The following is a 114,596-nucleotide window of genomic DNA, read 5'->3' on the forward strand; positions in this document are numbered from 1 at the left end:
TAAAGATAATTTGTAGCCCGGATGAAGCGCAGCGTAATCCGGGGAGATTGTGCTGCGCCTCGACGCCGGTCCCGGATTTCGCTGCGCTCCATCCGGGCTACGCTTGCTGCCGCACGATCCGCTCTCGACCACGCGGCGTCCGGCGGGCATTCTTGTGAATGTTCATCCGGTCCTCCTCCGGGAAAGCATGAAGCATCAGCAACTTCAGCTTGCTCGGTCAGGACCGGGTGGACAACCTATTGAAAGCTCAATCGTCGCTGTTTGATGGTCTCGCGCTTGATCCTTTCGCGTTCGAGGAGAATGGTGTTGCCGCGTCCGAAGTTGACGTCGGCGGGGGTGAGGTTCTTCAGGCTCTCGTGGTAGCGCTGGTGGTTGTGACCTTGCCCCCAAGTTTTATCCAGGTCTGAGTTCGTTCGGGCGGTTGGATGTGCCCATCTGGGCGGTGGCGGGAGCTGGCGCGGAGCTTTCGATATAGCGCAGCGCCAGATCCCGACGCGGATTGCCGGTGGCGGCGAACTCCGATGGCGTCTGCCACCCGAGCTGTGAGTGCGGTCGTGCATCATTGTAGTCGGCTCGCCAGCACCGGAGCGCGACGCAGGCCTGGGCGAGCGAGGTGAACAGCGTTTCGTTCAGCAGTTCATCCCGCAGGCGGCCATTGAAGCTCTCGATGAAGGCGTTTGGCATGGGTTTTCCCGGCGCAATGTAGTGCCAGGCGACACGGCTCTGATCGGCCCATGTCAGGATGGCATTGCTGGTGAACTCGCTGCCATTGTCGCTCACCACCATCTTGGGCTTGCCGCGCTCGGCGACCAGCCGGTCCAGTTCTCGTGCGATCCGGGCGCCCGAGAGCGAGGTGTCGGCCACCAGCGCCAGGCACTCGCGGGTGCAGTCGTCGACCACAGTCAGAATGCGGAAGCGTCGACCATCGGTCATCTGATCCGACACGAAGTCGAGCAACCAGCGCTCATTCGGGAGCACCGGCACGGTCATAGGTGCTCGTGTGCCGAGGGCCCGCTTGCGGCCACCCCTGCGGCGTACTGTGAGCTTCTCCTCACGGTACAGACGGAACAGCTTCTTGTGATTGACCAGGTAGCCCTCACGCTTGAGCAGGACGTGGAGGCGCCGATAGCCAAAGCGCCGGCGCTCATGGGCGATCTCCCTCATACGTTGGCGCAGCCCGGCATCATCGCTCCGGCTCGTCTGATATCTGGCTGTCATGCGGTAGCAGCCGATGGCTTTACACGCCCGCCGCTCGGTCATCTCGTAGGTGGTCACGAGATGACCGACAGCTTCCCGCTTGGCGACGGGCGTTACCATTAATGGGATGGTCCGCCTCGCCCTCCTGCCGCATCATGAGGCTGTTAGACCGAAGGAGGTTGCAATGCCAAAATGCAATGTGCAGCGCCGAGCGGCTGCCTACGGAATTGACATTGGCAAGAACATATTTCACGTCGTCGGCCTCGGAAGCGATGGCGTCCCAGTCCAGAAGGTTCGTTTCCGACGCGACACACTGCTGCAGTTCTTCGAGCGAGCCGCCCCGGCGATCGTGGGCATGGAATCGTGCGCCGGCTCTCAGTGGCTCGCCAGGAAGATACAGGCGCTCGGGCATAAGGTGCGCTTGATCCCAGCACAATTTGTGAAGCCCTACGTCAAATCGAACAAGAGCGACATCATCGACGCGGAGGCAATCGCTGAGGCAGCCACTCGACCGACGATGCGATTCGCTGCACTAAAGAGCGAGGAACAAGCCGATCTTCAGGCTTTGCACCGGGTCCGGGACCAGATGATCGGAACGAGAACGCGTCTGATCAATCAGATGCGGGCCTTCTGCCTTGAATACGGCATCGCTCTACGCCAGGGCGCAGGTCAGTTCAAAGTTGATCTTCCACTGGTTCTCGAGGATCAATCAAACGACCTTTCGCCGGCAATGCGTAAGCTGATCGCTGAGTTGTTCAGCGATCTGCGCCAATTGGAGAAGCGGATTAGTGACGTCACACGCGAGATCGAGGCGATTGCCAGTCGCGAGGATGTGGCTCGACGGCTCATGACGATCCCCGGCATTGGAGCCTTGGGAGCAACCGCACTTCTGGCGGCCGTTGGTTGCGGACGACAATTCCAGAAGGCTCGCGACCTGGCTGCTTGGCTGGGGCTTGTCCCTCGAGAATACTCGACCGGCGGGAAGCAAAGGCTTCTCGGCATCAGCAAGCGAGGAAACCGCTATGTTCGCAAACTTCTCGTGCATGGCGCGCGTTCGTGCTTTCGGCACCTCGATCGAACAAAAGATCGATTGGGGAGCTGGTTGGATGGCCTTCAGGCTCGGATGCATCCCAACAAAGCTGTCGTCGCACTTGCCGCTAAGATTGCCCGGATCGTCTGGGTTGTCCTGACTAAGCCTGGAGCGCTCTACGAACGTAGAGATCCTGCGTTCACCTAACGCTCCTGGCTCGATTGCAAGGCTCGGGAATGGTGATGACGAAACAGTGGATCAACATGCCGTAAGTCCTGTGCAAAAAAGCGGGCTTCGTGCCCGAACCATTTATTGGGAACGGCGTGTGCGAATCTCATCATGGCCTGGCTGCAACAGCAGTCCACTCGCGAGAGGCCGGATACATTTATGCAACTGGAATCGTCATTTGCGATGTCGCGCAGCCCTTGCATGGACGAGGCGGACCATACATTCTTTCCCAGAAGATCCTTCAGGGCGGCATTGTCCAGCATGGCGTCCGCCAACAGCCGCTTGAGCCGCGTGTTCTCGTCCTCCAGCGCCTTCAGCCGCTTGGCCTCCGACACGTCCATTCCGCCGAATTTGGCCTTCCACTTGGCGCTTTTCGGCGGATTACGCTACGCTAATCCACCTACGAGCTTGAAAGATAATTTGTAGCCCGGATGAAGCGCAGCGTAATCCGGGGAGATTGTGCTGCGCCTCGACGCCGGTCCCGGATTTCGCTGCGCTCCATCCGGGCTACAGCTTTCTGCCGAGTTGATCAAATAGCGGACGCGTTATGACCCGACCCGCTCACTTTGGCGGGTGACGTCGCCCCGTCCTGCAAGCAGGCCTGCGACGGATATGTCCTCGTCGAGCTCGTCCCAGTGCAGCCCGACGCGGCTAATCTCGACATTGGTGCGCTGCGATGGCGTTGCGTGCAGCAGGCGAGGGAACCAAGCCAGCGGAATTCCCAAGGTGCGGCCGTCGCTGAGCGCAACCCACATCACGTCGTCGTCGAATTTAACGCTGGTCGCCGAAATGCTCATGCCAAGCCCTTGGGATCAACGAGTGTAGGGCGCAATAGCGCAGCGTATTGCGCCGCCGCGCGGTGTAGGGCGGATTACGCTTCGCTGATCCGCCCTACGGGCTATCGAGCAAATCAGGACTTTAGAAGCTGCCTGTCATTCAATCTCGACGGCAATTGCAGTGCATATTCCCCCATTTGTAGGGTGAAAATCCACGGAACACGCCGTTATAACGAGGAGCAAATCCGTTTCGGCGCGCAACACCACATTGCCTCCAGGTGGATTGTTTGAGGCCAGGACTTCCAAGCGTCCATTTGGTTGAGGCGATGAGTTCTGGAAGAAGTTCACCGGGTCCGGTACAATAGCAGGCTCTATCCCGGCTTCGTGCACCGCTGCCAGCAGATTGTCCCGACAATTCGGATGACCCGACAGTCCGGCTCGCTCGTACAACCCAGGATTGCAGGCCGGGAACAGCGTGTCATGTAGGCTAGGGGAATTGTTCTCGACCAGCGTCAACAATCGCTCGGCACGCTCGCTGTAAAAACATTCGCCGGCAATCGGGAAGAGGCGTTCGGTAATGTCGCGGGTCTGCGACGTGCTGAGCCAATCCAGTCCGCCGCTGGTGGTGAAAGCCCACATATCCGCCACTTGCTGTCCTTCGGGATCGATCACGCGGACATGCTGCCCTTGCCTGACACGGAATCCTCGCCCGGACTGAGGTGGAACAACAAAGTGGCGGAGTGAATTCACGATGATCTACCTCCAGCCGCGAAGGTGTCGCCGGTCGGGCGATCGCGTCGGCCATATTCGAACGCCTGATGGCTCACAATGTCCATCAGCGTCGGTCGCGGAAATCTGCACAGCACGTAGGGCGCAATAGCGCAGCGCATTGCGCCGCCGCGTGGTGAATGGCGGAATACGCTCCGCTATTCCGCCCTACGGGCTTACCCGACCCACAGAAACACGAAATTGGGTTGGACCGAAAGACGGCCGCGTTTCTGGTCTACAGGGCGCGCACCTGATCGGAGACAAGCTTTGGGACTCGCTTCCTTTCCTGAATGACCTCGCGCGATTTGGAATCGGGCCCAATAGTCTCTCGAACGGATCTCTTCTTCCAGAGACCCAACGCGGCGGGGCGGTCTTATACCAAGGGCGCCGCTCTCTGACTCATTTGTGAACGCGAGCCCGGCGCCGATCTGATTCGATGGCGCGGGGAGGATTCGCTCGATGCCATCAGCGGTGCCATTGCGAACGGACTTTTCGGCCGGCGAGCTTCGGCGATTGGCGAAGCGGTCGAAGGACAACAACCAAAGTCGTCGGCTGTTGTCTCTTGCGGCGGTTTTGGACGGGATGAACCGCACCGACGCAGTGCATGGCCGGGAGCAGACACCGTGTAGGATGGGTTGAGCCCTTGCGAAACCCATCGTCCCGAACGCCCGTGCATCGGTAGGATGATTGAGCTCTTGCGAAACCCATCAGCCGCGCAGGTTCGTATCGATGGGTTTCGCAAGGGCTCAACCCATCCTACGTGCTGACCTGCAAACTGCCAGAATAGGTATCTGTAGCCCGGATTTCGCTTCGCTCCATCCCGGCTGCGCTGGCTGGCGGTTGGGGTTCATTGTTGGGCGGGTGAGCGGCGGGAGCCAGCGCGGAGCCATCAGCATAGCGCAGACGTTTAGGGCGCAATAGCGCAGCGTATTGCGCCGCTTAGCGATTGGCGGATTACGCTGCGCTAATCCGCTACGGGCTCTAAATTCGATCAGTCAAACATCTTGTAGGAGTAAGAATATTTTGCTCGTTTTTCGTCATTACTGAGTTGACGATAGAAAGCGGGAAAATTGCTCATTGCGTGCTTCAAGGCGTCCAGCTTATAGGGAATGTGTACAACTGCAGCGCAGTCTCGAATAATTGCAGGACAAAGATCTGAGTCTTGGCCATTCTTTTTGTTGAGGTTCGCAGCAATAATGGGCACCCCGAGTTCTAGCGCTAGCTCCAGTTCCCAGCGCACGTACTTGTATAGATTCTTTGTTTTCTGCCCAACCAAGACCACAACTGCCTTTGACTGACACATTCTTTCTCGCAATTTAGACTTGACATAGTGCTCTCCCTGCGCCCGAGAAGTCATGTTGTCGAGGTCGTGTGCGTCATTGTATTCAAAGTCGATGTTTTTGTTTGCCTTCCATCCCTTTATGTAACCGTAAGCCCACATGTCATTGTCGCCGTCGAATACGATGTAAGCCGTTTCTGTCACTTGATGTATTCCTCAGTCGGATTGTCTTGCGATCCACAGTGTGTGCTCGCGAGAAAATGCTTTCTCCGCGTCGTTCACAAATTCAGAAAATTCCGCGTCTGTTGAGATCGCGTCGGTCTGCATTTTGATGAGGCCAATTTCATGGGCGGTAACAGTATAGGCGGCTGCTAATTCGTTAAACTTCTTGATCTGCATCCAGCCAACCACGGAGGCTGCGATCACAATCAAAGGCTCGATTGGCCAATACAGCCATTCCGGCGCAGCGATACGTCCCAATGCGAGCGCACAGGCCGATACATATACGCATGCACTCACGGCGACCCAGAGGGTCGCCCCCTTCTTGTTGCGTGTCGCTTTTCGAGTGTACCACTCTCTTTGATCAGCAATTCGATTCTTGATGTAGTAAGCTAAGCGATCTTGCATTGTCATTGAGCGGATTTTCCGCATTCCGTCGGTAATCTGGTCGTTGCCAGACCAATCACTAGTGATCTTCTCGGCAGTTGTTCGGTTCTGGGCAAAAATCGAATGAAGCTGATTTCGAAGTTCGGCCTTAGCTTGTTGCTCGTCGCCAGATAGGTGATCGAATGGTGCCGCATGCATAACATAGCGCCAAGTTAAAGTTTTCACGCTTTCGGCGAGTGCGCGGCACCGATACCAGTCTTGCTCTGGCTTGCGCAGTGCCCTTGTGAGCAATACCGCCAAGCCAATCAGGAAAATCATAGCATACGAAAAATAGTACCAAACTCCGTTCAGAAAATTCATGGAGAATACTGCGGCTAGGAAGAGTGCGGCATATTCAACTCTTACCAACAGCAGGAACTGCGATTGAAACTTGTTTGAGGCGTCATCTGAGCACAAGAAGAGAGCCGGATAGTCGGTATCGGTCATTCGGTCTCCGAACTTAGAGTAGGCGCTTGTTGAAATGAACGGGCATGCTATCTGCTTATACGATCGGCTTACTGCGGCTAGTGCTTACGATCCCTCGGAGGGATCGGGTCGTTTCCATAGCTGTCGCTGTCCTGAATGCGGCCGTTGCGCCCATGTTCGACTAGCTCGGTTTGTCGGTCTCGCGCTAACTCCCTTCCTCTGCCCATGGCATCGGACTTGCGCTCAAAATGGCCGCTTGATCTTTCTGATCCCTCGCGCCGGATGTCCCAGCCACCACGATCGCCATTTGGTACCACATGATAATCGCGCTTCGCCATGTTCGGCTCCTATTGCTGCATCTGATATCGTTCATGATATGTTCTGTAATGTGAAGGGCGGCGAGTAGTCGCCGCCCTTCAACCTGTGGACTAGTAGCTCAGCTGCACCCCGTCGTGCTTCCGCAGGTATCGCACTTCATGCAGGTGCCGTTGCGCACCAGCGTGAAGTTGCCGCACTCCGAGCACATCTCGCCCTCATAGCCCTTGGCCTTCGCTTCCGCGCGGCGTTCGGCCTTGGAGGGCGCGGCTTGTTCGCGCACCTGCGTGGTTTTGCCCCGCTGCAGCGCTTCGAGCTTTTCGGTCGGCGACAGATCGTGCTCGGCTTCCTGCTTCAACGCCGTGGTGCCTTCGATCTGATCGGCGACGCGCGCGCTGCTGTGGCTGCCGCCCAGCGAGGTGACGTTGGCGGTCGAGACGCTGCGCGTGGTCTCGGCGCCGGAGGGCTGGCGCATCACCACCAGATTATCGGTGCGCGAGCGGGTCAGGCCCTTCGACAGATATTTGGTGGCCGAGGCCGGGGCAGGGGCGGTGCCATCGGGGGTCTTGCCCTCGGCGATGCCGCGGCCGAGCGCATCAAAACCGCTCTCGGTCGGATCGACATGGGCGAGGTCGAAGCGGCCCATATAGCTCACCGCCAGCTCACGGAACACGTAGTCCAGGATCGAAGTGGCGTATTTGATCGAGTCGTTGCCCTGCACCGGGCCGGCGGGCTCGAAGCGGGTGAAGGTGAAGGCATCGACATATTCCTCGAGCGGCACGCCATATTGCAGGCCGAGCGACACCGCGATCGCGAAATTGTTGATGAAGGAGCGCAGCGCCGCGCCTTCCTTGTGCATGTCGATAAAGATCTCGCCGAGCCGGCCGTCATCATACTCGCCGGTGCGCAAATAGACCTTGTGGCCGCCGACCACCGCCTTCTGGGTATAACCCTTGCGGCGATCGGGCATGCGCTCGCGTTCGCGCATCACCACGATGCGCTCGACCAGGCGCTCCACCACCTTTTCGGAGACGTGGGCGGCGCGCGCCGCCATCGGCTTCTCCAAAAACGCCTCGAGCGCGTCGTCTTCGTCCTCATCGTCGCTGATCAGCTGCGCGTTGAGCGGCTGCGACAGCTTTGAGCCGTCGCGATACAGCGCGTTGGCTTTCAGCGCCAGCTTCCACGACAGCATGTAGGCCGACTTGCAGTCTTCGACCGTGGCGTCGTTCGGCATGTTGATGGTCTTGCTGATCGCGCCGGAGATGAACGGCTGCGCCGCCGCCATCATGCGGATGTGGCTTTCCACCGACAGATAGCGCTTGCCGATCTTGCCGCACGGATTGGCGCAGTCGAACACCGCATAGTGTTCAGGCTTGAGATGCGGCGCGCCTTCCACGGTCATGGCACCGCAGATGTGGATGTTGGCGGCGTCGATCTCGCGCTTGCTAAAGCCGAGCGCGGCGAGCAGGTCGAAATTCGGCTGCGCCATCGCTTCGGCGTCGATTTTCAGCGTGTCCTTGAGGAAGTCCTCGCCAAAAGTCCACTTGTTGAAGGCGAACTTGATGTCGAACGCGGTCGGCAGCGCCTTTTCGACCTTGGCGAGCGCGTCGTCATCAAAGCCCTTGGCTTTCAGCGTGCTGTGGTTGATCGCCGGGGCATTGGCGAGCGAGCCGTGGCCGACCGCATAGGCTTCGATCTCGGCGATCTGGTGCTCGGGATAGCCCAGCACCCGCAGCGCCGCCGGCACCGCGCGGTTGATGATCTTGAAGTAGCCGCCGCCGGCCAGCTTCTTGAACTTCACCAGCGCGAAGTCGGGTTCGATGCCGGTGGTGTCGCAGTCCATGACGAGGCCAATGGTGCCGGTCGGCGCCAGCACGGTGACCTGGGCGTTGCGATAGCCATGCTCTTCGCCGAGCGCCAGCGCCTTGTCCCAGGCGGCCTTGGCGTGCTCGATCACCTGCGGCTGCGGGCAGGATTCGTGGTCGAGCGGCACCGGATTGACGGCGAGCGCTTCATAGCAGCGCGCTTCGCCATGGGCGGCGCGGCGATGATTGCGGATCACCCGCAGCATGTGCTCGGCGTTCTTCTTGTAGCCGGGGAAGGGGCCAAGCTTCTGCGCCATCTCGGCCGAGGTGGCGTAGGCGGTGCCGGTCATGATCGCGGCAATGCCGCCGCACAGCGCGCGGCCTTCCTTGGAGTCGTAGGACAGGCCCATCGACATCAACAGGCCGCCGATATTGGCAAAGCCGAGACCCAGGGTGCGGAATTCGTAGGACAGTTCGGCGATCTGCTTTGACGGGAACTGGGCCATCAGCACCGAGATTTCCAGCACGACGGTCCACAGCCGGCACAGATGCTCGAACGCATCAATGTCAAAGCGGTTCTGCTCGGTGTCATAGAGCGCCAGCAGATTGGCCGAGGCCAGGTTGCAGGCGGTGTCGTCCAAAAACATGTATTCCGAGCACGGATTGGACGCACGGATCTCGCCGGACGCCTTGCAGGTGTGCCAGTCGTTCATGGTGGTGTTGAAGTGCAGGCCGGGATCGGCGCTGGCCCAGGCGGCGTAGCCGATCTTGTCCCACAGATCGCGCGCCTTCAGCGTCTTCACCACCTTCTTGGTGGTGCGGCCGGTCAGATTCCAATCGCCATCGGTTTCCACCGCGCGCAGGAAGTCGTCCTTGAGCGATACCGAATTATTGGAGTTCTGGCCCGAGACGGTGAGATAGGCCTCGGAGTCCCAGTCGGTGTCATAGGTCGGGAAGTCGAGATCCTTAAAACCCTGCTTGGCGAACTGGATCACGCGCTTGATCATGTTGTCGGACACCAGCGCGCGGCGGGCGAGCTTGATCTCGCGGCGCAGCGCCGGGTTCTTCTCCGGATCAAAGCAATCGTCGCCCGAGCCCTGGCAGTTGACGCAGGCCTTCAGCACCGCCTTGAGGTGTTTTTGGTTGATCTTGGAGCCGGTCACCAGTGCGGCGACCTTCTGCTCCTCTTTCACCTTCCAGTCGATATAGGCCTCGATATCGGGGTGATCGACATCGACCACCACCATCTTGGCGGCGCGGCGGGTGGTGCCGCCCGACTTGATGGCGCCGGCAGCGCGGTCGCCGATCTTGAGGAAGCTCATCAGGCCGGACGAGCGGCCGCCGCCCGACAGGCGTTCACCTTCGCCACGAAGGCGCGAAAAATTGGAGCCGGTGCCGGAGCCATACTTGAACAGCCGGGCTTCGCGCACCCACAGGTCCATGATGCCGCCCTCGTTGACGAGGTCGTCCTCGATGCCCTGGATGAAGCAGGCATGCGGCTGCGGATGCTCATAGGCCGACTTGGAGCGGGTCAGCTTGCCGGTCTTGTAATCGACGTAATAGTGGCCCTGGCCGGGGCCATCGACGCCGTAAGCCCAGTGCAGGCCGGTGTTGAACCATTGCGGCGAATTCGGCGCGACCATCTGCTTGGCGAGCATGAAGCGCAGCTCGTCGAAGAAGGCGCGGGCGGAGTCCTCAGACTCGAAATAGTCGCCCTTCCAGCCCCAATAGGTCCAGCAGCCGGCGAGGCGGTCAAACACCTGCTTGGCGGAAATCTCGCTAATATAGCGCTCGTTCTCCGGCAGCTTGGCGAGCGCCTCGGTGTCCGGCACCGAACGCCACAGCCAGGACGGCACGGTCTCTTCTTCGACCTTCTTCAGCCGCGCAGCGACGCCAGCCTTACGGAAATATTTTTGCGCCAGCACGTCGGAGGCGACCTGCGACCAGCCCTCGGGCACTTCCACATTGTCGAGCCGGAACACCACGGAGCCGTCCGGATTGCGAATCTCGCTGGTGGTCAGCCGAAACGCAATCTCCGCATAGGGAGACTGGCCGTCCTTGGTGTAGCGCCGTTCGATTCGCATGGTCTTGCCCCGTTCTCGTTGCCGTCTCCGCCTTAGGCGCGCCGGCGATTTCGTCATATGCAGGCGTTGGCCCGCGGCGGCCGGGTGGTCCCGGTCCTGTTTACTCTGCGCCTGACCCTGGGCCGGCGATGCCGGCAGGGTCCTGCTTCTTCAACGCCTCGCTACTGGTTCAGACCGTTATTCGGTCTGGATTCGCTGAGCTCGCCCATCGGATCGCGCCGGTCGGCCTAAGCCCAGCTGTGAGCCCAACGTGTCAGCCCGGTTCGAGCCCCGTTTGGGTCCATGAAACAGGCACAGATGCGCCGTCCTCCGTTACCTCTATGGTTGACGGAGCTGGCGTTCTGGGCCCGTTATGGAAACGTCCGGCGGGACTGAAGAAACAACGGCGCCGAACGAGCCAAACCTAGGCCGACTCCTTTGTGCCCGTCAAGGATTAGTGCGGGTCTCTAAACGAAACACTAAATGTGGTGGAAAATGGGGATGGTTGCAGGCCGGCGCCGGTTCCTGACCGCTCAAGTATCAGTGAGTCCGCCGTGTTTTTGAAGGGAAAAAGCGGCTCGGAACGGTAGCGGGCCATGCTGCACCCGATGTTCACAGGGCCGGTATTGGAGCCCGCGACGGGCTTGCTTTGCGGCGACTCATATGTCTTCGTTGCAACAGTCCGCCGGTAATTAGTTGCGGCACAAAAAGCCGGCCGACCAGCGCTGTTGCGAGGCATGTGCTGCTGGCGGCGGCCCGTCGCCGTGGATAACTCGACGTCCGGCCAATTGCGCCTAAAAAAGCCATAGGGTTTCTGGAACAAGCGTGCGGCCGCCGGCGTTGCCGCCGGTTGCGCGCCAGACAGATCTCCGTCGGGGACTTAAAAATCTTGAGCCAGAACGATCCCACCAATTCCGCGCTCGCCGCGATTGCCAGCATTTTTGGACCGTCGCGGCGGGTTCCTGCCGAACAAGCGACGGCGCCGGAAGGCGACGCCCGCCAGGCGGAGGAGGCGGCCGCGCCGCCGAGCGCGTCAGGCGGCACCGACGAGCCGCAGGCTGCGTCCGAGCTTTCCGAGGCCAGCAGCGACGATAAGGTTGAAACCGAAGCCGCCGCCGAGCAGCCGGAGCAGGACGCCGAAGCCTCTAACGAACAGGCCGAGGCTGACGAGAGCGCCGGCGACGAGGCTGACGCTGACCAAGCTGCCGCTGACGATAGCGATGCCGGACCGGTTGCCGAGGGCGATCAGCCGGCCGAGGCCGAGCAGGCCGCTCAGCCGAGCGAGGAGGCCGAACCGGCGCAGGACGAGTCAGTGGCCAGCGAGCCGGCTGCGGTCGCGGCGCCCATGGTGCCGATGTCGGATGAGGAGATCGACGGCTATTCGCGCTCCGGTCCGGGACCGCTCGATTCGCTGCGCTTCAAATGGACCGCGCGGCGCGACGAGGACGGCGCGTTCTTTGTCGATGAAACCATCGGCTTTGCGTCGCGGCCGATCAGCACCGGCCCGCTGCCGCGCGAGCAGGTGATCGCCTTCATCGACCAGCGCGCCCAAGAGGCGCAGGAGCGCTTTGACGCGCTGCGCAGCGAGATGATCCGCCCGTCGGCCGAGCGGCAACAGCAGGCCGAGCGCCACTATGAAGATGTGGACGGCGAGGGCTGATCAAGCCCACGCCTCCGACCGCTTCTCCATTGAAGGCCGCCATTTCAGTTCGCTGACGCGAGATGGGTGGCGGCCGTCCGCACGACACCTGTGCCGCTTGAAGGACGTCATACCCGCGACCAGCGCGGGCATGACGAGGGCTGGTTCGGCGTCAGCTATTTGATCTTGGAGAACGCCTGCGAGATTTTGCTCCAGGTGCGCTCATAGACCGCCGCGGTTTCGCCAAGCCCACTCTTCAACGCATCCCAGGTCTCGTCGCCGGCCGCTGACAGCTGGGTGAGTTTGGGGCCGAGGGTCTTTTCGGCTTCCTCGGTCCAGCGTCGCAGCGCCGATTCGACATCCTTGCGGCCCTGATCGACCGCGGCCGCGGCGTTGCTGTGCATGGCCTGCATCGCCGCCTGCACCGATTGCCGCTGCGCTTCGGCGCGGGCCGCCAGCGTCTCCTTGACCAGGTTGGCCTGATCGCCGGAGGTCGCCAAAAACTTCTGGAACGCCAATTCCACCTCGGTCCATTGCGCCGACACCGCCTGCAGCGCGGCGTCGGTCACCTGCTTGGAGGCGCCAAGATCGGCCGACAGTTCGTCGACCTTGGTTTTGAAGGCGTCTTGAGCGGTGCGTAGCTGCGCCAGCGCCTCAGCGCTTTGGGCACTGGCGCTGTCGGCAAGCTTGCCGACCGCTTCCTCGACCTTGGCGAGGGTGGCGGCCGATTCATCGAGCTTCTGCTTGGTCCATTCCAGATAGGCTTGGGTGAGATCGGGGGTCGACATGGCAGCTTCCTTTCGAGTTGCGCCGGCAGCGTGGTTGCCGCGGCGGATGACGAGAAGCAGTCCGCTCTGGTTCATCCGGGGCCGGAGTGGCCGCCGCAAACCAGCGCATCGCATCAATGGCGGGGAGGCGGGCATTGCGCGGCTCCCCAGCCGAGTGCCCCAGCATGACAGCGCGCCATGACCGGAACTTGGCAAAATGCCGCCGCCGATCATCAATCGCGCCGATCTGTGTTGGCCGGAGCCGCTGCGGCTTGGTCGCGAGCGATCCCAGTGCTGGGCTGGATGATGTTACCTTTAGCTTGAGTGGTGGTGACGTTCGGGCGGCCCTGTGCTGCGCGACCGCAGCCAAGATCGTGGCCATGCTACGCGCCTAGCAACTAACCGCAAGATCAACGGCGGTGACGATGAATCACATCGGAGCCATGGCGGCTTGGCCGATTGTCGCAGGCCACGAAAACACCATGAAAAAAGGCGCCCCAGGTGACCAGGGCGCCTTGATCCATTGCGAGACGCGGCAAAAGCCGCGCCGCGATCAGTACGAGTAGTACATCTCGAACTCGACCGGGTGCGGGGTCATTTCGAACCGCGCCACTTCGCTCATCTTCAGTTCGATGAAGGCGTCGATGAAGTCGTCGTCGAACACGCCGCCGACCTTGAGGAAGGCGCGATCCTTGTCGAGGTTTTCGAGGGCTTCACGCAGGCTGCCGCACACGGTCGGGATCTGCTTCAGCTCTTCCTTCGGCAGGTCGTACAGATCCTTGTCCATCGCCGGACCCGGATCGATCTTGTTCTTGATGCCGTCGAGACCGGCCATCAGCATCGCGGCGAAGGCGAGATACGGGTTGGCCATCGGGTCCGGGAAGCGGACTTCGACGCGCTTGGCCTTCGGCGAGGTGGTGTAGGGGATGCGGCACGAGGCCGAGCGGTTGCGCGCCGAGTAGGCGAGCAGCACCGGCGCTTCATAGCCCGGGACCAGACGCTTGTAGGAGTTGGTCGACGGGTTGGTGAAGGCGTTGATGGCCTTGGCGTGCTTGATGATACCGCCGATGTAGTACAGGCAGGTTTCCGACAGGTCGGCATACTTGTTGCCGGCGAAGGTCGGCTTGCCATCCTTCCAGATCGACTGGTGCACGTGCATGCCCGAGCCGTTGTCGCCATAGACCGGCTTCGGCATGAAGGTCGCGGTCTTGCCGTAGATGTGGGCGACCTGATGGATGCAGTACTTATAAACCTGCATCTGGTCGGCCATGTAGGTCAGGGTGTCGAACTTCATGCCGAGCTCGTGCTGGGCCGAAGCGACTTCGTGGTGATGCTTCTCGACCTTGACGCCCATCTTGGCCATGGCGCCGAGCATTTCCGAGCGCATGTCCTGCACCGAGTCCTGCGGCGGAACCGGGAAGTAGCCGCCCTTGGTGCGGATGCGGTGACCGAGGTTGCCGCCTTCATATTCAGTGTCGGAGTTGGTCGGCAGCTCCGAGGAGTCGAGCTTGAAGCCGGTGTTGTACGGAGAGGCTGAATAGCGCACGTCGTCGAACACGAAGAATTCGGCTTCCGGACCGACATAGACCGCGTCGCCGATGCCCATCGCCTTGACCTGAGCTTCCGCCTTCTTGGCGATGCCGCGCGGGTCGCGGTTGTAGGGTTCGCCGGTCGACGGCTCGAGAATGTCGCAGGTCAGGACCATGGTGGTCTCTGCGAAGAACGGGTCGATGCAGGCGGTGGTGGGGTCCGGCATCAGCGTCATGTCGGACTCGTTGATCGCCTTCCAGCCGGCGATCGAGGAGCCGTCGAACATGGTGCCTTCAGTGAAGATCTCTTCGTTGATCATGCTGACGTCGAAGGTGACGTGCTGCCACTTGCCCCGCGGGTCGGTGAAGCGCAGATCGACGTACTTCACGTCGTTGTCCTGGATGGACTGCAGGACTTCTTTAGCGGTCGTCATGGGTACCCCTTGTGTCGCTAGTCGTAAAAGATCGGCAACCGATGCTGGCCGCCAGGGTGATGGGTTCGGTGGGTGGCTAGGGTTAGATCGCGTCGAGGCCCGATTCACCGGTCCTGATGCGGATCGCTTCTTCGATGGTGGAGACGAAAATCTTGCCGTCGCCGATGCGGCCGGTCTGGGCGGCGCGTCGGATCGCGTCGATCGCCTTCTCGACCAGATCGTCCGCGATTACGATTTCGATCTTCACCTTGGGCAAAAAGTCGACGATGTACTCGGCGCCGCGATAGAGTTCCGCGTGCCCTTTCTGCCGGCCGAAGCCTTTGGCCTCAGTGACGGTAATGCCCTGCAGACCAACTTCCTGCAGCGCCTCCTTCACCTCGTCCAGCTTGAACGGCTTGATGATGGCTTCGATTTTCTTCACCTCTGTCCTCCGGCACTTCCGACATCACATGGTAGACGGCCGTTCGCACGGCCGGTTGAACTGCGCAAGCTCCGCGCACCAGATCGATAGCTCTTGCTGATCGGCCGGTTGAAAGCTGCGAGTCGGCCGGACGATGGCATTGCGCAATCGCGGCGGTCGGACCCACTTTCATGTTTGCCGGTAGGCACCACAGTCTGAAACATGCCCCCATGTAAGCAGGGTCTGTGCCAACTCGACGAAAACGCCAATCTTCAAGGATTATCAGATCGTTAATGTGGCCTAAACCTATATCAAGGCAAACCTCGCGCTGGGATAGCTGCCCACTCAAGGTGCGAAAAGATTAAAAAGTATGCATGCTTCCGATCGCAACCTGCGGCACTTTGCCTGAGGTTAGGGCGTTTGTTGAGCTTGAATGATGGAAATCCTCAGTATTCCCGAGATGCAGCGCGCCGACCTGTTGACGATTGCCAACGGGTCATCGGGCTTTGCGCTGATGCTGGCGGCAGGGCGGGCGGTTGCCAGCGCCGCCAATGACCTGGTCGAAGAGGGCCCGATCCTGGTGGTGGTCGGCGCCGGCAATAATGGCGGTGACGGTCTGATCGCCGCCACCGAACTGATGGCGATGGGCCGAGAGGTCTCGGTGATCATGCTCGGCGATCGCGAGGCGCTCAAGGGCGACGCGGCGCTGGCGGCGCGGGAATGGAAGGGGCCGGTGTTCCCATTCCATCCGCAGGCGATCCGGCAGCCGGCGCTGATCATCGACGCACTGTTCGGCGCCGGCCTGAACCGGCCGGTGAAGGGCGACGCGCTGGCGGTGATCGAGGCGATCAATGCTTCCGGCGCGCCGGTGCTGTCGATCGACCTGCCGAGCGGCATCAACGGCACCACCGGCATGGTGATGGGCGTGGCGGTGCGCGCGGTCGAGACCGTGACCTTCTTCCGGCGCAAGCCCGGCCATCTGCTGCTGCCCGGCCGGCTGCATTGCGGCCGGGTGCGGGTGGCCGACATCGGCATCGACGACGCCGTGCTCGATGAGATCAAGCCGCTCACCTTCGAGAACTGCGTGGCGTTGTGGCAGAGCGCCTTTCCGGTGCCGCGCATCGATGGCCATAAATATGGCCGCGGCCATGCGGTGGTGCTGTCGGGCGGGCTGGCGGCGACCGGCGCCGCGCGGCTGGCGGCGCGGGGCGCGTTGCGCGGCGGCGCCGGGCTGGTGACGGTGGCATCGCCGCGCGATGCGCTGGCGGTCAATGCCGCGGCGCTGACCGCCATCATGATTCGCGCGATCGACACCGCAGTCGAATTCGAGACGCTGCTGTCCGACCGCCGCTTCAATGCCTGCGTGATCGGCCCGGGGCTCGGCGTCGGCTACCGCACCCGCGAATTGGTGCAGGCGGCGCTGGCGGCGCCGTGCCGCTCGGTGCTCGACGCCGATGCGCTCACCAGCTTTGCCGATGCGCCGGACCGGCTGTTCGAGGCGATCCGCGCCGCGGGTGCCGAGCTGGTGCTGACCCCGCACGAGGGCGAGTTCCCGCGGCTGTTCAGCGACATGAGCAACAAGAACCCGCTGCGCTCCAAGCTGGAGCGGGTGCGGGTTGCCGCCGAGCGCTCCGGTGCGGTGGTGTTGCTCAAGGGACCCGATACCGTGGTGGCGGCGCCCGATGGCCGGGCCGCGATCGCCTGCAACGCGCCGCCGTGGCTGGCGACCGCGGGTGCTGGTGACGTGCTGTCCGGCATGATCGCGGCGCTGCTGGCCCAGCATGTGCCTACTTTCGAGGCCGCCTGCATCGGCGCCTGGATGCATGGCGAGGCCGGCGGCGAGGCCGGGCCGGGGCTGATCGCCGAGGATCTGCCCGAAGTGCTGCCGGCGGTGTTTCGGCGGCTCTATGACGAGTTCGGCATCGACTATTGAGCGGTGCCGGCCGTCATCATTCGACGGCGTAGCTGCGCAGGAGCCGCGGCGCCGACCATTGCGCGGCCATCGCCTCCAGCAGCCAGCGTCCCGGCTGCTCGGCGGCGAACGCGATTCGCTCGGTCTGCTGCGCGCCGATCGTGAGCGTATCGAGCCAAAACGGCTTCCAGCCGTCATCGAGCCGATCCAGCAGCCGGAACCAGTGGCCGTGCAGGTGAAACACCATCGGCTGCGGGCCGGGATTGCTGAGCGCCAGCACCGCGACCCGGTCGGGCTTGAGCTTGAAGGCTGGCGCGGTGGCGGCGGTGAGGTCGGCCGGCCGCCTCCAGTCCGGGCCGCCGAGCGGTAACTCGACCCGCAGTGCCGATTTCAGATCAAGACGCTCAGGTAAGCCATTGGATGGCAACGGTCCAAGCGGGGCAGCGGGCGCCGCGCGCAGCGCCGGTTCGGCGCCATAGACCAGCCTGCCGAGCGGCCGGGCGCTGCTGCCGTCATGCAGCAGGATCACCGCCTCCGAGCCCGGAGGCCGCAACGCATCGACCATTGCATCGACCCGCGAACCCGGCGCCAGCACCACTTGGCCGGCGCGGGCCACAAACGGCTCGGCCGGCTGGCCGTCCACCGCCATCACCCGCAGATCGTGATCGGCGATTTTGAGCGCTATCACAGAGCGATGGCAGCCATTGATAAAGCGAAGTCGCAGGCGCTGGCCGCTGCGCACCGGCAGCTCGAAGCCCAGTCTGCCATTCAACAGCAGCAGTGAGCTGGCTGGGACGGCGTCGCGGCCCGGCGCCAGAGCGCGGCCATCGCCATCGAGCCGGACGTCCTCGATCAGCAGCACCTCGTCGCGATCGACCGCGACCGGCTCGCGCTCAGCCACTACCAAGGCGCGTACCGGCATCGGTGCCGAATCATCGCCCCACAGCCGCAGGTCGCACAGCCCGGTGCCGGCATGGCGCAGTTTGAGCGGAAAACTGGCGCGCGCCCCGGGCGCGGCCGGTTGCCGCGCCAGCAGCGGCTCGGCGCCGGCGGTGCCGCCGCCGCGGATCGAGAGCAGCGCCGGGGTGGGCAGGGCATTGGCCAGGCTGACCGCAACTTCATCGCCGCGCTGGAACCGCAGGGCGCCGTCGCCACCCGCGCCGATCAGGGTGGCGAGTGCGGTATCTGGTAGCCCCGGACGCAGCGCGCGCGCGCCGATTTGCGCGGTCAGCTCGAGCGGTCGCGGCGCCTGGGCCAGTGCGCCGGGCGCGGCGCTGGCCAAGAAGCCGGTGGCGGCGAGCCCGGTCAGTAGCCGGCGGCGGGTCAGAGCGAGGTCAGGGGCGGTCATCCCCGATCCGGACCATTTTCGCGCGGTTCTGTCCAGCGCGACCCGCGCCCTCAAGATGCCGCAGTCGATGGCTTTTTTGTTGCCGCGAACGCCAAAAGCCATGTTATAAGCCGCCGCCTGCGGCATCGCGGCCGGACATGATGCTCCTCGCGGGCGTGGCGGAACTGGTAGACGCGCTGGATTTAGGTTCCAGTGACGAAAGTTGTGGGGGTTCGAGTCCCTCCGCCCGCACCAAACGCTTTTGCGTTAGCGCATGACGAATTTCCGGAGGACGTATTCGCAAGGATATGTGCCGCCAAACCACCGATGCAGGCGCTGCCGTGCATCGACTACATTGACGAATCCCGGTCTTCGGCCGGGTTAAGCGGGAAGAAGATTGACGCCATGCAGGTCAAGGAAACCGTCGCTGACGGGTTGAAGCGCGAATACCAGGTCACCATTGCGGCCAGCGACATCAGCGGCAAGGTCGATGCCCGGCTCGACGAGCTTAAGGACAAGGTGCGCCTGAACGGCTTCCGTCCGGGCAAGGTGCCGGTTGCTCACCTGAAGCGGATGTATGGCCGCTCGGTGACCGCCGAGACCCTCGAGAAGCTGATTCGCGACAGCAACGATCAGATCTTCACCGAGCGTGGCTTCCGTCTCGCCACCGAGCCGAAGATCACCATGCCGACCGAGCCGCAGGAAATCGAGGACGTGCTCGCCGGCAAGGCCGACCTGAACTACTCCGTGGCGATCGAAGTGGTGCCGACCATCGAACTGGCTGACTTCAAGACCATCTCGGTTGAGAAGCCGGTGGCCGAGGTCAGCGACAGCGACGTCGATGACGCCATCAAGCGCATCGTCGATGCCAACCGCAGCTATGCCGACAAGGGCGAGGGCGCCAAGGCCGAGAGCGGCGACCGCGTCACCGTGTCGTTCAAGGGCACCATCGACGGCACCCCGTTCGAAGGCGGCTCCGCCGAGGGTATTCCGGTGGTGATCGGCTCCGGCACCTTCATTCCGGGCTTTGAAGATCAGCTGATCGGCATGGCGGTCGGCGAGACCCGGGTCGTGAAGTCGACCTTCCCGGAAAACTATGCCAGCGCCGAGCTGGCCGGTAAGGCCGCCGAATTCGAGACCACCGCGACGCTGGTGGAAGCGCCGAAGGACACCGTGGTCGACGACGAATTCGCCAAGTCGCTCGGCATGGAATCGCTCGACAAGCTCAAGGAAGCCGCGCGCGCGCGGCTCGCCGCCGAATATGCCGGCGCCACCCGCATGCGCGTGAAGCGTCAGCTGCTCGACAAGCTCGACGAAGCCCACAAGTTCGATGCCCCGCCGTCGCTGGTGGAGCAGGAATTCGAGCTGATGTGGCGCTCGATCAAGGCCGAGATGGAATCGACCGGCAAGACCTTTGAGAGCGAAGGTTCGACCGAGGAAGCTTCCAAGGAAGAGTACCGCAAGATCGCCGATCGCCGCGTGCGGCTCGGCCTGGTGCTGTCCGAGATCGGCGAGAAGAACAAGATCCAGGTCTCCGACGACGAGGTCGGTCGTGCGGTGATGCAGCGCGCCCGCCAGGTGCCGGGCCGCGAGAGGGAAGTCTGGGAATACTACCGCAAGTCCCCCGAAGCGCTCGCGCAGCTGCGCGCGCCGATCTTCGAGGACAAGGTGGTGGACTTCATTCTCGAACTGGCCACCGTCACCGAGAAGACGGTGTCGCGCGAGGAGCTGTACAAGGACGACGACGCCGACAAGTCGGCGGCCTAAGTTCGCGATGGCGGGCCGCCTCCGTCACGGATGCGGCCTGACCTCATCGATTTGCATTGGTCACGAAAGGGCCGGCGCCGCGCGTCGGCCCTTTTTTGTCGCCCGGCGCTGTCCATGATCGTCCCGGCTATCCTTGGGGTGCGAATCAGGGCCAACTTGCGGTGGATAGAGTGGTCCGCGCGCGGGATGGCTTTACCGCTCGTTAGGGCGAGTCGGCCGATGGTTCCCGCGCGTTGACCGGCTTTGCCGCGGCGGCCTTGTCGCTGGCGATCCGGTCCATATCTGTGTGTCTTGTCTAGCAGTCCTGCATCACGGGACGCGCTGCCAATGCCGGCCCGGCGCAGTGGGTTTGGCGGCGTGCGTCCGACAACCTTCAGGTGAATTTATGCGCGATCCGGTGGAAACCTACATGAACCTGGTGCCGATGGTGGTCGAGCAGACCAACCGCGGCGAACGGGCCTACGACATCTTCTCGCGCCTGCTGAAGGAGCGCATCATCTTCGTGACCGGCCCGGTCGAAGACGGCATGTCCACTTTGATCGTGGCGCAGCTCTTGTTCCTGGAAGCCGAGAATCCCAAGAAGGAAATCTCGATGTACATCAACTCGCCGGGCGGGGTGGTGACCTCGGGTCTGGCGATCTACGACACCATGCAGTTCATCCGGCCGCCGGTATCGACGCTGTGCACCGGCCAGGCCGCTTCGATGGGTTCGCTGCTGCTCGCCGCCGGCGAGAAGGACATGCGGTTCGCGCTGCCGAATGCCCGCATCATGGTGCATCAGCCCTCCGGTGGCTTCCAGGGCCAGGCCACCGACATCATGCTGCACGCCCAGGAAATTCTGAGCCTGAAGAAGCGGTTGAACGAGATCTACGTCAAGCACACCGGCCAGACCTACAAGGCGATCGAGGACGCGCTGGAGCGCGACAAGTTCCTGACCTCCGAGATGGCTCGCGATTTCGGCCTGGTCGACAAGGTGATCGACAAGCGCGCCGAGGAGCCGGCGCCGACGAAGGCACCGTAAAAATGGCTGCACCTCGTGTCAGCACGAGGTGCGCCGAGCGAACCGCAGGTTGATGCTGCATGCCGCGGCCAGCCGCACGAGAGTTCCACAATCGTGCGGTTGCAGTTCAGTGGCAGACGCACAACGCGACCCTGATTTCCCAGATCGAGGGTCGCGCAATCGCCGCAAATCACGCTATTGTCACGCCTTGGTGGCATCCGGCTGATTAGCGAATTCTTGATAGTCGGATGACACCATGGTTGGCTCAAGCGGTTCGACTGAGTTGTTTGGGGGATGCGTAATGGCCGTAAATGGCGCGGCAAGCTGAACCGGGGGTCTTTTTTGGTGCGGTTCTTGCTCCAATTCTAGGCAGCCTTAAGCTTCCAGAATTGGGCGAACGGCGGAAAAGATCGGACGGCGGACGGAGATATACATGAGTAAGGTCGGCACGAGCGACTCCAAGAATACGCTGTACTGCTCGTTCTGCGGAAAGAGCCAGCACGAAGTCCGCAAGCTGATTGCAGGGCCCACCGTATTCATCTGCGACGAATGCGTTGAGCTGTGCATGGACATCATTCGCGAGGAAAACAAATCCTCGCTGGTGAAGTCGCGCGACGGCATCCCGACCCCGAAGGAAATCTGCAAGGTCCTCGACGACTACGTGATTGGCCAGAGCCACGCCAAGAAGGTGCTGTCGGTCGCGGTGCACAATCACTACAAGCGGCTCAATCACCAGACCAAGCACAACGACGTCGAGCTTGCGAAGTCGAACATCCTGCTGATCGGTCCGACCGGCTCGGGCAAGACGCTGCTGGCGCAGACGCTGGCGCGCATTCTCGACGTGCCGTTCACGATGGCCGACGCCACCACGCTGACCGAAGCCGGTTATGTTGGTGAGGATGTCGAGAACATCATCCTCAAGCTGCTGCAGGCGGCCGACTACAATGTCGAGCGCGCGCAGCGTGGCATTGTCTACATCGACGAAATCGACAAGATTTCGCGCAAATCCGACAATCCGTCGATCACCCGTGATGTATCGGGCGAGGGCGTGCAGCAGGCGCTCCTGAAGATCATGGAAGGCACGGTTGCGTCGGTGCCGCCGCAGGGTGGCCGCAAGCATCCGCAGCAGGAGTTTTTGCAGGTCGACACCACCAACATCCTGTTCATCTGCGGTGGTGCGTTCGCGGGCCTCGAGAAGATCATCTCTTCGCGCGGCCGGACCACCTCGATCGGCTTCGCCGCGCAGGTGCTGGCGCCTGAAGATCGCCGCACCGGCGAAATCTTCCGGCATGTCGAGCCCGAGGATCTGCTGAAATACGGCCTGATCCCGGAATTCGTCGGTCGTCTGCCGGTGGTGGCGACGCTCGAGGATCTTGACGAGAACTCGCTCAAGAAGATCCTCACCGATCCGAAGAACGCGCTGGTCAAGCAGTATCAGCGGCTGTTCGAGATGGAGAACATCGAACTCACCTTCGCCGACGAGGCGCTCGGTGCAGTGGCGCGCAAGGCGATCGAACGCAAGACCGGCGCGCGCGGCCTGCGCTCGATCCTGGAAGCGATCTTGCTGGAAACGATGTTCGACCTTCCGGGTCTGGAAGGCGTCGAGGAAGTGGTGATCTCGCGCGAAGTCGTCGAGGGCACCGCGCGGCCGCTCTACATCTACGCGGATCGCTCCGATCGCGCCGCCGAGACCAGCGCCAGCGCCTGATCGCGCGGCGCCAGAGCAAGATTGATCGCGGGACTCGCGCAAGCGAGGGCCCGCGATTTTTTTGCTGCGGAACGGCCGTTTTCGCTTGGAACTTGACCGTGGATAACGCGGTCTTAAGCGCGTTGTCCGGGCCGCCGCCATCGCCGCGACGCATTGTTCGCACACCGATAACGATTGAAGTAACCGCCAACAGGCAGCGGCTTGACACCTATCGGGGGGATCGCCACCTTATGCGTTGGCGACTTTCAAACTAGTCGGATTCGCCATCTCGATACCGGAAACGTGGAGCCTGATGCGGCCGAACCGACCGGACCACCTCAGCACCTTGTGGCAGTGGCGCGTTGTTGCGGGCTGCGAGCAGGGGGGCGCAGCAAAAGGAATGGGCCATGACCGCTTCCAAACCCCGGCCGACGATCGTCCACGGAGAGAGCCACGCCTATCCGGTGTTGCCACTGCGCGACATCGTCGTGTTTCCGCACATGATCGTCCCGCTGTTCGTCGGCCGCGAAAAGTCGATCCGTGCGCTCGAAGAGGTGATGAAGAGCGATGCGCTGATCATGCTCGCGACGCAGAAGAATGCGTCCGACGATGATCCGGCGCCGGACTCGATCTATGAGATCGGCACGCTGGCGAGCGTGCTGCAGCTTTTGAAGCTGCCCGACGGCACCGTGAAGGTGCTGGTCGAAGGCCTCGAGCGCGCCAAGGTCGAGAACTACACCGACCGTTCCGAATACTACGAAGCCACCGCCGTGGCGCTCGCCGACACCGATGCTACTTCGGTCGAGGCCGAGGCGCTGGCGCGCTCCGTGGTGTCGGACTTCGAGAGCTACGTGAAGCTCAACAAGAAGATTTCGGCCGAGGTGGTCGGCGTCGTGCAGGCGATCACTGATTTCGCCAAGCTCGGCGACACCGTCGCTTCGCATCTCGCCGTGAAGATCGCCGATCGGCAGAGCATTTTGGAGACGCTGTCGGTGACGCAGCGGCTCGAGAAGGTGCTCGGCCTGATGGAGAGCGAAATCTCGGTGCTGCAGGTCGAGAAGCGCATCCGCTCGCGCGTCAAGCGCCAGATGGAGAAGACCCAGCGCGAGTACTATCTCAACGAGCAGATGAAGGCGATCCAGAAGGAGCTCGGCGACGACGAAGGTCGCGACGAGCTGGCCGATCTGGAAGAGAAGATCGCCAAGACCAAGCTCTCCAAGGAAGCGCGCGAGAAGGCGCAGCACGAGCTCAAAAAGCTGCGGCAGATGTCGCCGATGTCGGCCGAAGCCACCGTGGTGCGCAACTATCTCGATTGGCTGCTGTCGATCCCGTGGAACAAGAAGTCCAAGGTCAAGAAGGACCTGGCCTCGGCGCAGGAAGTGCTCGACAGCGATCACTATGGCCTCGAGAAGGTCAAAGAACGCATCATCGAGTATCTGGCGGTGCAGAGCCGCGCCAATAAGCTGACCGGCCCGATCCTGTGCCTGGTCGGCCCCCCCGGCGTCGGCAAGACCTCGCTCGGCAAGTCGATCGCCAAGGCCACGGGGCGCGAGTTCGTGCGCGTGTCGCTCGGCGGCGTGCGCGACGAAGCGGAGATCCGCGGTCATCGCCGCACCTATATCGGCTCGATGCCTGGCAAGATCATCCAGTCGATGCGCAAAGCGAAGACCTCGAACCCGCTGTTCCTGCTCGATGAGATCGACAAGATGGGCGCCGATTTCCGCGGCGATCCGTCCTCGGCGCTGCTCGAGGTGCTCGATCCGGAGCAGAACACCACGTTCAACGACCACTATCTCGAGGTCGACTACGATCTGTCGAACGTGATGTTCATCACCACGGCGAACACCCTGAACATTCCGGGGCCGCTGATGGATCGTATGGAGATCATCCGCATCGCCGGCTACACCGAGAATGAGAAGGTGGAGATCGCGCGTAAGCACCTGATCCCGAGCGCGCTCACCAAGCACGGTCTCGCCGAGAAGGAGTGGTCGATCGACGACGAGGCGTTGCTGCTGATCATCCGCCGCTACACCCGGGAAGCCGGCGTGCGTAATCTCGAGCGCGAAATCTCCACACTGGCCCGCAAGGCGGTGAAGGAGCTGATGCTTTCGAAGAAGAAGGAAGTGAAGGTCACCGAGAAGTCGGTCGAAGACTTCCTCGGCATCCCGAAATTCCGCTACGGCGAGATCGAAAGCGACGATCAGGTCGGCGTGGTCACGGGTCTGGCCTGGACCGATGTCGGCGGCGAGCTGCTGACCATCGAAAGCGTGATGATGCCCGGCAAGGGCCGCATGACGGTCACCGGCAATCTTCGCGATGTGATGAAGGAGTCGATCCAGGCGGCGGCGTCTTATGTGCGCTCGCGGGCGATCACCTTCGGCATCGAGCCGCCGTTGTTCGAGAAGCGCGACATCCACGTGCACGTGCCGGAGGGGGCGACCCCGAAGGACGGCCCGTCGGCTGGCGTGGCGATGGCCACCACCATCGTCTCGGTGCTGACCGGCATTCCGATCCGCCGCGACATCGCCATGACCGGCGAGATCACGTTGCGCGGCCGGGTGCTGCCGATCGGCGGTCTTAAGGAGAAGCTGCTGGCGGCCGCGCGTGGCGGCATCAAGACGGTGCTGATCCCGGAGGACAACGCCAAGGATCTCACCGAGATCTCGGATGCCATCAAGGGCGGGCTGACCATCATCCCGGTGGCGCGCATGGACGATGTCATTCCCCATGCTCTGGTGCGCAAGCCGGTGCCGATCGTCTGGGAAGAGCCGACCACGGTCGCCGCCGCCCCGGATGCCGCCGACGAAGCCGGTGGCGGTCTGACCGCGCACTGAGGCCAAGCCGCACAATCATTGCGACGGCGCTCCGCAAGGGGCGCCGTTTGCTTTTGGGGGATGGCAGACAACACTGAAGGGGATGGTGGGCGGCGAGAGATTCGAACTCCCGACCCTCTCGGTGTAAACGAGATGCTCTAACCAGCTGAGCTAGCCGCCCGATTGGCGTTATCTACCCGTTGGCTGGTGTCTGCGCAAGGCGACCGCGCCGGTCCACAAGGCGAGCTTGCGCAGCCGCCACAGCCGCCGTCCTCCGCCGCAGGTCAAACCGCCTCCGAGGCCGGTTTGGTTTTCTTGCGATTGCTGATGCGCTGCAGCACCGTGAAAAACGCCGGCACGAACAGCACCGCGAGCCCGGTCGAGGCCAGCATGCCGGCCACCACGGCGATGCCGAGCGACACCCGCGCGCCGGCGCCGGCGCCCGAGGCGAAGGCCAGCGGCAACATGCCGAGGATGAAGGCGAATGACGTCATCAGGATCGGCCGGAACCGCAGCCGTGCCGCCTCGACCGCGGCTTCGGCCGCGCTCATGCCCTCCTGGCATTTTTCGCGGGCATATTCGACGATCAGAATCGCATTTTTGGCGATAGCACGCGGCCCTTTTTCACCGCTTCGCCGTCGGAATAATCGACGCTTTCGAGAAAGCCCTGGACGCGCGCTTCAAGATCGATGGTGGCAACGGCAGCGGTGTTGCCGGTGAACTCGGCATAGAGCGTGACGGCCGATTTGTCGGGTGGCCACCGCGACTTTAGCCGGCGGCGGCGCCGCGTATTTGTTTGGCCCCTTGCATACCGACAGCATCAAGGGCGCACATCACAACAGCGACGCTCCCCGTCGCTGTTACAGACGGTAGCGAGGCAAGGCGTCCCTGATCATCTCATGATCTCCATCATGTCGTGCGCTTAGCCAAGCTCGACGTGGAACTCAGAGCTGATAGCAACGGCGATTGATACCAGCCACTCCGAACGTCGTGGCCGGGCTCGTCCCGGCCATCCACGTCTCTGATCTTGCAGCGATTTTATGACGTTGGTACCCGCGACCGCGCAGGTATGACGGTCATTGATACGACCCGGTGGTATGATGCCCTCGTGCTGGTCCAACGGCTGAAACAAAAACCACCCACGCCGCATCACCTTCGGCATCAGCCGTGTGCTGAAGACGGCGATGGTGGGGCGCCGCCAGCTGCGTAGCCCGACAGGGAGGCTGAGCCGGATCAGGCCGTGCTATCGCGCGAAGTGGAGGCCCGTTTGTGCCAAGAGAGCGCGCTAAGGAAACGAGGCAGAGCGTCAAAGTGGCAGCGTCGGTTCTGATGGCATCAGAACCGAGCGAGCCTAGCCGCGCTCCGCCCAGATCATCGCCAGATGCACGATGGTCTCGGCGGCCTTTTCCATGTCCTGGCGGCTGACCCATTCCAGCCGGGAGTGGAACGCGTGTTCGCCGGCGAAAACATTGGGGCAGGGCAGCCCCATGAATGACAGCCGCGAGCCGTCGGTGCCGCCGCGAATGCTGCTGCGCACCGGGGTGAGCCCGGCGCGGCGGATCGCTTCCAGCGCGTAATCGACCACTTCGGGGTGGCGATCGAGCACTTCTTTCATGTTGCGATATTGCGGCTTGATCTCGAGCTTGGCGCTTGAGCGCGGATAATCGCGCATCACTTCGTCGATGATCCGCTGCAACAGCGCGGCCTTGTCGCGCAATCCCTGTTCGCTGAAGTCGCGCACGATCAGGCTGAGCGTGGCATTTTCCAGCGTGCCGCTGATGCCGACCGGATGCAGAAAACCGTCACGGCCCTCGGTGGTCTCCGGCGAACAATGATGCTTGGGCAGCCGTTCGACGATCGCGGCGGCGATCTTGATGGCGTGCTCCATCTTGCCCTTGGCGAAGCCGGGATGGGCGCTGACGCCGTCGATATTGATCACCGCGGCATCGGCCGAAAATGTCTCGTCCTCGAGATGGCCGACGGTCTCGCCATCGATGGTGTAGGCGAAGTCGGCGCCGAGCTTGCGCAGATCGACATTATCGACGCCGCGGCCGATCTCTTCGTCGGGCGTGAACAACAGCCGAATCGGGCCGTGCTTGAGCTGTGGATTGCTGAGCAGAATCTCCGCCGCATCCATGATCGCGGCGATGCCGGCCTTGTTGTCGGCGCCGAGCAGCGTGGTGCCGTCGCTGGTGATGATGTCGTGGCCGATCTGGTCGGCAAGGGCAGGGTGCTCGTTGAACCGGATCACCTGGCTCGGATCGCCAGCCAGCACGATATCGCCGCCCTGATAATTGTGGACTATCTGCGGTTTCACGCCCGCGCCGGAGCAATCCGGCGAAGTGTCCATATGGGCGCAGAAGCAGATCACCGGCACCGGCTGGTCGGTGGTGGCCGGCAGCGTGGCATAGACATAGCCATGACGATCGAGCTCGGCGTCGATAACGCCGAGCTCGCGCAGTTCACGCACCAGCAAAGCGCCGAGCACGGTCTGTTTGGCCGTGGACGGGCAGCTCTGCGAGGTGGGGTCGGACTGGGTGTCGATCGTGACGTAGCGCAGAAAACGCTCGGTGACCCGATGGTGACAATCGAAGCGACGAAACGCCGTCGCTGCGCCTGACAAGGTCATGAACTCCTCGCATCGCTGCTGTGCGACTGTACTTGCGGTCGCCACAGCGCCGTCAGTCACTGATCCGAATTCAGATCGCTTCTTTCAGTTCCTTAGCGGGGCGGAACGCCACCTTCTTGCTGGCCTTGATTTCGATCGGCTCGCCGGTGGCCGGATTGCGGCCGGTGCGGGCGGCGCTGGTGCGCACCTGCAAGATGCCGAGGCCGACGATGCGAATCCGCTCGCCATCCTGGAGATGCTTGGTGATGCGGCCGACCATGTCGGTGAGAATCTCTTCGGACTTTTTCTTCGAGAGTTCGTGATCTTCGGCCAGCGCGGCAGCCAAATGCTTCAACGTGATGGTTGCGGGGGTTGCAGCTTTTTCGGTCGCATTTTTCGCCATAGGGCCTCCAGAGTCATGCTGTCGAAAGAAACCCAATCATATCAGGCCTGAAGCGATTCGATATGGCGCCGCTGCACCACGGCGCAGCAAGCCGACGCTATTTGACAATTCGCGGTGCAATAAAAGCTGCACAAAGTGTGCACTGACTGCTTGACTTGCGGCCGCGCGCGCTTTAATTCCCACCCACCTGCGGGGCGCAGACCACGCGGGAGTAGCTCAGTTGGTTAGAGCGCCGGCCTGTCACGCCGGAGGTCGCGGGTTCGAGCCCCGTCTCTCGCGCCACTTCGATGGTTTCTCCATCGGTGGCCCACACAACGCCTCTAACCCTTCTCACACATCTTCAATAACTCGATCGCAGCTTGCGCTTGTTCGTGCGCATTGCAGATGACGACGGCTGCCGCGCTGCGCGCATCAGCCGTGGTTTCGTTTATTGCTGTGCAACGATCGCGCTGGCGACGGGTTGTCCACATTATAGGTGTTAGACGGAGCTGCTCCGCGCATCAGGCGCGCGCGGCGATTGTCATGGGTCGGCGCTGATTGCGGCGCCCTACAGCCCGGTCGCTTGAATGCGACGTGTGGCTTCCCACGTCACTCAAAGAACGTCATGCTGAAGCTGGATTTCAGTGCGGGCGTTTTGGCGTGCCAGGATGGCCGAACGAGCGCGGGATTGGCGCAGGGCCGTGACGTGAGGGCGGGGCGAGACTGAATGTCGCATCTAGTTTGACAATGGAGTGGGGCAGGCTCTCGCTACTTTGTTACCGTTCCACAGATATTGCATTGCAGTTCTTGGTTGTGTGCGTGTGCGAACAAAAAGCGTAAGCGTTAGAGATTCACTTGTATGTTCGGGGGTTGTGGCATTTGGCGCTGCATCGTGGCCGCCAAGTCCGCTAAACTGAAAGGGAACCGCGCGCCGCGCGCGTCTTGCCACCCCTGCTGCGCTGCGCTAAGGCTCAGAATAATTCAAATCAACGAATCTGCGGCGTGGTTTGCCGCAGGATAGGGATCGCCGATGAGCGGCATCTTGCCGAATTATCTTCCGATCGTGATCTTCATCATGGTCGCGGCGGGGTTGAGTCTGGCGCTTCTGGTCGCCCCCTTCATCGTCGCCTACCAGCAGCCAGACCCCGAAAAGCTGTCTGCTTATGAATGCGGATTCAGCGCTTTCAGCGATGCCCGGATGAAGTTCGATGTTCGCTTCTATCTGGTCGCCATTCTGTTCATCATCTTTGATCTCGAGGTCGCGTTCCTGTTCCCGTGGGCGGTGGCGTTTGGCAAGCTCGGGGCCACCGGCTTCTGGTCGATGATGGTGTTCCTTGGCGTGCTGACCGTCGGGTTTGCTTACGAATGGAAGAAGGGCGCGCTGGAATGGGATTGAATCCAGGTTCCGCCAAGCTGGCCTCGCAGCCGCTGATTGCGCCGTCCCCGACCGGGGTGCTCGACCCGCGTACCGGCCTTCCGGTCGGCGCCGACGACCGCTTCTTCGTCGAGGTCAATAATGAGCTGTCCGACAAGGGCTTCTTCGTCGCCGCCGCCGATGACCTGATCACCTGGGCGCGAACCGGCTCGCTGATGTGGATGACGTTCGGTCTCGCCTGCTGCGCGGTCGAAATGATGCAGATGTCGATGCCGCGCTACGACGCCGAGCGCTTTGGCTTTGCGCCGCGCGCTTCGCCGCGCCAGTCCGACGTCATGATCGTTGCCGGCACGCTGACCAACAAGATGGCGCCTGCGCTGCGCAAGGTCTATGACCAGATGCCGGAGCCGCGTTACGTGATCTCGATGGGGTCATGCGCCAATGGCGGCGGCTATTATCATTATTCGTATGCCGTGGTTCGCGGCTGCGACCGGATCGTGCCGATCGACATCTATGTGCCAGGGTGTCCGCCCACTGCGGAAGCCCTGCTGTATGGCGTGATGCTGCTGCAGAAGAAGATCCGCCGCACTGGAACCATTGAACGCTAGGGCGCAGGCTATGGATGACAACAGGCTCGACGCCTTGGGGCAGATGATCGTCGCCGCGTTGCCGGGTTGCGCGATCGGCCACGAATTGGCGTTCGGCGAGCTGACCGTCACGATCTATGCCGAGAAGGTGATCGAGGTGGCGCGCTTCCTGCGCGATGACGCGCGCTGCCGCTTCATCAGCCCGATCGACGTCACCGCGGTCGACTATCCCGGCCGGGCCAATCGCTTCGATCTGGTCTACCATCTGCTGTCGCCGACCTTGAACACCCGGATCAGGCTGCGCGCCGAGGCCAATGAGAACAGCCTGGTGCCGTCGCTGATTGAGTTGTTCCCTGGCGTCGATTGGTTCGAGCGCGAGGTCTACGACCTCTACGGCGTGATCTTCACCGGCCATCCGGACATGCGCCGCATCCTGACCGATTACGGTTTTGACGGTCACCCGCTGCGCAAGGACTTTCCGCTCTCGGGCTTCGTCGAGGTGCGCTACGACGACGACCAGAAGCGTGTCGTGTACGAGCCGGTGCGGCTCAATCAGGAATTCCGCAAGTTCGATTTTCTCTCGCCGTGGGAGGGCGCGGACTATCCGCTGCCGGGGGACGAGAAGAGAAGCGAATAGCGAATTGGCGAATGGCGAATAGTTCAAACGAAACAGGAGGGCTGCGATAGAGATCAGTTCATACCGGGATCTCAAGGTTTGGCAGGAAGCTATGACGCTGGCGGAACGGGTCTACCGTTTGACGGCGAGTTTCCCCAAAGACGAGGTCTACGGCATGACCAGCCAGATTCGTCGTGCGGCCGTATCGATTGCGGCCAATATCGCCGAAGGGCATGGCCGCGAACACAGCGGATCGTTCATTCAATTTCTTCGGATCGCTCAGGGGTCGCTGAAAGAGTTGGAAACGCATCTGATGCTCTCGTCGCGGGTCGGATTTGTTCCGGCCGTCGAGGTTGAGCCGTTGTTGAGGCAGTGCGACGAACTCGGGCGGATGTTGAGGTCACTGATCCGATCGATCCAGCGCAGGCAGACCGATGATTGAATACGGTTTCGACTACTCGCTACTCGCTACTCGCTACTCGCCCTTTGGCGCTCTCGCGCCTGTTGTGGAATTCGATCATGCCTGAAGGCGCGCTGCGCAATTTCACCATCAATTTCGGGCCGCAGCATCCGGCGGCGCACGGCGTGCTGCGCCTGGTGCTGGAGCTGGACGGCGAAGTGGTCGAGCGGGTCGATCCGCATATCGGGCTCTTGCATCGCGGCACGGAGAAGCTGATCGAGCACAAGACCTATCTGCAGGCGATCCCGTATTTCGATCGGCTCGACTACGTCGCGCCGATGAATCAGGAACACGCGTTCTGTATGGCGGCCGAGCGGCTGCTCGGCATCACCGTGCCGCGCCGCGCTCAGCTGATCCGGGTGCTGTATTCCGAGATCGGCCGCATCCTGTCGCATCTGCTCAACGTCACCACCCAGGCGATGGACGTTGGCGCGCTCACCCCGCCGCTGTGGGGCTTTGAAGAACGCGAAAAGCTGATGGTGTTTTACGAGCGTGCCTCCGGCAGCCGGATGCATGCCGCGTATTTCCGGATCGGCGGTGTGCATCAAGACCTGCCGCCGCAGCTGATCGACGACATCGCGGCGTGGTGCGAGGCATTTCCGCAGGTGATCGACGATCTCGACCGGCTGCTGACCAACAACCGCATTTTCAAGCAGCGCAATGTCGACATCGGCGTCGTCACGCTGGCGCAAGCCTGGGAATGGGGCTTCTCCGGGGTCATGGTGCGCGGCTCGGGCGCCGCTTGGGATTTGCGCAAGGCTCAGCCCTACGAATGCTATGCCGAAATGAGCTTTGATATTCCCATCGGCAAGAACGGCGACTGCTACGACCGCTACTTGATTCGTATGGAGGAAATGCGGCAGTCGGTGCGCATCATGAAGCAGTGCATCGCCAAGCTGCGCGCGCCGGACGGGCAGGGCCCGGTGGCGATCGAGGATCACAAGATTTTCCCGCCGCGGCGTGGCGAGATGAAGCGCTCGATGGAAGCGCTGATCCATCACTTCAAGCTCTACACCGAAGGTTTCCGCGTGCCAGCCGGCCAGGTCTATGCCGCGGTCGAAGCGCCCAAGGGCGAGTTCGGCGTCTATCTGGTCTCGGACGGCACCAACAAGCCCTATCGCTGCAAGATCCGCGCGCCGGGCTTTGCCCATCTGCAGGCGATGGACTTCATGTGCCGCGGCCATCTGCTCGCCGACGTCTCGGCCATTCTCGGATCGCTGGACATCGTGTTCGGGGAGGTCGATCGGTGATCGCCCGCCCGCTTAACCAATTCGATCGCGCCTCGTGCCGGCTGAACGCCGCGGCCGGGCGGCGCGTGCAATGAGAGATTGAACCACGATGGCTGTCCGACGTTTGGCACCCAAAGAACTGCAGCCGGCGAGTTTTGCGTTCACGGACGAAAACCTCGCCTGGGCCAAGCAGCAGATCGCGAAATATCCGGAAGGCCGGCAGGCTTCCGCGGTGATCGCGATCCTGTGGCGCGCGCAGGAACAGCTCGGCGGCTGGGTGTCGGAAGCGGCGATCCGGGCGGTCGCCGATCTGTTGCAGATGCCGCATATCCGGGTTTTGGAGATCGCGACCTTTTACACGATGTTCCAGCTCAGCCCGGTCGGCCGCAAAGCCCATGTGCAGGTGTGCGGCACCACGCCCTGCCGGCTGCGCGGCGCCGAGGACATCATCAAGGTTTGCCAGCACCGCATTCACCACGAGCCCGGGCAGCTGTCGGCCGACGGCAATTATAGCTGGGAAGAGGTCGAGTGCCTCGGCGCCTGCGTCAACGCGCCGATGGTGATGATCGGCAAGGATACGTATGAGGACCTCACTCCCGACAATTTCGGCAAGGTGCTGGATGGTTTTGAGAGCGGCCAGCCGCCGCATCCGGGCCCGCAGGGGGGGCGGCAGTTTGCTGCGCCCGAAGGTGGGCCGCGGGTTTTGAAGGACATCGATGTGCTCGACGCCGGGCACGGCGCGGTGCAGGAGCCGGTGCTGACCGACGCCGAACCGAAGATGGCGGGCGAAGCTGCCAACGTGCAGGAACGCCCATCGCCGAAGCCGCCGATGGACGATGCGACCAGGAAGGACAGGTGATGATGGGCACGCCGCTGTGTCCCGCACCAAACAGTGTGGTGGGGCCATGAACAACCTGCGTTACATTCTGCTGCACGCGGTTGCGGCCGGTACCTTCATCTTCTTGTTGCAGCACTACGCGCTGAGCGCGACGCTGGAATCCAGCCTGGTATGGGCGCTGACCTTCGGCGGATGCGCCGCGGGTCTGGCTTACATGCAAACCAAGCGCTGATCGGGAGAGGCGCCAGCCATGCTCGACGACAAGGACCGCATCTTCCGCAATCTCTACGGCCTGCATGATTGGGGGCTTGCCGGGGCGCGGCGTCGCGGCGGCTGGGACGGCACCAAAGCGATCATCGACAAGGGCCGCGACTGGATCATCAACGAGATGAAGGCGTCCGGGCTGCGCGGCCGCGGCGGCGCCGGCTTCCCGACCGGCATGAAATGGTCGTTCATGCCCAAGGAAAGCACTGATGGCCGGCCGAGCTATCTGGTGGTCAATGCCGACGAGTCCGAGCCGGGCACCTGCAAAGACCGCGAGATCATGCGCCATGATCCGCATACGCTGATCGAAGGCTGTCTGCTTGCCAGTTTCGCGATGGGCGCGCACACCGCCTATATCTATGTGCGCGGCGAATTTATTCGCGAGCGCGAGCATCTGCAGGCGGCGATCGATCAGGCCTATGAGGCCAAGCTGATCGGCAAGGACAACGTCCACGGCTGGCCGTTCGACCTGTACGTTACCCACGGCGCCGGCGCCTATATCTGCGGCGAAGAAACCGCGCTGCTGGAAAGCCTGGAAGGCAAGAAGGGCCAGCCGCGGCTCAAGCCGCCGTTCCCGGCCAATGTCGGCCTGTTCGGCTGCCCGACCACCGTCAACAATGTGGAGTCGATCGCGGTCGCGCCGGCCATTCTGCGCCGCGGCGCCGCCTGGTTCGCCTCGATCGGCCGGCCCAACAATGTCGGCACCAAGCTGTTCGGCATCTCCGGCCACGTCAACACGCCGTGCGTGGTCGAAGAGGCGATGAGCATTCCGTTCCGCGAGCTGATTGAAAAGCATGGCGGCGGCATCCGCGGCGGCTGGGACAATCTGCTCGCCATCATTCCGGGTGGCGCGTCCTGTCCGCTGATCCCGGCGGCGGATTGCGAAAACCTGATCATGGATTTCGACGGCACCCGCGCGGTGAAATCGTCGTTCGGCACCGCCGGCGTGATCGTGATGGACAAGTCCACCGACGTGATCGCCGCGATCGCGCGCATCTCCTACTTCTTCAAGCATGAGAGCTGCGGCCAGTGTACGCCGTGCCGCGAGGGCACCGGCTGGATGTGGCGGGTGCTATCGCGCATGGTCGAAGGCCGCGCCCATCGCCGCGAGATCGACATGCTGCTCGAAGTTACCAAGCAGGTCGAAGGCCACACCATCTGCGCGCTCGGCGACGCGGCGGCATGGCCGATCCAGGGCCTGATCCGCGCCTTCCGGCCGGAAATCGAGCGCCGGATCGACGATTTTTCGCGCAAGGCGCGGCTCGACGATCAGGGCGTGCTCGATCCGGTCGAGATGGCGGCGGCGGAGTAGGGCGATGGTAACTGAAACAAACAGCAGCTCTCTCGTCGCGCGGCGCGCTTGGCGCGGCGCCGGGAGCGGCCGGCTGAGTTCATTGCGCTGATGATGAAAGCGACCGAAACGAAATGATCAAGCTGATCGTCGACGGCAAGGAAATCGAGGTCCCGCCGGACTACACGCTGATGCAGGCTTGCGAAGCCGCCGGCGCCGAGATTCCGCGGTTCTGTTACCATGAGCGGCTGTCGATCGCCGGCAATTGCCGGATGTGTCTGGTCGAAGTGAAGGGCACGCCAAAACCGGTGGCGAGCTGCGCCTGGGGCGTGCGCGATTGCCGTCCGGGTCCGAAGGGCGAGCCGCCGGAAATCTCCACCAAGTCGCCGATGGTGAAGAAGGCGCGCGAAGGGGTGATGGAGTTTCTGCTCATCAACCATCCGCTCGACTGTCCGATCTGCGACCAGGGCGGCGAATGCGATCTGCAGGACCAGGCGATGGGCTATGGTGTCGACACCAGCCGGTTCGCCGAAAACAAGCGTGCGGTCGAAGACAAATATCTCGGCGTCTTGATCAAGACCTCGATGACGCGCTGCATCCAGTGCACCCGCTGCGTGCGCTTTGCGTCCGAGATCTGCGGCGTGCCGGAAATCGGCGCGATCGGCCGCGGCGAGAATATGGAGATCACCACCTATCTGGAAAGCGCGCTCACCTCGGAGCTGCAGGGCAATCTCGCGGACATCTGCCCGGTCGGCGCGCTGACCTCAAAGCCCTACGCCTTTTCGGCGCGTCCCTGGGAGCTGACCAAAACTCAGTCCGTGGACGTGATGGACGCGCTCGGCTGCGCGATCCGGGTTGATACCCGCGGCCGCGAGGTGATGCGCATTCTGCCGCGCGTCAATGACGCGGTGAACGAGGAATGGATTTCCGACAAGAGCCGCCATGTGGTCGATGGGCTGCGCACCCAGCGGCTCGACCGGCCCTATGTCCGCGATGGCGGCAAGCTGCGCCCGGCGAGCTGGCAGGAGGCGTTCGACGCCATCGCCGCCAAGATCGGCACCAGCAAGGGCAAGCGCATCGGCGCGATCGCCGGCGATCTCGCCGCGGTCGAAGAGATGTTCGCGGCCAAGGACCTGCTGTCGCGGCTTGGCTCGGCGAATGTTGCGACCCAGCTCAGCGACGCCTTTGTGCCGCAGGCCGGGCGCGCCGGCTATCTGTTCAACCCGACCATCGCCGGCATCGAGCAGGCCGACGCGCTGTTGATCGTCGGCAGCAATCCGCGCCGCGAGGCCGCGGTGCTCAATGCCCGGATTCGCAAGCGCTGGCGTACCGGCCAGCTCAAGATCGCGCTGATCGGAGAGCCGGCCGAGCTGACCTATCGTTACGAGCATCTCGGCGCCGGTCCGGAGACGCTCCAGGCGGTCGCCGCCGGTTCGCATCCGTTTGCCGAGGTTCTGAAGGGCGCCAAGAATCCGATCGTGCTGGTCGGAGCTGGCGCCACCGCGCGGCCCGATGGCGCCGCGGTGCTGGCGCTGGCGGCCAAGCTCGCCGATCAGGTCGGGGCCATCAAGGACGGCTGGAACGGCTTTGCGGTGCTGCACAGCGCGGCCTCGACGGTCGGCGCGCTCGAGATCGGCTTTGTGCCGGGCGAGGGCGCCCTGAATGCGGCGCAGATGACCGCGTCCGGTGGGCTCGACGTGCTGTTCCTGCTCGGCGCAGACGAAGTGCGGGTGCCGGACGGGGTGTTCGTGGTCTATCTCGGCACCCATGGCGACCGCGGCGCCCATCGCGCCGACGTGATCCTGCCCGGCGCCGCCTATACCGAAAAGTCCGGCATCTACGTCAATACCGAGGGCCGGGTGCAGATGGCGGCGCGCGCCGCATTCCCGCCGGGCGATGCCCGCGAGGACTGGGCGATCCTGCGCGCACTGTCGCAGGCGCTTGGCCATACGCTCGGCTATGACTCGCTGGCGGCGCTGCGCAAGACGATGTTTGCCGCCGTGCCGCAGCTGATGCGCATCGACCAGATCACGCCGGCTGACGGCGCCGCGATCGCGGCGCTGGCGGCGCGTGGCGGCGAGCCGGCCAAGGCGCCGCTCGTGTGTCCGATCCAGGATTTTTACATGACCAACCCGATCGCCCGGGCATCGGCGGTGATGGCGGAATGTTCGCGCCTCGCCGCCGGTCGGATGCCGGCGGCAGCGGAGTGAGCGCAGGCTGATGGCTGATTTCTGGACCAACTATCTGCTGCCGTTCCTGATCGTGGTCGGCCAGAGTTTTCTGCTGATCACGGTGCTGCTCATCGTGATCGCCTACATTCTGCTCGCCGACCGCAAGATCTGGGCGGCGGTGCAGATCCGGCGTGGTCCGAACGTGGTCGGGCCGTGGGGGTTGCTGCAATCCTTCGCGGACCTTTTAAAATTCGTGTTCAAGGAGCCGATGATCCCATCGGGCGCCAATAAGGGCGTGTTCCTGCTGGCGCCGCTGATCACCTGTATTCTGGCACTGGCGACCTGGGCGGTGATCCCGGTCAATGCCGGCTGGGTGATCGCCGACATCAATGTCGGCGTGCTGTACATTCTGGCGGTGTCGTCGCTGTCGGTGTACGGCATCATCATGGCCGGCTGGGCCTCGAACTCGAAATACCCGTTCCTGGCCGCGCTGCGCTCGGCCGCGCAGATGGTGTCCTACGAGGTCTCGATCGGCTTTGTGATCGTGTGCGTGCTTTTGTGCGTCGGCTCGCTCAATCTGACCGCGATCGTGGAAGCACAAAACACCAAATACGGCATGCTCGGCTGGTATTGGCTACCGCTGTTCCCGGTGTTCGTGATCTTCTATGTCTCGGCGCTGGCCGAAACCAACCGGCCGCCGTTCGATCTGGTCGAGGCGGAGTCCGAGCTGGTCGCCGGCTTCATGGTCGAATATTCGTCGACCCCGTATCTGCTGTTCATGCTCGGCGAATACGTCGCCATCACCACGATGTGCGCGCTCGGCGCGATCATGTTTTTGGGCGGCTGGCTGCCGCCGCTGCCTTACGCGCCGTTCACCCTGGTGCCGGGGGTGATCTGGTTCCTGCTCAAAGCGTTCTTCATGTTCTTCCTGTTCGCGATGGCGAAGGCGATCGTGCCGCGCTACCGCTACGACCAGCTGATGCGTCTGGGCTGGAAGGTGTTTTTGCCGCTGTCGCTGGTGATGGTCGTGATCGTCGCCGCGGTGCTGCAGTTCGCGGGGCTTGCGCCGAAATGAGGTGGTCATGAGTCTGAACACTGCCGCTCGCTCGCTGCTGCTGACGGAGTTCGTTTCGGCGTTCTTCCTGGCGATGCGCTATTTCTTCAAGCCGAAGCCGACGCTGAATTACCCGTTCGAGAAGGGGCCGATCTCGCCGCGTTTCCGCGGCGAGCATGCGCTGCGCCGGTATCCGAATGGTGAGGAACGCTGCATCGCCTGCAAGCTGTGCGAAGCGGTGTGCCCGGCGCAGGCCATCACCATCGAGGCCGGTCCGCGCCGTAACGACGGCACGCGCCGCACGGTGCGCTACGACATCGATATGGTGAAATGCATCTATTGCGGGCTGTGCCAGGAGGCTTGCCCGGTCGACGCCATTGTCGAGGGGCCGAACTTCGAGTTCGCCACCGAGACCCGCGAGGAGTTGTATTATGACAAGGCGAAGCTGCTCGCCAATGGCGATCGCTGGGAGCGGGAAATCGCCAAGCATATTCGACTCGACGCGCCTTACCGATGAGATGAAGGCATGACGCTTCCTGACCTGTTCTTCTATCTCTACGCCGGGGTGTGCGTAGCCTCCGCGGTGATGGTGATCGTGGCCCGCAACCCGGTGCACGCGGTGCTGTTCCTGATCCTGGTGTTCGTCAATTCCGCCGGGCTGTTCATGCTGATGGGGGCGGAGTTCCTCGCGCTGATCCTGGTGATCGTCTATGTCGGCGCGGTCGCGGTGCTGTTCCTGTTCGTCATCATGATGCTGGACATCGATTTCAAACAGCTGCGCCAGGGCTTTTTGCGCTATCTGCCGTTCGGCATGCTGGTCGGCCTGGTGTTTCTGGCCGAGCTGCTGCTTTTGGCTGGCGGCTGGGTGGTGCGACCGACCGTGGTTAAGAACGTCACGGCGCCGATCCCGACCGATATCGGCAACACCGAGGCGCTCGGCCTCGTGCTGTACACGACCTACATCCATTACTTCCAGATCGCCGGCGTGGTGCTGCTGGTGTCGATGATCGGTGCGATCGTGCTGACCATGCGGCATCGTTCCAGCGTGAAGCGGCAGAATATCGCCGCGCAGAACGCCCGCAGCCCGGAGACGGCGATTGCGGTGCGCAAGGTGACGTCGGGGCAGGGGCTCCGCGAACAGGACTCGGCGGAGTGGGTGCAATGACGGTCGGCTTGGGACACTACCTTTCGGTCGCGGCGATCCTGTTCACCATCGGTACGCTCGGAATCTTCCTCAATCGCCGCAACGTCATCATCATCCTGATGTCGATCGAGTTGATGCTGCTCGCGGTCAACATCAACCTGATCGCGTTCTCGGCCTTCCTGAATGACCTCGTCGGCCAGGTGTTCGCGCTGCTGGTGCTGACCGTGGCCGCCGCAGAAGCGGCGATCGGGCTCGCAGTGCTGGTGGTCTATTTCCGCAATCGCGGCTCGATCGCGGTGCAAGACATCAACCTGATGAAGGGCTAGTCGGCAGATGATTCAGGCCATCGTCTTCCTGCCGCTGATCGGTGCGCTGATCGCAGGTGCGATCGCGTTGATCGGCGCCCATGCCCGCCATCCGAGCGGTGACACCGTCGATCACGACGGCCATGGCGGCCATGCCCATGGCAACGACGCGCCGCTGGTGGTGCACACCTCGTATGACGAGGCCCCGCAGGTCTCGCCGATGGGCCCGGACGATCGCGGCCATCACGTGCTGCCGCTGGAATTGCAGGCGGCTGGCTCGCGCGCGGCCGAATGGATCACCACCGGCCTGCTGATGGTCGCGGCGGCGCTGTCCTGGCTGACCTTGGTCGATATCGGCTTCATGCATCACGACGCGATCCGGGTCACGGTGCTGCCCTGGATCAATTCCGGCGAATTGCAGGTGGCGTGGGCGCTGCGCGTCGATACCTTGACCGCGGTGATGCTGGTGGTGGTCAACACCGTGTCGGCGCTCGTGCACCTTTATTCGATCGGCTACATGCAAGACGATCCGCACCGGCCGCGGTTCTTCGGCTATCTGTCGCTGTTCACCTTCACCATGCTGATGCTGGTGACCGCCGACAATCTGGTGCAGATGTTCTTCGGCTGGGAAGGAGTCGGTCTCGCCAGCTATCTGCTGATCGGCTTCTGGTATCAGCGCCCCTCGGCCAATGCCGCGGCGATCAAGGCGTTCGTCGTCAATCGCGTCGGCGATTTCGGCTTCCTGCTCGGCATCTGCACGGTGTTCTTCCTGGTCGGCTCGACCGACTTCGAGACCATCTTTGCCGCGGCGCCGGGCCTGACCGGCCGCACCATCGACTTCTTCGGCCTCAACGTCGATGCGCTGACGCTGGCCTGCCTGCTGCTGTTCATGGGCGCGATGGGCAAGTCGGCGCAGTTCCTGCTGCACACCTGGCTGCCGGACGCGATGGAAGGCCCGACCCCGGTGTCGGCGCTGATCCATGCCGCGACCATGGTCACCGCCGGCGTGTTCATGGTGGCGCGGTTGTCGCCGCTGTTCGAACTGTCGCCGGTGGCGCAGAACGTGGTGCTGTTCTTCGGCGCCACCACCGCCTTCTTCGGGGCCACCGTTGGCCTGGTGCAGAACGACATCAAGCGGATCGTCGCTTACTCGACCTGTTCGCAGCTCGGTTACATGTTCGTGGCGATGGGCACCGGCGCCTATTCGGTCGGCATGTTCCATCTGTTCACCCACGCGTTCTTCAAGGCGCTGTTGTTCTTGGGGGCCGGCTCGGTGATTCACGCCATGCATCACGAGCAGGACATCCGCCACATGGGCGGGCTCTGGAACCGGATTCCGTTCACCTATGTGGCGATGGTGATCGGCACGCTGGCGCTGACCGGCTTCCCGCTGACCGCCGGCTATTTCTCGAAGGACGCCATCATCGAGGCGGCGTTTGCCTCGGGCAACAGCATGGCGTTCTACGCCTTCCTGATGACCGTGATCGCCGCCGGCCTGACCTCGTTCTATTCCTGGCGGCTGGTGTTCAAGACCTTCCACGGCACGCCGCATGACCGCGCCCACTACACCGCGGCCCATGAGAGCCCGGTCTCGATGCTGATCCCGCTGGGCGTGCTCGCGGCCGGCTCATTCCTGGCGGGCTTCCCGTTCAAGGAGCTGTTCGCGGGCCACGGCGTCGCCGAGTTCTTCCGCGACTCGCTGAAGGTCAATCCGCAGATCCTCGAGGCCATGCATCACGTGCCGGCAGCGGTGGCCTATGCGCCGACCGCAATGATGATTCTGGGCTTCCTGGTGTCGTGGATGTTCTATGTCAGCAGCCCGAACATGCCGGTCGATCTCGCGAACCGGATGCCGCGGCTCTACAATTTCCTGCTCAACAAATGGTACTTCGACGAGGCCTATGACGCGATCTTCGTCCGTCCGGCCAAGCGCTTTGGCCGCTTCCTGTGGAAGGCCGGTGACGGCGCGATCATCGACGGGCTCGGGCCGGACGGCATCACCGCGCGCGTGCTCGACGTCACCCGCGGCGTGGTGCGGCTGCAGACCGGCTATCTGTACCACTACGCCTTCGCGATGCTGATCGGCGTTGCCGGTCTGATCACTTGGTTCTTGCTCGGCTCGGGGAGCCACTGATGACGGCCTCCATCATGACTTGGCCCATTCTGTCGGTCGTCACCTTCCTGCCGGTGGTCGGTGCGCTGGCGATCTATGTGATCCGCGGCAGCGAGGAGACCGGGGCGCGCAACGCGCGCTGGATCGCGCTGTGGACCACCGTGATCACCTTTGCGGTGTCGCTGATCCTGGTGCAGCGCTTTGATCCGAGCTCGCCGGAATTCCAGTTCGTGGAGAAGGCGCCCTGGCTCGCCGCCGGCATCGGCTATCACATGGGCGTCGATGGCATCTCGCTGCCGCTGGTGATCCTGACCACCGCGCTGATGCCGTTCTGCATCATCGCCAGCTGGAAGTCGGTGACGCTGCGGGTGCGCGAATACATGATGGCGTTTCTGATCCTGGAAACGCTGATGGTCGGCACCTTCTCGGCGCTCGATCTGGTGCTGTTCTATCTGTTCTTTGAAGGCAGCCTGATCCCGATGTTCCTGATCATCGGGGTGTGGGGCGGCCCGCGCCGGGTGTATGCCACCTTCAAATTCTTCCTCTACACCTTGCTCGGCTCGGTGTTGATGCTGCTGGCGATCATCGCGCTCTATCTGCAGGTCGGCACCACCGACATTCCGACGCTGCTGCACAGCAATCTGCCGCGCAATCTGCAGACCTGGGCGTGGCTGGCATTCTTCGCCTCGTTCGCGGTCAAGATGCCGATGTGGCCGGTGCACACCTGGCTGCCGGACGCCCACGTCGAAGCGCCGACCGCGGGCTCGGTGGTGCTGGCCGCGATCCTGCTGAAGATGGGCGGCTATGGTTTCCTGCGGTTCTCGCTGCCGATGTTCCCGCTGGCGTCGGCCGACTTCGCGCCGCTGATCTTCACGCTGTCGGTGATCGCGATCGTCTACACCTCGCTGGTGGCGCTGATGCAGGAGGACATCAAGAAGCTGATTGCCTACTCTTCGGTGGCGCATATGGGCTTCGTCACCATGGGCATCTTTGCCGGCACCACCCAGGGCATCGCCGGCGGCGTGTTCCAGATGGTGTCGCACGGCATCGTGTCGGGCGCGCTGTTCCTGTGCGTCGGCGTGGTCTACGACCGCATGCACACCCGCGAGATCGCCGCCTATGGCGGGCTCGTCAACCGCATGCCGCTCTATGCGATGGTGTTCATGGTGTTCACCATGGCCAATGTCGGGCTGCCCGGCACCTCTGGCTTCATCGGCGAATTTTTGACGCTGCTCGGCACGTTCCGCGTCAACATCCCGACCGCGACCGTGGCCACGCTCGGCATCATCCTGTCGGCGTCCTATGCGCTGTGGCTGTACCGCAAGGTGGTGTTCGGCGCGATGGTCAAGCCGTCGTTGGCGTCCATCAAGGATCTGACCTGGCGGGAAGGGGTGACGCTGGCGCCGCTGGTGGTGCTGACCATTCTGTTCGGAGTCTATCCGAAGCCGGTGCTCGACATGTCGGCCGCCTCGGTCAATCTCCTCGTCCAAAACTATGCATCTGCGCTGACGGCCGTGAAGGCTGCCGCGCTGCTGCCATGAACGCTGCAGTTCAGGATCGCACGCCATGACATTCGAGATCGCCGGCTACCAACTGCTCCCGGTGCTGCCGGAACTGCTGCTGCTGACGGGCGGCATGGTGCTGCTGATGATCGGCGCCTATGGCGGCCAGCGCACCACGGGGCTGGTCACCGGGCTGGCGGTGCTGCTGCTCGGCGCCACCGGCGCCGCGGTGCTGATGCTGCCGGCCGGACGGCTGGAGACCTTTGGCGGCAGCTTCGTGCTCGACGATTTTGCGCGCTTCATGAAGGTGCTGGCGCTCGGCGCCTCGGCGATCACCCTGATTCTGTCGCGTGAATTCCTGTCGGACCCGTCACGGCGCATCTTCGAGTTTGCCGTGCTGGTGGTGCTGTCGTCGGCCGGCATGATGGTGCTGATCTCGGCCGGCGACCTGATCATGGTCTATCTCGGCCTCGAATTGATGAGTCTCGCGCTCTACGTGGTCGCGGCCAGCAATCGCGAGGACCCGAAATCCAACGAAGCCGGCATGAAGTATTTTGTGCTCGGCGCGCTGTCGTCCGGCATGCTGCTGTATGGCGCCTCGTTGGTTTATGGCTTCACCGGCACGGTCAGTTTTGCCGGCATCGCGGCCGCGGCCAAGGATGGCAGCGTCGGGCTGGTGTTCGGCCTGGTGTTTCTGCTGGCTGGCCTGTGCTTCAAAGTTTCGGCGGTGCCGTTCCACATGTGGACGCCCGACGTCTATGAGGGCGCGCCGACCCCGGTGACCGCGTTCTTCGCCTCGGCGCCCAAGGTCGCGGGCGTGGCGGTGTTCGTGCGGGTGGTGCTGACCGCGTTCCCCGACGTGCTGCAGCAGTGGCAGCAGATCGTGGTGTTCGTCGCGATCGCCTCGATGGCGCTCGGCTCGTTCGGCGCGATCGGCCAGAAGAACATCAAGCGGCTGATGGCCTATTCGGCGATCGCCCATATCGGCTTTGCGCTGGTCGGGCTGTCGGCCGGCACTGCTGAAGGCGCTCAGGGCGTGCTGGTCTATATCGCCATCTATGTGGTGATGACGCTCGGCGGGTTCTCGGTGATCCTGGCGATGCGTCGCAATGGCCAGGCCGTGGAACAGATCAGCGACTTCGCCGGCCTGTCGCGCACCAATCCGCAGCTTGCCTTCTTCTTCGGGATGCTGATGTTCTCGCTGGCCGGCATCCCGCCGCTCGCGGGCTTCTTCGCCAAGTTCTACGTGTTCCTGGCAGCGGTGAAGGCCGGCCTGATCGCGCTGGCGGTGATCGGCGTCATCACCAGCGTGGTGGGCGCCTATTACTATCTGGCGATCGTCAAGGTGATGTATTTCGACCCGCCGAAAACCGCGATCGATCCGGTGCGGTTCGAGGTCGGCGGCGTGGCAGCGGCGGCGGGTCTGCTCAATCTGCTGTACTTCGTTTATCCGGGGCCGCTGGTCAGTGCCGCGGGCGTTGCGGCCAAGTCGCTGTTCTAGGATGACGCTCGCGCTCGGAGTGAGGGCGCAGGCCGCCGGCACGAGGCTGGCCTGTTTCGACCAGCTTGGCTCGACCAATGCCGAGGCGGCGGCAAGGGCTAGGGCCGGCGAGGTTGGTCCGATCTGGTTCGTCACCACCGAACAGACCGCGGGACGGGGCCGCCGACAGCGGCCCTGGATCGCGCCGCGCGGCAATCTCGCCGCCAGTCTGCTGGAAGTGATCGATGTCAGCCCAGGGATGGCGGCGACGCTCGGCTTTGCCGCCGGGCTGGCGCTTGAGTCGGCGCTGCAGGCGGTCACCGCGCATTATATCGCCAGCTACGCGGTGCCGCTGGCCATCGATTACCGGCTGAAATGGCCCAATGACGTGCTCGCCAATGGCAACAAGCTCGGCGGCATTCTGCTGGAGGCCGAGAACATGGCCGATGGCCGCCTGGCGGTGGTGGTCGGGATCGGCACCAACATCGTCGCGCATCCGACCGGCACCCCGTATCCTGCTACCTCGCTGCATGCGTTGGGGCTGCAGGTCAGCGCCGAACAGGTGTTTGCGGCGCTGTCGGACAGCTGGACCGAGCTGCGCGGGCTTTGGGACAATGGCCGCGGATTTGCCGAAATCCGAAGGCTTTGGCTGCAGCGCGCCAAGGGTTTGGGCGAGCCGGTCTCGATCCGCACTGGCACAACCGTGATAGAAGGCCTATTCGACTGCATCGATGAGGCAGGCTGCCTGATCGTCAGGACGCCTGAAGGCCGACGGATTCCGATCGCCGCGGGCGACGTGCATTTTGGTTCGACGGCCTCCGCGGGAGCTTCTTAATGGCACGACCGGATGAACTCACCTTCGTTCCCCTCGGGGGCGTCGGTGAGATCGGCATGAATTTGTATCTTTACGGGATCGGCAAGGGGCCTCAGCGCAGCTGGCTCGCCGTCGATCTCGGGGTGTCGTTCGGCGATGAGGAGCACCTGCCGGGCATCGATCTGATCATGGCCGACATCGCGTTTCTGGAAAAGGAGCGCAAGAATCTGGTCGGCCTGGTGCTGACCCACGCCCATGAAGACCATTTTGGCGCCATTCTCGATCTGTGGCCGCGGCTGCAATGCCCGATCTACGCCACGCCGTTCTCAGCCGCGCTGTTTCAAGCGAAATGCGAAGCCGAGCGTGAGCCGCCCAAAATTCCAGTGACGGTGGTGCCCTCGGGCGGCCGTGTCGATGTCGGCCCGTTCAATGTCGAATTCGTGCCGGTGGCGCATTCGATCCCGGAATCGCATGCGCTCGCGATCCGCACCACCGCGGGCCTGGTGCTGCACACCGGCGACTGGAAGATCGACCGCACGCCGATCATCGGCGCGCCGACCGACGAAAAGCGGCTGCGCGAACTCGGCGACGAGGGCGTGCTGGCCCTGATCGGCGATTCCACCAATGCGGTGCGCGACGGCTGTTCGCCGTCCGAGTCCGAAGTGGCACGCACCATCGCCGAACTGGTGAAGGCCGCCAAAGGCCGCGTTGCGGTCACGACCTTTGCCTCCAATGTCGGGCGGCTGCGTGCCATCGCCGATGCCGCGCGCGAAGCGGAGCGCGAGGTGGTGGTGGTCGGCCGCGCCATGGAACGCCTGGTGCAGGTGGCGCGCGAGACCGGCTATTTCGACGGCGTGCAGAATTTCCGCAGCGCCGAGTATTATGGACACTTTCCGGCCGACAAGGTGCTGGCGCTGTGCACCGGCAGCCAGGGCGAGCCGCGCGCGGCGCTGGCGCGCATCGTCAATGACGATCACCCGCAGGTGACGCTGAACCGCGGCGACTGCGTGATCTTCTCGTCGCGCACCATTCCCGGCAATGAGAAGTCGGTCGGCCGCATCATCAACGGTCTGGTCGAGCTCGGCGTCGAAGTGATCACCGACCGCACCCATCTCGTCCATGTGTCCGGCCATCCGCGCCGCGATGAAATGCGCGAACTGCTGTCCTGGGTGCGGCCGCAACTGGTGATTCCGGTGCATGGCGAGGCGCTGCATCTGCACGAACACGCCAAGCTGGCGCGCGCAGCCGGCGTGCCCAAAGTGCTGATCTGCGGCAATGGCGATCTGGTGCGGCTCGGCCCCGGCGATCCGTCGATCATCGGCGAGATTCCGGTCGGCCGGCTCTACAAAGACGGTTCGATCCTGGAACAAGAGAGTTCGCGCGCGGTTGTCGAGCGCCGGAAAATGGCATTCTCCGGCTGCGTCTTCATTGCGCTGGCGCTCACCGACAAGGGCGAACTGGCCGACGATCCCGAAGTCGATTTGGTCGGCATTCCGGAAAAGAACGCCAACGGCGAAGTGCTCGACGATCTGGTGTTCGAGGCGGTGCAGGCGACTTTTGAGACGCTGCCGCGCGCCCGCCGCCGTGATCCCGATGCGGTCGCCGAAGCGGTGCGCCGTGCGGTGCGCGCCGCCGTGAATGCCGAGTGGGGCAAGAAGCCGCTGTGCTTCGTGCACGTATTGACGGTTTGACTTCTAACAATTTGAAACAGACGGAAGATGGAGAAAGCCATGCTGGGGCGGTTGAATCACGTTGCGATCGCGGTGAAGGACGCGGAGAAGGCCGCCAAGATCTATGGCGTCGGCTTCAATGCCGAGATTTCGGCGCCGGTGTCGCTGCCGGACCACGGCGTCATCACCGTGTTCGTGACGCTGCCCAACACCAAGATCGAATTCGTGCAGCCGCTCGGTGAGACTTCGCCGATCGCCAAGTTCTTGGAGCGCAATGCCGACGGCGGCATTCATCACGTCTGCTACGAAGTGCCGGACATCATCGAGGCGCGCGATCGGCTGATCAAGGAAGGCGCGCGGGTGCTCGGCGATGGCACGCCCAAGATCGGCGCCCATGGCAAGCCGGTGCTGTTCTTCCATCCCAAGGACTTTTCCGGCGCCTTGGTCGAGATCGAGCAAGCCTAATCGATGACAAGCATCAGCACCGCCCTCGCGATCTACTTCGTGCTGTGGTGGGTGGTGCTGTTTGCCATTCTGCCGTTCGGGGTGCGCAGCCAGTCCGAACAGGGGCAGCGGGCGCCGGGCACTGATCCCGGCGCGCCGGTCAAAGCGCAGATGCTGCGCAAGCTGCTGTGGACCACGCTGATCTCGGCACTGATCTATGCCGCCGCCGCGCTCGCCTATCGCGCCGGCTACCTCGATATCGATCGATTATCAAAGCTGTTCGGCCTGCCGCTGAACTAGCAACTACGCGCCAAGATTATTGATCGTGCTGATCCATCCGCATGTCATGGCCGGGCTCCGTCCCGGCCATCCACGTCTTTGATCTTGAAACGCTTTCAAGACGTGGGTGCCCGCGACAAGCGCGGGTATGACGAGGCATTGGTGGAAACTGTTAGATAACAGCATCGTTGACACCGGCTGCGCCCCAAAAAAAAGAGCAGGGTGTCAACCCTGCCCGGACATCCATCCATCCCTAACTCCCGCCATTCTCATTGTTATTGAGGCGGGCGACGCAATTGTTGTGCGCCAGGGTTCCTCCCGAGACTTGGACCACCAGACCGCCGGTTGGTTCCTGCGGCCTGAGACCTAAGTGGTAACCGATCCAATCGGCATTGTCATCATCGGCAGCAAGCTTCGTTTAAGATTCACCGCTCTGACGCAATGATCGTTTGTTTGCGCTCAGAGGTTGTGAGTGCGGTCCTCGATTGCATCGAAGCGAAAGCACATGGTATCCGTTTGCAAACGGAGGGCTGTGACCCCGATGCGCCGTTGGTTGCGACCGATCCTGCCTGTTGCGGCGATCGCCCTGTGGCTGCAGCTGCTGGCGCCGGTGATGGCGTGCCAGGCGGTGGCGAACGCCGCCGCTGATCCAATCAGCTTCGCAGAGCTATGCGGCGCGCAGCATTTTAGCCGGCTCGCGCCATTTGATCGCGATACTGGTCCGCCGTCATCTAATCCTGCTTCTTCCAGCGACCATGCCTGCTGCGCGTTCTGCGCCGCCAGCCATAGCGGCGCGCTGCCGGTTGATCCCGCGCGCGAGGGCGCGGCGGTGCTGTGGTTGGGCGGTGAGCAACAACAGTGGTTGTCTTCGCCGCCGCGATGGTCGCGCGGTGAGCAAGGGTCCGCGAACCGGGCGAGGGCGCCGCCGCACGCGCTGGCCTGAGCGGCGTCGCAGCAGGCTTGCGGCGGCGCTCGCCATCGCCGGGGCGTGGATCGGCTTTCACCAATCCACATCGCCTACCGGCGCTTCGTCACCCGCTTTCCGCGCGCAATTGCGCATCCGTTTTGGGAGATCATCATGTCGACCCTGTTCCGCTCCATCGCCGGCGCCGTGCTGCTGCTGGCCTCGAGTTACGCCGCTGGCGCTGCCGAAATCAAAGCCGGCGATCTTGTCATCACCGAACCCTGGAGCCGCGCCACCCCGGCCGGCGCCAAGGTCGCCGGAGGTTTTCTGACCATCGAGAACAAGGGCACCGCGCCCGACCGGCTGCTCAGCGGCTCGGCGGCGGTCGCCGGTAAGTTCGAGGTGCACGAGATGCGCATGGAGGAGGGCGTGATGAAAATGCGCCCGCTCGACAACGGCCTCGAGATCGCGCCCGGCAAGACCGTCAAGCTGGTGCCTGGCGGCTATCATCTGATGCTGATGGATCTGCACCAGCCGCTCAAGGAAGGCGAGAGCGTGCCGGTGACGCTGCAATTCGAGAAGGCCGGCACCGTGCAATTGACGCTCGATGTGCAGGCGGTCGGCGCCAAGGCGCCGGCGGGGGCGGCGGCCGATCACGGCGGCCATCAGATGGCCCCGGGCCATTCGATGGCGAAATAGCCGTAAACCCAGCCCGATCGGGCGGCGTGCCGCGGGGCATGCCGCCCGGCATGGCAGATGCGAACCCAGTGCCGAAGCGCCGCTGCGGCCGCCCTTGTGTTTTGCCGCTCAATCCGGTTTGACTGCCGCCTGACCTCAATTCCACCGATTCTCGAGTAACCCCATGCGATTGTCGCGCTATTTCCTGCCGATCCTCAAGGAAACCCCCAAGGAGGCCGAGATCGTCTCGCACCGCCTGATGCTGCGCGCCGGCATGCTGCGGCAGGAGGCGTCCGGCATTTATGCCTGGCTGCCGCTCGGGCATCGGGTGCTGAAGAAGATCGAGCAGATCGTGCGCGAGGAGCAGAACCGCGCCGGCGCGATCGAACTGTTGATGCCGACGCTGCAGCTCGCCGATCTGTGGCGCGAGAGCGGCCGCTATGACGCCTATGGTCCGGAAATGCTGCGCATCACCGACCGCCACAAGCGCGAACTGCTGTACGGGCCGACCAACGAGGAAATGATCACCGAGATCTTCCGCGCCTATGTGAAGTCCTACAAGAACCTGCCGCTCAACCTGTACCACATCCAGTGGAAGTTCCGCGACGAGCAGCGTCCGCGCTTTGGCGTGATGCGCGGCCGCGAATTCCTGATGAAGGACGCTTACTCGTTCGATCTCGACGAGGCCGGCGCGCGCCGCGCCTATAACAAGATGTTCGTCGCCTATCTTCGGACCTTTGCCCGCATGGGGCTGAAGGCGATCCCGATGCGCGCCGAGACCGGCCCGATCGGCGGCGACCTCAGCCATGAATTCATCGTGCTGGCCGACACCGGCGAATCCGGCGTGTTCTGCGATCGCGATGTGCTCGATCTGCCGGTGCCGGGCGAGGACGTCGATTATGACGGCGACCTGACCCCGATCATCAAGCAGTGGACCTCGGTCTATGCCGCCACCGAAGACGTCCATGACGCCGAGCGTTTTGAGCGCGAGGTGCCGCAGGAGCGGCGCTTGAACACCCGCGGCATCGAGGTCGGCCAGATCTTCTATTTCGGCACCAAATATTCCGAGCCTATGAAGGCGCTGGTCGCCGGCCCGGACGGCGCCGAGGTGCCGATCCATGGCGGCTCCTATGGCGTTGGCGTGTCGCGGCTCTTGGGCGCAATCATCGAGGCCTGCCACGACGAGAACGGCATCAAGTGGCCGGAGGCGGTGGCGCCGTTCCGCGTGGCGATCCTCAACCTCAAGCAAGGCGATGCTGCCACCGATGGCGCCTGCGAGCAGCTCTATCGCGAGCTGTCGGCCAAGGGCGTCGATGTGCTTTACGACGACACCGATCAGCGCGCGGGCGCGAAATTCGCCACCGCCGATCTGATCGGCATTCCGTGGCAGGTGCTGGTCGGGCCGAAGGGGCTGGCCGAGGGCACCGTCGAATTGAAGCGTCGCGCCGATGGCACGCGCTGCAATGTTGCGCTCGCCGAAGCCGTCGCACGTCTGACGCAGTGAACACTTATCCACCGCGGGCGGGCGGTGGCGGGAACGGCGCGGCCAGAATAAGCCCGAATCGTGTGAGATTCGGGCTATGGATGAAGCCATGAGCGACCCAGTTCGTACCCCTCCCTTTGCGCCATTCGAATGGCTGTTGTCCGGCCGCTATCTGCGGGCGCGGCGCAAGGAGGGATTCATCTCGGTGATTGCCGGGTTTTCGTTCGTCGGCATCATGCTCGGCGTCGCGACCCTGATCATCGTGATGGCGGTGATGAACGGCTTCCGTAAGGAGCTGCTCGACAAGATCCTCGGCCTCAACGGCCATCTGCTGGTGCAGCCGCTGGAAAGCCCGCTCACCGACTGGAAGGACGTCGCCGACCGCATCAACGGCGTCACCGGCATCCGGCTGGCGGCGCCGGTGGTCGATGGTCAGGCGCTGGCGTCCTCGCCATTCAACGCCTCGGGCGTGTTCGTGCGCGGCATCCGCGCCGACGACCTCAATAATCTGACCTCGATCGCCAAAAATATCCGGCAAGGCACGCTGGAGGGCTTTGATCAGGGGCAGGGCGTCGCGATCGGCCGCCGGCTCGCCGATCAATTGTCGCTGCATGCCGGCGACAGCGTCACGCTGGTGGCGCCGCGCGGCGCGGTGACGCCGATGGGCACCACCCCGCGCATCAAGCCGTACAAGGTCGCGGCGGTGTTCGAGATCGGCATGTCGGAATACGACTCGACCTTCGTGTTCATGCCGCTCGCCGAAGCGCAGGCCTATTTTAACCGCTCGTCCGACGTCACCGCGATCGAGGTCTACACCTCCAATCCGGACCGGATCGACATGTTCCGCAAGGCGGTGACCGAGTCGGCCGGCCGCCCGGTGTTTCTGGTCGATTGGCGGCAGCGCAATTCCACGTTCTTCAATGCGCTCCAGGTCGAGCGCAACGTGATGTTCCTGATCCTGACGTTGATCGTGCTGGTGGCGGCGCTCAACATCGTGTCCGGTCTGATCATGCTGGTGAAGGACAAGGGCTCCGACATCGCCATTCTGCGCACCATGGGCGCCTCGCAAGGGGCGATCATGCGGGTGTTCCTGATCACGGGCGCCGCGATCGGTGTGGTCGGCACGCTGACCGGCTTCATCGTCGGGCTGGTGGTCTGCCTGAATATCGAGTCGATCCGGCAGTTCGTGTCCTGGCTGACCAATACCGAACTGTTTTCGCCCGAACTGTATTTCCTCTCGAAGCTGCCTGCCGAGATCGACGTCGGCGAGACCAGCGCGGTGGTGATCATGGCGTTGACGTTGTCGTTCCTGGCGACCCTGTATCCATCCTGGCGCGCGGCGCGGCTCGATCCGGTCGAAGCGCTGCGTTACGAATGAGCGTGCCGATGGAGGAAGTTGCCGAAGAGGTGCCGGTCGTTTATCTGCACGACATCAAGCGGCAATACGTGCAGGGCGAGTCGGTGCTGACCATTTTGGGCGGCGCCAAGCTGGCGCTGTGGGCCGGGCAGTCGGTGGCGCTGGTGGCGCCGTCGGGCTCGGGCAAATCGACGCTGCTGCATATCGCCGGGCTGCTCGAACATCCCGACGAGGGCGAGGTCTATATCGGCGGCACCGCCACCTCCGGGCTGAGCGATGCTGAACGCACCCAGATCCGCCGCACCGACATCGGCTTTGTCTATCAGTCGCACCGGCTGCTGCCGGAATTCTCGGCGCTGGAAAACGTGATGCTGCCGCAGATGATCCGCGGCCTGAAACGGTCCGAGACCGTGTCGCGCTCCAAGGAAATTCTTGGTTATCTCGGGCTTGGCGATCGCATCACCCATCGTCCGGCCGAGCTGTCGGGCGGCGAACAGCAGCGCGTCGCGATCGCCCGCGCGGTCGCCAATGCGCCGCGGGTGCTGCTGGCCGACGAGCCGACCGGCAATCTCGATCCGCACACCGCCGACCATGTGTTCCAGGCGTTGATGCAATTGGTGCGCGCCACCCAGGTGGCGATGCTGATCGCGACCCACAATATGGAGCTCGCGCATCGCATGGATCGACGGGTGTCGATCCAGGACGGTCAGGTCATCGAACTCGATTGAGCGCGCCCACCGCGCGGGCCAGTCTCGCGCGGGCAGGGCGTCTAGCTAGCTGCGCTGGCGGCTAGCGCTGCTGATGGCGTCTGGCGCGCGGCTGTTGCGGCGGCGTGTAGAACGGATTGACCATGCAGGCCGCGGCGCGGCCGGTGGCCGACGGCCGGCATTGCTCCATCGAAATGTAGCTGCAATCGTCATAGGTGATCGGGCCATAGACGTGCAGACAATAGGGCGCCGAGCTTTGCGCCGACGCCTCGGCCGCGACCAGCAGCGCGGCCGAACAACTGATCAGGGCTAGTCCAACGCGGCGCATCACGGCCTCCTGCATCAGAACCTCCTGTTGGCGCGTGGCGAAGGTGCGCGCGCCCGGCGGCAGGGCCGGTGTTACAGCTTCGGTTCTGACGTCATCAGAACGAAGCCGTAACTTTATGCTCTGATGCGTTTTCGTGACGCGAACCGGGATCCACTTCGCTCGACAACGCCATCGGCCGGCCGTGCGGCTCAGTCGCGGGTGCGGCGCACCTTCTTTTTGTAGGTGCGGCGCTGAGGCGGTTCTTCATATTTGTAGAACGGGTTGACGTCGCAATAGGCGTAGCGCCCCGAGGCGCTGGCCTGGCACTGGGCATAGCTGGTGTAGCTGCAGTCACCGAGCGGGGCCAAATATTCCCGGGCTTTTAGGCAAAACGGGTAGTCCCGGGCCTGCGCCGGGCTCGCGGCATCAACAGCCGCAACCGCGCTCAGCGCCAGCAATGACAGAAACGCACGCCGCATCTGGTCCTCCATTCGGCCACCGCCGACTCCATGTTCCGCAAAGACCAAGCCGCGATTGCCGTGCCGCGTCAACTCGGTTGCATGCACGAGGTTCGCTGGTGTGGCCCCCAGCGCACAGCGTGTCATTCACCATGTCGGATGCCAACCGGGGCGACGCTAGTGATGCTGTGAGAAAGGGCGCTTGACTTCTAGAACAAATGTGGAACACTGTTCATGTTACGTTCTCTTGGCGGGAGGAAGCCATGCTGAAGACGTTCATTGAAGAAGCCGCGGCCCTGACCTCGATCGTGTTGTTCGTCGGCATGATTGCCGTCTGGGCCCAAGTCATTCCCCAGCTCTAATTCAAATTCCTGCAGCTTGAAGGTCCCGAGTCGGGTCGCATAGCTCTGCCCTGTGAACGGGTGCAGCGCTGTGGTACGGGGCCAGTTCTGGGCATTCGCGCTTGGCCCCCGACGCTGCTGGCCCGTTTTGAGCGGGCTGGCAGCGGCTGGGGAAAAGCCAGGCAGCGGCCGCGCCAGGCGGCCTGGCCGGGGCGACGGCCGTGGACTTGGGCGGGACGGCGACGCACCATCCAGGTCCCGAGTCGGGGCGCCCCCCGCCGTTGCGTGGCTCCCCGCGGGGCGCGCTGGTGCCCCGATCGCGTTTTGGTTCCCGCTTGTCGGATTGTTGCTGCGTCATGTCCTCTGCCGGTTTCATTCACCTGCATGTCCATTCGGCTTTTTCGCTGCTGAAAGGCTCGATCAAGGTCCAGAAGCTGGCCGAGCTCGCCAAGGCGGATCACCAGCCGGCGCTGGCGCTGACCGACACCGACAACATGTTCGGCGCTTTGGAGTTTTCCGAGAAGCTCGCGGGCTATGGCATTCAGCCGATCATCGGCTGCGAGCTCGCGATCGATTTCGGCGACATCGATCCCAACGCCCGCACCCCGCTGGCGTCGGCGCCGTCGCGGATCGTGCTGCTGGCGGCGCGCGAAGCCGGCTATCTCAGCCTGATGAAGCTCAATTCGCGGGCGTTTTTGGAAACGCCGGTCAATCAGGCGCCGCACATCAAGGTCGACTGGCTCAAGGGCGAGACCGAGGGCGTGATCGCGCTCACCGGCGGTCCGGACGGCTCGATCGCACAGGCGCTGGCGTTCGACCATGCCGATCTCGCCGCGCAGCGCTGCGACCGGCTGGCGGAGCTGTTTGGCGACCGGCTCTATATCGAGCTGCAGCGTCATGGCGTCGATGCCGAACGGCGCGTCGAGCCGGGCCTGATCGATCTGGCCTATGCCAAAGGGCTGCCGCTGGTCGCGACCAACGAGCCGTATTTCGCCAGCACCGATGATTACGAAGCCCATGACGCGCTGCTGTGCATCGCCGGCGGCAAGCTGATCGCCGAAACCGACCGGCTGCAGCTCACGCCTGATCACCGTTTCAAAACCCGCGCTGAAATGGCGGTGCTGTTCGCCGATCTGCCCGAAGCGCTGGCGTCCACCGTCGAGATCGCCGAGCGCTGTGCCTATCGGCCGCGCACCCGCAAGCCGATTCTGCCGCTGTTTACCGTCGGCGCCGGCGATCATGCCGCCGACGCCGCCAGCGCCGAGGCCGAGGAACTGCGCGGCCAGGCCGAGCGCGGCCTTGTCAAGCGGCTGGAGGTGCATGGCCTCGCGCAGGGCGCCAGCGAAGAGGACTATCGCGCGCGACTGGCATTCGAGCTCGACGTCATCAGCCGCATGAAATACGCCGGCTACTTCCTGATCGTGTCGGACTTCATCAAATGGGCCAAGCAGCACGGCATTCCGGTCGGGCCGGGCCGTGGTTCGGGCGCCGGCTCGCTGGTCGCTTACGCGCTGACCATTACCGACCTTGATCCGATCCGCTTTGGCCTGCTGTTCGAGCGCTTCCTCAATCCGGAACGCGTCTCGATGCCGGACTTCGATATCGACTTCTGCCAGGATCGCCGCGGCGAAGTGATCGAATATGTGCAGCAGCGTTACGGCCGCGATCAGGTCGCGCAGATCATCACCTTTGGAACGCTGCAGGCGCGCGGCGTGCTGCGCGACGTCGGCCGCGTGCTGCAAATGCCCTATGGCCAGGTCGATAAGCTCACCAAGCTGGTGCCGCAAAACCCGGCCGCGCCGGTGACGCTCAAGCAGGCGATCGAGGGCGAACCGAAGCTGCAGGCGTTCCGCGACGAAGACCCGGTGGTGGCGCGTGCTTTCGACATCGCGCAGCGGCTCGAAGGCCTCAATCGCCACGCCTCGACCCACGCCGCCGGCATCGTGATCGGCGACCGGCCGCTCTCGGAATTGGTGCCGCTCTATCGCGATCCGAAATCGGACATGCCGGTCACCCAGTTCAACATGAAATGGGTGGAGCCGGCCGGGCTGGTGAAGTTCGACTTCCTCGGCCTGAAGACGCTCACCGTGCTCGACGTTGCGGTCAAACTGCTCAAGCAGCGCAACATCCATGTCGAACTGCCAAAAGTGCCGCTCGACGATCCCGATACTTTTGCGATGCTGACGCGCGGCGATGTGGTCGGCGTGTTCCAGCTGGAAAGTCAGGGCATGCGGCGCGCGCTGATCGATATGCGCCCCGACCGTTTTGAAGACATCATCGCGCTGGTGGCGCTGTATCGCCCGGGCCCGATGGCGAACATTCCGACCTATTGCGCCCGCAAACATGGCGAGGAGGAGCCGGAATATCTGCATCCGATCCTGGAGCCGATCCTGAAGGAGACGTTCGGCGTCATCATCTATCAGGAGCAGGTGATGCAGATCGCGCAGGTGATGGCCGGCTACTCGCTCGGCGACGCCGACCTGTTGCGCCGCGCCATGGGTAAGAAAATCCGCGCCGAGATGGATAAGCAGCGCGCGATCTTTGTCGCAGGCGCGGTCAAGAACGGCGTCGCCAAGGATGCCGCCGACACCATTTTCGACTTGCTCGCCAAATTCGCCGACTACGGCTTCAACAAGAGCCACGCCGCGGCCTATGCGCTGGTGTCGTATCACACCGCCTATATGAAGGCACATTATCCGGTGGAGTTCTTGGCGGCGTCGATGACGCTGGAAATCCACAACACCGACAAGCTGTCGGAATTCCGTTCCGAGGCGCAGCGGCTGGGGATCAAGGTCGAACCGCCGTCGATCAACCGTTCCGGCCCGACCTTCGAGGTTGCCGACAACACCATCTTCTACGCGCTCGCCGGTTTGAAGGGCGTCGGCCACCACGCGGTCGAGCAGATCGTGGAGGGGCGGCAGGGCGGCAAGTTCAGCTCGCTCGCCGACTTCGCCGCCAAGGTCAATCCGCGCGCCATCAACAAGCGCCTGGTCGAATGTCTGGCGGCGGCCGGCGCCTTTGACGAGATCAATCGCAACCGTGCCGCGGTGTTCGCCGGCGCCGAGGCGATCATCGCCGCCTGCCAGCGCCATAACGAGGCCAAGGAGCTCGGGCAGAGCGACATGTTCGGCGGTATGTCGGACGCGCCGAGCATCATGCTGCCGCAGGTCGAGCCGTGGTTGCCGGCCGAGCGGCTGCGCCGCGAATATGATGCGATCGGCTTCTTTCTGTCCGGCCATCCGCTCGACGATTATGCCACCGCGCTAAAACGGCTGCGGGTGCAGAGCTGGGCGGATTTCTGCAAGGCGGTGAAAGCCGGCGCCACCGCCGGCAAGGTCGCCGCAACCGTGGTGACGCGCCAGGAGCGCCGTACCAAGACCGGCAATAAGATGGGCATTTTGGGCCTGTCCGACCCGACCGGCCATTTCGAGGCGGTGCTGTTTTCCGAAGCGCTGGCCCAGTTCCGCGAGATTCTGGAGCCGGGCGCGGCGGTGTTGCTGCAGCTCGGCGCCGAGCTGCAGGGCGACGACGTGCGCGCCCGGATTCTGCAGGCCGATCCGCTCGATGACGCCGCCGCCAAGACCCAGAAGGGGCTGCGGGTGTTTTTGCGCGATACCAAGCCGCTGGAATCGATCGCCAAGCGGCTGCAATCGCCCGAGGCCGCGGCCAGCCCGACCCCGGCGTTCGGCCGGCGCGGCGGCAGCAATGGCGATGGCGACGTCACCTTGGTGATGATGATCGACCTGGAAACCGAGGTCGAAGTGAAGCTGCCGGGCCGCTACCGGGTGTCGCCGCAGATCGCCGGCGCGCTGAAAGCGGTGACCGGCGTGGTCGACGTTCAGACGGTGTAGGACCGGGCCTTGGCCTGCCGGGCCCTCGGACGACCGGTCCGCGCTCGGCCGCCGGCAGGCCGTCCGGACGGGGGGCTGTCGCCTGGTGTCGGCTTCGCTTGGATTGAACGACAGAGCAGGCCGCTGTCTGCCAAAGGCGGCCGGTTGGCTACGCCTGGTTGTCGCGCGGAGTGTTTTGGATGCCGTAGGCGAGGGCCGGGGCTCTGACCGGGCCTGATGATTCCGTGCGCGCCAAGCCTCTGCCGATCATTGAGGCGTTGACGCCCGCTGCCGGTAATTTGAGCTTTCAGGATAAACTAAACGGTTTAGTTTTGCGGTGATGCCGCGCATTCCGAGGGCGCGGCCAATCCGCGCGACCTCAGCTTGGCTTCGCCAACCACGATGATCTGTCCGAGCTCGTCGAGCGGGGGCGCGGCAAGGCGCTTCTTGCCAGCGAGGACGGGGCCAAGACCTTTGTTGTCGCCTAAAAATTGCTCGGCCGGGTGCTGGTGCAGCATCGCCGGGACGAGCTATTGAAGGATTTGGCCGGCTTGTTCGGCAGCTCCATAAAGACGTTGAAAACCGCGCCTTAGTGCGGCCCGGCGCGGCCCGCTGCGGCATCGGGGCGGGCAGGGCAAATGCTCGATTTTCTTGCTTCTTCCCAGAATCCGGCTATACAGCGCGGCATCTCACACGGAAACATGGCTCAAAAGGCCGTCCGGTGGCTGCCGGATCGCAGGTCATCCTGTTGGTTCGGCTGCTCACAGCGTTTCCGGAGGAACCAACCGGAGAATAGAAAATGGCACTTCCTGAATTCACCATGCGTCAGCTGCTCGAAGCCGGCGTGCATTTCGGCCACCAGTCGCATCGCTGGAACCCGAAGATGGCGGACTACATTTTTGGTAGCCGCAACAACATCCACATCATCGACCTCGCGCAGACCGTGCCGTTGCTGCACCGTGCGCTGCAGGCGGTGAGCGACACCGTTGCCAAGGGTGGCCGCGTGCTGTTCGTCGGCACCAAGCGTCAGGCTCAGGACGTGGTGGCGGAAGCCGCGAAGCGTTCGGCGCAGTACTATGTGAACTCGCGCTGGCTCGGCGGCACGCTGACCAACTGGAAGACCATTTCGGCCTCGATCAAGCGCCTGCGCTTCCTCGACGAAGTGCTGAATTCGGGCGACGCCGCTGCCTACACCAAGAAGGAGCGGCTGACGCTGCAGCGCGAGCGCGACAAGCTCGACCGCTCGCTCGGTGGTATCCGCGACATGGGTGGTCTGCCGGACCTGATCTTCGTGATCGACACCAACAAGGAAGACATCGCGATCCAGGAAGCCCAGCGGCTCAACATCCCGGTGGCGGCGATCGTCGATACCAATTGCGACCCGAAGGGCATCACCTATCTGGTTCCGGGCAATGACGACGCTGGCCGCGCCCTGTCGCTTTATTGCGATCTGGTGGCTCGTGCGGTGATCGACGGCCTGTCGCGCGCCCAGGGCGAAGCCGGCTTCGACGTCGGTGCTGCGGTCCGCCCGCTGCGCGAGGACCTGCCGGCCGTGACCGAGTCCGGCTTCCAGGGTCTTGCTGGTCCGCGCGGCGTTGCCGACGATCTCAAGAAGCTGACCGGCGTGTCCGGCGCGATCGAGAAGAAGCTCAACGACCTCGGCATCTTCCACTACTGGCAGCTCGCCGAACTCAATCACGATACCGCTTACAAGATCGGCGAAGAAGTCGGTCTGCCGAGCCGTGCCGACGCCTGGGTGGCGCAGGCCAAGGCGCTCACTGAAGCTGAGTAACTCGTGCGTTGCGGCCGGGACATCCGGCCGCAACGTTTCGACGGCACATTCTATTTTTGATTCCTGATCGCGGACCGCGGCGGCGATGGGCTGTTTCGCGGCCGCTCTGGCAGGCAAAGGACGTTAACAATGGCGACGATTACTGCGGCGATGGTTAAGGAGCTCCGTGAGACCACGGGCGCTGGCATGATGGATTGCAAGCAGGCGCTGTCGGAGAACGACGGTGACATGCAGGCTGCGATCGACTGGCTGCGCAAGAAGGGCCTTTCCAAGGCTGCCAAGAAGGCGGGCCGTGTCGCTGCGGAAGGTCTGATCGGTGCTTTGACCGACGGCAACAAGGGCGTGCTGGTCGAGGTCAACTCCGAGACCGACTTCGTGGCGCGCAACGATCAGTTCCAGGGTCTGGTCAAGATGATCGCGCAGGTCGCGCTCAAGGTCGGCGCCGACGTCGACGCGATCAGCGCCGCGCCGGTTGGTTCCGCGACCGTTGCCAATGCGGTTGCCGACGCGATCGCCACCATCGGTGAAAACATGACGCTGCGCCGCGCCGCTTCGCTGGAAGTCGCCAACGGCGTGGTCGGCAGCTACGTCCACGGTGCGGTGGTCGATGGCGCTGGCAAGCTCGGCGTGCTGGTTGCTCTCGAGTCGACCGGCAAGACCGACGAGCTGGCCGTGCTGGCCCGTCAGATCGCGATGCACGTCGCCGCTGCCAACCCGCAGTCGCTCGACGCCGCCACCCTCGATCCGGAAGTGGTGCGCCGCGAAAAGGACGTGCTTGCCGACAAGTATCGTCAGCAGGGCAAGCCGGAAGCCATGATCGAGAAGATCGTCGAGTCCGGTCTGAAGACCTACTACAAGGAAGCTTGCTTGCTCGATCAGGCCTTCATCCACGACACCGGCAAGTCGGTGGCGCAGGCGGTGAAGGAAGCCGAAGGCAAGGTTGGCGCGCCGATCAAGCTGGCCGCGTTCGTGCGTTATGCGCTCGGCGAGGGCATTGAGAAGCAGACCACCGACTTCGCCGCGGAAGTGGCGGCGGCCAGCGGCCAGAAGTAAGCGCCGCGATTGGCTTACGGTCTCCCGGCCGTCCGGCCGGGAGTACGAACTCGATAACGGAGCGATGGCATCATGAGTCAGCCGGTCTATCATCGGGTGGTGGTCAAGATCTCCGGCGAGTATCTCGCCGGTGATCAGTCGTTCGGCATTCATCAGCCGACGATCGATCGGGTCGCGACCGACCTGATCGAGGCACAGCACCGCGGCGTCGAGGTTGCGGTAGTGGTCGGCGGCGGCAACATTTTCCGCGGCGTGGAAGTATCATCCCGCGGTGTGTCGCGCCCGACCGGCGACACCATGGGCATGCTGGCCACAGTGATGAACTGCCTGGCGCTGGAAGCTGCGATCGAGCGGCGCGGCGTCTCGGCCCGGACCTTGTCGTCCATGGTGATGCCGCAGGTCTGCGAGCTGTTCACCCGCGCCACCGCCCATCGTTATTTGTCCGAACGCCGTATCGTGCTGCTGGGTGGCGGTACCGGTAATCCGTATTTCACCACGGATACCACGGCGGTATTGCGTGCCGCTGAGATCGGCGCGCAGGCGGTGCTGAAAGCCACCAATGTCGATGGCGTCTATAGCGCCGATCCCAAGAAGGATCCGACCGCGCGCCGGTTCGATCGGTTGACGCATTCGCAGGCGCTGGAAGGCGGCTACAAGGTGATGGACGCAACCGCTTTCGCGCTTGCCCGTGACACCTCGCTGCCTATCATCGTGTTTTCAATTGCCGAGCCGGGTTCGGTTGGGGCGATTTTGAGCGGCGGCGGGCGGGGCACCATCGTCGCTGGATAGCGCAGGGCGTCGCCGGAGTTCGTCGGGATTATCAAGAGTTTTGGAAAAAGAAGGGGCAGTCATGCCGACCGACAGTTTCGACATCAATGACTTGAAACGCCGCATGCAGGGCGCGACCCAGTCGCTCAAGCATGAATTGGGGGGATTGCGCACCGGCCGCGCCTCGGCCTCAATGCTCGAACCGATTCAGGTGGACGCCTATGGCAGCCACATGCCGCTCAATCAGGTGGCCACCATCAGCGTGCCGGAGCCGCGGCTGCTGTCGGTTCAGGTCTGGGACCGCTCGATGGTGAAGGCGGTCGAAAAGGCGATCGTTGATTCCAATCTCGGCCTGAGCCCGGCCACCGAGGGCCAGGTGGTGCGGCTGCGGGTTCCGGAGCTCAATGAGGAGCGCCGTAAGGAGCTGGTCAAGGTTGCTCACAAATACGCCGAAGCGGCGCGGGTCGCGGTGCGCCACGTCCGCCGCGACGGCCTCGACACTTTGAAGAAGCTCGAGAAGAACCACGAGATTTCTGAAGACGATCAGGAGCGTCTGGCGCAAGATGTCCAGAAGGCGACGGATGCGACGATTCACGAAGTCGATCAGCTGCTCGCGGTCAAGGAAAAGGAAATCCTGACCGTCTAAGACCGCTGCGGTCGCCCGGCGCCGAGCTGGGCGGCCCTAGCTCGTTTGACTGAATTGACGTAGTTGCGGCAAACGGGAAGCCTCTTTGCGGACCACGCTTTAGGATACGGCCTATGTCGAACGCCGCCGCGCCGCTGCAGGGACGATCGGACAGTTCTGATCTGCCGTTGCATGTGGCGATCATCATGGATGGCAATGGCCGCTGGGCGGCGGCGCGCGGGTTGCCGCGGGCCGAAGGCCATCGTCGTGGTGTTGAGGCTTTGCGGCGGGTGGTACGAGCGGCCCGCGAGCTTGGGGTGCAATACCTCACAATCTTCTCGTTTAGTTCTGAGAACTGGTCGCGGCCGGCGAGCGAGATCGTCGATCTGTTCGGGCTGCTGCGCCGCTTCATCCGCAACGATCTGGCGTCACTGCATCGCGACGGCGTGCGGGTCCGGGTGATCGGCGAGCGCGAGGGCCTTGAGCCCGATCTGTGCGCGCTGCTGACCGAGGCCGAGGAGTTGACGCGCGGCAATAGCAAGCTGCATCTGGTGGTCGCCTTCAATTACGGCTCGCGCAAGGAAATCGCCAATGCCGCGCAGCGGCTGGCGCGCGAGGTTGCCGAGGGCAAGCGCGACTGGAGCAGCATCGATCCGGACGCGCTCGGCCGCTATCTCGACGCGCCGGAAATTCCCGATCCCGATCTGATTATCCGCACCAGCGGGGAACAGCGGCTCTCCAACTTTTTGATGTGGCAGGCCGCCTATAGCGAACTTGTGTTCGTGCCGATTCACTGGCCTGATTTCGACAAGGCCGCGCTCGAGGGCGCAATGGCCGAATATTCCCGCCGCGAGCGCCGGTTCGGCGGTCTGGCCGCGAAGACAGGGTCGTGATTCTGTGAGCGATAATTCGAGGGCGCCGGCAGCTGCCGGCGACAGCGGCACGCGCAATCTGGTGACGCGCGCCGTCACCGCGCTGGTGCTGGCACCACTGGCGATTGGCATCGTCTATGCGGGCGGCTGGTTCTGGACCGTGCTGGTCACCGCGGTTTCCGTCGGCATTTTTATCGAATGGCTGATGATCGTCGGCGCACGCGACAACCTGCGGGTGTTGGGCGCGGGCGTCGGCGCGTTGGCGATCACCGGGCTGTGCCTGGGGTTTGAGCGCTATGACGGCGCGCTGCCGTTTGCGCTGCTAGGCCTGGTGGTGGTCGGCTATCTCGGCGGCGAGCAGCGGCGCTGGACCGCTTCCGGCTATTTCTATGCCGTGGCGGCCTTGCTGGCCTCGGTGCTGGTGCGCGCTGACGCCGAATGGGGTTTTGCGGCGTTGATGCTGGTGCTGCTGGTGGTGTGGGCTGCCGATATTGGCGGCTATTTCGCCGGCCGTACCCTGGGAGGTCCGAAATTGTGGCCGCGGGTCAGCCCCAAGAAGACCTGGGCCGGCGCGATTGGCGGCTTTGTGCTCGGGCTTTGCGTTGCATCAGGGTTCGCGGTGCTGGGCTATGGCAATTGGGGGCCATTGCTGGCTTTGGCGGCTTTGCTGTCGGTGGTGTCGCAGCTCGGCGACCTGTTCGAATCGGCGGTCAAGCGCCAGTTCGGGGTCAAGGATTCCAGCCAGATCATCCCGGGCCATGGCGGCCTGATGGACCGGCTGGACGGTTATGTCGCGGCGGTCGTCGCTGCGGCTTTGTTCGGCGTGGCGCGGGGCGGCATCGAAGGCGCCGGCCGTGGCCTGATGATGTGGTGATGAGATGAGTGCTGTTCCATTGCGAAACGATAAGCCGGCGACCCACGGCGTGCGTAAAGTCACGGTCCTAGGCGCCACCGGCTCGATCGGCGACAGCACCATGGATCTGCTGCGCGCCTCGCCCGAGCGCTATCAGGTCGAGGCCCTGACCGCGAACAGCAATGTCGAGGGGTTGGCCAAGCTCGCGATCGAGTTCAACGCCCGGTTCGCCGCGGTGGCCGATCCGGCCAAGCTTGGCGAGCTGCGCGCCGCGCTCGACGGCACCGGGATTGCCTGCGGGGCAGGGGAACAGGCGGTGATCGAGGCCGCGGCCCGGCCGTCCGACTGGGTGATGGCGGCGGTCGCCGGGGCGGCCGGCCTGAAACCGGCGCTGGCCGCGGTTGACCGCGGCGCCACCGTGGCGCTCGCCAACAAGGAATGTCTGGTGTGTGCCGGCGAGTTCTTCATGGAGCGCGCCGCCGCGGCCAATGCCTGCATCCTGCCGGCCGATTCCGAGCATAACGCGCTGTTCCAGGCGCTGGCCTCTGGCAATCGCGACGAGCTGACCAAGGTGATCATCACCGCCTCGGGCGGTCCGTTCCGCACCTGGGCCGCCGCCGATATCGAGCAGGCGACGCTGGCGCAGGCGCTCAAGCACCCGAACTGGAGCATGGGCCAGAAGATCACCATCGATTCGGCGTCGATGATGAACAAGGGCCTGGAGGTGATCGAGGCGTCCTGGCTGTTCGCGCTGACGCCCGACGAGATCGAAGTGGTGGTGCATCCGCAGTCGATCATCCACGGCATGGTGGAATTCTCCGACCGTTCGGTGGTGGCGCAGCTCGGCGCCCCGGATATGCGCATTCCGATCGCGCACTGCCTGGGCTGGCCGGAGCGAATCATCGGCCGCGCCGCGCCGCTCGATCTGACCAAAATCGGCCAATTGACCTTCGAGGCCCCGGATTTCGTCCGGTTCCCCGGTCTGCGGCTGGCTTATGACGCGCTGCGCGCCGGCAACGGCGCCACCACGGTCTACAATGCCGCCAACGAGATCGCGGTCGCGGCGTTTGTGAAGGAGCAGATCCGGTTCGGCGCAATCGCCCGGCTGGTTGAGGAAACCCTCAATTCCTGGATCCGGTCCGGCAATCTGGCGCCGCTGAGCTCGGCGGACGAGGCGATTGCCGTTGACCATAAAGCGAGAAATCTCGCTGCCAGCCTCTTGCCACAAATTGCCGCAAAGGCATCTTAAGTCTTTCGCGTGGGGCTTCTGGCCCAAATAGGGGATTCGGATGCCTGATTTCTTGGCCAATGGCTTCAGTTTTCTGAGTCACGGGGTGGTCGGTTACGCCATCCCGTTTCTGTTCGTTCTGACCATTGTCGTGTTCTTCCACGAGCTCGGGCACTTCCTGGTGGCGCGCTGGGCCGGGGTGCGGGTGCTGACCTTCTCGCTCGGTTTTGGCCCGGAGCTGATCGGCTTCAACGACAAGCACGGCACGCGCTGGAAGATTTCTGCAATCCCGCTAGGCGGTTACGTCAAGTTCTTCGGAGATGACAGCGAGGCGTCGACGCCGTCGGCGGCGCTCGCCGCCATGACAGCCGACGAGCGCAAGTCGAGCTTCCACCACAAGAAAGTCGGTCCGCGCGCCGCCATTGTCGCCGCTGGTCCGATCGCCAATTTCCTGCTGGCGATTCTGATCTTCGCCGCGCTGTTCACCATCAATGGCCGGCCGATCACCACGGCCCGAGTCGATAAGGTGTTGCCGGAAAGCGCCGCCGCGGTGGCCGGCTTCCAATCCGGTGACGTCGTGGTCGCGATCAACGGCAGTAAGGTCGATAGCTTCAGCGAAATGCAGCGCACGGTGTCCAGCGAGGCCGGTCGCGAACTGGCCTTCACCGTCAAGCGCGGTGAGGACACCCTGGAATTGAAGGCGACCCCGCAGCTCAAGGAGATCAAGGACTCGTTCGGCAATGTGCACCGGGTCGGCATTCTCGGCATCAGTCGCTCCAACAATCCGGGCGACGTGACCAACGAAAAGATCAATCCTGCGACCGCCTTGGTGCTCGGCGCCAAGGAGACCTGGTTCGTGGTCGACCGTACGCTGGCCTATATCGGCGGTATTTTCACCGGGCGTGAGGCGGCCGACCAGCTCGGCGGGCCATTGCGAATCGCCCAGATTTCCGGCCAGGTCGCGACATTCGGGCTGTCACCGCTGCTGCACTTAGCGGCGGTGCTGTCGGTGTCGATCGGTCTTCTCAACCTGTTTCCGGTGCCGCTGCTCGATGGCGGTCACCTGGTATTCTACGCTGTGGAGGCAATCCGCGGCCGCCCGCTGTCCGAGCGGGCCCAGGAAATGGGGTTCCGGATCGGTTTGGGGCTGGTTTTGATGCTGATGGTGTTCGCAACTTATAATGACATCTTGCATCTGGCAGCATCATAGGGTGCGATTCGAAGCCGTGGCCAATGGGCAACGTCTTGGATTGAAATTGAAATCGCACTGCGAATGGGCGTTTGCCGGAGAGGCAAAAACGTCTACAAGCAGTTCGAAGTGAAGGAATCTGCCGGGCTGCGGGGGCGCTGTTCGGTACTGGAATGACGGGGCGCGGTGCGCATGAAGGTTGGTATGCGAGTGTTTCGGGCAGGTTTGGCCGCTGCCCTAGTGGTTTGCGCCGTTCCGATGGCGGCCACGGTCACCTCCGTGCTGGCGTCGGTGCCGGCAGCGGCTCAGAGCGCCAGTTCGATCGTGGTTGAAGGTAACCGCCGCGTCGAGGTGGAGACCATTCGTTCTTACTTTAGGGCCGGCCCCGGTGGTCGGCTCGACCAGGGGCGGATTGACGACGGTCTGAAAGCGCTGATCGAGACCGGTCTGTTCCAGGACGTGCGCATCAATCAGGCCGGTGGCCGGTTGGTGGTCACTGTGGTGGAAAACCCGGTGATCGGCCGCGTGGCGTTCGAGGGCAACAAGAAGATCAAGGACGAGCAGCTCACCGCTGAGGTGCAGTCCAAGGCGCGCGGAACGCTGTCGCGGCCGCTGGTGCAGGCCGACGCGCTGCGCATTGCCGAAATCTATCGCCGGTCCGGCCGTTATGACGTGCAGGTCACGCCGGAAATCATCGAGCAGCCCAATAACCGCGTCGATCTGATCTTCACCATCAATGAGGGGTCGAAGACCGGCGTGCGCTCGATCGAGTTCGTCGGCAACAAGGCGTTCTCGTCCTACCGCCTCAAGGACGTCATCAAGACCCGTGAGTCGAACTTCCTGAGCTTCCTGGCCTCCGGTGACCTGTATGATCCGGATCGTGTCGAAGCCGACCGCGACCTGATTCGTCGCTTCTACCTGAAGAACGGCTATGCCGACGTGCAGGTGGTGGCGGCTCTCACCGAATACGACCCGGAGAAGAAGGGCTTCTTGGTCACCTTCAAGATCGAAGAAGGCCAGCAGTACCGGGTGTCGTCGGTCGATTTCCAGACCACGATTCCGACCCTCGAAGCCAACTCGCTGCGCGGCTATTCCCGCGTCTCGGTCGGCTCGGTGTACAACGCCGAGGCGCTTGAGAAGTCGGTCGAAGAAATGACCATCGAAGCCTCGCGGCGCGGCTATTCGTTCGCCACCGTGCGGCCGCGCGGCGACCGTAACTTCGATAACCATACCGTCTCGATCGTGTTCTCGATCGAGGAGGGGCAGCGCAGCTACATCGAGCGTATCGACGTGCGCGGCAACACCCGCACCCGCGATTACGTCATTCGTCGTGAGTTCGATCTGTCGGAAGGCGATGCCTATAACCGCGCCCTGGTCGATCGCGCCGAGCGCCGCCTGAAGAACCTCGACTTCTTCAAGAGCGTGAAGATCGTCACCGAGCCGGGCTCCTCGAGCGACCGCGTGGTGCTGATCGTCGATATCGAAGAAAAGTCGACCGGCGACTTCTCGGTGTCGGGCGGCTACTCGACCAGCGACGGTGCCTTGGCGGAAGTCTCGGTGTCGGAGCGTAACCTGCTGGGCCGCGGTCTGTTCGCCAAGGCCACCGTCGGCTACGGCCAGTATTCGCGCGGCTACTCGCTGTCATTCGTCGAACCGTATCTGCTCGACTATCGGGTGGCGCTGGGCCTCGACCTCTATCAGCGCCAGCAGCTTCGGAATAGCTACATTTCCTACACCACCAAGACGCTCGGCTTCAGCCCGCGGCTCGGTTTCGGCCTGCGTGAAGATCTGGCGCTGCAAGTGCGCTATTCGATCTACCAGCAGGAAATCACGCTGCCGTCGAACCTGAACAATTGTAACAACTACGGTTCTGACGCCTTCAAGACACCGGCTGAATTGAATAGGCTTGGTTTCGGAGCTTCCCCGGAGTTTGATCCGAACAATGCGTCAACATGGGGTTGTTTGTCAGATGGCGAAGCCTCGCTGCCGGTGCGCCGCGAGTTGTCGAACGGCAAGACGCTGACCTCGGCGATCGGTTACACGCTGACCTACAACACGCTGGACAATAACAAGAACCCGACCGACGGCTTCCTGGTGGAGCTGCGTCAGGACTATGCCGGCGTGGGTGGCGACGTCACCTATCTGAAGTCCGCGATCGACGCCAAGTACTACACCCCGGTCGTGTCGGACATCGTCGGTATCGTGCGTGGTCAGGCCGGAACGTTGACCAAGATCGGCAGCGACGACATTCGCATGCTCGACCACTTCAAGATGGGTCCGAATCTGGTTCGCGGCTTTGCCCCGAACGGCATTGGCCCGCGCGACCTCAGCTACTATGCGCTCACCAATTATGGCGACGCGCTGGGCGGCACCAATTATTGGGGCGCTTCGGTCGAATTGCAGATGCCGTTCTGGTTCCTGCCGAAGGAAGTCGGGATCAAGGGCGCGATCTATGCCGACGCCGGTTCGCTGTGGGGCTACAAGGGCCCGACCTCGTGGCTTGCCACCGGCGAAGTCAATGGCGCGGGTTGCACCCCGGCAACCAAGGGCTCGGTCGGCACCTGCTCGGGTCTGCAGTATGACGACAGCAATCTGGTCCGCAGCTCGGTTGGTATCGGTCTGATCTGGGCCTCGCCGTTCGGTCCGCTGCGCTTCGACTACGCTGTTCCGATCAGCAAGGGTCAGTACGACCGCGTGCAGGAGTTCAGGTTCGGCGGCGGTACCTCGTTCTGAGCCTGAATTGCGGGCCGGACCGCGACGGACTGATGACGCAACCTGTATTCTTCAAGACATCCCCTTCGTTGACGTTGGCAGAGATTGCCGCGTTGACGAAGGCGGAACTGCTCGATCCTTCCCAAGGCGAGCTGGTGATTCGTGGTGCCGCCTCGCTTAATGAGGCGGGCCCGATGCACCTGACCTTCTTTGAAAACCTGCGTTATGCCGACCAACTGGCGAGCACCCATGCCGGTGCCTGTCTGGTCAGCTCGCGGTTCGAAGGGCAGGTGCCGTCCCATGTGGCGGTGCTGCGCGCCAAAAAGCCGTTCCAGGCTTTTGTCGCCTATTGCTCGCACATCCATAGCGACACGCTGCGGCCGACCAGTTGGTTCGACCAGAGCGGCATCGCCTCAACCGCGGTGGTGCATGAGACCGCCCGGCTGGAAGACGAAGTCACGATTGATCCGCTGGCGGTGATCGGCCCTGAGGTCGAGATCGGCTCGGGCACCATCATCGGCTCCGGCGCCGTGATCGGGCCGGGGGTCAAGATCGGCCGCGACTGCAATATTGGCGCCGGTTCAACCATCCAGGCGTCATTGATCGGCAACAATGTGCTGATCCATCCGGGCTGTCATATCGGCCAGGACGGCTATGGATTTACCTTTGTCGGCGGCCGTCACGTCAAGGTGCCGCAGGCCGGGCGCGTCATCATTCAAAATGATGTCGAGATCGGCGCTGGCACGTCGATCGATCGTGGCAGTCTGCGCGACACCATGATCGGCGAGGGCACCAAGATCGATAATCAGGTCCAGATCGGCCACAACGTGTCGATCGGACGCCATTGTCTGCTAGCCGCCCATTGCGGGTTGGCGGGCAGCCTGACCTTGGAAGATTACGTCGCACTTGGCGCCAAGGTCGGGATTAACAATCACGTCGTTGTCGGCGAAGGCGCTCAGGTTGCGGCCATGAGCGGCATCAAAGACAGCATTCCTCCCGGCGCGCGCTGGGGCGGCATGTTTGCGCGGCCGACTCGGCAATGGCTGCGTGAAATGTTGACGCTCGAGCGCTTGGCGCAAGAGGGAGTTAGCGGTGGTCCGGATTCCAAGCGCGATCCCGACCCGGAGGAGCGCAATTAATATGGGACCCGGCGTCAATATCGACTGTGTCGACATCAACCAGATCCTGAAGACCCTGCCGCATCGTTACCCGTTCCTGCTGATCGACCGGGTGATCAATATCCGCGACGACTATAGCGGCGTCGGCATCAAGAACGTGTCGGTGACCGATCCGGCGTTCCAGGGGCATTTCCCGGAGCGCCCGGTCTATCCCGGCGTGCTGATGATCGAGGGCATGGCGCAGACCGCCGGCGTGATCGGCATCCTGTCGGTGGTCGGCACCGAGAAGCCGCGCGCGGTGTATTTCCTCACCATCGACAAGTGCAAGTTCCGCAAGCCGGTGATGCCGGGTGATACCGTCGAGTATCACATGAGCAGCATCGGTCGGCGCAAGACGATGTGGTGGTTCCACGGTGAGGCCAAGGTCAATGGTGCGGTCGTCGCGGAAGCCGACGTCGGCGCCATGCTGACCGACTGACCGGGCAGATGAGCAACATCGATCCCAGCGCGCGCGTCGAAGATGGCGCCGTGATCGGCGCCGACACCGTGATCGGTCCGTATTGCATCGTCGGCCGCGACGCCGTGATCGGGGCCGGCTGCCGGTTGCTGTCTCATGTCATCGTCGACGGCCACACCACGATCGGCGATGGCACCACGGTGCATCCGTTCGCCTCGCTCGGCACGCCGCCGCAATCGATCGGCTATAAGGGCGAGCCGACCAAGCTGGTGGTCGGCAGCGGCTGCACCATCCGCGAGAACGTCACCATCAACCGCGGCACGGTCGGTGGCGGCGGCATCACCACGGTCGGCGATCGCGGCTACTTCATGATTGGCAGCCACATCGCCCATGACTGCCACGTCGGCAATGACGTGATCTTCGCCAACACCGCGACGCTCGGCGGCCATTGCGAGATCGGCGACTTCACCTTCATCGGCGGCGTCACCGCTCTGCAGCAGTTCACCCGGGTCGGCCCGCAGGTGATGATCGGCGGCATGAGCGGGCTGCGCGACGACGTCATCCCCTATGGCCTGGTCAACGGCATCTATGCCCGGCTGTCCGGCCTGAACATCGTCGGCATGCGCCGGCGCAAGATCACCAAGGCCCGGCTGGCGGTGATCCGCTCGTTCTTCCGTGAACTGTTCCTCACCGAGGGGCAGTTTGCCGAGCGCCTGGAGCGGGTGCGGCCGCGCGCCGGTGAAGACCCGGCGATCGCCGAGATTCTGGCTTTCATTGATGACCGCAAGCGCCGGCGGCGGCTGTGCATGGCGCGCAACGACGACGTCGTGCTCGATTAGCCAAGGAGCCACCGCGCGATGACCGGGGTTCCGCAGATCCGCTCCCCCCTTGGTGTGATCGCGGGCGGCGGTGTGCTGCCCTTTGCGGTCGCCGATTCCCTTTCCGCGCGGGGCATTACCCCGGTTCTGTTCGCGCTGCAGGGCTCGTGCGATCCGGCGCGGGTCGAAGCTTATCGTCATCACTGGCTGGCGATGGGCGCGTTCGGCAAGCTGTTGCGGCTGCTGCGCGCCGAGGGCTGCCAGGATCTGGTGTTCATCGGCAATCTGGTGCGGCCATCGATCGCCGAGCTGCGGCTCGATTGGGGCGCGATCAAAGTGCTGCCGGCGGTGCTGGCGGCCTATCGCGGCGGCGACGACCATCTGCTCACCGGCGTCGGCCGGCTGTTTGAACACTACGGTTTCCGGCTGCTCGGGTTGAAGCAGGTCGCACCCGACCTGCTGATGCCGGAGGGCGCGCTGACCCGCGCCCGCCCGGATGACCGTGCGCAGGCCGATATCACCAAGGGCCGCGCGGTGCTGGCGGCGCTCAGCCCATTCGATATCGGCCAGGGCTGCGTGGTGATCGACGGCCATGTGGTGGCGGTCGAGGACACCGGCGGCACCGACAGCCTGCTGCGGCGGGTGGCGCAGCTGCGCGAGGAGCGCCGGCTGCGCACCAAGCCCGGGCGAGGGGTGCTGGTGAAGGCGCCCAAAACCGGGCAGGATCTGCGCTTTGATTTGCCGGCGCTCGGTCCGACCACCATTGACGGCCTGATCGCGGCGCAGCTCGGCGGCGTCGCCGTGGTGGCTGGGCACACCGTGGTGGCCGAGCCGCAGACCATGGTCGCCAGCGCCGATCGCGGCGGACTGTTCATCACCGGACTTGCCCCATGACCGCCAGCGCTGCCCCCACGATTTACCTGATTGCCACCGAGGAGTCGGGCGACCGGCTCGGCGCCCATCTGATGCAGGCGCTGCGCCAGCAGCTCGGCGAGGTGCAGTTCGTGGGCATCGGCGGGCACGGCATGGCGCGCCAGGGGCTGCGCTCGCTGTTTCCGATCGAGGAATTGTCGATTATCGGCTTTGCGGCCGTGGTGCAGCGGCTGCCGATGATTCTGCGCCGGATTCGTGAGGCGGCCGATGCGGTGATCGCCGCGTCGCCGGATGTTTTCGTGATCATCGACAGTCCGGATTTCACCCACCGCGTGGCGCGGCGGGTGCGGGCGCAGGCGCCCTCGATCCCGATCATCAACTACGTCTCGCCGACCGTGTGGGCCTGGCGGCCGGGCCGGGCGCGCGCGATGCGCGGCTATGTCGATCACGTGCTGGCGCTGCTGCCATTCGAGCCGGCCGAGTATCGCCGCTTGGACGGTCCGCCCTGCAGCTATGTCGGCCATCCGCTCACCGAACAGCTCGACTCGCTCCGCCCCAACGAGGCCGAGCGCGCGCAGCGCGACGCCGAGCCGCCGACCTTGCTGGTGCTGCCGGGCAGCCGGCGCAGCGAAATCCGGCATCACAGCGCGGTGTTCGGCGCGGCGCTTGAACTGTTACGTGAGCAAGGCGTGGCGTTTACCCCGGTGCTGCCGACCACACCGCATCTCGAAAGCCTGGTGCGCGAGGCGGTCGAAAGCTGGCCGGTGAAGCCGGCGATTCTGGTCGGCGAAGTGGATAAGCGCGCGGCGTTTCGCACCGCGCGCGCGGCACTGGCCAAGTCCGGTACCGTCACGCTGGAGCTGGCGATCGCCGGGGTGCCGATGGTCACCGCCTATCGCGCCGGTGCGCTGGAAATCTGGATCGCGCGCCGCGTGGTGCGCCCGGGCACGGTGATCCTGGCCAATCTGGTGATCGGCGAGGACGTGATCCCCGAGTTCATCCAGGAAGACTGCACGGCCGACAAGCTGGCTGCGGCGCTGCGCGAGGTGATCGCCGACACGCCATCCCGGCGCCGGCAGCTCGATGGCTTTGCCAAGATCGATGGCATCATGTCGACCGGCGGCCGCGATCCCAGCGCCTGCGCGGCCGAGATCGTGATTGCGGCGCTGCGCAACAGCGCCGCGGCCTGAGCCGCCGGCGATCGCCGAGCCTCACCCAACCAAACCTCATCAAGCCGAAACGACAACGACCCGCGCGAGGCGGGCCGTCCAATGCTGTGCACGATTGATCAGAGACGATCAAACGCGATCGGACATCGCCACGTAGTCGCGCTTGGTGGCGCCGGTGAACAGCTGGCGCGGCCGGCCGATCTTCTGCTGCGGATCTTCGATCATCTCGCTCCACTGGCTGATCCAGCCAACCGTGCGCGCCACCGCAAACAGCACGGTGAACATGTCGGTCGGGAAGCCCATCGCCTTCAGCGTGATGCCCGAATAGAAGTCGACATTCGGATACAGCTTGCGGTCGATGAAGTACTGGTCGCTGAGCGCGATCTTCTCCAGCTCCATCGCGACCTTGAGCAGCGGGTCGCCGTGGTGGCCGGTTTCCGCCAGCACCTCATGGCAGGTCTGCTGCATGATCTTGGCGCGCGGATCGTAGTTCTTATAGACCCGATGGCCAAAGCCCATCAGCCGCGCGGTGTTGTTCTTGTCCTTCACCTTGGCGATGAAGTCCGGAATGTTCTCGACCGTGCCGATTTCCTTCAGCATCGCCAGCGCCGCTTCGTTGGCGCCGCCATGGGCAGGACCCCACAGGCAGGCGATGCCGGCGGCGATGCAGGCGAACGGGTTGGCGCCCGACGAACCGGCGATCCGCACCGTGGAGGTCGAGGCGTTCTGCTCGTGGTCGGCGTGCAGCGTGAAGATCTTGTCGAGCGCGCGCGCCAGCACCGGGTTGACGACGTATTCTTCGCACGGCGTCGCAAAGCACATCCGCAGGAAATTGGCGGCATAGCTCAGCGAGTTCTTCGGATACACGAACGGCTGACCGACCGAATATTTGTAGGCCATCGCCGCCAGCGTCGGAATCTTCGCGATCATGCGGATCGAAGCGATCATCCGCTGGGTCGGATCGTTGATGTCGGTGGAGTCGTGATAGAACGCCGCCAGCGCGCCGACCGCCGCCACCATCACCGCCATCGGGTGGGCGTCGCGGCGGAACGCCTGGAAGAAGCGCGCCATCTGCTCGTGCACCATGTTGTGGCGCGTGACGCGATAGTCGAAATCTTCCTTCTGCGCCTTGGTCGGCAGCTCACCATAGAGCAGCAGGTAGCAGGTCTCGAGGAAGTCGCCCTTTTCGGCGAGCTGGTCGATCGGATAGCCGCGATACCGCAGGATGCCAGCGTCACCGTCGATATAGGTGATCTTGGACTGGCAGCTTGCAGTCGAGGTGAAGCCAGGGTCGTAGGTGAAGTGCCCGGTCTGCGCGTACAGCTTGCTGATGTCGATGACATCTGGGCCCACGGTGCCGCTCAATATCGGGAAATCGTAGCTCTTGCCACCGACCGTGAGCGTTGCGGATTTAGCGTTTGTTGTTGCGTCCATCGTGTGGTCCCCGATGTGATCATGGCTGATACGTTCGGCGTCCCGGCCGTCATCAGCGACGGGCGGGGAACCTAGGCGTCCTACGCAGCTTCGATGCGTAACTCATTGCACTGTGCACTGCAAGACAGACGCAACAAGCAATGGCCGCGTGCTATTCCGAGGTCTGGTCCGCGAGCCGCGCCAGACACTCCTCACGGCCCAGCACCGCCAGCACGTCGAAAATCCCCGGTGAGGTGGTGCGTCCGGTCAGCGCCACGCGCAGCGGCTGCGCCACCGCGCCGAGCTTAAGGCCGTTGGTTTCAGCGAATCCGCGCATCGCCGCTTCGGTGCTCTCGCCGGACCATGCCTCGACGGCCTGCAGCGCGCCATGCAACCGCCCGATCAATTGCCGGGTTTCCGGCGTCAGCAGCGCGCGCGCCTTGGGCTCGATGGTGAGCGGGCGCTCAGCAAGGATGAAGCTCGCGCCATCGATCAGCTCGAGCAGCGTTTTGGCGCGCTCTTTCAGGCCGGGCATGGCGCGCAGCAGCTGCGCGCGCTTGTTATCGTCGATCTTGGCGGCGATCTGCGCGCCATTGGGAATGTAGCGCAGCAGGTTTTCCAGCGAATCGAGCAGCGTCTGGTCGTTGCTATGACGGATGTAATGGCCGTTGAGATTTTCCAGCTTGGCGAAATCGAAACGCGCCGCGGAACGGCCGATCGCCGGCAGATCGAACGCCGCGATCATCTCATCGGTCGAGAAGATTTCCTGGTCGCCATGGCCCCAGCCGAGCCGCACCAGATAATTGCGCAATGCGACCGGCAGATAGCCCATGCTGCGATAGGCATCGACGCCGAGCGCGCCATGGCGCTTCGACAGTTTCGAGCCGTCCGGGCCGTGAATCAGCGGAATGTGTGCCATCACCGGGATCTCCCAGCCGAGCGCGTCGTAAATCTGCTTCTGGCGGGCGGCGTTGATCAGATGATCGTCGCCGCGGATCACATGCGTCACGCCCATGTCATGGTCGTCGACCACCACCGCGAGCATATAGGTCGGCGTACCGTCGCTGCGCAGCAGCACCAGGTCGTCGAGATTATCGTTCTGCCAGACCACGCGGCCCTGCACTTGGTCTTCGATCACCGTCTCGCCGGTCAGCGGCGCTTTTAGGCGGATGGTCGGCTTGACGCCGGCCGGGGCTTCGGACGGATCGCGGTCCCGCCACAGCCCGTTGTAGAACCGGGTGCGGCCCTCGGCACGGGCCGCCTCGCGCATCTGCGTCAGCTCCTCGGCGCTCGCATAACAGCGATAGGCCGTGCCACGCTCCAGCATCTGCTCGACCACCTCGCGGTGCCGGGCGGCGTTGGAGAACTGGTAGACAACATCGCCGTCCCAATCGAGTTCCAGCCATTTCAGGCCGTCGAGAATGGCGTCGATCGCCGCCTGGGTGGAGCGCTCGCGGTCGGTGTCCTCGATCCGCAGCAGCATCTTGCCGCCCAGCTTCTTGGCGTACAGCCAGTTGAACAGCGCGGTGCGGGCACCGCCGATGTGGAGAAAGCCGGTGGGCGAGGGCGCGAAGCGGGTGACGACGGGACGGGTCATTCAGATCTGCGATGATTGGAAAGGGGGCCGAAGGGCGACGAGCGGTGTATAGCAGGAACGCGGCATAAACAAAGCGCCGGATCGGCCCTGCGGGGTTGGCGCGGCGCTGCGGATTTGGCACATAGCCAGGAAACGGATTTGCAGGATTCCCCGATGACGATGGCAGAGGCAGCGACGGCCGAGGCGGGTCGCGATTTCATTCGCGATATCATTCAGGCCGATCTCGACTCCAAGAAGCACACCCAGATTGTGACGCGCTTTCCGCCGGAGCCGAATGGCTACCTGCATATCGGCCATGCCAAGTCGATCGCCCTGAATTTCGGCATTGCCCAGGAGTTTGCCGGGCGCTGCCACCTTCGGTTCGACGATACCAATCCGACCAAGGAAGAGCAGGAATATATCGATTCCATCCAGGCCGACGTGCGCTGGCTCGGCTTCGATTGGGGCGGCCACCTCTATTACGCCTCGGACTATTTCGAGCAGCTCTATCAGTGGGCCGAGCTGCTGATCCAGAACGGGCTGGCCTATGTCGACGACCAGTCCCAGGAGGAAATCCGGGTCAATCGCGGCACGCTGACCGAGCCCGGCAAGAACAGCCCGTTCCGCGACCGTTCGGTCGAAGAGAATCTCGACCTGTTCCGGCGCATGAAGGCCGGGGAATTCCAGAATGGCGCGCGGGTGCTGCGCGCCAAGATCGACATGGCCGCGGGCAATATCAATCTGCGCGATCCGGTGCTGTATCGCATCCTGCACGCCCATCATCCGCGCACCGGGCAGGCCTGGTCGATCTATCCGAGCTACGACTATGCCCACGGCCAGTCGGACGCGATCGAGGGCATCACCCACTCGATCTGTACCCTGGAATTCGAAGATCACCGGCCGCTTTATGAGTGGCTGCTCGATAAGCTGCCGGTGCCCGCCAAGCCGCGGCAGTATGAATTCGCGCGGCTCAATCTCACCTACACGCTGCTGTCGAAGCGGGTGCTGACCGAGCTGGTGCGCGGCGGCCACGTCAATGGCTGGGACGATCCGCGTATGCCGACCATCGCCGGGCTGCGTCGCCGCGGCGTGCCGCCGGCCGCGGTGCGCGAGTTCGTCAAGCGGATCGGCGTCGCCAAGGCCAACAGCGTGGTCGATGTCGGCATGCTGGAATTCTGCATTCGCGAAGAATTGAACCGCACCGCGCCGCGGCGCATGGCGGTGCTGCGGCCGCTCAAGGTGGTGATTGAAAACTATCCGGAAGGCCAGAGCGAACAGATCGAGGCGGTCAACCATCCGGACGATCCGGCGGCCGGCACGCGCACGCTGCATTTCGGCCGCGAGATCTATATCGAGCGCGACGATTTCATGGAGAATCCGCCCAAAAAGTTCTTCCGGCTGTCGCCCGGCAACGAGGTGCGGCTGCGCTACGGCTATTTCATCACCTGCCGCGAGGTGGTGAAGGATGCCGCTGGCGAGATCGTCGAGCTGCGCTGCAGCTACGATCCGGCCACGCGCGGCGGCAACGCCCCGGACGGCCGCAAGGTCAAGGCGACCATGCACTGGCTGTCGGCGCAGGACGCGGTGCCCGCCGAAATCCGCATCTATAATCAGCTGTTCCAAAAGCCCGCGCCCGAGGCGGCCAATTTCGCGGCCGACCTCAATCCGCAGTCGCTGGAAGTGCTGACCGGTGCTTTGGTCGAGCCGTCGGTGGCGGCCGCCACCTCGGCCGAGCCGATGCAGTTCGAGCGTCAGGGCTATTTTGTGCGCGACCGTGATTCCAGTGCTGACCGGCTGGTGTTCAACCGCACGATCGGACTGCGCGACACCTTTGCCAAGGAAGTGGCGAAGGGCTAGTTCCTCTCGCGAAAGTTGCGGAGCGCCGCGCTTTGCCGCATCCTTGACGGGCACAGGCTCGTTGAGGGGCGCGCGGCGTGGAGCAGGGCGGCAGCCGGGCAAAGGTGCGGACCTGGCCGGCTGGCGCTAGCATTACGACAGCGCGGCTCGGTGCGCTGCGCCCGCATGGCGAGGCGCTGTGGGATTGGCTGCGCGGCTGCGTCCAAGCCGAGCGCGGGCCGGGGCGGCTATTGCCCTGGCTGCCGGTGGCGCTCGGCGCCGGCATCGCGCTGTATTTTACCGCCGATCATGAACCGATCGCGTTTGTCGCGGCGCTGACCGCGCTCGCCCTGGCCGCGGTCGCCTTTGCGCTGCGCCACCACGCGCTGTTTGCGCTCGCGGTGCTGATCGCGGCGGTCGCCGCCGGCTTTACCGTGGCCGCGCTCAAGACGGCGCGAGTCGCGCATCCGGTGCTGGCGCAGCCTTTGTTCGGCGTCGCGCTAAAAGGCTTTGTCGAGGGCCGCGAGCAGCGCGAGCGCAGCGACCGCTTCGTGTTGCGCATCACCCATATGGAGGCGCCGCGTAGCACCTCCAGCTTGCAGCGGGTGCGGCTGTCGGTGCGCAAGGGCACCGCGCCGGCCGCTGGCAGCTTTGTCGAGCTGAAGGCACGGCTGACGCCGCCGATGGCGCCGCTGCAACCCGGTGGCTATGATTTCGCGCGCGACCTGTATTTTCAGGGTATCGGCGCCACCGGCTGGGTGCTGGGCGCGGTCACGGTCAAGCCTGCCCCGGAGAGCGGCGGCTTGGCGCTGCGCTATGCTGCGACGTTGCAGGGCATCCGCGACGCCATCGATGCGCGGATTCGCATTGTGCTGGAGGGCGATCGCCGCGCCATCGCCACCGCACTCCTGACCGGGCGGCGCGATGCCATTTCGGCGCCAGTCAACGACGCGATGTTCATCTCGGGCCTCGGCCATGTGCTGTCGATCTCCGGCTATCACATGGCGGTGGTGGCGGGCGTGGTGTTCTTTGCGGTGCGGGCGCTGCTCGCGCTGCTGCCGGCGCTGACGGTGTGGGGTCCGATCAAGAAATACGCGGCCGGCGCCGCGCTCGCCGCCGCCGCGTTCTATCTGGCGCTTTCCGGCGCCGAGGTCGCGACCCAGCGCTCATTTCTGATGACCGCGGTGGTGCTGATCGCCATGATGGTCGACCGGCAGGCAATCACCTTTCGGACCCTGGCGATCGCGGCACTGATCGTGCTGCTGCTGGCGCCGGAAGCGCTGGTCCATCCCAGCTTTCAGATGTCGTTCGCGGCGACGCTGGGCCTGGTGGCACTGGTGCAGCTCGGCCTGCCGGCGTTGTTCGCCAGTCCCGACCAATCCGGCACCGCGCGTGCCGCGCTGTGGGGCGCGCGCGAGATCGCGTTGCTGGCGCTGGCCTCGCTGGTCGCTGGGCTCGCGACGCTGCCTTACGCCGCCTATCACTTCCACCGCGTCACCGCCTATGGCGTGCTCGCCAATCTGCTGGCGATGCCGGTGGTGTCGGCGCTGGTGATGCCAGCCGGGCTGCTTGGCCTGGTCGCGATGCCGTTCGGCTTCGATACGGTGTTTTGGCGGATCATGGCGATCGGCATCGAGTGGCTGGTGCTGGTGGCGCAGGGCGTCGCGGCGCTGCCGGGCGCGGTCGGCCCGATCGCTGCGTTCGGCGTCGGACCGCTGCTAGTGGTGACGCTTGGCCTCGTTACGCTCACGCTGCAGCGCTCGGCGCTGCGCTATCTTGGCGTCGTGCTGATTGTGCTCGCGGTGCCATGGGCGCTCGCCGCCGAGCGTCCTGACATCGTGATCGGCGGCGATGGCCGGCAGGTCGCGGTGCGCGGCGCAGATGGCCGGCTGCGGCTGTTGCAGGACGGCCAGCATGGCTTTCTGCAAAAAGTCTGGCTCGCCGCCGATGGCGATGGCCGCAGCGCGAGTGAGCCGTCGCTGGGGGCGGGCGTGTCGTGCGATCGCGATGGCTGCGTCACGGCGCTGGCTGATGGCCGGCTGGTGGCGCTGTCGAAAACGCCCGAGGCGGTCGCCGAGGATTGCCACAAGGCGGCGGTGCTGGTGACCCGGCATCCGGCGCCGGAGGGCTGCGCCGCTTATGTGATCGAGGCCGACACGCTGCGCCGCACCGGGGCGCAGCGCCTGCGCAGCGTAGGCACGTCCTGGCAGGCGAGCGTGGTGCATCCGCCTGAACGCGATCGGCCCTGGGCACCGCGGGCGCCATTGTCCGCGATCAGCAGCGCGCGCACCAAACATCCCGCCGATCGCTCGACCGCGAGCAGCGCGGAACGCGAGCCGCGTAGCCCCACAGCGCAGGGCGAGCGGGCTGCATCCCAGCGCCCATCGCCGCGCTCGCAACTATCTCCGGCGGCGCGTACGCCCGCATCGCCGCCAGTGGATGACGACGAGCCGGATTAATTGGCTCGCGAGGGCGCCGCTTAGTACTTGCGGTACAGCCCGATCAGCTTGCCCTGAATCCGCACCCGGTTCGGCGGCAGAATCCGCACCTCATAGGCCTGATTGGCCGGCTCGAGCGCGATCGACGCGCCGCGGCGGCGGAAGCGCTTGAGCGTGGCTTCTTCCTCGTCGATCAGCGCCACCACGATGTCGCCGGTGTTGGCGTTGTCGTTCTTCTGGATCAGCGCCATGTCGCCATCCAGAATCCCGGCCTCCACCATGGAATCACCGCGCACTTCCAGCGCGTAATGCTCACCGGCGCCGAGCATGTCGGGCGGCACGCTGATGGTGTGGCTGCGGGTCTGTAGCGCCTCGATCGGAGTACCTGCCGCAATGCGGCCCATCACCGGCACCGCGACGCTGCGATCAGAATCGTCGTCCGATCCGATCGGCGAGGGCGGTCGCACCTTGCCGAGATGGCCCTCGATCACGCTCGGAGTAAAGCCGCGTCGCCCCTGGCCGGCGCCGCTGACGCCAAAATCCGGCAGCTTGATCACCTCGATGGCGCGGGCGCGGTTCGGCAGCCGGCGGATGAAGCCGCGCTCCTCGAGCGCCGTGATCAGCCGGTGGATGCCGGATTTCGAGCGCAGATCGAGCGCCTCCTTCATCTCGTCGAACGAGGGCGGCACGCCGCTCTCCTTCAGCCGTTCATTGATGAAGCGTAACAGTTCAAATTGTTTGCGCGTGAGCATGCGAGCGGTCCCAGATCAGACGCCCAAAGCCGGGCGGCGCGGGTCGAGGCAGTGGAATCGCCTCGAAAACAAATCATGAACGGACACTATCTGTTCGGTATGTGTTCCGCAACAGGTTAATTTCAGGTCAAGAAATCGCGCGCTCGCTACAATGGAAGTTTAATGATCCGGCACGGCGCGCCGGCGTCGGCCGCGTGCGCAAAAGGCGGGCGGATCACCAGCGCCTGCGCCGAGGCCAGCTGGCTGAGCAGCGAGGAATCTTGGCGCTCGACCGGGGTCGCGACCAGCCGGCCCATAGCGTCGTAATCGAGCGAGGCGCGCAGATAATCCTCGCGGCCGTCATTGCCGCCCACCGCGCGGCCCAGCACGGCGCTTTCGCCGATATGGGCGACATCGCGCCGGCCGGACAGCGCCCGGATCAGCGGCACCAGGAACAGGAACGCGCACACATAGGACGATACCGGATTGCCGGGCAGGCCGATCACCCGCAGTCCGCCGAGCGTGCCGTGCATCATCGGCTTGCCGGGCCGCATCGCGATCTTCCAGAACGACATCGCCACGCCCTCGGCCTCAAGCGAGCGCAGCACCATGTCGTGATCTCCGGCCGAGGCGCCGCCGGTGGTGACCAGAATGTCGACATCAAGCTCGCGGGCACGGCGGATCGCGGCGGTGGTCGATTCCAGCGTATCGGCGGCGATGCCAAGATCGATGGTGTCGGCGCCTTCATCACGCGCCAGCGCATGCAGCGCAAAGCCGTTGGCGTAGAGGATCTGGCCGGGGCCGGGGCAGGTGCCCGGCATCACCAGCTCATCGCCGGTGGCGAGCATCGCGATCTTGGGCCGGCGGCGCAGCGGCAATTTTGCGTGGTTCATCGAGGCCGCCAGCGCCAGATCGCGGTCGGACAGGCGGGTGCCAGCGCGCAGCAGCACGTCGTCTTGGTGAAAATCGATGCCGGCCGGGCGGATGTGATGGCCGTGCCGGGCCGCGACGTTCAGGATCACTTGGTCGCCGTCGCGCGTGGTGTCCTCCTGGATCACGACGCTATCGGCGCCGTCCGGCACCACGCCGCCGGTGAAGATCCGCATCGTTTCGCCGGCCTCAAGGCGCTGCTCAGCCGGCTGTCCCGCGGCGACTTCGCCGATCACGGTCAGCCGCGCGCCGGGTTGTGCGGCATCGGCGGCGCGGATCGCATAGCCGTCCATCGCCGACATCGGCAGCGGCGGCTGGGTGCGGGTGGCGGAAAGATCGCGCGCCAGCACGCGGCGATGGCCGCTGGCGAGCGGCACCCATTCCTCAACGAGCGGTGCAGCGTCCGCAAGAATCGCGGCCAACGCATCGGCTACCGGCATCAGAGACATCGCACCACTCCGCCATCCTCCGCCCCTAGTCGCGTTTCATGATTGTGACGCGGAGCAATCCGGCTTTACGGGCCAGGGCAGGGTTCTGCAAGCGGCGAACCGACGCAATCGGATGGGGCGCCTTCGTCGAAATCAGGATTGCATCGCCGCCACGGCCCCGCGTAAGAGCAGGCCCAATAGTCCAGGTCGCGTAGGAGCGAAACCGATGCAGCAACATGATATGACCAAATGGATGTTCCGCGCCGTCTTGGTGCTGGGAGCCATCGGCTTTGTGACGCTGTACAGCGTCCGCCACGACTGGTCGAAGGGCTGGATGCCGTCGATGACCCCCGACTATCAGCCGATCAGCGAGTCGGCCGCTGACACCAGCTCGGCCGAGAGCAGCGAAGCCGCTGTTCGGGCGCCCGCGGCTGCTCCGGCCGCCGCGCCGCGCGCCGGCGAGCCGCCGCGCTGCCAGCCGTTCGGCCGCACCGCCCGCGGCGAACTGGTCTATTCGATCGACTGCGAGCAGATCCCGCGCCGGTAATCGCGCTCGGGATCAAGCCCTGCACAACGAGGGTTCGGTTCTGATGTCATCAGAACCGAACAGGCGCCAAGGCGCCGTCAACCATCGGGTCGTATCAATGACCGTCATACCCGCGCTTGTCGCGGGTATCCACGTCTTAAAATCGCTGCAAGATCATAGACGTCATGGCCGGGACGAGCCCGGCCATGACGTGCGGAGGGGTTGGTATCAATCGCCGTTGGTGTCACTCGGCCGGCCGCTGCTGGCGGAGCGACCGGCTGATCCGTTCGACGATCGGATCGAATTTGGCCTTGTCGGCCTGCGGATAGCTGATGTCGACGCAGTGGATGGTGCCGTCCTCGCGGCCGGCGAAATTGCAGCGTTGATAATAGATTTCCTCGCCGCGCCGGCCGGACAGCGCATAAAACTGCGCGGTCACCCGCCGAAAACTTGCTTCAGCACCATCACCATATTTGTCGAGATAGGCCTGCGGCGTATCGGCTTCGACATTGTGCGCGCCATAGACTGACAGCCGGGCGCGGCCGTCGCGGCTGCGGAAGGTGCGGCCGTCATTATTGGTGGGCGCCGGATCGCGCTCGCTGAACAGATCGGCCGGATAATCGACCTGCGTGCCGAACCTGGCGTTCTGGTAGGTCGACCAGGCGCTCGCCGTCTCTGCCGGAGGCGTTGCGGTCGCCTGTGCGGCGGCGGCACTATTGGTGCGTTCGGCGGCGCAGGCCAGCAACGGCGCGATCGCTTTGGGGCTGAACTGATAGATCGCGACCACGTTATTGATCTTGGCATCGGCGCGCGATTGCACCACCACGAACTCGCCGCGTGCCGCCGCGACCATCTGCAGAAATTCGCGTGGGTTCTGCTCGGCGATCAGCGTGAAGTCTGAGCGATCCTGGCGCGGGACGACAAAGGTCACCGGGCCGCCGAACTCCTTGATCGGAGCGTAGTCGTCGGCGCTGGTCGATTTGCCGGCGAACACTTTGAGCGGTGGCTGCGGCGTCGCCTCGCGCTCGTCGGGCGCTTCCAGCCGGATGAAAGCGCGTGTGCCGGACACGCCGATGTCGAGCTGATGCGAGGAGCCTTGCTCGCGCACATAGCAGGCCACAAGACCGCTGTCGGTCCGTCCGACCTCGACCTTGGCGGCGTGGTCGTAGCGCGCGATTTTGCGCAGCACGCCGATCGGGTCGTCGGCCGCCACAGCGGCGAGTGGCATGCTGATGGCAAGCGCCAGCAGCTGCGACAACAATAGCGACGACAACTGGTGGCAACGGCGCGGCATGGAGCACCCAACTCGCTGATCGTTTGCGATGGCATGGTTCGGCCGGCGCTGTGTCGCGGCATTGATGTGCGTCAACGGTATTTCGGCGGCGAGCCACCAGGGGGGGCTACTATCGTCGGCGCCTCAAGGCAGTTCCGGGGCGCCGTGGCTCTGCTAGGATCATCGTCATCTCTTGCTCCGGAGCTGCCTATGATTGATCGCCGTCATCTGGTCCGCATGGCGCTGGCCGCAGCCTTGCTGACTTCGGCCGCCCTATTGCCCCCGAACTTTGCGCGCGCCGAGGAGGGGGGCTATCAGCGCTTCGTGCCGCTGCTGGTCGAGCCATCAGGCTGGGAAGGCGGCAAGCCCGAGGGCATGACCATGGAAGTGAGCGGCGCCTCGATGGTGACGGCCTCGCGCAACTACCAGCGCGGCGAGTCGCATTTCGACGCGCAGATCATCACCGGGCCCGCGGCGCAGGTCGCGCTCGCCGCCACCAGCGCTGATATGAAGATCGAAAGCGGCGAGGGTCGCATGGTCAGCGACGCGATCGACGGCTTTCGGGTGATGCGCACCTACACGTTCAGCGACAAATCGGGCGGCATTGTCGTGGCGCTCGGCGAGCGCGCGCTGTTCAGCCTGTCGTTCTCCGGCATCGATGATGTCGAAGCGCTGGCGATCGCCAAACGTTTCGATTGGAAGGCGATGCAGGCGATCAGCAGCAAATAGCCAGTGGTCCCATGGGCGGCCATGTGTGACGCCATTGAACCGACTGCGGATCACCATTGAATCGATAGCGGATCAAATGCGCTGATTCGCGCGTTGCGAGTGTGATGAGGTGCATCCGGCCATGGCGGGCGATCGGTGCAGATTGAGCAATAATGACCGTTTGATGGGTCCTGTGAGTTGCGTGTTGCCGCGCAGCAAGTGAAGCGTGCGTAGTTGGCCCCATGAGGGTGGTTGGCATTTGACCGCGATTAGCTGGCGCGTAATATTGCGACCTGTTGACACAGGCTGGTGCCAATAGACGACGCTAGATCGTTTTGGAGACGGCGACAGGAAAGGCCAAGGCTATGATGATCAGGAAATCGGGCAGTCGAGCCCACAAGATGGTGACGCGCGTGCTCGCCACCACCGTGATGCTGGGGATGTATGCGTTCGGCATGATCGCCACCACGGGGCTCGCGATCACGGCTGGCACCACGCCGGCCTATGCCCAGCGCGGTCGTGGCCGTGGCGGCGGGCGTGGCTGGGGCGGTGGCCGCGGCCGTGGTTGGGGTGGCTCCGGCGCTGGTGCAGCGATCGGGCTTGGTATCGGCGCGGCGGTGATCGGCGGCGCGATCGCTGCGCAGGAGGCCGAGCGGGCGGCGGCGGCCCAGAATGCGGCCGATTACTGCATGCGCCGGTTCCGTTCGTATGATCCCGAGAGCGGCACCTATGTCGGCCGCGACGGCGTGCGCCGTCCGTGCCCTTAACCACGCGCACGCTTGCCGCGGGCGCTACAGTCCAAGCTGATCAAGCGCCCGCGCGATATCGGTACTAGCTGACACCTGAATAGCGATCAGGCCGTGCGATTGCGCGGCCTGAACGTTTTCGAGCAGGTCGTCGAAGAACACCATGCGCGACGGCGCGACGCCGGTCGCGGCCATCACGTGCTGATAGGCGGCGGCGCTCGGTTTGCGGTGGCCGATCTCCGAGGACAGAAACACCTCGCGAAAGTGCCGCAGCACGCTGCCATAGGTCTTGGTGAAGTACGCAACATGCGCCGGATTGGTGTTGGATAGCGCGTACAGCGGCAAGTGCCGCGCGGCGCGCGCCAGCTGCTGTTCGATCCCCGGCATCTCGCCGACGAAAACCGCATTCCAGCCTTGCAGCAATTGCGCATCGCTGAGCGGTACGCCGAGACGGCGTCGCAAACTGTCGAAGAACCCAGCCTGGTCGAGCGCGCCGCATTCGTGGCGGTGATACTCGTCATCGAGCACGAAACGATCGACCAGATCGGCCGGCGCGCAGCCGGCATGGCCGGCCCAGACCTTGAGCACGCGCTCGAAATCGATGTCGAGCACCACGCGGCCAAGATCGAACAGCAGCGCATCGGCGCTGCCCGGATTGAGTTGCGGGAGCATGGCGGCGCTGTAGCGCAGCGGCCGCTGTTCGACAAGCTCACGACGGCATGGAAACACCGCATCAAGCCCGGATGCGCGAGCGGTCCGCCGCTATTAAACCGCTGGTAATGCGCCATCGATCTAATGGCGGCGATGCCCCGGTCGCATGCTCCGCGCCAGTGGAGACGGCAGCGCCGGGCATCGGAGTGAGCGATGCGTATTGAGACCTGGACGAAACGGACCGACTTCGCGCCGGTGATGCGGCTGCGTTTGATGATCGGCCGTGCTCCGGTCCTGGTCGGTTAGGCGCAGCCATGTCGCTCGGTCGGCCTGGGAGCAAAAAGAAAGTCGGTCAGGACGAGGGCGGTGGTGGCCACGGCGCCGGCTGGTACGTCAGCTTTGCCGACCTGATGGGCCTGATGACCAGCTTCTTCGTGATGATCGTGTCGTTCTCGCACCAGGACGAGACCAAGCTGCAGATCGTGGCCGGATCGATGCGCGAGGCGTTCGGCGTGCAGCAGGAGTCGCGCTATTCCGGCATTCTGGAAGCCGACGGGGTGCCGACCCGTGGCCAGGTCAAGAACGTCAAGCCGGTGGTGCCGGAACAGTCGTCGCCGACCCCGAACCAGGACGATGGCGGCGCGCAAGGCGGCGCCGGCAAGATCGCCAAAGCCGAACGCGACTTTGCGGTGGCGTCGGCCAGCCTGCGTCAGGCGCTGCAGGACATGCCGGAGCTCGCGGAAATCTCCAAAAACGTGATGTTCGAGGAGACCAGGGAAGGGCTGAACCTGCAGATCGTCGATCAGGAGGGCCGGCCGATGTTCCCGGAGGGTTCGCCAGAGCCCTATGAGCGCACCCGGCGGTTGATCGAGCGGTTGGCCGGGCCGCTGCGCTCCACCGCGCTGCGCATCACCTTGGTCGGCCACACCGCGTCCTCGGCGCCCCCGGACAGCGATTATGACGGCTTTGATCTGTCGTGGCAGCGCGCCAATGCGGTCCGGCAGATCTTGAAGCGCCAGGGGCTGCCGATCAGTAATGTGCTGTCGGTGTCGGGCAAGGCCGACAGTGAACCCTTGTTCCCCGATCATCCCGGGCTGGCCGCCAATCGCCGCGTCACCATCACTTTGCTGCGCGAGAACCCGCCGCTGCCGCCCGGATTGACGCCGTAAGGCGAATTGCCGCATTCGGTGGCCAAGGCTAGTCGGCTGATCCGGTCGCCGGTATCTGGACGGCCTACCGACGGGGGACCTGACCATGTGGCGCACAGCATTGCTCGCGGCGGCTTTCGGCCTTGGGGCCGGCCTGGCGGAGGCCGAGGTATCCGACGACGTGGTGCGCATCGGCGTGCTCAACGACATTTCCGGCGTGTTTCAGGACACCAACGGCCTTGGCTCGGTCGAGGCGGCCCGGATGGCGGCCGAGGACTTTGCCGGCGGCGGCAAGGGCATCAAGGTCGAGATCGTCTATGCCGACCATCAGAACAAGGTCGATGTCGGCGCGGCGATCGCGCGGCGCTGGCTCGATATCGACAAGGTCGACGCCATTGTCGACGTGCCGAACTCCTCGGTCGGGCTCGCGGTCAACGCGCTGCTGCGCGGCACCAGGATGACCTTTTTGGCTTCCACCACCGGCACGTCCGAGCTGCACGGCAAGCAGTGCTCGCCCAACACCATCCAATGGGTCAACGACACCTGGGCCAGCGGCAACGCCACCGCGGCGGCGACCATGATGCGCGGCGGCCGCGACTGGTATTTCGTCACGGTGAACTACGCGCTCGGGCAGGGCATGGAAGCCGAGGCCACCCGCTATATCGAGGCCCATGGCGGCAAGGTGCTGGGCTCGGCCCGCCATCCGCTCGGCACCTCGGATTTCGCCGCGCTGCTGCTGCAGGCGCAGACCTCGGGCGCCAAGGTGATCGGGCTGGCCAATGCCGGCGCCGACGCGCTCAATGCCGTCAAACAGGCCGGCGAATTCGGCATCCGCGACAGCGGCCAGACGCTGGTCGCGTTCATGCTGCTGATCAACGACGTGCACGCCATGGGGCTGCCGGTGGCGCAGCGACTGTTGCTGACCGAGAGCTTTTATTGGGACCTCAATGACGACACCAGGGCGTTTGCCGCGCGCTTTGCGCAGCGCCCGGGCATGAACGGCAAGATGCCGAGCGGCAACCAGGCCGGTGTTTACGCCGCGACCTTGGCCTATCTGAACGCGGTTGCCGCCACCGGCAGCGATGACGCCCAGCAGGTGGTGCCGCAGATGAAGACCCTCAAGGGCACGGACAAACTGTTCGGCGAGATCGAGATCCGCGCCGATGGCCGCGTCACCCACCCGATCTATCTGTTTGAGGTCAAAACGCCGGCGGAATCGAAATATCCCTATGATTACTACAAGCTGCTCACCACCATTCCCGGCGAGCAGGCGTTTCGGCCGCTGCGCGAGGGCCAGTGCCCGCTGGTGACGCCGCACGACTAGACAGGTTGATGCGAATGATTGGCGACTAGGTTCGCCTGTCAGCCAAATTACGCCAGATGCTACCGGCGCGAGTCTGCAATTGGATTCACGGAATGGTTGCGATTGGCTGGTACTAAAAGATCCCGAGACGGCAACACCAGCGACCGTGACGGGACTCAACATGGCCTATGGCGACCGGAAGTCTCCGCGCATCGCGTTTAGCAACGCCATTGATGCAACGTTGATTAGTATTGATGGCACCTGCCAGCACGCCTGCCTGGTGTTCGATATTTCCGACAGCGGCGCCAAGCTTGGACTCCCCGCCGAAGACAGCCGGTTCGAACTGCAGGAGTTTTTCCTGCTGCTGTCAACGCGCGGCGTTGTGCATCGCCGCTGCCGGCTGGTGCGGCGCTATGGCAACGAGATCGGCGTCGCCTTCATCCGCAGCCAGCCCAAGCGCTGACCGGCGCGCCACGCCGGCTCAGCGCGCGTGAACGCGGCGGCGCCACAGCGGCTTGATCAGTTCCAGGATCAGCAGCACCGCCACCGCCGAGCCGGCGGTGAGGGCGAGATCGTCGGGATGCAGCGGCCCGAATTTGAACAGGTCGCTCGCCGCAGGCCAGAGCAGCGACAGAGTCAGCGTGATGCTGACCACGGCGAGCACCACCAGCAGCACCGGGCTCGGCCGGCGCAGCGCCGCCCATAGCGAGGAGCTGAACGAGCGGTTGACCAGGATCAGCCCGATGATCGACAGCACCAGCGCAAAGAATGTCAGCGCGCGCAGCTCATCCTCGGCCATCGCCTGATACTTGCCGATCGCATAGACGCCGCCGACCAGCGCGAAGGCGAGTAGTCCTTGGGTCAGGCCCCAGCCGATCAACCCGCCGGAAAACAGCGGCTGCTGCGGATCGCGCGGCGGCCGCTGCATGGTGTCCTTCTCGTCGCCTTCGGCCTCGAACACCAGCGAGCACACCGGGTCGATGATCATCTCCAGAAACGCGATGTGGATCGGGCCGAGCAGGATCGGAAAGCCGAGTAGCAGCGGAAACAGCGCCAGCCCCGCGATCGGCACATGCACCGCCAGGATGAAGCCCATTGCTTTGCGCAGATTGTCATAGATGCGCCGGCCAAGCCGCACCGCGCGCACGATCGAGGCGAAATCATCATCGAGCAGCACGATCGAGGATGCCTCGCGCGCGACGTCGGTGCCGCGTCCGCCCATGGCAATGCCGATATGGGCGGCCTTTAGCGACGGCGCGTCATTGACGCCATCGCCGGTCATCGCCACCACCTCGCAATGGGCTTTCAGCGCCTCGACGATGCGCAGCTTCTGCTGCGGCATGATCCGTGCGAACACGGTGGCGGTGCGCAGCCGCTGCTGCAATTCGGCATCGTCCATGCGGCTGAGTTGATCGCCGCTGATGCAATCATCGGCATCGAGCCCGGCCTGCCGGGCGATCGCCACCGCGGTCGCCGGATAGTCGCCGGTGATCATCACCACGCGGATGCCGGCCGACCGGCAATCGGCCACGGCCTCGGTCACCGACTCGCGCAGCGGATCGGCGAGCCCGACCAGGCCGAGAAACTCGAACGAAAACTCACGCTGCGAGTCCGGCCAATGGTCGCCGCGGTGGCTGGCGTGGGCGACGCCGAGCACGCGCAAGCCGGCGCGCGCCATGTCATCGAGCTGAAGCGCCAAGGCGGCGCGGCGGCCCTCATCAAGATGGCACAGCGCGGCAATCGCTTCCGGCGCGCCCTTGGCGGCGATCTGATAGCTGCCATCGCCGAGCGGCCAGGCTTGCGACATCGCCAAGAGATCGGGCCGCAGCCCATAGCTGTGCGCCGGCTTATGCGCCTGGTGCCAGCTCAGCACGTCGGGATCGAGGCCCTGCTTGGCCAGGGTGTGAAATGCCACGTCCATCGGATCGAACGGCTTTGGTGGCGCGGCGCGCAGCCCGGCGTGCAGCAGCGTGATGAACGGGTCTGGCAAGGCGCGGTTGAACGCGTCCGTGCCGGCCATGTCGCCGTCCGGCAGCCGCAGCTCGACAATGGTCATCTTGTTCTGGGTCAAGGTGCCGGTCTTGTCGGTGCACAGCACGGTGGCGGCGCCGAGCGTTTCGATCGCCGCGGCGCGCCGCGTCAGCACCCGGGCCTGCGAAATCCGCCATGCGCCCATCGCGAGAAACACTGTCAGCACCACCGGGAATTCTTCCGGCAGCATCGACATGCCGATGGTGATGCCGGCCAGCACCGCGTCGAGCCAGCCGCCGCGCAGCGTGCCATACAGCACCACGGCGAGCACGCTGACCGCGCCGCCAACCAGGCCGAACACCCGCACCAGCTTGCGGGTCTGAGCCTGCAGCCGCGGCGCTTCTGTCTTCAGGCCGCCGAGTGACTGGCCGATCTTGCCGATCTCGCTGTGGCGGCCGATCGCGGTGGTTTCGGCAAGCCCGGTGCCGCGTACCACCAGCGCGCCGGCAAACACGTAAGGCAGATCATCGCCGCCGGGATGCTGCGGCGCGTCCGCTTTGGCATGATCGCGCGCGAGCTTGCGCACCGGCACCGACTCGCCGGTCAAAAGCGACTCGTCGGTCTGCATGTCGTCGGCTTCGATCAGCACGGCGTCGGCCGGCACGCGGTCGCCTTCCGCCAGCAGCAACAGGTCGCCGCGCACCACATCGCGCCCGGCGATGCGCTGCCGCTCACCATCGCGGATCACCAATGCGCGCGGGCTGGTGAGGTCGCGCAGCGCCTCCAGCACGCGCTCGGTGCGGCTCTCCTGCACCACGGTGATGATCACCGACAGGCTGGCGAACACCAGCAGGATCAGCGCTTCCTTGAGATCGCCGAGCGCCATGTACACCAGGCCGCCGCCGATCAGCAGCGCCAGCATCGGCTCCCGGATCACTTCCAGCACGATGCGCAGCGGCGTGCGGCGTTCTGGCTGCGGCAGCTCGTTAAAACCCTCGCTGGCCTGCCGCGCGCGCACTTCGGCTTCGGTCAGACCGCGAAGCCGCGGCCGCGCTTCGGCGAGATCGTGCATAACCCATCCTGTTGGCAGATGACGGGAGATGGCCGGCGTGGGCACCAGCTATGATGCTGGGACCATACCGCCGGTTATTGCGTCGCATCAACCAACAGCGATGTGACATTGCTATGTGACAGGGAGGCAGCTAGGGCAGGGCGCTGCGCCGGCCGGGCTTGGCCGCCGACACCGCGACGCTGAGATCACGCACCATGCCATTGCGCTCGATTTTGAGCGCAACCGCGTTGCCGAGCACGGTCAGGCCGATCCGGTTGCGTAGTTGCGTGGCGCTGCGCACCGGCACGCCATCGGCCGCGATCACCACATCGCCGCGGCGCAGCCCGGCGTCGTCGGCAGGCGAGCCGGGCACCACTTCGGCAATCAACGCGCCCTCGGTGCGTTGCAGCCGGGCGCCGGGCTCGGGTTCGAGATCGCGCACCGCAATGCCGATCTGGCCGCGGCGCACTTCGCCATAAGCGACCAGCTGTTCCATCACTTGGCGCGCCATGTTGATCGGCACCGCAAAGCCGATGCCGACATTGCCGCCGGCCGGCGACAGGATCGCGGTATTGATGCCGATCAGCTGGCCGCGCAGATCGACCAGCGCACCGCCGGAATTGCCGGGATTGATTGGCGCATCGGTCTGGATGAAATCCTCATAGCCCTGTTTGCTGAGCCCGGCGCGGCCGAGCGCGCTGACAATGCCGGAGGTGACGGTCTGGCCTAAGCTGAACGGATTGCCGATCGCGATCACATAGTCGCCGACCTCGAGCCGGTCGCTGTCGCCAAGCGGGATTGCTTTGAGATTGTCGGGGTTTTGGATGCGCAGCACCGCGATGTCGGTGGCCGGATCGCGCCCGACCAGCTTGGCATTGAAGCGCCGGCCGTCGCGGGTGGTTACTTGGGCGCTGGCGATCTGCGCCACCACGTGATTAGCGGTCAGCACCAGCCCGCGCTGGGCATCGACGATCACGCCGGAGCCCGCGGCTTGCACTTCCTTTTCGAGCTGCCGCGGCACATCGAAGAACTCGCGGAATAGCGGGTCGCGATACAGCGGATTGTCTTCCTTGACGCGGCCGCGCACCGAAATGTTGACCACCGAGGGCGCGGTGTCGCGCACCAGCGGCGCCAGCGTCGGGACGCGGGCATTGGCGTTGTCGGAAAACGCTGATAGCGGCGCCGGGGCGATCAGCAGCGCCAGCGCGATCATGATGCAGTGAAACAAGCGGAGCGCTGCGCGCACGGGAGCAGTGGTGTTCGGCATTGCGGGATCAGAATGTCGAGCAAAGGATGGTTGCAAGCCCACGCCCCGGCGGCGGCGAGCGCGGCCGGGGCGGTGAGGACGACGATCAGTGAGCGCCGTTGATGGCGATCCGCCGCGATTTCGGCGAACTCGGCTCGGTCTTCGGCAAGGTCACAGTCAGCAGGCCGTTCTTGAAGTCGGCGCTGACTTTGTCTTCCGCGATCGCGGCATCGATCGGAATCCGCCGTTCAAAGCGGCCATAATAGTGCTCGCTGAACTGCTTGGCCTTGTCCTCGGTATGCGAGGTCCGTTCGCCGCGCAGCGTCAGGTAACCGTCATCGAGCAGCACCTCGATGTCCTTGTCCTCCAGGCCCGGAACCTCGGCCGCGATACGGATGTCCTGGTCGGTCTCGGTGATTTCCAGTTTCGGCCAGCTCGAGCCAAAGGCGGTGAGCTGGTTTGAGGCAGGCATGTCGAAGCCGCGAAACACGTCATCGAACAGCCGGTTCATCTCGCGATGCAAGGAAAGCAGCGGATGCTGAGACAGCAGCGGTTGCTGATCACCTTCAAAGCGGCTCGGCTGGTTGCTGCTCCGTCCCCAGGGAATGATGCTGCGCATGTTCATTGGAGCCTCCGTCATCCAATTACGAAAACGCTGTAACGCGCTGAGGCGGCGTTACGCTCCCCGCGCCATGCGGGGCGCATCAGCAATTTGGGAGCAGCGACGACGGTTTCAATGCCGCGTTGCACACGCGATTCAAAAAAATCGATCAGTACACACTTGAAGGTAGCAAACGCCGTTGCATATCTATCAGCGTCCCGTCTTGAAAGTCGCCATTCGGGAGGTGTTGATGCAACTCATCAGCCTGCAACAGCGCAATTTGTGTAAAACACCATCGTCTGTGCACCATCTGGTGATCGAGCCTGGAGGTGGAGATGATCACGATCCGCCGCCGTCCGGCGGCCTCGCGATCCATCTGCGCGATCTGCGGTTCGATCCGCCGGTGATTGTCGATGCACTGGCGCGCTGGGCGGCCTGAACGGCCGCTCAGTCTGCGTGCGGCGGCGCCCGGTAGTCGCCGGATTTGCCGCCGCGCTTTTCAACGAGGCGAATGCCGTCGATCACCACGTCGCGCTGCACCGCCTTGATCATGTCGTACAGCGTCAGGCACGCCACCGACACCGCGGTCAGCGCTTCCATCTCGACGCCGGTCGGGCCGGTGACCTGCACAGTGGCGCGGACATGGCAGCCGGGCAGCGCCGCGTCCGGCTCGATCTCAACGGCGACCTTGGATAGCAGCAGCGGATGGCATAGCGGGATCAGCTCGGCGGTGCGTTTGGCCGCCATGATGCCGGCGATCCGCGCGGTGCCGAGCACGTCGCCCTTCTTGGCATTGCCGCTCAGGATCAGTTCGAGCGTGGCGGGCGTCATCAGCACCCGGCCTTCGGCGACCGCGACCCGTTCGGTGGCGGCCTTATCGGACACATCGACCATTCGCGCCTCGCCGTGCTGACCAAGATGGGTCAGATGGGGCGGGGCGGGCGGGTCGTGCGCCATGTTCGATCGGTTCCGGTTAGTTGGTTCCGCTCAGTGGGTGCCGGTCGGCGGCAGCGCGTCGCGGCTGAGCAGCGCGCGCGTGGCGGCGGTGACATCCTGCTGCCGCATCAGGCTCTCGCCGACCAGGAAGGTGGCGATGCCGACCCGCTCCAGCCGGGCGAGATCGGCCGGCACAAAGATGCCGCTCTCGCCGACCATGACGCGGTCTTTCGGGATCATCGGCGCCAGCCGCTCGCTGGTGGCGAGCGTAACCTCAAAGCTGCGCAGATTGCGGTTGTTGACGCCGATCATCGGCGATTTCAGCCGCAAGGCGCGGTTGAGTTCGTCCTCGTCGTGGATCTCGATCAGCACGTCCATGCCGAGCGCGATCGCGGCGTCCTCGATGTCCTTGGCGATGGCATCGTCGAGCGCCGCCATGATGATCAAAATGCAGTCGGCGCCATGGGCGCGCGCTTCCACCACCTGATAGGTGTCGTACAGAAAATCCTTGCGCAGCACCGGCAGCGACACCGCCGCGCGCGCCGCCACCAGATAATCAAGATGGCCCTGGAACGACGGCGTGTCGGTCAGCACCGACAGGCAGGCCGCGCCGCCTTGCTCATAGGCTTTGGCCAGCGCCGGCGGATCGAAATCAGTGCGGATCAGCCCCTTGGACGGCGATGCCTTCTTGACCTCGGCGATCAGCGCGTAGTCGCCGCCGGCGAGTTTGCGGCGGATCGCGTTCAAAAAGCCGCGCGGCGCCGGCGCCGCCTTGGCGGCGGCCTCGAGCTCGGCGAGCGGCCGCGCGCGCTTGGCGGCGGCGATTTCCTCGCGCTTATAGGCTTCGATCTTCTTAAGGATGTCGGACACGGCTATTGCTCACGCCAGGGAGTTGGAGACCGCGATCAGCTTGGACAGCCGCGCGGCGGCGGCGCCGCTGTCGATCGATTGCGTGCCGAGCGCGACCGCGTCCTTCAGGTTGCTGGCCCGGCCGGCGATGATCAGCGCGGCTGCGGCGTTCAGCAGCGCCACGTCGCGGTACGGGCCGGGCGTGCCGAGCAGCACCGCCTTCAGTGCCGCGGCATTGGCATTGGCGTCGCCGCCCTTGAGCGATTCCGGCGCGGCGCGCGTCAGGCCGGCTTCTTCCGGGGTGATTTCAAAGGTCTTGATCTCGCCGCCTTCGAGCGCGGCCACGAAGGTCGGGCCGGAGATGGTGATCTCGTCGAGCCCGTCGGAGCCGTGCACCACCCAGGCCGATTCCGAGCCAAGGTTTTTCAGCACCTGCGCCAGCGGTTGCACCCATTGCCGGGAAAACACCCCGACCATCTGGCGCTTGACGCCGGCCGGGTTGGAGAGCGGGCCGAGCAGGTTGAAGATGGTGCGGGTCGCGAGCTCCACCCGGGTCGGGCCGACGTTCTTCATCGCCGGATGATGGGTCGGCGCGAACATGAAGCCGATCCCGGCGTCGGCGATGCAGCGGCCGACCTGCTCGGGAGTGATGTCGATCTTGACGCCGAGCGAGGCCAGCACGTCGGCGGCGCCGGAGCGCGACGACAGCGCGCGGTTGCCGTGCTTGGCGACCGTGACGCCGCAGCCTGCGACGATGAACGAGGCGCAGGTCGAGACATTGACCGAGCCGGAACCGTCGCCGCCGGTGCCGACCACGTCGACCGCATCCGCCGGGGCGGTGACGGTCAGCATCTTGTCGCGCATCGCCGCGACCGCGCCGGTGATCTCATCGACGGTCTCGCCGCGGACCCGCAAACCCATCAGCAGCGCGCCCATCTGCGACGGCGTGGCCTCGCCGGACATCATCGCGTCGAAGGCGCTGGCCGATTCGTCGCGCGACAGCGTCGCCCCGGTGGCGACCTTTCCGATAATGCTTTTGAAGTCGATCATCGTTGGCTTTCAGACTGGCAGAGGGGAGCGTTGCGGGCGGTTAGTTGGCGGCGGCGGCGCCGGTGGCCTGGGCCACGGCGGCGTCGTTGATCGAGGTGCCGAGATCGCCTTCCAGCTTGGCGACGTACTGCGCGAGCAGTTCGTCATCGAGCCGGCGCTCCAGGTTTTCCTTGAGCTGCTGGTTCTCGGCGGCGTTGGCATCGACCGGCGGCACGCTGATGTCGGTGACGCGGAACACGATCCATTCGCCGCCGGCACTGGCGGGCGCCTGGCCGCTGCCATCCTTGGCGGTGCGGAACGCGGCCTGCACCACGCTGGCGGGCACGCCGGGCAGGGTGGCGTCGCGCTTGAAGCCGGTGGCCTGTTCGACCTTGAGGCCGGCCGCGGCAGCGGCGTCGGCCATGGAGGTGCCGCCATTCAGCTTCTGCACCATTTCGGCAGCCAGGCTGCTCAGCTTGCGGCCGACCTGTTCGTCGCGCCAGCGCGCTTCGACCTGGGCCTTGACCTCGTCGAGCGACCGCTCGCGCGACGGCGTCACGCCGCTGACGTCGAACCAGACATAGCCGCCGCCAAAGCTGATGGCATCGTTGTCGACGCCGACATCGCTGGCAAACACCGCCGGGGTCAGTTCCAGCCCCTGCGGGATCGACACCGGGGTGCCTTCCGGCGAACGGCCGGAGCGGTCCATGGCCTCGATGGTGACGGCTTTCAGGCCGAGCTTCTGCGCCACTTCGGTGATGCTGGAGCCGCCGCCACGGGCGTCTTCGATCTGGTTGTGCAGGTCGGCGATCGCGGCGCGGGCGCGGTCGACCGCGACGTCGCGCTTCAGATCGGCGACGACGCTGTCAAAGCTCGGCGCGCTGCCAGCCTCGATCTTGCCGACCTTGACCAGCGCGGTGCCGAACCGGCCGGTGACCGGCTGGCTGACCTCGCCGGAGCCGAGCGTGAACGCCGCGCTGGCGACCGCCGGGTCGAGAATGCCGGCCTTGGTGACGAGGCCAAGGTCAATATCGGCGGCGCTGAAGCCGCGGTCCTTGGCGATGTCCTCAAACGAGGTGCCCTCGGCGATCTTGGCGCGCGCCGCCTTGGCGTCGTCGGCGCTCGGGAACACGATCTGCCAGACCTGACGCTTCTCGGGAGTCGAGAACTTGTCGCGCTGCTGCTCGAACACCTTCTTGGCGTCCTCGTCGGACACGGTGATGGTTTTGGCGAATTCCGCCGGGGTCAGCACCAGGAACGACACCTTGCGATATTCGGGCGCGCGGAACTGGTTCTTGTGGTCGGCGTAATAGGCCGCCAGCGTCTCGGCCGAGGGCGGCTCGATGGTGCCCGCCTGGCCTTGGCCGAGCTTTACGTAATCGATGCTGCGCTGCTCGTTCTGATAGCGGATCAGCGCGTCGAGCAAGGTCGCGGACGGCGCAAGGCCGGAGGTCAGGGTGCCGGCGATCTGGCGGCGCAGCGACACCTTACGCTGTTCGGCGATGTAGCGCGCTTCGCTGTAGCCGAACTGGCGCAGCAACTGGATGAAGCGGCCCTGATCGAAGCTGCCATTGGCGCCCTTGAAGCTCGGGTCGGTCAAAATGGTGCGCATGGTCTCGGCGTCGGACTGGCCGAGCCCGCGGCGGCGCGCGTCCTCATCGAGTGCGGCTTCCGCGACCGCCTGCTGCAGCACCTGTCGGTCGATGCCGAAGGCGCGCGCCTGGTCGGAGGTCAGCGGCTTGCCGAACTGGCGGCCAATCTGCTGCAGCCGCTCGGTATAAAGCTGGCGGAACTGTTCGGTGGAAATCTCGGTGCTGCCGATCTTGGCGAGCGTCGATTGTCCGAAGCCTTTGAAAATGTCGGCGATGCCCCAGACCGCGAAGCTGAGAATCAGCACGCCCATCACCGCGCTCATGATGGTCTTGCCGATCCAGTTCGATGACGCGTTGCGAATTCCTCGAAGCATAGGTCCACTTTAATTTAGCAGGAGGGAGCCGGAAGCCGGCGGACGCGACCACCCATGGTCGTTTCCAGCTTGATAATCCACCATAAAGACGCGGTCTGCGCGTCGCAACCGTGCCGGACAACCGCGGCGGCGGCGCGGCGTGCTGCGAAGGTCGCAGGCTGCCGAGCTCCCTAAGCGCGCTGGAAAGCCGCGACCAGGGCGGTTGGTCGCAGCAGTCGCCCTTGAGCGGGGAAACGGGCTCTGCTAGCGCAAGGCTCCCTTGCCTGCGAGACAACGAGATGACCGCTGCCATTCGCCCGCTGATTGCCGGAAACTGGAAGATGAACGGCCTGAAGGCCCAACTCGCCGAATTTGAGGCGATGCTTGTCGGCGCGCCGGCGCTGGCCGGGCGCGCGGATCTGTTGATCTGCCCGCCGGCGACCCTGGTGCTGCTGTTCGGGCAAAAGCTCGGCATCGGCTCGCGCGGCTTCGCGCTCGGTGCCCAGGATTGCCACGTCAACGTCTCGGGCGCCCATACCGGCGACATTTCGGCGGAGATGCTGGCGGATGCCGGCGCCACCGCGATCATTGTCGGCCATTCCGAGCGCCGCGCCGATCATGGCGAAACCGACGCGACCGTGCGCGCCAAGGCGGAAGCGGCCTGGCGTGCCGGCGTCTCCGCGATCATCTGCGTCGGCGAGACCCAGGACGAGCGCGACGCCGGCCAGACCCTCGATGTGGTCGGCCGCCAGCTCGCCGGCTCGCTGCCCGATGGCTGCACCGCCCACAATACCGTGGTGGCCTATGAGCCGGTGTGGGCGATCGGCACCGGCCGCACGCCGACCACCGCCGATGTCGAGCAGGTGCACCGCTTTATCCGCGACCGGCTCACTGAGCGCTTCAACGGCGAGGGCGCCGAGATTCGCATCCTGTATGGCGGCTCGGTAAAACCCTCGAACGCCGCCGAACTGATGGCGGTGCCGGAGGTTAACGGTGCCCTGGTAGGTGGTGCCAGCCTGAAGGCGGCGGATTTCCTTGCGATCGCCGCTGGCTGCCCCTAGCTGTTCGAGAAATGCTGAATTGCAGTCCGGCCGGTGCCAGGTGGTCTTGGCAATCCGGCCGGCGATCGTGTAGACACCGCAGCTTCAAGACCCCGCAAGCCTGAAACGGGCCGGCTGCCGGCGTTCCTGGGCTTGTGACGGAAGGCAAAGATGCAAACTGTCATTATCGTTCTCCACCTGATGATCGTCGCCACGTTGATCGTGGCGGTGCTGTTGCAGAAGTCCGAAGGCGGTGGCCTGGGAATTGGCGGCGGCGGCGGTGGAGGGGGCTTCATGTCCAGCCGCGGCACGGCCAATCTCTTGACCCGCACCACCGCGATCCTGGCGGCGGGGTTCTTCATCACCAGCCTGACGCTGTCCTGGCTGGCGAGCTATGACCGTAAGCCGGCCTCGGTGATCAATCAGGTTCCGGCCAGCCAGACCCAGCCGGGAGCGCCGGTCGCGCCGGTGTCCGAAGGTGGTGGTCTGCTCGATACGCTGAAGAAGCAAGACCAGCAGGAATCGCAGCCGGCGCCGGCCGCTCCGGAACCGCCGCGTTCGCAGTAAGCATGGCCGACATGTTGCGTGCGACTTGCCGGAAATTCTGAAGAACTTCCGGCAAGTATTTAGTTTTTCGTCCGATTTTAAGTCACCCACAGCGCACCTGACGGCCAGCTGATGGTTGCGATTCGCTTTGGCGAATCGGTGCGGTAGCGTTAAAGGTTAAGTCCCATGGCGCGGTACATCTTCATCACCGGCGGCGTGGTTTCCTCGCTCGGCAAAGGTTTGGCATCAGCGGCACTCGGTGCGCTGCTGCAGGCGCGTGGCTACAAGGTCCGGCTGCGCAAGCTCGACCCCTATATCAATCTCGATCCGGGAACGATGTCGCCGTATCAGCACGGCGAAGTGTTCGTGACCGACGATGGCGCCGAGACCGACCTCGATCTCGGCCATTACGAGCGGTTCACCGGCCGTCCCGCCACCCGGCAGGACAACATCACCACCGGCCGCATCTATCAGAACATCATCACCAAGGAGCGGCGCGGCGACTATCTCGGCGCCACCATCCAGGTGGTGCCGCACGTCACCAACGCCATCAAGGAATTCATCCTGGACGGCAATGACGGCTATGATTTCGTGCTGGTCGAGATCGGCGGCACGGTCGGCGACATCGAGGGCCTGCCGTTCTTCGAGGCGATCCGCCAGATCAAGAACGATCTGCCGCGCGGCGACGTGGTCTATATCCATTTGACGCTGCTGCCGTTCATTCCGTCGGCCGGCGAACTGAAGACCAAGCCGACCCAGCATTCGGTCAAGGAGCTGCGCTCGATCGGCATCCAGCCGGACATCCTGTTGTGCCGCACCGACCGGCCGATTCCGGTCGAGGAGCGCCGCAAGCTCGGGCTGTTCTGCAATGTCCGGGAAAGTGCCGTGATCGAGGCGCGCGACGTCGACAATATCTATGCGGTGCCGGAGGCCTATCACGAGGCCGGGCTCGACGATGAGGTGCTGGCGGCGTTCGGCATCGCCACCAAGGACGAGCCCAATCTCAGCCGCTGGCACGTCATCAACGAGCGCATCCGCAATCCGGAAGGCCAGGTCACGATCGCCGTGGTCGGCAAATATACCGGCATGAAGGACGCCTATAAATCGCTGATCGAGGCGCTGTCGCATGGCGGCATCGCCAACAAGGTCAAGGTCAATCTCGACTGGATCGAGAGCGAGGTGTTCGAGAACGAGGACCCGGCGCCGCTGCTCGAGCACGTCAACGGCATCATGGTTCCGGGCGGCTTTGGCCAGCGCGGCGCCGAGGGCAAGATCCGCGCGGCGCAATTCGCGCGCGAGCGCAAGGTGCCGTATTTCGGCATCTGCTTTGGCATGCAGATGGCGGTGATCGAGGCGGCGCGTAATCTCGCCGGCATCACCGAGGCCAATTCCACCGAATTCGGCCCGACCAACGAACCGCTGGTCGGCCTGATGACCGAATGGGTGCGCGGCAACCAGACCGAACGGCGTTCGCAGGCCGGCGATCTCGGCGGCACCATGCGGCTTGGCGCCTATCCGGCGATGCTGGAGCGGGGCAGCCGGGTGTCGCACATCTATGGCGACGCGCTGGAAATCTCCGAGCGCCACCGCCATCGCTACGAGGTCAACACCGCCTATAAGGACCGGCTCGAACAGCACGGGCTGCGGTTCTCCGGCATGTCGCCGGACGGGGTGCTGCCGGAAATCGTCGAATACCAGGATCACCCCTGGTTCATCGGCGTTCAGTTCCATCCCGAGCTGAAATCGCGGCCGTTCGAGCCGCACCCGCTGTTCTCGTCGTTCATCGGCGCGGCGGTGGTGCAGAGCCGGCTGGTCTGAGCGCTTTTCGGCATGGCCGCCGACACTGGCGGTTCGCCGTGCCGACACGCTATAACGCCGCACGAAAAAGGGCGAAGTTCGCCGTCGCTCACGACGGCCGAACGGCGTCTGCTTTAAACGACTGTCTCTGAGCTTGTCTAATGTCGCGCGGTCTCGACCATATCGTTCATGCCGTGCACGACCTTGAAGCCGTGGCCGCATTCTACGCCCGCGCCGGCTTTACGGTCGGCGCACGCAACCAGCACCCCTGGGGCACCCACAACCGGATCGTGCAGCTTCCCGGGTTTTTCATCGAGCTGTTGACGCTGGCTGAGCCGGACAAGATCGTGGCCCATGGCGCGCGCGGCTTCTCGTTCGGCGCGTTTCAGCGCGATTATCTCTCTGGCGGCCAAGGGCTGTCGATGCTGCTGCTGCAAAGCACGGACGCCGCCGCGGATGCGGCCGCTTTTGCCGCCGCTGGAATCGGCGATTTCGACACCTTTGGCTTTGCCCGCGAGGGGCAGGGGCCGGACGGCAACCCGGTACAGCTCGGCTTTTCGCTGGCCTTTGCCGCTGATCCCGACTCGCCGCGCGCCGGCTTTGGCTGCTGCCGTCACCATCACCCCGAACAATTCTGGAATCCGGCGCGGCAGCAGCACGCCAATGGCGTTGCCGAGCTGCAGGCGGTGCTGCTGATCGCCGACAATCCCACCGATCACCACATCTTTCTGAGCGCGCTCACCGGGCAGCGCGACCTGCATTCCAATTCGGTCGGCGTCAGCGCCGCCACCCCGAACGGCGTGATCGAAATTCTGGAGCCGATCTCGCTGCGCGATCAGCTCGGCGTCACGCTGGAAGCGGAGGGCGCGGGCATGACCTTCGCCGGGCTGCGCTTTGGCGTTGATGACATTGAGGCCTGCGCCGCGCTGCTTGAGGCCGCCGCCGTGCCGTACACCAAGCACCGCGGCTGGCTGGTGGTCGCGCCCGAACAGGCATTTGGCGCGACCCTGGTATTTGCGCCGCGCCGCCAACCGTAATTGCCGCGTCCATTATCCAACCCGCTTAGCTGCAAGGAAGCCGATATTGACCCGTCCGCAAGCCGCCCCCGTCGTCACCGCAGGTTCGGTGTCTTTTGGCAATGCGCTGCCGCTGGCGATCATCGCCGGCCCGTGCCAGCTCGAAAGCCGGGCGCATGCGCTGGAAGTGGCGAGCGCGCTCAAGGAGATCGCGGCGCGGCTCGGCATCGGCCTGGTCTTCAAGACCTCGTTCGACAAGGCCAACCGCACCAGCGCCAGCGCCGCGCGTGGCGTCGGCCTTACTGACGCGCTGCCGGTGTTTGCCGAAATCCGCGATACGTTGCAGCTGCCGGTGCTGACCGACGTGCACGAGCCGGAGCAATGCGCGATCGCCGCGCAGGCGGTCGATGTGCTGCAGATCCCGGCGTTTCTGTGCCGGCAGACCGATCTGCTGCTGGCGGCGGCGGCAACCGGCAAGGTGGTCAACGTCAAGAAGGGCCAGTTTCTGGCGCCCTGGGACATGACCAATGTCGTCAACAAGCTGACCAGCGCCGGCAATCCCAACGTGCTGGTCACCGAGCGTGGCGTGTCGTTCGGCTACAACACGCTGGTGTCGGACATGCGCGCGCTGCCGATCATGGCGCAAAACACCGGCGCGCCGGTGATCTTTGACGCCACTCATTCGGTGCAGCAGCCGGGCGGCCAGGGCAGCTCGTCGGGCGGCGAACGCAAATTCGTGCCGGTGCTGGCGCGCGCCGCGGTCGCGGTCGGCGTTGCCGGCGTATTCATCGAGACCCATCCCGATCCCGACCATGCGCCGTCCGATGGCCCCAATATGGTGCCGCTGCGCGAGTTCGAGGGCTTGGTGCGCACGCTGATGGAATTCGACGCGCTCGCCAAGAAGCACGAGGCTGCCGCCGCAACGCTCTGACGCCGCTGCACGGAAGCCGAGAATCGCCGCTACAATGGGTCGCGGCGCGGGAACGAATCGCGCCGGCAAAGTGTCTGTCTCAAAAGTTCGGGGACAGCGATCAGTGGGGCATGGCGTGACGAAGGAACGGACCACCGGGCGGCACGCCTTGGCACGACCGCGGGCGAAGATCGCGGCGCTGGCCGCATTGTCGGCGATTCTGACGCTAATGGTGCCGAGCGGCGATGCGCTGGCCAAGCGGGCAAAGCCTGCGCCGGTTGAGGCGACCGCGCCGCGCGTCGCCGGCGAGCCGATCATGGCGATCGTCTCGATCGCCTCGCAGCAGGTCACGCTGTACGACGCCGAGGGCTGGATTTTGCGCGCGCCGGTGTCGACCGGCACCTCCGGGCGGGAAACCCCGGCCGGCGTGTTTGCGATCCTTGAAAAACGCAAGGACCACCGCTCCAGCATGTATGATGATGCCTGGATGCCCAACATGCAGCGCATCACCTGGAACGGCATCGCGATGCATGGCGGGCCGCTGCCGGGCTATGCCGCCTCGCATGGCTGCGTGCGGCTGCCTTACGGTTTTGCCGAAAAGCTGTTCGATAAGACAAGGATCGGCATGCGGGTGATCGTATCGCCCAATGATGCCGAGCCGGTCGCGATCGACCATCCCGCGCTGCTGAAGCCTGATCCGGCCGCGATCGCGACCATTCCGGCGCGCGCCGACACGCTGACCCGCGAGGCCGAGGAAGCCGCCAAGGTCGCGGACGAGGCCAAGAAGGCCGCCAAGGCCGCGGCGCGCGACGTGGCGCCGCTGAAATCATCGCTGCGCGCGCTGGAGCGCGCCAAATCCCGCGCCGATGCCGAACTGGCCCGCGCCGACCGCGTGCTGGCGAAGGCCTCGACCGACGAGGCCAAGGCGCGCGCCGAAGCCGCGCAGCAGAGCGCCGCGCAGCGTGCCGGGGAGGCAGCGGCCAAGCTCGCCGCGGCTAACGCCGATGCCGAGGCCAAGCGCGCGTTGGCGGAGGCCACCAAGGAGGCCGCCAAGGCCGCCGAGGCCAAGAAGAGTGAGGCGGCCAAGCTCGCCAGCGACGCAAGGCTCGCCGGGGAGCCGGTGTCGATCTACATCAGCCGCGCCACCAACAAGCTCTATGTCCGCCGCAACACCCATAAGCCGGCCCCGGATGGCGGCGGCGAGGTGTTCGACGCCACCATCGAAGTGCCGGTCACGATCCGCGATCCGGACCGGCCGATCGGCACCCATGTATTCACGGCGATGGCCAAGAGTGACGCCGGCCTGCGCTGGAGCGCGGTCACCATCGATGGCGCCGACGATGCCAAAGCCGCGCTCGATCGCATCACCATGCCGCCGGAGGTGCTGGCGCGGATCGGCCCGACCGCCTTGCCGCGCAGCTCGATCGTGATTTCCGACGAGCCGCTCAGCGCCGAAACCAATTATCGCACCGAGTTTGTCGCGGTGCTGAGCCATCAGCCGCAGGGCGGATTCATCACCCGCAAGCCGACGCCCAATGTGATGGTGGCGGATGGCGACGAGAGCTGGGACGGCGGCTTCGGTTCGTTCTTCTTCCCGAGCGGGCCCGAGTCGCGCGAGCTGCGCCAGCGCCGCAGCCGTGGCTATCCCGCTCAGCCGCTGCCCTGGCAGGCCTGGTAGCGGACGCACTTCAACCCATTATCGGCCCGGCCGTGCGCGGCCGGGCGTGGGCAGAGGGTTATACTGTCAGATTGTTTTAATGACCGTCATGCCCGCGCTTGTCGCGTGTATCCACGTCTTAAAATCCCAGCAAGATCAAAGACGTGGATGGCCGGGACGAGCCCGGCCATGACGTGCGGAGTGGTTGGTATCAATCGCCGTTGGTATTAGCCGCGGCCGCGATAGGGCTGCACGCCTTGCTCCGGCACCCACAGTCCCTTGGGAATTCGGCCGGTCTGCCAGAACACGTCGATCGGGATGCCGCCGCGCGGATACCAATAGCCACCGATCCGCAGCCATTTCGGCTTGATTTCCTGGGCAATGCGCTTGCCGATCGCCACGGTGCAATCCTCATGGAACGCGCCGTGATTGCGGAACGCGGCGAGATAGAGCTTGAGCGACTTCGATTCCAGCAGCCAGGCGCCCGGGGCGTAATCGATCACCAGATGGGCGAAATCGGGCTGGCCGGTAACCGGGCACAGCGAGGTGAACTCCGGCGCCGTGAAGCGCGCCAGATAATCGGTGTCGCGCTGCGGGTTCGGCACACGGTCGAGCCGGGCTGCCTCGGGCGTTGTCGGCCATTCGACCTCGTGTCCGAGCTGCAATTCGGGCGTGGCGGCGGCGGCCGGTTGGCGCGGGGAGCGGCGGGGCGTTTTCGGCATCGGTTTCCGTTCGGCTGAGGGCAGAGGCGCTGCACGGGCGGCATGGCGGGCTGCCATGGCGGCCAGCGGCGTTCACCGCACTCTTAGCCAATCGGGGAAGCTCGGTCACGCGGCCTTTTCCCGGGGCGGTCCATGCTGTAGAAGCTGCCGCAATTCCCATCCCTACAAGCATTCCGAAGGGCTATCATGACTGCCATTGTCGACATTATTGGCCGCGAAATCCTCGACAGCCGCGGCAATCCCACCGTCGAAGTCGACGTGGTGCTGGAAGACGGTTCGGTCGGCCGCGCTGCGGTGCCGTCCGGCGCCTCGACCGGCGCGCATGAGGCGGTCGAGCTGCGCGATGGCGACAAGGCGCGCTATCTCGGCAAGGGCGTGCAGAAGGCGGTGGAAGCCGTCAATGGCGAGCTGTTCGACGCGCTCGGCGGCATGGATGCCGAACAGCAGGTGCAGATCGATCAGATCATGATCGACCTCGACGGCACCCCGAACAAGGCCCGGCTCGGCGCCAACGCCATCCTCGGCGTGTCGCTGGCGGTCGCCAAGGCGGCGGCGGAATCCTACAACATGCCGCTGTATCGCTATGTCGGCGGCACCTCGGCGCGGCTGCTGCCGGTGCCGATGATGAATATCGTCAATGGCGGCGTGCACGCCGACAATCCGATCGATTTCCAGGAATTCATGATCATGCCGGTCGGCGCCGAGAGCTTCGCTGAAGCGCTGCGCTGCGGCTCGGAAATCTTCCACACCCTCAAGAGCGAGCTGAAGAAGGCCGGCCACAACACCAATGTCGGCGACGAGGGCGGCTTTGCGCCGAACCTGCCGTCGGCCGATGCCGCGCTCGACTTCGTGATGGCCGCGATCAGCAAGGCCGGCTACACCCCCGGCGGCGACGTGATGCTGGCGCTGGACTGCGCCGCCACCGAGTTCTTCAAGGACGGCGCTTACGTCTATGGCGGCGAGAACAAGACCCGCTCGCGCGCCGAGCAGGTGCAGTATCTGGCTGACCTCGTGTCGCGCTATCCGATCGTCTCGATCGAAGACGGCATGAGCGAAGACGACATGGACGGCTGGAAGGCGCTGACCGACGCGATCGGCTCCAAGTGCCAGCTGGTCGGCGACGATCTGTTCGTCACCAACGTCGCCCGGCTCGCTGACGGCATCAAGGCCGGCCGCGCCAACTCGATCCTGATCAAGGTCAACCAGATCGGCACCCTGACCGAGACCCTGGCGGCCGTGGAAATGGCGCACAAGGCGGCCTACACCGCGGTGATGTCGCATCGCTCGGGCGAGACCGAGGATTCCACCATCGCCGACCTCGCGGTCGCCACCAATTGCGGGCAGATCAAGACCGGTTCGCTGGCGCGCGCCGACCGCACCGCCAAGTACAACCAGCTGCTGCGCATCGAGCAGGAGCTCGGCAGCCAGGCGTGCTACGGCGGCCGTGCCGCGCTCAAGGCGCTGCGCTAAATCCAACGACGACGGCATTCCGGGGCGCTCGCGATCGCGCGCGACCCTGGAATGACGTCTTTCGCAACGATCGACAGCGATTCCGGGTTCGACCGCCGCTGATGCGGCGGCCGCCCCGGAATGACTGAATGACAAAAGACTGAATGACAAAAGACGGTGTGGCGATCAGCGTTCCGCGGTCGCCAGCTTGGCGCCAAGCGCCACAAAGGCAGCGGCAAAGCCGCGCCGCATCCAGGTCAAGACCCGCGGCCGCGCAATGATGTGATCGCGCACCGACGCCGCAAACAGCCCGTAAATCGCAAACACCACGAAGGTCAGCGCCATGAATGCCGCGCTCAGCGTCAGCATTTGCGGCAGCGGCTCGGTTTCGCCGGCGGGAATGAACTGCGGCAGGAACGCCAAAAAGAAGATCGACAGTTTTGGATTGAGGATGTTGATCAGCACGCCGGTGATGGTGACGTCGAGCACCGATTGCTCGCGCAGCTCGCGCTCGATCTTGAGCGGCCCGTGTTCGCGCAGCGTCATCCAGGCCATATAGAGCAGATAAGCGACGCCGAGATATTTGAACGCCTGGAACGCCACCGCGCTGGTATGCAGCAGCGCGGCGAGGCCGAGAATGGCCGCCGCCATATGCGGCACGATGCCGATCGTGCAGGCGAAGGCCGCGACCACGCTGGCCTTGGCGCCGCGCGATAGCCCGGCGGCCAGCGTGTACAGCGCGCCGGTGCCCGGCGAGGCAATCACGATCAGCGACGTAATCAGGAATTCTGGACTCACGGCGGCTGTCCTCGGCGGAGCGGCGATCGGCGTGCCACTATGGCGGCGGCCTGGCCAGGGCACAAGGCGAGCTAAGCCGCTGCGCCGTGCGGCCAAATGCGGCTGCGGCTGGCGAACGTTAGCGTGCCATTAACCGCGTTGTCGCATGGTCAGGCATGGTCTCCCGCACCCGCCTCAAATCGTTGCTCACCGGGCTCGCGCTCTATGCGATCGCAGCCGCCGTGATCGGCTATTTCGGTTCCAACGCTTATACGGGAAAATACGGGCTCAATGCCCGCCAGGAGCTTGATCAGGAGATCATCGCGCTGACTTCCGAATTGGAGCGTCTGAAAAAGGAGCGCGCCGAGGGCGAAAAGCGAGTCGCGCTGCTGCGCTCCGATCGGCTCGACCCCGACATGCTCGACCAGCGCGTGCGTTTTCAGCTCGACTATGCACACCCGAACGACCTGGTGCGCATCCTGCCGTCGAAATGACGTCGTAAGTTTCAAAATCGCGCAAGAACTATCACGAAAGTTTCACGTTACGCTGCGTTGCGACATGATGGCTGCGCGGGCGTGATGCAATCCTTTTGCTGCGTCATTAGTTAGGCTAGAGATAGTCGCAACTAACAAGCATTGGATTGAATCGCCATGCCCGCATCGAAGAAGCGTGACGTGCCAGCCAGGGACGAGGCGTCGCAGACCGGCAGCGGCACGCGCCGGCCGGTGAGCGAATTCAGCCGCGAGCAGGAGCTGCGCGCGCTGCGCGACATGCTGCTGATCCGCCGCTTCGAGGAGAAGGCCGGCCAGCTCTATGGCATGGGCGCGATCGGCGGCTTCTGCCATCTCTATATCGGCCAGGAAGCGATCGTGGTCGGCATGCAGATGGTGCTGAAAGAAGGCGATCAGGTCATCACCGGCTATCGCGATCATGGCCATATGCTGGCGTGCGGCATGGATGCCAATGGCGTGATGGCGGAACTGACCGGGCGCCGCGGCGGCTACTCCAAAGGCAAGGGCGGCTCGATGCACATGTTCAGCCTCGAGAAGCACTTTTATGGCGGCCACGGTATCGTCGGCGCGCAGGTGTCGCTCGGCACCGGGCTCGCCTTCGCCAATCGCTATCGCGGCAATGACAATGTCTGTCTGGCCTATTTTGGCGACGGCGCCGCCAATCAGGGCCAAGTCTATGAGAGTTTTAACATGGCGGCGCTGTGGAAGCTGCCGGTGGTCTATGTGATCGAGAACAACCGCTATGCGATGGGCACGTCGGTGACGCGCTCCTCGGCGCAGACCGATTTTTCCAAGCGCGGCCTGTCGTTCAACATTCCCGGCGAACAGGTCGACGGCATGGATGTCCGCGCCGTGCATGAGGCTGGTTCGCGTGCGGTGGCGCATTGCCGCGCCGGCAACGGCCCCTACATCCTGGAGATGCAGACCTATCGCTATCGCGGCCACTCGATGTCCGACCCCGCCAAATATCGGACGCGCGAGGAGGTCGATAAGATCCGCAACGACCAGGACCCGATCGAACAGGTGCGGCAGCGTTTGCTGGCCATGAAGATGACCGAGGACGATTTGAAGGCGATCGATGCCGAGGTGCGCACCATCGTCAACGCCTCGGCCGAATTCGCCCAGCACGATCCCGAGCCCGATGCCTCGGAACTCTACACCGACGTTTATCGCTAATCCTGCGCCACGCTGGCAGTGATCCGGAGCAACCATGGTCATTCAAGTTCTGATGCCCGCGCTGTCCCCGACCATGGAGCGGGGCAACCTGTCGAAATGGCTCAAGAAGGAAGGCGAGCCGGTGAAGTCCGGCGACGTGATCGCCGAGATCGAGACCGACAAGGCCACGATGGAAGTCGAGGCCGCTGACGACGGCACGCTCGGCAAAATCCTGGTGCCGGCAGGCACGCATGACGTCGCGGTCAACACGCCGATCGCCACCATTGTCGGCGACAACGACAGCGCCGATCAGGCGGCCTCCGCCGCGCCTGAGGAGCGCGCCAAGGAAGAAGCGCCGCCGCGCCCTGAGCCCGTTGCTACCAAGGCTGATGCGGCGCCCACGGCGCCGGCCGCGCCGGCGCTGCGCGATCCCGACATTCCCGAAGGCACTGAGATGGTAACGGTCACGTTGCGCGAAGCGCTGCGCGATGCGATGGCCGAGGAGATGCGCCGCGACGCCGATGTGTTCGTGATGGGCGAGGAAGTTGCCGAATATCAGGGCGCCTATAAGGTCACGCAGGGGCTGCTGCAGGAATTCGGCAATAAGCGCGTGATCGACACGCCAATCACCGAGCACGGCTTTGCCGGCATCGGGGTCGGCGCGGCGTTCGCCGGGCTTAAACCGATCGTCGAATTCATGACCTTCAACTTCGCGATGCAGGCGATCGACCAGATCATCAATTCGGCGGCGAAGACGCTGTACATGTCCGGCGGCCAGATGGGCTGCTCGATCGTGTTTCGTGGGCCTAATGGCGCGGCCTCGCGCGTCGCCGCGCAGCACAGCCAGGATTATTCGGCCTGGTACTCACACATCCCAGGGCTGAAAGTGGTCGCGCCTTATTCGGCTGCTGATGCCAAGGGTCTGCTGAAAGCCGCGATCCGCGATCCCAATCCGGTGGTGTTCCTCGAGCATGAGATGCTGTACGGGCAATCCGGCGAGGTGCCCAAACTCGACGACTACGTGGTGCCGATCGGCAAGGCCAGGATCGCGCGCGCCGGCCGTGATGTCACGCTGATCGCCTGGTCGCATGGCATGACCTATGCGCTGAAGGCGGCGGATCAACTCGCCAGCGAAGGCATCGACGCAGAAGTGATCGATCTGCGCACGCTGCGGCCGCTCGACACCGACACGCTGATCGCTTCGGTGCAGAAGACCGGGCGCGCGGTGGTGATCGAGGAGGGCTGGCAGCAGAACGGCGTCGGTGCGGAAATCGCCGCGCGGCTAATGGAGCATGCGTTCGATTATCTCGACGCGCCGGTGAAGCGGGTATCCGGCAAGGACGTGCCGATGCCCTATGCCGCCAATCTTGAAAAGCTGGCCTTGCCCAGCGTGGCCGAGGTGGTCGAAGCCGCCAAAGCCGTTTGCTATCGGTGATACATGTCTGGACCTCGTGAACAACCACTGCCGCCCGATGTGATCGGCCGCGATGATGCGGTCGAGGTGCTGCGCGCCTTCGTCGTCGATGGCGGGCTGTCGATCGCTTTCACAAGGGCTTTTGAGGAGCCGGATATGTGGGGCATGTTGCTGGTCGATATCGCCCGCCATGCCGCGCGCGCGTTCTCGCGCGAAACTGATTTGTCGGAGCAGGAAGCGCTGGCGCGGATTGTCGATATGTTCCAGGCCGAGCTGGCGCGGCCATCCGATCTCGGCGAAACCTCGTCGCGCACGCAGTAAGGTCATCCGCTCATGCCGATCAACATCCTGATGCCCGCGCTGTCGCCGACCATGGAGCGCGGCAATCTCGCCAAATGGCTGAAGAAGGAAGGCGATGCGGTGAAATCCGGCGACGTGATCGCCGAGATCGAGACCGACAAGGCCACCATGGAGGTCGAGGCAGTCGATGATGGCACCATCGCCAAAATCCTGGTGCCGGAAGGCACCCATGACGTCGCGGTCAATGACGTGATCGCGGTGCTGGCCGGCGAGGGCGAGGATGTCAAAGCGGCGGGAGCGGCCAAACCGCAGAGCGCGGCGCCGCGCGCTGCGGCAGTGCCTGCCGCGCCATCGCATCAGGAAGCCCATCCCTCGGCCGCGACCAGCGCCACGGAGCGCACGGCGCCCGCTGCGCCCGTTGCAGCGGCAGCCGCGCATGGCGAAGGCCGGGTGTTTGCCTCGCCGCTGGCGCGGCGTTTGGCGCAGCAGGCCGGCATCGATCTTGGCCGCATCAATGGTTCGGGTCCCCATGGCCGGGTGATCGCGCGCGACGTCGAGCAAGCGCAGGCGGGCGGCGCGCTGAAAACTGCGCCCGCGGCGCAGCCGGCTTTGTCAGCGCCGCCGTCGCTGTCGGATCAGCAGATCCGCGCTCTGTTCAAGGACGGCAGCTATGACGAACAGCCGCATGACAGCCTACGCAAGATCATCGCGCAGCGGCTGGTGCAGGCCAAGCAGACCATTCCGCATTTCTATCTGACCATCGAGTGCAATCTCGATCGGCTCTTGGCGGCGCGCGAACAGATCAACGCGCAGGCGCCGAAGGACAAGGATGGCAAGCCCGCTTACAAGCTGTCGGTCAATGATTTCGTCATCAAGGCGCTGGCGCTGGCGTTGCAGCGCGTGCCCGATGCCAACGTCACTTGGACCGAAGGCGCGCTACTCAAGCATCGCAGTTCCGATGTCGGCGTGGCGGTCGCGATCCCCGGCGGCCTGATCACGCCGGTGGTACGCGATGCCCATCAAAAGTCGCTGTCGGCGATCTCGCGCGAGATGAAGGATTTTGCGGCGCGGGCGCGCAATCGCCGGCTGAAGCCGGAGGAGTATCAAGGCGGCTCGACCGCGGTCTCCAATCTCGGCATGTACGGCATCAAGGATTTTTCGGCGGTGATCAATCCGCCGCAGGCGACCATTCTGGCGGTCGGCGCGGGCGAGCAGCGCGCCGTGGTGGTCGATGGCAAGATCGAGATCGCCAATATGATGAGCGTCACGCTATCGACTGATCACCGCGCGGTCGATGGCGCGCTCGGCGCCGAGCTTTTGGGCGCGTTCAAGCTCTTGATCGAAAACCCTGTGATGATGGTGGTGTGAACGTCCTTACCCTCTCCCACAAGGGGAGAGGGGAAGAAGAGCGAGTAGTTATGACCGACACTTCCTTCGACGTGATCATCATCGGCTCCGGTCCCGGCGGCTATGTCGCGGCGATCCGCGCGGCGCAGCTCGGCCTCAAAACCGCGATCGTCGAAAAATCCTATCTCGGCGGCATCTGCCTGAACTGGGGCTGCATCCCGACCAAGGCGCTGCTGCGCTCGGCCGAGATTTATCGCGCCATGCAGCACGCCAAGGATTATGGCCTGGGCGCCGACAATGTCCGGTTCGATCTCAAGGCGGTGGTGGCGCGCTCGCGCGGGGTGTCGAAGCGGCTGAATGATGGCGTCGGCTTCCTGATGAAGAAGAACAAGATCACGGTGATCTGGGGCGCAGCATCGATCGATGCGCCCGGCGAGATCACGGTGACGGCCGCCAAGAGCGAGCCGCCGAAGGGCGCACTGCGCGAGGGCCGCTACCGCGCCAAACACATCATCATCGCCACCGGCGCGCGGCCGCGGGTGCTGCCGGGGCTGGAGCCCGACGGCGACCGGGTGTGGAGCTATTTTGAAGCGA

At 64.2% G+C, this 114,596-nt stretch carries 98 protein-coding genes, 3 tRNA genes and 4 pseudogenes (1 of these 105 only partly in view); 71 read left to right on the top strand and 34 right to left on the bottom strand.

Translation table 11 applies throughout. The annotated features are described in order from the left end of the window. Positions 1-236: 236 nt before the first annotated feature. Together BJ122_RS00790 and BJ122_RS00795 are read right to left on the bottom strand one after the other, a co-directional pair. A pseudogene (locus BJ122_RS00790) lies at positions 237-377 on the bottom strand (IS3 family transposase); the annotation flags it as partial. A 16-nt stretch (positions 378-393) separates the two neighbouring features. Further along, positions 394-1,317 (bottom strand): annotated as a pseudogene (locus BJ122_RS00795) (IS3 family transposase); the annotation flags it as partial. Positions 1,318-1,381: 64 nt separating this feature from the next. Between BJ122_RS00795 and BJ122_RS00800 the strand changes: the two are divergent. Further along, positions 1,382-2,434 (top strand): IS110 family RNA-guided transposase, encoded by a 1,053-nt coding sequence (locus tag BJ122_RS00800; protein ID WP_110779439.1) that lies wholly within the window; start codon positions 1,382-1,384, stop codon positions 2,432-2,434. Between the two features lie 239 nt (positions 2,435-2,673). On the opposite strand, the pseudogene BJ122_RS00805 reads toward BJ122_RS00800, so the two are convergent. The 7 genes and pseudogenes from BJ122_RS00805 to BJ122_RS00835 all read right to left on the bottom strand — a co-directional run. After that, positions 2,674-2,820, bottom strand: a pseudogene (locus BJ122_RS00805) (transposase); the annotation flags it as partial. A gap of 180 nt (positions 2,821-3,000) precedes the next feature. Further along, complete coding sequence (locus BJ122_RS00810) at positions 3,001-3,252, bottom strand: DUF2442 domain-containing protein (protein WP_110779288.1); 252 nt, start codon at positions 3,250-3,252, stop codon at positions 3,001-3,003. A gap of 135 nt (positions 3,253-3,387) precedes the next feature. After that, positions 3,388-3,981, bottom strand: a complete 594-nt coding sequence (locus tag BJ122_RS00815) for a DUF1989 domain-containing protein (RefSeq protein WP_110779289.1) — start codon at positions 3,979-3,981, stop codon at positions 3,388-3,390. Between the two features lie 1,009 nt (positions 3,982-4,990). Then, positions 4,991-5,482, bottom strand: coding sequence for a TIR domain-containing protein (locus BJ122_RS00820; RefSeq protein ID WP_110779290.1), 492 nt, complete (start codon positions 5,480-5,482; stop codon positions 4,991-4,993). A gap of 12 nt (positions 5,483-5,494) precedes the next feature. Next, a complete protein-coding gene (locus BJ122_RS00825) occupies positions 5,495-6,370 on the bottom strand; it encodes a DUF4231 domain-containing protein (RefSeq protein ID WP_110779291.1) in 876 nt (291 codons plus the stop codon). 77 nt (positions 6,371-6,447) lie between these two features. After that, positions 6,448-6,687 carry a DUF2188 domain-containing protein gene (locus BJ122_RS00830; protein ID WP_110779292.1) on the bottom strand — a complete coding sequence of 80 codons (240 nt, stop codon included), beginning with the start codon at positions 6,685-6,687 and terminating at the stop codon, positions 6,448-6,450. Positions 6,688-6,785: 98 nt separating this feature from the next. Then, positions 6,786-10,553: a vitamin B12-dependent ribonucleotide reductase gene (locus tag BJ122_RS00835; protein WP_110779293.1), complete on the bottom strand. Its 3,768-nt coding sequence runs from the start codon at positions 10,551-10,553 to the stop codon at positions 6,786-6,788. Positions 10,554-11,421: 868 nt separating this feature from the next. Here BJ122_RS00835 and BJ122_RS00840 point away from each other — a divergent pair. Next, positions 11,422-12,192, top strand: coding sequence for a prolipoprotein diacylglyceryl transferase (locus tag BJ122_RS00840; RefSeq protein WP_110779294.1), 771 nt, complete (start codon positions 11,422-11,424; stop codon positions 12,190-12,192). A gap of 155 nt (positions 12,193-12,347) precedes the next feature. Here BJ122_RS00840 and BJ122_RS00845 read toward each other — a convergent pair whose 3' ends face one another. The 3 genes from BJ122_RS00845 to BJ122_RS00855 form a co-directional block, all read right to left on the bottom strand. Next, a complete protein-coding gene (locus BJ122_RS00845) occupies positions 12,348-12,959 on the bottom strand; it encodes a hypothetical protein (protein WP_110779440.1) in 612 nt (203 codons plus the stop codon). A 532-nt stretch (positions 12,960-13,491) separates the two neighbouring features. Next, positions 13,492-14,901: a type I glutamate--ammonia ligase gene (gene glnA / locus BJ122_RS00850; RefSeq protein ID WP_110779295.1), complete on the bottom strand. Its 1,410-nt coding sequence runs from the start codon at positions 14,899-14,901 to the stop codon at positions 13,492-13,494. 82 nt (positions 14,902-14,983) lie between these two features. Continuing rightward, positions 14,984-15,322 carry a P-II family nitrogen regulator gene (locus tag BJ122_RS00855; protein ID WP_027277488.1) on the bottom strand — a complete coding sequence of 113 codons (339 nt, stop codon included), beginning with the start codon at positions 15,320-15,322 and terminating at the stop codon, positions 14,984-14,986. A gap of 415 nt (positions 15,323-15,737) precedes the next feature. Here BJ122_RS00855 and BJ122_RS00860 point away from each other — a divergent pair, with 415 nt between their 5' ends. Then, on the top strand, positions 15,738-17,234 hold the full coding sequence (locus BJ122_RS00860) for an NAD(P)H-hydrate dehydratase (protein WP_110779441.1): 1,497 nt from the start codon (positions 15,738-15,740) through the stop codon (positions 17,232-17,234). Positions 17,235-17,250: 16 nt separating this feature from the next. Here the strand turns inward: BJ122_RS00860 and BJ122_RS00865 are convergent, their stop codons facing one another. Further along, on the bottom strand, positions 17,251-18,561 hold the full coding sequence (locus tag BJ122_RS00865; protein WP_110779442.1) for a multicopper oxidase family protein: 1,311 nt from the start codon (positions 18,559-18,561) through the stop codon (positions 17,251-17,253). Positions 18,562-18,710: 149 nt separating this feature from the next. Here BJ122_RS00865 and BJ122_RS00870 point away from each other — a divergent pair. From BJ122_RS00870 to lon, 5 genes are all read left to right on the top strand, one after another. Then, positions 18,711-18,795: transfer RNA gene (locus BJ122_RS00870), tRNA-Leu, on the top strand. A gap of 150 nt (positions 18,796-18,945) precedes the next feature. Continuing rightward, positions 18,946-20,307: a trigger factor gene (gene tig / locus BJ122_RS00875; RefSeq protein WP_110779443.1), complete on the top strand. Its 1,362-nt coding sequence runs from the start codon at positions 18,946-18,948 to the stop codon at positions 20,305-20,307. 385 nt (positions 20,308-20,692) lie between these two features. Then, entirely contained in the window at positions 20,693-21,328 is a 636-nt protein-coding gene (locus tag BJ122_RS00880) for an ATP-dependent Clp protease proteolytic subunit (RefSeq protein ID WP_110779296.1), read from the top strand. A 412-nt stretch (positions 21,329-21,740) separates the two neighbouring features. Continuing rightward, positions 21,741-23,015: an ATP-dependent Clp protease ATP-binding subunit ClpX gene (gene clpX / locus BJ122_RS00885; RefSeq protein WP_027277483.1), complete on the top strand. Its 1,275-nt coding sequence runs from the start codon at positions 21,741-21,743 to the stop codon at positions 23,013-23,015. A 386-nt stretch (positions 23,016-23,401) separates the two neighbouring features. Continuing rightward, a complete protein-coding gene (lon, locus tag BJ122_RS00890) occupies positions 23,402-25,828 on the top strand; it encodes an endopeptidase La (protein ID WP_110779297.1) in 2,427 nt (808 codons plus the stop codon). Between the two features lie 83 nt (positions 25,829-25,911). On the opposite strand, the gene BJ122_RS00895 is transcribed toward lon, so the two are convergent. From BJ122_RS00895 to BJ122_RS00915, 4 genes and pseudogenes are all read right to left on the bottom strand, one after another. Beyond that, positions 25,912-25,988, bottom strand: a tRNA-Val gene (locus BJ122_RS00895). A 103-nt stretch (positions 25,989-26,091) separates the two neighbouring features. Further along, positions 26,092-26,412: pseudogene (locus BJ122_RS00900) on the bottom strand (efflux RND transporter permease subunit); the annotation flags it as partial. A gap of 746 nt (positions 26,413-27,158) precedes the next feature. Beyond that, entirely contained in the window at positions 27,159-28,436 is a 1,278-nt protein-coding gene (pepT, locus tag BJ122_RS00910) for a peptidase T (protein WP_110779298.1), read from the bottom strand. Positions 28,437-28,506: 70 nt separating this feature from the next. Next, on the bottom strand, positions 28,507-28,818 hold the full coding sequence (locus BJ122_RS00915; protein WP_027277477.1) for an HU family DNA-binding protein: 312 nt from the start codon (positions 28,816-28,818) through the stop codon (positions 28,507-28,509). 205 nt (positions 28,819-29,023) lie between these two features. Between BJ122_RS00915 and BJ122_RS00920 the strand changes: the two genes are divergently transcribed. The 26 genes from BJ122_RS00920 to BJ122_RS01040 all read left to right on the top strand — a co-directional run bounded on the left by BJ122_RS00920 (position 29,024) and on the right by BJ122_RS01040 (position 53,583). Beyond that, a tRNA-Asp gene (locus BJ122_RS00920) sits at positions 29,024-29,100 on the top strand. Positions 29,101-29,827: 727 nt separating this feature from the next. Continuing rightward, a complete protein-coding gene (locus BJ122_RS00925) occupies positions 29,828-30,193 on the top strand; it encodes an NADH-quinone oxidoreductase subunit A (protein ID WP_027277475.1) in 366 nt (121 codons plus the stop codon). Then, a complete protein-coding gene (locus BJ122_RS00930; protein WP_110779299.1) occupies positions 30,184-30,780 on the top strand; it encodes a NuoB/complex I 20 kDa subunit family protein in 597 nt (198 codons plus the stop codon). Before BJ122_RS00925 ends, BJ122_RS00930 begins: the two co-directional genes overlap by 10 nt. Before the next feature lie 10 nt (positions 30,781-30,790). Then, positions 30,791-31,396 (top strand): NADH-quinone oxidoreductase subunit C, encoded by a 606-nt coding sequence (locus BJ122_RS00935; protein WP_110779300.1) that lies wholly within the window; start codon positions 30,791-30,793, stop codon positions 31,394-31,396. A gap of 46 nt (positions 31,397-31,442) precedes the next feature. After that, positions 31,443-31,817: a four helix bundle protein gene (locus BJ122_RS00940; protein WP_110779301.1), complete on the top strand. Its 375-nt coding sequence runs from the start codon at positions 31,443-31,445 to the stop codon at positions 31,815-31,817. A gap of 77 nt (positions 31,818-31,894) precedes the next feature. Next, a complete protein-coding gene (locus BJ122_RS00945) occupies positions 31,895-33,085 on the top strand; it encodes an NADH-quinone oxidoreductase subunit D (RefSeq protein ID WP_027277471.1) in 1,191 nt (396 codons plus the stop codon). 88 nt (positions 33,086-33,173) lie between these two features. After that, on the top strand, positions 33,174-33,923 hold the full coding sequence (gene nuoE, locus BJ122_RS00950) for an NADH-quinone oxidoreductase subunit NuoE (protein ID WP_110779302.1): 750 nt from the start codon (positions 33,174-33,176) through the stop codon (positions 33,921-33,923). A 46-nt stretch (positions 33,924-33,969) separates the two neighbouring features. Continuing rightward, positions 33,970-34,134, top strand: coding sequence for a hypothetical protein (locus tag BJ122_RS19095; protein WP_173400865.1), 165 nt, complete (start codon positions 33,970-33,972; stop codon positions 34,132-34,134). A gap of 18 nt (positions 34,135-34,152) precedes the next feature. After that, entirely contained in the window at positions 34,153-35,478 is a 1,326-nt protein-coding gene (gene nuoF, locus BJ122_RS00955; protein WP_110779303.1) for an NADH-quinone oxidoreductase subunit NuoF, read from the top strand. 113 nt (positions 35,479-35,591) lie between these two features. Beyond that, positions 35,592-37,667, top strand: coding sequence for an NADH-quinone oxidoreductase subunit NuoG (gene nuoG / locus BJ122_RS00960; protein ID WP_110779304.1), 2,076 nt, complete (start codon positions 35,592-35,594; stop codon positions 37,665-37,667). Positions 37,668-37,677: 10 nt separating this feature from the next. Continuing rightward, entirely contained in the window at positions 37,678-38,703 is a 1,026-nt protein-coding gene (gene nuoH, locus BJ122_RS00965; protein WP_110779305.1) for an NADH-quinone oxidoreductase subunit NuoH, read from the top strand. Positions 38,704-38,710: 7 nt separating this feature from the next. Then, positions 38,711-39,199 carry an NADH-quinone oxidoreductase subunit NuoI gene (nuoI, locus tag BJ122_RS00970; protein WP_027277465.1) on the top strand — a complete coding sequence of 163 codons (489 nt, stop codon included), beginning with the start codon at positions 38,711-38,713 and terminating at the stop codon, positions 39,197-39,199. 9 nt (positions 39,200-39,208) lie between these two features. After that, positions 39,209-39,847 (top strand): NADH-quinone oxidoreductase subunit J, encoded by a 639-nt coding sequence (locus tag BJ122_RS00975; protein WP_110779306.1) that lies wholly within the window; start codon positions 39,209-39,211, stop codon positions 39,845-39,847. Then, positions 39,844-40,152 carry an NADH-quinone oxidoreductase subunit NuoK gene (gene nuoK, locus BJ122_RS00980; RefSeq protein WP_110779307.1) on the top strand — a complete coding sequence of 103 codons (309 nt, stop codon included), beginning with the start codon at positions 39,844-39,846 and terminating at the stop codon, positions 40,150-40,152. The genes BJ122_RS00975 and nuoK overlap by 4 nt, the downstream gene beginning before the upstream one ends. Before the next feature lie 7 nt (positions 40,153-40,159). Beyond that, positions 40,160-42,265, top strand: a complete 2,106-nt coding sequence (nuoL, locus tag BJ122_RS00985; RefSeq protein ID WP_110779308.1) for an NADH-quinone oxidoreductase subunit L — start codon at positions 40,160-40,162, stop codon at positions 42,263-42,265. Next, positions 42,265-43,785 (top strand): NADH-quinone oxidoreductase subunit M, encoded by a 1,521-nt coding sequence (locus tag BJ122_RS00990; protein ID WP_245407556.1) that lies wholly within the window; start codon positions 42,265-42,267, stop codon positions 43,783-43,785. The genes nuoL and BJ122_RS00990 overlap by 1 nt, the downstream gene beginning before the upstream one ends. A gap of 25 nt (positions 43,786-43,810) precedes the next feature. Next, a complete protein-coding gene (gene nuoN / locus BJ122_RS00995; RefSeq protein WP_110779309.1) occupies positions 43,811-45,247 on the top strand; it encodes an NADH-quinone oxidoreductase subunit NuoN in 1,437 nt (478 codons plus the stop codon). A gap of 1 nt (position 45,248) precedes the next feature. Next, positions 45,249-46,061: a biotin--[acetyl-CoA-carboxylase] ligase gene (locus tag BJ122_RS01000; RefSeq protein ID WP_110779310.1), complete on the top strand. Its 813-nt coding sequence runs from the start codon at positions 45,249-45,251 to the stop codon at positions 46,059-46,061. Further along, on the top strand, positions 46,061-47,731 hold the full coding sequence (locus BJ122_RS01005; RefSeq protein WP_110779311.1) for a ribonuclease J: 1,671 nt from the start codon (positions 46,061-46,063) through the stop codon (positions 47,729-47,731). The genes BJ122_RS01000 and BJ122_RS01005 overlap by 1 nt, the downstream gene beginning before the upstream one ends. A gap of 39 nt (positions 47,732-47,770) precedes the next feature. Continuing rightward, positions 47,771-48,175 (top strand): methylmalonyl-CoA epimerase, encoded by a 405-nt coding sequence (gene mce, locus BJ122_RS01010; protein ID WP_027277457.1) that lies wholly within the window; start codon positions 47,771-47,773, stop codon positions 48,173-48,175. A 3-nt stretch (positions 48,176-48,178) separates the two neighbouring features. Next, positions 48,179-48,454: a DUF1467 family protein gene (locus BJ122_RS01015; protein WP_110779312.1), complete on the top strand. Its 276-nt coding sequence runs from the start codon at positions 48,179-48,181 to the stop codon at positions 48,452-48,454. Between the two features lie 520 nt (positions 48,455-48,974). After that, positions 48,975-49,376 (top strand): DUF2946 family protein, encoded by a 402-nt coding sequence (locus BJ122_RS01020; RefSeq protein WP_245407571.1) that lies wholly within the window; start codon positions 48,975-48,977, stop codon positions 49,374-49,376. 135 nt (positions 49,377-49,511) lie between these two features. Next, entirely contained in the window at positions 49,512-50,036 is a 525-nt protein-coding gene (locus BJ122_RS01025; protein WP_110779445.1) for a copper chaperone PCu(A)C, read from the top strand. 163 nt (positions 50,037-50,199) lie between these two features. Continuing rightward, positions 50,200-51,519 (top strand): proline--tRNA ligase, encoded by a 1,320-nt coding sequence (gene proS, locus BJ122_RS01030; RefSeq protein ID WP_110779314.1) that lies wholly within the window; start codon positions 50,200-50,202, stop codon positions 51,517-51,519. Between the two features lie 76 nt (positions 51,520-51,595). Then, positions 51,596-52,876: a lipoprotein-releasing ABC transporter permease subunit gene (locus BJ122_RS01035; protein WP_027277453.1), complete on the top strand. Its 1,281-nt coding sequence runs from the start codon at positions 51,596-51,598 to the stop codon at positions 52,874-52,876. Positions 52,877-52,884: 8 nt separating this feature from the next. Further along, positions 52,885-53,583: an ABC transporter ATP-binding protein gene (locus BJ122_RS01040; RefSeq protein WP_103013018.1), complete on the top strand. Its 699-nt coding sequence runs from the start codon at positions 52,885-52,887 to the stop codon at positions 53,581-53,583. A gap of 61 nt (positions 53,584-53,644) precedes the next feature. Here BJ122_RS01040 and BJ122_RS01045 read toward each other — a convergent pair whose 3' ends face one another. Both BJ122_RS01045 and BJ122_RS01050 read right to left on the bottom strand, forming a co-directional pair. Beyond that, entirely contained in the window at positions 53,645-53,905 is a 261-nt protein-coding gene (locus BJ122_RS01045) for a DUF3551 domain-containing protein (RefSeq protein ID WP_245407557.1), read from the bottom strand. A gap of 173 nt (positions 53,906-54,078) precedes the next feature. Continuing rightward, positions 54,079-54,348, bottom strand: coding sequence for a DUF3551 domain-containing protein (locus BJ122_RS01050; RefSeq protein ID WP_110779447.1), 270 nt, complete (start codon positions 54,346-54,348; stop codon positions 54,079-54,081). 676 nt (positions 54,349-55,024) lie between these two features. Here BJ122_RS01050 and dnaE point away from each other — a divergent pair. The 15 genes from dnaE to lpxB all read left to right on the top strand — a co-directional run bounded on the left by dnaE (position 55,025) and on the right by lpxB (position 74,046). After that, positions 55,025-58,519 carry a DNA polymerase III subunit alpha gene (dnaE, locus tag BJ122_RS01055; RefSeq protein ID WP_110779315.1) on the top strand — a complete coding sequence of 1,165 codons (3,495 nt, stop codon included), beginning with the start codon at positions 55,025-55,027 and terminating at the stop codon, positions 58,517-58,519. A 778-nt stretch (positions 58,520-59,297) separates the two neighbouring features. Then, positions 59,298-60,290 (top strand): 30S ribosomal protein S2, encoded by a 993-nt coding sequence (locus BJ122_RS01065; RefSeq protein ID WP_110779317.1) that lies wholly within the window; start codon positions 59,298-59,300, stop codon positions 60,288-60,290. Between the two features lie 129 nt (positions 60,291-60,419). Next, positions 60,420-61,343, top strand: a complete 924-nt coding sequence (tsf, locus tag BJ122_RS01070; RefSeq protein ID WP_110779318.1) for a translation elongation factor Ts — start codon at positions 60,420-60,422, stop codon at positions 61,341-61,343. A 72-nt stretch (positions 61,344-61,415) separates the two neighbouring features. Further along, a complete protein-coding gene (gene pyrH, locus BJ122_RS01075) occupies positions 61,416-62,132 on the top strand; it encodes a UMP kinase (RefSeq protein ID WP_110779319.1) in 717 nt (238 codons plus the stop codon). A 61-nt stretch (positions 62,133-62,193) separates the two neighbouring features. Next, complete coding sequence (gene frr / locus BJ122_RS01080) at positions 62,194-62,757, top strand: ribosome recycling factor (RefSeq protein ID WP_110779320.1); 564 nt, start codon at positions 62,194-62,196, stop codon at positions 62,755-62,757. Between the two features lie 113 nt (positions 62,758-62,870). After that, the gene (locus tag BJ122_RS01085; protein WP_027277443.1) at positions 62,871-63,629 is read left to right on the top strand and encodes an isoprenyl transferase; all 759 of its coding nucleotides are present in this window, start codon (positions 62,871-62,873) and stop codon (positions 63,627-63,629) included. Positions 63,630-63,633: 4 nt separating this feature from the next. Beyond that, entirely contained in the window at positions 63,634-64,482 is an 849-nt protein-coding gene (locus BJ122_RS01090; RefSeq protein ID WP_110779321.1) for a phosphatidate cytidylyltransferase, read from the top strand. 4 nt (positions 64,483-64,486) lie between these two features. Continuing rightward, positions 64,487-65,710: a 1-deoxy-D-xylulose-5-phosphate reductoisomerase gene (gene dxr / locus BJ122_RS01095; RefSeq protein ID WP_110779322.1), complete on the top strand. Its 1,224-nt coding sequence runs from the start codon at positions 64,487-64,489 to the stop codon at positions 65,708-65,710. Between the two features lie 40 nt (positions 65,711-65,750). Then, positions 65,751-66,899: an RIP metalloprotease RseP gene (rseP, locus tag BJ122_RS01100; RefSeq protein ID WP_110779323.1), complete on the top strand. Its 1,149-nt coding sequence runs from the start codon at positions 65,751-65,753 to the stop codon at positions 66,897-66,899. A gap of 171 nt (positions 66,900-67,070) precedes the next feature. Continuing rightward, positions 67,071-69,611: an outer membrane protein assembly factor BamA gene (gene bamA / locus BJ122_RS01105; protein ID WP_110779324.1), complete on the top strand. Its 2,541-nt coding sequence runs from the start codon at positions 67,071-67,073 to the stop codon at positions 69,609-69,611. A gap of 32 nt (positions 69,612-69,643) precedes the next feature. Further along, positions 69,644-70,729: a UDP-3-O-(3-hydroxymyristoyl)glucosamine N-acyltransferase gene (lpxD, locus tag BJ122_RS01110; protein ID WP_110779325.1), complete on the top strand. Its 1,086-nt coding sequence runs from the start codon at positions 69,644-69,646 to the stop codon at positions 70,727-70,729. Position 70,730: 1 nt separating this feature from the next. Then, a complete protein-coding gene (fabZ, locus tag BJ122_RS01115; RefSeq protein WP_110779326.1) occupies positions 70,731-71,186 on the top strand; it encodes a 3-hydroxyacyl-ACP dehydratase FabZ in 456 nt (151 codons plus the stop codon). A gap of 8 nt (positions 71,187-71,194) precedes the next feature. Then, a complete protein-coding gene (lpxA, locus tag BJ122_RS01120) occupies positions 71,195-72,004 on the top strand; it encodes an acyl-ACP--UDP-N-acetylglucosamine O-acyltransferase (RefSeq protein WP_110779327.1) in 810 nt (269 codons plus the stop codon). Between the two features lie 18 nt (positions 72,005-72,022). Next, positions 72,023-72,877 carry an LpxI family protein gene (locus tag BJ122_RS01125; protein ID WP_110779328.1) on the top strand — a complete coding sequence of 285 codons (855 nt, stop codon included), beginning with the start codon at positions 72,023-72,025 and terminating at the stop codon, positions 72,875-72,877. Further along, on the top strand, positions 72,874-74,046 hold the full coding sequence (gene lpxB, locus BJ122_RS01130) for a lipid-A-disaccharide synthase (RefSeq protein ID WP_110779329.1): 1,173 nt from the start codon (positions 72,874-72,876) through the stop codon (positions 74,044-74,046). Before BJ122_RS01125 ends, lpxB begins: the two co-directional genes overlap by 4 nt. A gap of 108 nt (positions 74,047-74,154) precedes the next feature. Here the strand turns inward: lpxB and gltA are convergent, their stop codons facing one another. Together gltA and gltX are read right to left on the bottom strand one after the other, a co-directional pair. After that, positions 74,155-75,459 (bottom strand): citrate synthase, encoded by a 1,305-nt coding sequence (gltA, locus tag BJ122_RS01135; RefSeq protein WP_110779330.1) that lies wholly within the window; start codon positions 75,457-75,459, stop codon positions 74,155-74,157. 151 nt (positions 75,460-75,610) lie between these two features. After that, entirely contained in the window at positions 75,611-77,035 is a 1,425-nt protein-coding gene (gene gltX / locus BJ122_RS01140; protein ID WP_110779331.1) for a glutamate--tRNA ligase, read from the bottom strand. A gap of 153 nt (positions 77,036-77,188) precedes the next feature. Here gltX and BJ122_RS01145 point away from each other — a divergent pair, with 153 nt between their 5' ends. Both BJ122_RS01145 and BJ122_RS01150 read left to right on the top strand, forming a co-directional pair. Continuing rightward, positions 77,189-78,871 (top strand): glutamine--tRNA ligase/YqeY domain fusion protein, encoded by a 1,683-nt coding sequence (locus BJ122_RS01145; protein WP_110779332.1) that lies wholly within the window; start codon positions 77,189-77,191, stop codon positions 78,869-78,871. Between the two features lie 104 nt (positions 78,872-78,975). Further along, complete coding sequence (locus tag BJ122_RS01150; RefSeq protein ID WP_245407558.1) at positions 78,976-81,309, top strand: ComEC/Rec2 family competence protein; 2,334 nt, start codon at positions 78,976-78,978, stop codon at positions 81,307-81,309. 20 nt (positions 81,310-81,329) lie between these two features. On the opposite strand, the gene lexA is transcribed toward BJ122_RS01150, so the two are convergent. Together lexA and BJ122_RS01160 are read right to left on the bottom strand one after the other, a co-directional pair. Next, positions 81,330-82,040, bottom strand: coding sequence for a transcriptional repressor LexA (lexA, locus tag BJ122_RS01155; RefSeq protein ID WP_110779334.1), 711 nt, complete (start codon positions 82,038-82,040; stop codon positions 81,330-81,332). 146 nt (positions 82,041-82,186) lie between these two features. Further along, complete coding sequence (locus tag BJ122_RS01160; protein ID WP_110779335.1) at positions 82,187-83,398, bottom strand: molybdopterin molybdotransferase MoeA; 1,212 nt, start codon at positions 83,396-83,398, stop codon at positions 82,187-82,189. 205 nt (positions 83,399-83,603) lie between these two features. Between BJ122_RS01160 and BJ122_RS01165 the strand changes: the two genes are divergently transcribed. Continuing rightward, the gene (locus tag BJ122_RS01165; protein WP_245407559.1) at positions 83,604-83,924 is read left to right on the top strand and encodes a hypothetical protein; all 321 of its coding nucleotides are present in this window, start codon (positions 83,604-83,606) and stop codon (positions 83,922-83,924) included. Between the two features lie 223 nt (positions 83,925-84,147). On the opposite strand, the gene BJ122_RS01170 is transcribed toward BJ122_RS01165, so the two are convergent. Further along, positions 84,148-85,197 (bottom strand): hypothetical protein, encoded by a 1,050-nt coding sequence (locus tag BJ122_RS01170; RefSeq protein ID WP_110779336.1) that lies wholly within the window; start codon positions 85,195-85,197, stop codon positions 84,148-84,150. Between the two features lie 189 nt (positions 85,198-85,386). Here BJ122_RS01170 and BJ122_RS01175 point away from each other — a divergent pair, with 189 nt between their 5' ends. Together BJ122_RS01175 and BJ122_RS01180 are read left to right on the top strand one after the other, a co-directional pair. Continuing rightward, positions 85,387-85,905, top strand: coding sequence for a hypothetical protein (locus BJ122_RS01175; protein ID WP_110779337.1), 519 nt, complete (start codon positions 85,387-85,389; stop codon positions 85,903-85,905). A gap of 380 nt (positions 85,906-86,285) precedes the next feature. After that, on the top strand, positions 86,286-86,651 hold the full coding sequence (locus BJ122_RS01180; protein WP_245407560.1) for a BA14K family protein: 366 nt from the start codon (positions 86,286-86,288) through the stop codon (positions 86,649-86,651). Between the two features lie 24 nt (positions 86,652-86,675). On the opposite strand, the gene BJ122_RS01185 is transcribed toward BJ122_RS01180, so the two are convergent. Continuing rightward, positions 86,676-87,302: an HAD-IA family hydrolase gene (locus BJ122_RS01185; RefSeq protein WP_110779449.1), complete on the bottom strand. Its 627-nt coding sequence runs from the start codon at positions 87,300-87,302 to the stop codon at positions 86,676-86,678. A gap of 293 nt (positions 87,303-87,595) precedes the next feature. Here BJ122_RS01185 and BJ122_RS01190 point away from each other — a divergent pair, with 293 nt between their 5' ends. The 3 genes from BJ122_RS01190 (at position 87,596) to BJ122_RS01200 (ending at position 90,195) form a co-directional block, all read left to right on the top strand. Continuing rightward, on the top strand, positions 87,596-88,450 hold the full coding sequence (locus BJ122_RS01190; RefSeq protein ID WP_110779339.1) for an OmpA/MotB family protein: 855 nt from the start codon (positions 87,596-87,598) through the stop codon (positions 88,448-88,450). Positions 88,451-88,535: 85 nt separating this feature from the next. After that, positions 88,536-89,753, top strand: a complete 1,218-nt coding sequence (locus BJ122_RS01195; protein WP_110779340.1) for an ABC transporter substrate-binding protein — start codon at positions 88,536-88,538, stop codon at positions 89,751-89,753. 145 nt (positions 89,754-89,898) lie between these two features. Then, positions 89,899-90,195: a PilZ domain-containing protein gene (locus tag BJ122_RS01200; RefSeq protein ID WP_245407561.1), complete on the top strand. Its 297-nt coding sequence runs from the start codon at positions 89,899-89,901 to the stop codon at positions 90,193-90,195. An 18-nt stretch (positions 90,196-90,213) separates the two neighbouring features. Here BJ122_RS01200 and BJ122_RS01205 read toward each other — a convergent pair whose 3' ends face one another. The 3 genes from BJ122_RS01205 to BJ122_RS01215 all read right to left on the bottom strand — a co-directional run bounded on the left by BJ122_RS01205 (position 90,214) and on the right by BJ122_RS01215 (position 94,625). Further along, positions 90,214-92,775 carry a cation-translocating P-type ATPase gene (locus tag BJ122_RS01205; protein WP_110779342.1) on the bottom strand — a complete coding sequence of 854 codons (2,562 nt, stop codon included), beginning with the start codon at positions 92,773-92,775 and terminating at the stop codon, positions 90,214-90,216. Positions 92,776-92,905: 130 nt separating this feature from the next. Next, entirely contained in the window at positions 92,906-93,967 is a 1,062-nt protein-coding gene (locus tag BJ122_RS01210) for a trypsin-like peptidase domain-containing protein (protein ID WP_110779450.1), read from the bottom strand. Between the two features lie 139 nt (positions 93,968-94,106). Next, complete coding sequence (locus BJ122_RS01215) at positions 94,107-94,625, bottom strand: Hsp20/alpha crystallin family protein (RefSeq protein WP_110779343.1); 519 nt, start codon at positions 94,623-94,625, stop codon at positions 94,107-94,109. A 175-nt stretch (positions 94,626-94,800) separates the two neighbouring features. Between BJ122_RS01215 and BJ122_RS01220 the strand changes: the two genes are divergently transcribed. After that, positions 94,801-95,040 carry a hypothetical protein gene (locus tag BJ122_RS01220; protein ID WP_110779344.1) on the top strand — a complete coding sequence of 80 codons (240 nt, stop codon included), beginning with the start codon at positions 94,801-94,803 and terminating at the stop codon, positions 95,038-95,040. A gap of 8 nt (positions 95,041-95,048) precedes the next feature. Here the strand turns inward: BJ122_RS01220 and moaC are convergent, their stop codons facing one another. Genes moaC through BJ122_RS01240 form a run of 4 tightly spaced genes read right to left on the bottom strand, consistent with a single transcriptional unit; the run spans position 95,049 to position 99,381 of the window. After that, complete coding sequence (moaC, locus tag BJ122_RS01225; protein WP_110779345.1) at positions 95,049-95,558, bottom strand: cyclic pyranopterin monophosphate synthase MoaC; 510 nt, start codon at positions 95,556-95,558, stop codon at positions 95,049-95,051. A 30-nt stretch (positions 95,559-95,588) separates the two neighbouring features. Continuing rightward, entirely contained in the window at positions 95,589-96,407 is an 819-nt protein-coding gene (gene trpC, locus BJ122_RS01230; protein WP_110779346.1) for an indole-3-glycerol phosphate synthase TrpC, read from the bottom strand. A 9-nt stretch (positions 96,408-96,416) separates the two neighbouring features. Continuing rightward, positions 96,417-97,436, bottom strand: a complete 1,020-nt coding sequence (gene trpD, locus BJ122_RS01235) for an anthranilate phosphoribosyltransferase (RefSeq protein WP_103012995.1) — start codon at positions 97,434-97,436, stop codon at positions 96,417-96,419. A gap of 40 nt (positions 97,437-97,476) precedes the next feature. Further along, entirely contained in the window at positions 97,477-99,381 is a 1,905-nt protein-coding gene (locus BJ122_RS01240) for a peptidylprolyl isomerase (protein ID WP_110779347.1), read from the bottom strand. Between the two features lie 278 nt (positions 99,382-99,659). On the opposite strand from BJ122_RS01240, the gene tpiA reads away from it, so the two are divergent. The 6 genes from tpiA to BJ122_RS01270 all read left to right on the top strand — a co-directional run bounded on the left by tpiA (position 99,660) and on the right by BJ122_RS01270 (position 106,347). After that, positions 99,660-100,421 (top strand): triose-phosphate isomerase, encoded by a 762-nt coding sequence (gene tpiA, locus BJ122_RS01245; RefSeq protein ID WP_110779348.1) that lies wholly within the window; start codon positions 99,660-99,662, stop codon positions 100,419-100,421. 150 nt (positions 100,422-100,571) lie between these two features. Then, on the top strand, positions 100,572-100,967 hold the full coding sequence (gene secG, locus BJ122_RS01250; RefSeq protein WP_110779349.1) for a preprotein translocase subunit SecG: 396 nt from the start codon (positions 100,572-100,574) through the stop codon (positions 100,965-100,967). 165 nt (positions 100,968-101,132) lie between these two features. Continuing rightward, entirely contained in the window at positions 101,133-102,764 is a 1,632-nt protein-coding gene (gene pyrG, locus BJ122_RS01255) for a CTP synthase (protein ID WP_110779350.1), read from the top strand. A gap of 140 nt (positions 102,765-102,904) precedes the next feature. Beyond that, positions 102,905-103,780: a VOC family protein gene (locus BJ122_RS01260; protein ID WP_110779351.1), complete on the top strand. Its 876-nt coding sequence runs from the start codon at positions 102,905-102,907 to the stop codon at positions 103,778-103,780. A gap of 46 nt (positions 103,781-103,826) precedes the next feature. Continuing rightward, positions 103,827-104,690, top strand: a complete 864-nt coding sequence (kdsA, locus tag BJ122_RS01265) for a 3-deoxy-8-phosphooctulonate synthase (RefSeq protein WP_430694727.1) — start codon at positions 103,827-103,829, stop codon at positions 104,688-104,690. Positions 104,691-104,805: 115 nt separating this feature from the next. Then, positions 104,806-106,347, top strand: coding sequence for a L,D-transpeptidase (locus BJ122_RS01270; protein ID WP_181418844.1), 1,542 nt, complete (start codon positions 104,806-104,808; stop codon positions 106,345-106,347). 206 nt (positions 106,348-106,553) lie between these two features. On the opposite strand, the gene queF is transcribed toward BJ122_RS01270, so the two are convergent. Then, positions 106,554-107,048 carry a preQ(1) synthase gene (queF, locus tag BJ122_RS01275; RefSeq protein ID WP_110779353.1) on the bottom strand — a complete coding sequence of 165 codons (495 nt, stop codon included), beginning with the start codon at positions 107,046-107,048 and terminating at the stop codon, positions 106,554-106,556. Positions 107,049-107,234: 186 nt separating this feature from the next. Here queF and eno point away from each other — a divergent pair, with 186 nt between their 5' ends. Further along, complete coding sequence (eno, locus tag BJ122_RS01280; protein WP_110779354.1) at positions 107,235-108,518, top strand: phosphopyruvate hydratase; 1,284 nt, start codon at positions 107,235-107,237, stop codon at positions 108,516-108,518. A 165-nt stretch (positions 108,519-108,683) separates the two neighbouring features. Here the strand turns inward: eno and BJ122_RS01285 are convergent, their stop codons facing one another. Then, the gene (locus tag BJ122_RS01285) at positions 108,684-109,295 is read right to left on the bottom strand and encodes a LysE family translocator (RefSeq protein ID WP_110779355.1); all 612 of its coding nucleotides are present in this window, start codon (positions 109,293-109,295) and stop codon (positions 108,684-108,686) included. Between the two features lie 155 nt (positions 109,296-109,450). Here BJ122_RS01285 and BJ122_RS01290 point away from each other — a divergent pair, with 155 nt between their 5' ends. The 6 genes from BJ122_RS01290 to lpdA all read left to right on the top strand — a co-directional run. Continuing rightward, the gene (locus BJ122_RS01290; protein WP_027277404.1) at positions 109,451-109,768 is read left to right on the top strand and encodes an FtsB family cell division protein; all 318 of its coding nucleotides are present in this window, start codon (positions 109,451-109,453) and stop codon (positions 109,766-109,768) included. A gap of 156 nt (positions 109,769-109,924) precedes the next feature. Then, the gene (pdhA, locus tag BJ122_RS01295) at positions 109,925-110,962 is read left to right on the top strand and encodes a pyruvate dehydrogenase (acetyl-transferring) E1 component subunit alpha (RefSeq protein WP_110779356.1); all 1,038 of its coding nucleotides are present in this window, start codon (positions 109,925-109,927) and stop codon (positions 110,960-110,962) included. A gap of 34 nt (positions 110,963-110,996) precedes the next feature. Then, the gene (locus BJ122_RS01300; RefSeq protein ID WP_110779357.1) at positions 110,997-112,376 is read left to right on the top strand and encodes a pyruvate dehydrogenase complex E1 component subunit beta; all 1,380 of its coding nucleotides are present in this window, start codon (positions 110,997-110,999) and stop codon (positions 112,374-112,376) included. 3 nt (positions 112,377-112,379) lie between these two features. Beyond that, positions 112,380-112,676: a DUF5076 domain-containing protein gene (locus tag BJ122_RS01305; RefSeq protein ID WP_110779358.1), complete on the top strand. Its 297-nt coding sequence runs from the start codon at positions 112,380-112,382 to the stop codon at positions 112,674-112,676. A gap of 12 nt (positions 112,677-112,688) precedes the next feature. Beyond that, positions 112,689-114,023: a pyruvate dehydrogenase complex dihydrolipoamide acetyltransferase gene (locus tag BJ122_RS01310; RefSeq protein ID WP_110779359.1), complete on the top strand. Its 1,335-nt coding sequence runs from the start codon at positions 112,689-112,691 to the stop codon at positions 114,021-114,023. 50 nt (positions 114,024-114,073) lie between these two features. Next, on the top strand, positions 114,074-114,596 hold the 5' end (the start) of the coding sequence (gene lpdA / locus BJ122_RS01315; protein WP_110779360.1) for a dihydrolipoyl dehydrogenase. The gene runs 899 nt beyond the window's last position; only the first 523 of its 1,422 coding nucleotides appear in the window; its start codon is at positions 114,074-114,076; its stop codon lies beyond the right edge, outside the window.

The organism is Rhodopseudomonas faecalis (genome assembly GCF_003217325.1).
GTDB lineage: Bacteria > Pseudomonadota > Alphaproteobacteria > Rhizobiales > Xanthobacteraceae > Rhodopseudomonas > Rhodopseudomonas faecalis.

What these genes read in the sequence shown, in the direction of transcription:
- BJ122_RS00835 (WP_110779293.1), bottom strand. Translation starts at nt 10,553, where the DNA reads ATGCGAATCGAACGGCGCTACACCAAGGACGGCCAGTCTCCCTATGCG.
- nuoI (WP_027277465.1), top strand. Translation starts at nt 38,711, where the DNA reads ATGAGTCTGAACACTGCCGCTCGCTCGCTGCTGCTGACGGAGTTCGTT.
- BJ122_RS00925 (WP_027277475.1), top strand. Translation starts at nt 29,828, where the DNA reads ATGAGCGGCATCTTGCCGAATTATCTTCCGATCGTGATCTTCATCATG.
- tig (WP_110779443.1), top strand. Translation starts at nt 18,946, where the DNA reads ATGCAGGTCAAGGAAACCGTCGCTGACGGGTTGAAGCGCGAATACCAG.
- queF (WP_110779353.1), bottom strand. Translation starts at nt 107,048, where the DNA reads ATGCCGAAAACGCCCCGCCGCTCCCCGCGCCAACCGGCCGCCGCCGCC.
- eno (WP_110779354.1), top strand. Translation starts at nt 107,235, where the DNA reads ATGACTGCCATTGTCGACATTATTGGCCGCGAAATCCTCGACAGCCGC.
- glnA (WP_110779295.1), bottom strand. Translation starts at nt 14,901, where the DNA reads ATGACGACCGCTAAAGAAGTCCTGCAGTCCATCCAGGACAACGACGTG.
- clpX (WP_027277483.1), top strand. Translation starts at nt 21,741, where the DNA reads ATGAGTAAGGTCGGCACGAGCGACTCCAAGAATACGCTGTACTGCTCG.
- BJ122_RS00825 (WP_110779291.1), bottom strand. Translation starts at nt 6,370, where the DNA reads ATGACCGATACCGACTATCCGGCTCTCTTCTTGTGCTCAGATGACGCC.
- BJ122_RS00880 (WP_110779296.1), top strand. Translation starts at nt 20,693, where the DNA reads ATGCGCGATCCGGTGGAAACCTACATGAACCTGGTGCCGATGGTGGTC.
- fabZ (WP_110779326.1), top strand. Translation starts at nt 70,731, where the DNA reads ATGGGACCCGGCGTCAATATCGACTGTGTCGACATCAACCAGATCCTG.
- lpxB (WP_110779329.1), top strand. Translation starts at nt 72,874, where the DNA reads ATGACCGCCAGCGCTGCCCCCACGATTTACCTGATTGCCACCGAGGAG.
- BJ122_RS00935 (WP_110779300.1), top strand. Translation starts at nt 30,791, where the DNA reads ATGGATGACAACAGGCTCGACGCCTTGGGGCAGATGATCGTCGCCGCG.
- gltX (WP_110779331.1), bottom strand. Translation starts at nt 77,035, where the DNA reads ATGACCCGTCCCGTCGTCACCCGCTTCGCGCCCTCGCCCACCGGCTTT.
- BJ122_RS01205 (WP_110779342.1), bottom strand. Translation starts at nt 92,775, where the DNA reads ATGCACGATCTCGCCGAAGCGCGGCCGCGGCTTCGCGGTCTGACCGAA.
- nuoF (WP_110779303.1), top strand. Translation starts at nt 34,153, where the DNA reads ATGCTCGACGACAAGGACCGCATCTTCCGCAATCTCTACGGCCTGCAT.
- BJ122_RS00830 (WP_110779292.1), bottom strand. Translation starts at nt 6,687, where the DNA reads ATGGCGAAGCGCGATTATCATGTGGTACCAAATGGCGATCGTGGTGGC.
- BJ122_RS01290 (WP_027277404.1), top strand. Translation starts at nt 109,451, where the DNA reads ATGGTCTCCCGCACCCGCCTCAAATCGTTGCTCACCGGGCTCGCGCTC.
- nuoN (WP_110779309.1), top strand. Translation starts at nt 43,811, where the DNA reads ATGACATTCGAGATCGCCGGCTACCAACTGCTCCCGGTGCTGCCGGAA.
- nuoL (WP_110779308.1), top strand. Translation starts at nt 40,160, where the DNA reads ATGATTCAGGCCATCGTCTTCCTGCCGCTGATCGGTGCGCTGATCGCA.
- BJ122_RS01035 (WP_027277453.1), top strand. Translation starts at nt 51,596, where the DNA reads ATGGATGAAGCCATGAGCGACCCAGTTCGTACCCCTCCCTTTGCGCCA.
- BJ122_RS00945 (WP_027277471.1), top strand. Translation starts at nt 31,895, where the DNA reads ATGCCTGAAGGCGCGCTGCGCAATTTCACCATCAATTTCGGGCCGCAG.
- pyrH (WP_110779319.1), top strand. Translation starts at nt 61,416, where the DNA reads ATGAGTCAGCCGGTCTATCATCGGGTGGTGGTCAAGATCTCCGGCGAG.
- BJ122_RS00865 (WP_110779442.1), bottom strand. Translation starts at nt 18,561, where the DNA reads ATGACCGCCCCTGACCTCGCTCTGACCCGCCGCCGGCTACTGACCGGG.
- lpxA (WP_110779327.1), top strand. Translation starts at nt 71,195, where the DNA reads ATGAGCAACATCGATCCCAGCGCGCGCGTCGAAGATGGCGCCGTGATC.
- BJ122_RS01175 (WP_110779337.1), top strand. Translation starts at nt 85,387, where the DNA reads ATGATTGATCGCCGTCATCTGGTCCGCATGGCGCTGGCCGCAGCCTTG.
- BJ122_RS00845 (WP_110779440.1), bottom strand. Translation starts at nt 12,959, where the DNA reads ATGTCGACCCCCGATCTCACCCAAGCCTATCTGGAATGGACCAAGCAG.
- BJ122_RS01065 (WP_110779317.1), top strand. Translation starts at nt 59,298, where the DNA reads ATGGCACTTCCTGAATTCACCATGCGTCAGCTGCTCGAAGCCGGCGTG.
- frr (WP_110779320.1), top strand. Translation starts at nt 62,194, where the DNA reads ATGCCGACCGACAGTTTCGACATCAATGACTTGAAACGCCGCATGCAG.
- lexA (WP_110779334.1), bottom strand. Translation starts at nt 82,040, where the DNA reads ATGCTCACGCGCAAACAATTTGAACTGTTACGCTTCATCAATGAACGG.
- BJ122_RS01215 (WP_110779343.1), bottom strand. Translation starts at nt 94,625, where the DNA reads ATGAACATGCGCAGCATCATTCCCTGGGGACGGAGCAGCAACCAGCCG.
- BJ122_RS01305 (WP_110779358.1), top strand. Translation starts at nt 112,380, where the DNA reads ATGTCTGGACCTCGTGAACAACCACTGCCGCCCGATGTGATCGGCCGC.
- BJ122_RS01170 (WP_110779336.1), bottom strand. Translation starts at nt 85,197, where the DNA reads ATGCCGCGCCGTTGCCACCAGTTGTCGTCGCTATTGTTGTCGCAGCTG.
- mce (WP_027277457.1), top strand. Translation starts at nt 47,771, where the DNA reads ATGCTGGGGCGGTTGAATCACGTTGCGATCGCGGTGAAGGACGCGGAG.
- nuoG (WP_110779304.1), top strand. Translation starts at nt 35,592, where the DNA reads ATGATCAAGCTGATCGTCGACGGCAAGGAAATCGAGGTCCCGCCGGAC.
- BJ122_RS01260 (WP_110779351.1), top strand. Translation starts at nt 102,905, where the DNA reads ATGTCGCGCGGTCTCGACCATATCGTTCATGCCGTGCACGACCTTGAA.
- BJ122_RS01185 (WP_110779449.1), bottom strand. Translation starts at nt 87,302, where the DNA reads ATGCTCCCGCAACTCAATCCGGGCAGCGCCGATGCGCTGCTGTTCGAT.
- BJ122_RS00810 (WP_110779288.1), bottom strand. Translation starts at nt 3,252, where the DNA reads ATGAGCATTTCGGCGACCAGCGTTAAATTCGACGACGACGTGATGTGG.
- pyrG (WP_110779350.1), top strand. Translation starts at nt 101,133, where the DNA reads ATGGCGCGGTACATCTTCATCACCGGCGGCGTGGTTTCCTCGCTCGGC.
- BJ122_RS01025 (WP_110779445.1), top strand. Translation starts at nt 49,512, where the DNA reads ATGTCGACCCTGTTCCGCTCCATCGCCGGCGCCGTGCTGCTGCTGGCC.
- BJ122_RS01190 (WP_110779339.1), top strand. Translation starts at nt 87,596, where the DNA reads ATGTCGCTCGGTCGGCCTGGGAGCAAAAAGAAAGTCGGTCAGGACGAG.
- lpxD (WP_110779325.1), top strand. Translation starts at nt 69,644, where the DNA reads ATGACGCAACCTGTATTCTTCAAGACATCCCCTTCGTTGACGTTGGCA.
- BJ122_RS01045 (WP_245407557.1), bottom strand. Translation starts at nt 53,905, where the DNA reads ATGCAGGAGGCCGTGATGCGCCGCGTTGGACTAGCCCTGATCAGTTGT.
- BJ122_RS00975 (WP_110779306.1), top strand. Translation starts at nt 39,209, where the DNA reads ATGACGCTTCCTGACCTGTTCTTCTATCTCTACGCCGGGGTGTGCGTA.
- BJ122_RS01160 (WP_110779335.1), bottom strand. Translation starts at nt 83,398, where the DNA reads ATGTCTCTGATGCCGGTAGCCGATGCGTTGGCCGCGATTCTTGCGGAC.
- BJ122_RS00930 (WP_110779299.1), top strand. Translation starts at nt 30,184, where the DNA reads ATGGGATTGAATCCAGGTTCCGCCAAGCTGGCCTCGCAGCCGCTGATT.
- BJ122_RS01015 (WP_110779312.1), top strand. Translation starts at nt 48,179, where the DNA reads ATGACAAGCATCAGCACCGCCCTCGCGATCTACTTCGTGCTGTGGTGG.
- BJ122_RS01195 (WP_110779340.1), top strand. Translation starts at nt 88,536, where the DNA reads ATGTGGCGCACAGCATTGCTCGCGGCGGCTTTCGGCCTTGGGGCCGGC.
- nuoK (WP_110779307.1), top strand. Translation starts at nt 39,844, where the DNA reads ATGACGGTCGGCTTGGGACACTACCTTTCGGTCGCGGCGATCCTGTTC.
- BJ122_RS00860 (WP_110779441.1), top strand. Translation starts at nt 15,738, where the DNA reads ATGGAAATCCTCAGTATTCCCGAGATGCAGCGCGCCGACCTGTTGACG.
- BJ122_RS01125 (WP_110779328.1), top strand. Translation starts at nt 72,023, where the DNA reads ATGACCGGGGTTCCGCAGATCCGCTCCCCCCTTGGTGTGATCGCGGGC.
- BJ122_RS01050 (WP_110779447.1), bottom strand. Translation starts at nt 54,348, where the DNA reads ATGCGGCGTGCGTTTCTGTCATTGCTGGCGCTGAGCGCGGTTGCGGCT.
- BJ122_RS01020 (WP_245407571.1), top strand. Translation starts at nt 48,975, where the DNA reads ATGCGCCGTTGGTTGCGACCGATCCTGCCTGTTGCGGCGATCGCCCTG.
- BJ122_RS01040 (WP_103013018.1), top strand. Translation starts at nt 52,885, where the DNA reads ATGGAGGAAGTTGCCGAAGAGGTGCCGGTCGTTTATCTGCACGACATC.
- BJ122_RS00990 (WP_245407556.1), top strand. Translation starts at nt 42,265, where the DNA reads ATGACGGCCTCCATCATGACTTGGCCCATTCTGTCGGTCGTCACCTTC.
- pdhA (WP_110779356.1), top strand. Translation starts at nt 109,925, where the DNA reads ATGCCCGCATCGAAGAAGCGTGACGTGCCAGCCAGGGACGAGGCGTCG.
- tpiA (WP_110779348.1), top strand. Translation starts at nt 99,660, where the DNA reads ATGACCGCTGCCATTCGCCCGCTGATTGCCGGAAACTGGAAGATGAAC.
- secG (WP_110779349.1), top strand. Translation starts at nt 100,572, where the DNA reads ATGCAAACTGTCATTATCGTTCTCCACCTGATGATCGTCGCCACGTTG.
- BJ122_RS01000 (WP_110779310.1), top strand. Translation starts at nt 45,249, where the DNA reads ATGACGCTCGCGCTCGGAGTGAGGGCGCAGGCCGCCGGCACGAGGCTG.
- BJ122_RS00915 (WP_027277477.1), bottom strand. Translation starts at nt 28,818, where the DNA reads ATGGCGAAAAATGCGACCGAAAAAGCTGCAACCCCCGCAACCATCACG.
- gltA (WP_110779330.1), bottom strand. Translation starts at nt 75,459, where the DNA reads ATGGACGCAACAACAAACGCTAAATCCGCAACGCTCACGGTCGGTGGC.
- BJ122_RS01145 (WP_110779332.1), top strand. Translation starts at nt 77,189, where the DNA reads ATGACGATGGCAGAGGCAGCGACGGCCGAGGCGGGTCGCGATTTCATT.
- bamA (WP_110779324.1), top strand. Translation starts at nt 67,071, where the DNA reads ATGAAGGTTGGTATGCGAGTGTTTCGGGCAGGTTTGGCCGCTGCCCTA.
- BJ122_RS19095 (WP_173400865.1), top strand. Translation starts at nt 33,970, where the DNA reads ATGAACAACCTGCGTTACATTCTGCTGCACGCGGTTGCGGCCGGTACC.
- BJ122_RS01210 (WP_110779450.1), bottom strand. Translation starts at nt 93,967, where the DNA reads ATGATCGCGCTGGCGCTGCTGATCGCCCCGGCGCCGCTATCAGCGTTT.
- BJ122_RS01005 (WP_110779311.1), top strand. Translation starts at nt 46,061, where the DNA reads ATGGCACGACCGGATGAACTCACCTTCGTTCCCCTCGGGGGCGTCGGT.
- BJ122_RS01085 (WP_027277443.1), top strand. Translation starts at nt 62,871, where the DNA reads ATGTCGAACGCCGCCGCGCCGCTGCAGGGACGATCGGACAGTTCTGAT.
- dxr (WP_110779322.1), top strand. Translation starts at nt 64,487, where the DNA reads ATGAGTGCTGTTCCATTGCGAAACGATAAGCCGGCGACCCACGGCGTG.
- BJ122_RS01240 (WP_110779347.1), bottom strand. Translation starts at nt 99,381, where the DNA reads ATGCTTCGAGGAATTCGCAACGCGTCATCGAACTGGATCGGCAAGACC.
- pepT (WP_110779298.1), bottom strand. Translation starts at nt 28,436, where the DNA reads ATGACCTTGTCAGGCGCAGCGACGGCGTTTCGTCGCTTCGATTGTCAC.
- dnaE (WP_110779315.1), top strand. Translation starts at nt 55,025, where the DNA reads ATGTCCTCTGCCGGTTTCATTCACCTGCATGTCCATTCGGCTTTTTCG.
- BJ122_RS00800 (WP_110779439.1), top strand. Translation starts at nt 1,382, where the DNA reads ATGCCAAAATGCAATGTGCAGCGCCGAGCGGCTGCCTACGGAATTGAC.
- BJ122_RS01300 (WP_110779357.1), top strand. Translation starts at nt 110,997, where the DNA reads ATGGTCATTCAAGTTCTGATGCCCGCGCTGTCCCCGACCATGGAGCGG.
- BJ122_RS01165 (WP_245407559.1), top strand. Translation starts at nt 83,604, where the DNA reads ATGCAGCAACATGATATGACCAAATGGATGTTCCGCGCCGTCTTGGTG.
- moaC (WP_110779345.1), bottom strand. Translation starts at nt 95,558, where the DNA reads ATGGCGCACGACCCGCCCGCCCCGCCCCATCTGACCCATCTTGGTCAG.
- proS (WP_110779314.1), top strand. Translation starts at nt 50,200, where the DNA reads ATGCGATTGTCGCGCTATTTCCTGCCGATCCTCAAGGAAACCCCCAAG.
- tsf (WP_110779318.1), top strand. Translation starts at nt 60,420, where the DNA reads ATGGCGACGATTACTGCGGCGATGGTTAAGGAGCTCCGTGAGACCACG.
- BJ122_RS01310 (WP_110779359.1), top strand. Translation starts at nt 112,689, where the DNA reads ATGCCGATCAACATCCTGATGCCCGCGCTGTCGCCGACCATGGAGCGC.
- rseP (WP_110779323.1), top strand. Translation starts at nt 65,751, where the DNA reads ATGCCTGATTTCTTGGCCAATGGCTTCAGTTTTCTGAGTCACGGGGTG.
- nuoH (WP_110779305.1), top strand. Translation starts at nt 37,678, where the DNA reads ATGGCTGATTTCTGGACCAACTATCTGCTGCCGTTCCTGATCGTGGTC.
- lon (WP_110779297.1), top strand. Translation starts at nt 23,402, where the DNA reads ATGACCGCTTCCAAACCCCGGCCGACGATCGTCCACGGAGAGAGCCAC.
- trpD (WP_103012995.1), bottom strand. Translation starts at nt 97,436, where the DNA reads ATGATCGACTTCAAAAGCATTATCGGAAAGGTCGCCACCGGGGCGACG.
- BJ122_RS01180 (WP_245407560.1), top strand. Translation starts at nt 86,286, where the DNA reads ATGGTGACGCGCGTGCTCGCCACCACCGTGATGCTGGGGATGTATGCG.
- nuoE (WP_110779302.1), top strand. Translation starts at nt 33,174, where the DNA reads ATGGCTGTCCGACGTTTGGCACCCAAAGAACTGCAGCCGGCGAGTTTT.